Below are 115,343 nucleotides of genomic sequence, written 5' to 3'. Positions count from 1 at the left end.
GGTGAGTCCGGCGGTGACCGCGTTGAGCCGCTCGGGGCGGTTGAGGTGGATGAGGGCGGTGCCGTTGTCCAGCGTTTCGTGGTCGACCGTCACGCCGTGTCTCCTGTTCCCGGGTGGAAGGGCACGGTACCGGCGATCGACTGTTCAGTCGATTGACGGCAGGCCTGACGGCTGCGCAGAATTGGTCGTTTTCAACTGAAGACGTCCCCGGCGGGGGAAGTCCGGTGAGAGACCGGCGCTGACCCGCAAAGGTGTGCGGCCCAACGAGGTCGTGAGCCCTGATGCCCGCCGTGGACGGAGTTTTCTCCCTACCTCGTCGTGGTTCGCGGGGCCGGAGCCGAGGCCGGGTCGAGGTGTGCCCGCCTTTCCGGGCCTGTGTTCCGGAAAGGCTTCACATGAGATTTCGCATTGCCGCGGTGGTCGTCGCGTGTGTCGTGCTCGTCAGCCCAGGAACGGCTGGCGCCGCCGGGCCGGGGGCGGCACGGAAGGCCGATGCCGCGGCCGGGTGGCTCGCCCGGCAGATGGTCGACGGCGATCACTTCGAGGTCGACTTCGGTGGGGTCGGCTACCCGGACGCGGGGTTGACCATCGACGGCGTTCTCGCGTTCGCGTCGGCGAAGGCGGCGGACAGCCACGGGGCGGCGGCGATCGCCTGGCTGGCGCGGCCGGCGAACCTGACCGGGTACGTCGGCGACGGGGTCACCGAGGCCTACGCCGGTGCCACGGCCAAGGCGTCGCTGGCCGCGCAGGTGCGTGGGCTGGACCCGGCGAACGTCGGCGGTGTGGACCTGCCGGCGCGGCTGCGCGGGCTGCTCGCCCCGTCCGGCCGGTTCGCCGACCGCTCGGAGTTCGGTGACTACAGCAACGCGTTCTCCCAGTCGCTGGCGATCATCACCCTGAGCCGCACGGCCGGCGGAGCACCGGCATCGTCGGTGGCGTTCGCCGTCGACACGCAGTGCCCCGACGGTGGTTTCCCGCTCACCTTCGGTGCCTCCGTGTGCGCGAGCGACACCGACGCCACGGCGATGGTCGTCCAGGCGCTGCTCGCGACCGGCCGGCACGCCACGGCCCAACAGGGCCTGACCTGGTTGGCGGGCAGGCAACAGACCAACGGCGGACTGTCCTACGGGGACGGATCGTCGACCGTCGCGCCCAACGCGAACACCACCGGCCTGGCCGGCCAGGCCTTCCTGGCCGGTGGCCGGTCGTGGGCCGCCCACCAGGCGAGGACCTTCGTCCTGGGCCTCCAGGCCGGCTGCGACGCCGACGCGTCCCTGCGGGGCGCGATCGCCTACGACGGGACCGGCCACGACCCGGCGACGAGCGTGCGCGCGACCGCCCAGGCCGTCCTCGGACTCGGCGGCCCGGGCCTGGCGATGCTCACGTCGTCCGGTTCGGTTCCGCAGGCGCCCGAACTGGTCTGCCCGTAGCACCGTGGCGTCGCGCCCGGGGCGGTGGCGCCCCAGGCACGACGTCACGGACGTGAGCGCGCCCGGCCGAAGTCCCGAGTCGTCGGCGCGAACATCACGGCGGTCGGGACCGCGAAGCACACGGCCGCGCACACGCCGAGCACGGCGGTGACCCCGAAGGCGTTGATGGCGGGTGCGATGAGCGCGAGTCCCACCGGCGCGAGCCCGTACGACAGCAGGAAGTCCAATGAGGACACCCGGGCGAGCTTGTCCGGCGCGACCTCCCGCTGGGTGGCCGTGAACCACGGCACGTTGAACAGTTCGATGCCGAGCCCGGCGACGAGGTACGCGGCCACGACCAGTGCCCAGTGCACGGGGAACAGCAGCGCCAGCGGTGCGAACCCGTAGCAGGCCAGCGCGACGAGCGCGGCCCAGCCCGGTGCCGAGGGGCGCCAGCGGGCGACCACCAGGGCGCCGAGCAGGCCGCCGACCGTGTACGCGGTCAGCGCCGCGGCGAGTACCGCCTCGGTGCCGAAGGCGTCCCGGCTGACCAGGGGCAGCACGACGCCGGTGGCCGAGTAGCCGGTGGCGATCACCGCGGTCAGCGCGCCGAGCCCGGCGAGGAACCACGGGTGTCGCCGGGCCTCCCACACGCCCTCGGTGAACTCGTGGACGAACGAGACCCGGTGGGTGGGCGTGGCCTCGGCGACGTGCCGGCCGGCCGGGGGCGCGAGGGCGGCGAACAGCCAGACCAGGCCGGTGCCGACCAGGAGCGCGGCCGTGCTGAACACCGTCGCCAGCAGCGCGGTCAGCGCGGGGGCGCTGAGCGTGACGACCCGGACCGACAGCGCCATCGCCGCGTTGGCGGTCTGCCTGCGCTCCGGTTCGACTGTCTCGGCCACGAGCGCCTGGAACGCCGGGCGGCACGCGCCCTGCCCCGCGCCGACCACCACCGCGGCGGCCGCCATGAGCGGCACCGACCGGTCGAGCCCGAGTGCCATCACGGGTGCGCCAACGGCCGCCGCCAGCCCGGACCACAGCACGACGCCGCGGCGCGAGTGGCGGTCGGCGAGCACTCCGCTGACCGGCACCGCCAGCAGGAACCCGACCGTTCGGGCGGCGAGCACCACGCCGAGTCCCGCCGCGCCCAGTTCGCGGGTGAGGACCGCGAGTCCCAGGACGAACGGCAACGCCCAGGTCGCGAGGCCGGAGGCGGTGGTGCCCAGCCACAGCCGGACGAACGTCGGTTCGCGCAGTACCGATCGCCTGAGGTGGTCCGTGGTCGTCACGCCCACACTCTAGACGATAATGGTTTTCATTTGTAGTATTGCGGTCGTACGTCGTCCCCCGGGAAGGATCCACTGTGGACTTGTTCGACGTCGCCCGGCCGTTCCGGCGCCACCGTGACGGTGCGGTGTGACCGTCGACGAAATCGCCCTACGCGTACGTCAGGGCGAACTCGGGACCCCGCCGGCGGAACTGGTCGCCACGAGCGTGTTCTGGCTGCACCACGGCACCCGGCTGGCCGGCGGGAACACCACGTACCGCAACCAGTACCTGCTTGTCCGCTGTGGATCGTCCTTCGGTGCCTGCGCGTTCGAGGCCACCGGCATGACCCTGGGCAACGGCACCTTCGACGAGATCGTCCGCCGCTGCCGGGAACGGGACGTGCCGCTGGTCGTCTACGCGCAGAGCGGCAGCGCGGTCGCGCGGGAGTTCCTCGGCGCCGGCGTCACCGCGCTGTCGGCGGAACCCTTCCCGTTCTCCCAGTTCAGCGCCGACCCCACCGTGCTGCACCGCTACCGCGCGGCGAAGCGGGCATGATCGCGGGCACCGGGCACGCGTCCTGCCACCACGGCGAGATCCTCCAGGGCGTCTTCCTCGACGCGTCGGGACGGCCGTGCCGGGGGCTGGTCACGTTGCCGCTGACCGGCCCGGGGGTCCGCGCCGAGTTCACCCCGCGACCCGGCGGCGAGGTCGTGGTGCGCCCGGCGGACCGGGTGAAGGCCGCCCGGGCCGCGTCGCTCGCGATCGCCGAGTGCGCGCGGCTGACCGGAAGGCCGCGCCGTGGCGGGGATCTGCGGATCGACGGCGACATTCCGCTCGGGCTGGGCATGGGCTCGTCCACCGGCGACGTCATCGCCACCATCCGCGCGGTCGCGGCGAGTTTCGGTGCCGGCCTGTCCGGCGAGGTGATCGCCCGCCTCGCCGTCGCGGCCGAACAGGCGAGCGACCCGCTGATGCTCTCCGACCGGCCCGTGCTGTTCGCCCACAGGGAAGGCCGGGTCCTGGAGGAACTGGGTGACGCGCTGCCGCCCGCGGTCGTCGTCGGCTGCCTGACCGGCGGCGGTGCCCCGGTGAACACCCTGAGCCTGCCCGGCCACGACGACGTGGCCGAGTTCGAACGCCTGCGGGCCCTGCTGCGCCGCGCGATCGCCGAGACCGACCTCGCGCTGCTGGGCCAGGTCAGCACCGCGAGCGCGCGGCACAACCAGCGCGTGCTGCCCAAGGAGGAACTCGCCACGCTGGAGGCCATCGCCCGGCGGACCGGGTCGGCCGGGGTGCAGGTCGCGCACAGCGGCAACGTCGCCGGTCTGCTGTTCGACCCGGCGACCCCGGATCTGGACCGGCGCCTCCGGCGGTGCGTGGCCGCCCTCGGCGACCGCGGTATCCCCGTCACCCGGATCTTCACCACCAGCGGACCGGAAGGCAGGCATGGACGCCCACATCACCGACGCGCTCGGCAGACCGGACCTCGTCCGCCTCGACGACGGGCTCGTCTGCCTGCGGTTTGAGTCGATGAAGGTCGTCTCCGCGCTCGCCGCCGTCCGGCACCTGCTCGACACCGGCCGGGTTCGTCCCGGGGACACGCTGCTCGACTCCTCCAGCGGCATCTACGCCCACGCGCTCGCGCTCGCCTGCCACCGGTACGGCCTGCGCTGCCACATCGTCGGCTCCACCACCGTCGACGACACCCTGCGCGCCCAACTCGCGGTGCTCGGCGCGCACCTCGAACAGATGCCGTCCTCGGCGAGCCTCACGCTCGACCAGAACCGCCGGGTCGCACGCATCCACGAGATCCTGCGCGACAACCCCGGCCACCACTGGATGCGCCAGTACCACGACGACATCCACTGTCTCGGCTACCGCGCCGTCGCCGACCGGATCGCCGGCGAACTCGGCAACGGCCCGCTCACGCTCGTCGGCGGGGTGGGCTCCGGCGCCTCCACCGGAGCGCTCGCCACCTACCTGGTCGCCGACACCGGCCACCGCTACGCCGACACGGTGTTCGCCCGCCACCGGGACGCCCCGCCGATCGACACCCTCGCACCGACCCCGGTGTCCACCGTGGACGACCTGGCCCACCCGTGGTCGCGCATGGACTGGGCCCGCGCCCCGGCCCCGAACGCCTGAGGGTCCGACCGTCGCGGTCGGCTCAGCAGCCGGGCCCAGTGGTGGTGCCGGCACGGCGTTCGAGCAGGACGGTGTCGTGCCAGGTGCCGTGGAGTCGGGCGATGCGTTCGCGGATGCCGACGGTGCGGTAGCCGGCCTGGTGGTGCAGGGCGATGCTGGCGCGGTTCTCGGTGAGGACGGCGGTCTGCAGGGTCCACAGGCCGGTGTCGTCGTCGGCGGCGGTGACCTGCCGGCGGACGAGGGCCTTGCCGATGCCCGTGCCGCGGTGACCGCCGGCGACGTAGATGGCGCTCTCGGCGACGCCGGAGTAGCAGTCGCGGGGGGAGGTGGGGGACAGGGCGGTCCAGCCGACGACCTCGCCGTCGAGTTCGGCGACCCAGCGGTGACCGGGCAGCCATCTCGCGTCGAGGGACGCGCGGCTGGGCACGGTGGTGTCGAAGGTGGCGATGCCGGTGGCGATGCCCTGGCCGTAGATGTCGCGCACGGCCGGCCAGTCGGCGGGGTGCAGGGCGCGGACGGTGACGTCGTCACGTACGTCGGGCGGGCAGCAGGGGCGTGGCGCGAGCAGGCCCATGACGGCGTCGGCGGCGTGCGGGAGGCCGGCGCAGCAGGCCTCGTTGACGACCACGCGGGTGCTGGTGCCTTCCTTGTGGAGGGTGAGGAAGCCGACGTCGGCGAGTTTGCGGACGTGGTGGGAGCAGGTGGACTGGCTGATGCCGAGCAGTTCGGTGAGCCGGCCGACCGTGACGCCGCCGGGCGAGGTGGCGACGGTGTGCAGCAGGCGGACGCGGGTGGGTTCGGCGAGGACGGCGAACCATTCGGCGTAGGTCGCGGCTTCCTGCTCGGGCAGCACCGGGGCGGTCATGGCGCCGAGTATCGACGTGGATCGATGATGCGTCAAACGACACCGTCGATCATCGACATCGATCGATGGTTGATTTCATCGATCCGGATCGATACTCTCGCCGCAAGTGATCGAGCGCTGTCGATGAACGGAGTGGGACGATGTCGGAGCTGCCCGTGGTGGTGGTCGGTGCCGGCCCGGTGGGGCTGGCGGCCGCGGCCGAACTGGTGGAACGTGGCCAGCGGCCGTTGGTGCTGGACAAGGCCGGTCAGGCCGGCGCGGCGGTGGCCGGGTGGCACCACGTCCGGCTCTTCTCCCCGTGGTCGGAGCTGGTTGCCCCGGCCGCCGGACGGCTGCTCGCGGGCACGCCCTGGCAGCGCCCCGACGACGCCACCTACCCCACGGGCCGGGAGTGGGTGTCCCGCTACCTGCGCCCGCTGGCCGAGACACTGGGCGACCAGGTCGTGTTCGGGGCCGAGGTCGTCGGGGTCGCCCGTCGGGGACGGGACCGGGTGGTCGACGCCGGCCGGGACACCGAACCGCTGACCGTGCACGTTCGCCACGCCGACGGTCGCGAGGAGCGGATCACCGCCCGCGCGGTGGTCGACGCGTCCGGCACCTGGGGCGACCCCAACCCGCTGGGCGGCGACGGCCTGCCGGCCATCGGCGAGCACGCGGCAGCGGACCGGATCACCTACCGTGTCCCCGACCTCACCGACGACGCCGTACGGGCCCGCTACGCCGGACGGCACGTGCTCATCGCGGGCAGTGGGCACTCGGCGTTGACCGCGCTCGTCGCGTTCGCCGACGTCGCGGGGCGGATCACCTGGCTGCTGCGGCGCGGCGCCGTTGGCTCGACGTTCGGCGGTGGCGACGCCGACCAGCTCCCGGCGCGCGGCGCGCTCGGCCTGGGCGCGAAGGCCGCCGTCGAGGCCGGGCGCATCGCTGTCGTGACGGGCTTTCGCACCGAGACGGTCCAACGGCACGACACCGGGCTGACGGTGGTGTCCGACAGTGGCCACACGGTGCCCGACGTCGACGAGATCGTGGTCCTGACCGGCTTCCGGCCCGACCTGACGTGGCTCTCGGAGCTGCGCCTGGACCTGGACGCCACCTTGCAGGCGCCGGTCGCGCTCGCGCCCCTGATCGACCCGAACGCCCACTCCTGCGGCACGGTCTACCCCCACGGCGTGAAGGAACTGACCCATCCCGAACCGGATGTCTACCTCGCCGGGATGAAGAGCTACGGCCGCGCACCGACGTTCCTCGCGATGACCGGCTACGAACAGGTCCGCTCCATCGCCGCCGCGATCGCCGGCGACCGCGAGTCCGCCGAACGCGTCGAGCTGGTCCTGCCCGAGACCGGGGTGTGCGGCGGCTCCGGCGTCTTCGACGAGCCCACCCCACCGGGCGGCGGTTGCTGCGGCGAGCCCGCCGAACCGCGGCTGCTGACCCTGTCCGCGCCACGGGACCGGTGAGCGGCGCACCCGCGACCGCCGAGCCGAGCAGGAGTCGCACACGGGGCGGCGGATCGTCCTCGCTGCCCCGTGCGCGACCCCGATCACCAGTTGGGGGCACCTTCCCATGATCGACGCCGTTGTCATCGGCGCCGGGCAGTCCGGCCTGGCCGCCGCTCACGCACTTCGTCACGAGGGTCTCGCACCGGTCGTGCTCGAAGCAGGGCCCGAACCGGTCGGCTCCTGGCCCTCCTACTACGACAGCCTGACCCTGTTCTCCCCGGCCCGGTACAGCTCCCTGCCCGGCCTGCCCTTCCCCGGCGACCCGGACCACTACCCGCACCGCGACGAGGTGGTCGACTACCTGCGCCGTTACGCCAAGAACCTCGCCGTCGACCTCCGCACCGGCCAGCGCGTGGTCGCCGTTCGCCGAGACGACGGCCAGTTCACCGTTCGGGTCGAGGACGGTACCGAGCTGACCGCCAGGGTCGTGATCGCCGCGTCCGGCGCGTTCGGGCAGCCGCACCGCCCGGCGCTGCCAGGACTGGAGTCCTTCACCGGCGCGGTTCTGCACTCCGCCGACTACCGCGAGCCGAGCCCGTTCATCGGGCAGCGCGTGGTCGTCGTCGGGGCCGCGAACACCGCCGTGCAGGTCGCGCACGAACTCGCCAGGGTCGCCACGGTCACGCTCGCCACGCGCAAACCGGTGACGTTCGCGCCGCAGCGCCCGCTGGGCCGAGACGTGCACTTCTGGTCGGTGGCAAGCGGGTTCGACCACCTGCCGATCGGACACCTGCTGCGCACCGCACCCCACATGCCGGTCAACGACGACGGCCGCTACCGCCGCGCACTCGCGGCGGGCAGCCCCGACCAGCGTCGGGTGTTCACCACCGTCGACGGCGACACCGTCACCTGGCCCGACGGCACCCGCGAACACGTCGACACGATCCTGCTCGCCACCGGCTACCGACCCGCACTGTCCTACCTGGACCCAGCGGATCGCGGTCACCGCAAGGGAATCTCCACCACGTCTCCAGGGCTGGGGTTCGTGGGCCTGGAATGGCAACGCAGCTTCGCCTCCGCCACCCTCCGCGGCGTCGGCCGCGACGCCCGCCACGTCGTGCGCCGGCTACTTCGTCGACCGGCCCCTTGACCCGGACTGATTGCTCAATCATCATTGAGTCAATGGACGTTGAGTGGTCTTCCTCGGTGGTGGTGCGGGCACGGCTGCACGCCGTGCTGGGCGAGCCCGCGCGGCTCGCGATCGTCGACCGGCTCGTGCTGGGCGATGCCGCGCCGGTTGAGCTCGGGCGTGAGCTGGGGATGTCCAGCAACCTGCTGGCCCACCATGTCAAGCAGCTCGAACAGGCCGGGGTCGTCCAGCGGTCCCGCTCCGAGGGCGACCACCGCCGCACCTACCTGCGGCTGTGCCCCGAGGCGCTGGCCGGGCTCGTGCCGGAGGGGTCGGTGCACGCGCCACGGGTGGTGTTCGTGTGCACGCACAATTCCGCCAGGTCCCAGCTGGCCGCCGCGCTGTGGACCGAGCGCAGCACGGTCCCCGCCGCATCGGCCGGCACCCAACCGGCCCAGCGAATCCACCCCCTGGCCATCGCCGTGGCCGACAACCACGGCCTGTCCCTCGCCCACGCGCGGACCGCTCGGGTCGACGAGGTCCTTCGGCCGGACGACCTGGTCGTCGCGGTCTGCGACAACGCCCACGAGCAGCTCACCGGACCGTTGGACCGCCTGCACTGGTCGGTCCCGGACCCGGCCGTGGCCGCCACCGACGACGCGTTCGACCGCGCGTTCACCGACCTCGCCAACCGGGTCGACCGGCTGGTGCCCGCCGTCCACGCACGCGGAGCGCAACGATGACCGACCAACGCCATGACCTGAGCGTCGACCTCCAGCACGCGCTGGCCACCGCCGCCACCCAGCTGCACACCGAGTTCGACGGCACCTTCAGCGCCGAGACCATCGAGCGGTTCCTGCGCTCCAGCTACGACCAGTTCGCCGCCCGCAGCACCGTGCCCACCTTCCTGCCGCTGCTCGCGGAGCGGTTCGCCCGCCAACGTCTGCGCGCGCTGGCCACGGTGGAAGGCCGCACAGCCGGAAAGCCGACCGTGCTGTTCCTGTGCGTCCACAACGCCGGCCGCTCCCAGATGGCGCTCGGGTTCTTCCACCACCTCGTCGGCGACCGAGCGGTGGCCTGGTCCGGCGGTTCCGAACCTGGCCACACGGTCAACCCGTCCGCCGTCGACGCCATGGCCGAACGTGGCATCGACATCTCCCGCGAGTTCCCCAAGCCCTGGACCGACGAGATCGTCCAGGCCGCCGACGTGGTCGTCACCATGGGCTGCGGCGACATCTGCCCCGTGTTCCCCGGCAAGCGCTACCTCGACTGGACCCTCGACGACCCCGCCGGCAAGACCGTCGCTGACGTCCGCCCCGTCCGCGACGAGATCGAACGCCGCGTCCGCGCCCTGCTCGACGACCTCGGTGTCGCGCACCGCGACCCGACCCCAGGAGACCACCGCCCGTGAGCCAGAGCGTCACCTCACCCCCGGAACAGGACGTACTGCACCGACTGTCCTTCCTGGACCGTTACCTGCCCGTGTGGATCATCGCCGCCATGGCCGCCGGTCTCGGCCTCGGCGCGGCCGTCCCCGGTCTGCAGGGCGCCCTGGACGCGGTCACGATCGGCCAGGTGTCCCTGCCGATCGCGCTCGGCCTGCTGCTGATGATGTACCCGGTGCTGGCGAAGGTCCGCTACGACAAGCTCGACACCGTCACCCGCGACCGCCGCACCATGGCCCTGTCCCTGGTCCTCAACTGGGTCGCCGGCCCCGCGCTGATGTTCGCGCTGGCCTGGCTCATGCTGCCCGACCTGCCCGAGTACCGCACCGGCCTGATCATCGTCGGCCTCGCCCGCTGCATCGCCATGGTCATCATCTGGAACGACCTCGCCTGCGGTGACCGTGAGGCCGCCACCGTGCTCGTCGCCCTCAACTCCGTGTTCCAGGTCGTCATGTTCGGCGTCCTCGGCTGGTTCTACCTCGACCTGCTCCCCGGCTGGCTCGGCCTGGACACCGAGACCGTGACGTTCTCCCCCTGGGAGATCGCACTGTCCGTCGTGATCTTCCTCGGCCTCCCGCTCGCCGCCGGCTACCTGACCCGCCGCGTCGGGGAGCGCACCCGCGGCCGGGACTGGTACGAGGGCACGTTCCTGCCCCGCGTGGGCCCGATCGCCCTGTACGGCCTGCTGTTCACGATCGTCGTGCTGTTCGCCCTCCAAGGCGGGACCATCACCGCCCGCCCGCTCGACGTCGCCCGGATCGCCCTGCCGCTGCTGGTCTACTTCGCAGTCATGTGGGCCGGGGCGTACCTGCTCGGCAAGGCCGCCGGCCTCGGCTACGCCCGCACCACGACCCTCGCCTTCACCGCCGCCGGCAACAACTTCGAACTCGCGATCGCCGTCGCCATCGGCGTCTTCGGCGTCACCTCCGGCCAGGCCCTCGCCGGCGTCGTCGGCCCACTCATCGAGGTACCGGTCCTCGTCGCACTGGTCTACGTCAGCCTGAGACTCCGCCGGCGCTGGCCGGCCGAACAGCTCGCTGGTCGCGGCGGCGCGGGCTGAGGACGACGAGGGTGCGGGCCTCCTGACCGCCGACGTGGGCCAGTGGGTCCGGTCAGCAGGCGGCGCGGGGGCCGCCGTAGTGCAGTCCGGCGCGGCCGATGGCGGTCTCGTCGCCCAGTTCGGTGTTGGCGGCGCGGGGGAGGTAGCAGGAGTACCGGTGGTGGTTGATGACTTCCAGGTGGATGTGCGCGCCGGTGTCGCCGTTGACCTGGTAGCAGCTGGAGTAGCGGAACCGTCCGGTCTCGCCGAGCTTGGTCCACGGTCCGACGGTGGCGCCGACGGCGATGGCGGCCGGTTTGCGGTCGACGTGCATCACGTCCGCGCGGGCGATCACCGCGCCGGTGACGTTGTCGGTCGCCTCCAGGCCGATCCGGTAGCCGCCGTCGGCGAGTTGGCCGGTGGCGCAGCCGGGGCGGACGGTGACCACGCGGACCGTCACGGCGTGCCCGGCCGCGGTCCGCGACCCGAACGGTGAGACGACCGTCGCGCCCGGGTTGCGGTAGATGTCCACCGACCAGTCGTTGAGGTAGCCCCAGTTCGAGAACACCCGGTGGTGACCGGCGGGGCCGGACAGGCCGAACCGGTCCCAGGTGGACGCGCCCTGGATCGGCGGGTAGACGGTCAGGGCGTCGGGGACCTCGTGGGCCTGGGCGGTCGCCGGAGCCGCCAGCAGCAGCCCCATCCCGGCCGCGACGACAGCCACCACGGACTGAAAACGTTTCACAAGGCGCATGTACTACAGGGAAACCGATCACCGGTCGTTGGCGGACCGCCGAACGGGTCAATCTCGCGCCGGTCGTGCGTTCCGGTCACCGGGTCGGCCCGGCGGCCGGTCACCGCGAGGCGTCGTCGGTGCCCTTGTTCCCGTACAGCGCGCTGAGATCCAGCGAGGTGGTCGGTCCCGGTCGGCTTCCCGGGTCGCTGGTGTGGTCGACCAGTCGGTGCAGCGCTTCCATCTTCTCGTCGAGGTGGGTGGCCGCCTCGGCGGCGTTGGTGAGTTCGCTCAGGAGGTTCGGTGGCACCGCGCCGCGGTACTTGTAGTAGATCTTGTGCTCCAGGCTGGCCCAGAAGTCCATCGCGATGGTGCGGATCTGGATCTCCACCGGCACGTTGTCGGTGCGGTTCGAACGGAACACCGGAATCGACACGATCAGATGAAGACTCTGATACCCGTTGGGCTTGCGGTTGGTGATGTAGTCCCGCTCGGCGAGCAGAGTGATGTCCTGCTGGCCGACCAGCATGTCCCGGATCTTGGCGATGTCGGAGATGAAACTGCAGACCACCCGAACCCCGGCGATGTCGAGCACATTGTCCCGAATGCTGGCCAGATCCATCCGGTAGTTCTTGCGTCGACACTTCTCCAACACACTCTCCGGCGACTTGAGCCGAGAATTGATGTGCTCGATCGGATTGTACTCGTTCGTGTGATTGAAGTCCTCGCGCAAGATATTGATCTTGGTGATGATCTCGTCGATCGCGAACTTGTAGCCCAGCATGAAGTCAACCAGCTGCTCGCGAAGGAATCGAACGTCCTCGACGCCGACCGACGCTCCGGACTCACTCAGCGAAGCCTCCGAGGTGGGGGAATGCCAGGTTCTCATCACCCCCCATCCTGACAGATCTCCGCTCCTCGAACGACACCAGCTCGCCGTGTCGATGGCCGACGCCGGTGTGACGTCGACCCGGTCAGCCGCACCAGGCCCGGGGATCCCCAGCCGGCTCAGCTCCTCGTCGTGGTCAACCTCGGCAGGCGAAGACCGGTCGTGCCGAAACCGGTCGGGCCGGCGGGGAGCCGGGCGGTCCGCGCCGACTTCGGGGTCAGCAACTGGGTCGAGGAACGTGTTCGAGACGACCTGCTCGGGGTGTGGGGCGACGCGACGGTGACCGGCAAGCCGGTGCACTCCGACCTGGACAGTCGCAAGAAGACACTGCCGGTGGTCGCCGCGCTGAACGCCGACACCCCGGCCGGTGCGACGCTGGTCTCGCTGTACCACGGGGACGACCCGCTCGACCTCGGCCACGCGGCGGAGCTGATCGAGCGGTGCGGGGCGCGCGTCTGGGGCCAGGCCAGGCCGACGAGCTGCTCGACCAGGCCCGCCACCACCTGCGCGCGGTCGACCCGCGCGAGCGGGCGGCCCGCGAGCTCGACGCCCTGGCCTGCCTCGCCACCCGCCGCGACCACTGAGAGGTCGACCATGCCAGGTCCCGTCGTTGTGCTCGCGTCGCCACGGTCGTTCTGCGCCGGGGTGGAACGGGCGGTCGAGATCGTCGAGCGGTTGCTGGCGCAGCGTGGCGGCCCGATCCACGTGCGCAAACAGATCGTGCACAACACCCACGTGGTGGCCGACCTCGAGGCGCGCGGCGCGGTGTTCGTCGACGAACTGGCCGAGGTCGCCGACGGCGCGACGGTCGTCTTCTCCGCGCACGGGGTCTCGCCCGCCGTGCGCGCGGAGGCCGAGCGGCGCGGGATGGAGGTCGTGGACGCGACCTGCCCGCTGGTGACCAAGGTGCACACCGAGGCGCGCCGGTTCGCCGGCCGTGGCGACACGGTGGTGCTCATCGGGCACGCCGACCACGAGGAGGTCGAGGGCACGCTCGGCGAGGCGCCGGAGCGGACCGTGCTGGTGCAGACCCTCGACGACGTCGCCACGGTGGAGGTCGACGACCCGACCAGGGTCTCCTACCTCACCCAGACCACGCTGGCGGTCGACGAGACCGCCGAGATCGTGGCGGCCCTGCGTGGCCGGTTCCCCGCGCTCAAGGGCCCGGCCTCGGCCGACATCTGCTACGCCACGACCAACCGGCAGGACGCGGTGCGCGCGGTGGCCGACGAGGCCGACGTCGTGCTGGTCGTCGGCTCGGAGAACTCGTCGAACTCGGTGCGGCTGGTGGAGCTGGTCCGCCGGCGGGGAAAACCAGCCCACCTCATCGACGACGTGACCGACATCCGTCCGGAATGGTTGGTCGGCAAGGAAACGGTGGGCCTGACAGCGGGGGCGTCCGCACCGACCCATCTGCTCGACGACGTGATCGCGGCGTTGGACGCGCGCGAGGTGCGGGTCCGGGAGACGACCCGGGAGACCGTCCAGTTCACGCTGCCCCTGGACGTTCGACCGCGATGACCTCCTGGAGCCGGTGACCACGCCGCGGGCGCTCAGCCCTCGGTCGCGTCGTTGATGGGTCGGACTCATCTGGTGGCCGGTGTTCGCTCGCTCGACCGGTTGTCCTTGACGGCACCGCGCCGGGCGGCGGTAAGGTGTGAGCCGAGGGCAGCCCGCGCGTGATGGGTCGGACTCATCGTCGGATGGGTCCCGCCGCCGCGTGGCAGGGCGTCGTTCCCCGTGGCCGTTCCCGCGACACGTCGTTGGCGGAACGGCCGGTCAGGCTGCCATGGGAGCGCTCCAAATATCCGATCGAAACGTTTCATTCCGCTTTTTTCCGAACGATTGTTCGCGATCACTCACCATTGGATGATCTTGTGAAACTTTCGATGGATGTGCTTGTCGTCAACGACTTGTGTTGTTCGACGATGACCTGTTAGCGTTCACAACGTATTAGGAACCTGTTCGGACACGGCGCGGTGAGCCGTGCCTCCGCCGTCAACGATGATGGGGTTTCTCATGTCTGGTGAAACGCGTGGACGCGTTCGGTGGTCGACCAGGATTCGCGGCCACCGCTCCCTGGCGGGACGACTCCTCGTCGCGGCACTCACGGCCGTGACGGCGGTCGGACTGGTGGTGTTCTCCGCCGACGCGCGACAGCCGGCGGCGCAGGCGGCCCCGGGGAGCCCGGCCGTCACCCCGCCGCTGGGCTGGAACAGCTGGAACAGCTTCGGCTGCGGTGTCACCGAGACAGCGGTCCGCCAGGCCGCCGACGCGATGGTCAGCTCGGGCATGCGCGACGCCGGTTACCAGTACGTGGTCGTGGACGACTGCTGGTTCGACCCGCAGCGCGACGCACAGGGCACCCTGCGGGCGCACCCGACGAAGTTCCCCAGCGGCATGAAGGCCCTGGGCGACTACCTCCACGCCCGCGGGCTGAAGTTCGGCATCTACCAGGTACCCACGGAACGGACCTGTGCCCAGCGGGTCGGCACCCACCCCGGCTCGACCGGCAGCAGCGGACACGAGGTCCAGGACGCGAACACGTTCGCGTCCTGGGGCGTGGACTACCTCAAGTACGACTGGTGCTCCCCGGAGGGCACGCGTGACGAGCAGGTGGCCCGGTTCACCCTGATGCGCGACGCGCTGCGGGCCACCGGCCGGCCGATCGTCTACAGCATCAACCCGAACAGCTTCCACGCGATCACCGGCGACAAGTACGACTGGGGTGAGGTCGCCGACCTGTGGCGGACCACCGAGGACCTGCTGGACATCTGGCAGAACGGCAACACCAACAGCTACCCGATGGGTGTCGGCAACGTCGTGGACGTCAACGCGCCCCTCGCCGCGCAGGCCGGGCCAACGCACTGGAACGACCCGGACATGCTCGTGGTCGGCCGGCCGGGACTGACCCTGACCGAGTCGCGGTCGCACTTCGCGCTGTGGGCGCTGATGGCCGCGCCGCTGATGGCCGGCAACGACATCCGCACCATGTCCGCCGACGTGAGCGCGATCCTGCGCAACCCGCGTCTGCTCGCGGTGAACCAGGACCGGCTCGGTGCTGGCGGACGACGGGTGCGCGACGACGGCACCGTCGAGGTGTTCGCCAAGCCGCTCGCGGACGGGTCGGTCGCGGTCGGCCTGTTCAACCGGGGAAGCGCCACCGCCACGATCAGCACCACGGCCGCCCAGGTCGGCCTGTCCGGCGGGTCGTTCACGCTCACCGACCTGTGGACCGCGGGCACGTCGACCACCACCGGGCCGATCAGCGCGAGCGTGCCGGCCCACGGGGTGGCGGCGTACCGGGTGGCCGGCGGCTCACCGATCCCCACGACAACCTCCCGGCTGCGCGGGGTGGGCTCGAACCGCTGCCTGGACGTGGACAACGCCTCGACCGCCGCCGGTGCGACCGCGCTGGTCTGGGACTGCCACACCGCGGCCAACCAGGTGTGGACGACCTGGCCCGACGGCGAGATCCGGGTCTTCGGCGACAAGTGTCTCGACGCCTACGACCAGGGCACCGCCAACGGCACCCGGGTGATCATCTGGCCCTGCAACGGGCAGGCGAACCAGCGCTGGACCCTCGGCACGGACGGCTCCCTACGCAACGTCGCTTCCGGACTCTGTCTGGACGTCGAACAGGCGGGCACCGCCAACGGCACCGCCACCATTCTCTGGACCTGCAACGGCCAGTCCAACCAACGGTGGTCGCGCGCCTGAGCGGCGACCGCACAAACCCCTGCCTCCGACGACGAGAGGGTTCGCGATGACCATCAGAACACCCGTGCGGCACGGGCGGATCAGATCCGTGGCCGCCGCCATCACCACCGCGGGCCTCGCGGCGGCCGGACTCGTGTTGTCCGCGACGCCGGCGAGCGCCGCGGACACACTCGGCGCGGCCGCCGCGCAGACGGGCCGGTACTTCGGCGCGGCGGTCGTGCCGAACCTGCTCAACGACAGCTCGTATGCGGGCACGTTGAGCCGTGAGTTCACCAGCGTCGTGGCCGAGAACGCGATGAAGTGGGACGCCACCGAACCCAACCGCAACCAGTTCTCCTACGGCGGCGGCGACCAGATCGTCAACTACGCGCGCGCCCGCGGCATGACCGTGCGGGGTCACGCCCTGCTCTGGCACGCCCAGCAGCCCGGGTGGGCGCAGGGCCTGTCCGGCAGTGACCTGCGGTCGGCGGCGATCAACCACGTCACCCAGGTCGCCACCCACTTCCGTGGCCAGATCCACTCGTGGGACGTGGTGAACGAGGCCTTCGCCGACGGCAGCAGCGGAGGCCGGCGCGACTCGAACCTGCAGCGCACCGGCAACGACTGGATCGAGGCCGCGTTCCGCGCCGCCCGTTCCGCCGACCCGAGCGCCAAGCTCTGCTACAACGACTACAACACCGACGGCATCAACGCCAAGAGCACCGGCATTTACAACATGGTCGCCGACTTCCGCAACCGCGGTGTGCCGATCGACTGCGTCGGTATCCAGAGCCACCTCAGCTCCAACTCCAACCTCAGCAGCTACCAGGCGAACCTGCAGCGCTTCGCCGACCTCGGTGTCGACCTGCAGATCACCGAACTCGACGTCGGCGGCTCCGGTTCCGCCCAGGCCAACGTGTACCGGCAGGTCACCCAGGCGTGCATGAACGTCGCCCGCTGCACCGGCATCACCACCTGGGGCATCTCCGACCTGCACACGTGGCGCCCCAACGACACCCCGCTGCTGTTCGACAGGAACTACCAGAAGAAGGAGGCCTACCACGCGGTCCTGGACGCGCTCAACGGCGGCGGCAGCGGGAACCCGGGCACCGGCACACCGCTGCGCGGGGTCGGGTCGAACCGGTGCCTGGACGTGCCGAACCAGTCCACCGAGAACGGGACCAGGCTGCAGATCTACGACTGCTGGTCGGGTGCGAACCAGCAGTGGACCTACACCTCGGCCCAGGAGCTGACCGTCTACTCGGGCGACGCGCGGCGCTGCCTCGACGCGTCGGGCGCCGGCACCACCAACGGCACCCCGGTGATCATCTGGACCTGCCACGGCGGCGCCAACCAGAAGTGGACCCGCAACGGCGACGGCACCGTCCGCAACGTCCAGTCCGGCCTGTGCCTTGAGGTCGGCGGCAACGCCACCGCCAACGCGTCCCAGGTCCAGCTGTGGAGCTGCACAGGCGGGGCCAACCAACGCTGGGCCACCCAGTGACCTGGCACGACCGGAGTGGGGCGGCCTGATGCCGGACCTGACCCGCCGGCAGGCGATGCGGATCGGCGCGGTCGGTGTGCTGACGGGAGCCGGGTGGACGGCGACCGCCCGCGCCGGCTCCGCCGCCCCCGCCGACGTGCGGGCGGCCGGTGATCTCGCGCTGTGGTACGACGAGGCGGCCGGGTCGGACTGGCTGCGCGCGCTGCCGGTCGGCAACGGCCGCCTCGGTGCCATGGTGTTCGGCAACACCGACGTCGAACGGTTGCAGCTCAACGAGGACACGGTGTGGGCCGGCGGTCCCCACAACTACGACAACCCGCGCGGGGCCGGCGCCATCGGGCAGATCCGCCAGTTGGTGTTCGCCAACCAGTGGAGCCAGGCCCAGAGCCTGATCGACCAGGCGATGCTGGGCAGCCCGGCGGCCCAACTGCCCTACCAGCCCGTCGGCGACCTCCGGCTGACCCTGCCGAGCGGGGGCGGCGTGTCCGGGTACGAGCGCTGGCTCGACCTCGCCACGGCGACGTCGGTCGTCACCTATGTCGCGAACGGGGTGCGGCACCGGCGCGAGGTCTTCGCGAGCGCGCCGGACCAGGTGATCGTGGTGCGACTGACCGCGCAGACAGCCGGGTCGATCTCGTTCTCGGCCGCGTTCGGCACGCCGCAGCGGGCGACCGCGTCGAGCCCGGACAGCGCGACCGTGGCGTTGGACGGCGTCTCCGGCGACGCGCGCGGCATCGCGGGTTCGGTCAGGTTCCTCGCGTTGGCCAGGGTCGTCACCGAGGGTGGGAGCACCAGCAGTTCCGGCGGCACCCTGCGGGTCTCCGGCGCCACCGCGGTGACCCTGCTGGTGTCGATCGGCACCAGCTACGTCGACTACCGGACGGTGAACGGCGACTACCAGGGCCTCGCGCGGTCCCGGTTGGACGCCGCCCAGACCAGCGCGTACGACACGCTGCGCGCCCGGCACGTCGCCGACCACCAGGCGCTGTTCAACCGGGTGACGATCGACCTCGGCCGCACGCCGGCGGCCGACCAGCCCACCGACGTCCGGATCGCCCAGCACGCCTCGGTCAACGATCCGCAGTTCTCCGCGCTGCTGTTCCAGTACGGCCGCTACCTGCTGATCTCCTCGTCCCGGCCGGGCAGCCAGCCGGCGAACCTGCAGGGCATCTGGAACGACCAGATGAGCCCGCCGTGGGACTCGAAGTACACGATCAACGCCAACCTGCCGATGAACTACTGGCCGGCCGACACCACCAACCTCGGCGAGTGCCTGCAACCGGTCTTCCGGATGCTCGGCGACCTGGCCGTCACCGGGGCCCGCACCGCGCAGGCCCAGTACGGCGCGTCGGGCTGGGTCACCCACCACAACACCGACGCGTGGCGGGGGACCTCGGTGGTCGACGGCGCGGTCTGGGGCATGTGGCACACCGGCGGCGCGTGGCTGGCTACCCTCGTCTGGGACCACTACCGGTTCACCGGCGACGTCGAGTTCCTGCGCGCGAACTACGCGGCGGTGAAGGGCGCCGCACGGTTCTTCCTCGACACGCTGGTGACCGAGCCCACCCTGGGGACGCTGGTCACCAACCCGTCGAACTCGCCGGAACTGACCCATCACCCGGGGGTCAGCGTGTGTGCGGGCCCCACGATGGACACCCAGATCCTGCGCGACCTGTTCGACGGGTGTGCCGGCGCGAGCGAGGTGCTCGGGGTGGACGCCACGTTCCGCGCCGAGGTCCGGTCGGCCCGCCAGCGGCTGACGCCGATGACGATCGGGTCACGCGGCAACGTCCAGGAATGGCTCCACGACTGGGTGGAGACCGAGCCGAACCACCGGCACGTCTCCCACCTGTACGGGTTGCACCCGAGCAACCAGATCACCCGGCGCGGCACGCCGGAGCTGTTCGGGGCGGCCCGGCGCACGCTGGAGCTGCGCGGCGACGCGGGCACCGGCTGGTCACTGGCCTGGAAGATCAACTTCTGGGCGCGGCTGGAGGACGGCGGCCGGGCGCACACACTGGTCCGCGACCTGGTCACCACCGACCGGCTCGCGCCCAACATGTTCGACCTGCACCCGCCGTTCCAGATCGACGGCAACTTCGGTGCGACGTCGGGCATCGCGGAGATGCTGCTGCACAGCCACAACGGCGAACTGCACGTGCTGCCCGCGCTGCCCCCGGCGTGGCCGACCGGGAACGTCACCGGCCTGCGCGGCCGCGGCGGCCACACGGTCGGCGCGACGTGGACGGCCGGCCGGATCACCGGGCTGACCGTCACACCGGACCGGGCCGGCACCGTGCGGATCCGCAGCCGCCTGTTCACCGGCACCTACACCCTGCGCGACACGACGGCCGACACCGTGGTCACGCCGGGGACACCCGAGACCGACCTGGTCGAGTTCACCGCCCAGGCCGGGCACACCTACCAGGCGACCGGCCAACCCGGGTCGGTGGTGGAGCCCGGGGTGTACTACCGGCTGCTTGCCCAGCACAGCGGGAAGTTCGCCGACATCAGCGGGGCGTCCACCTCGGCCGGCGCGCTGCTGCACCAGTGGTCGGCCACCGGCGGGGCCAACCAGCAGTTCGACTTCCTCGACTCCGGCGGCGGCTACTACCGGATCCGGGCGCGGCACAGCGGCCTCGTGCTCCAGGTCGCCGGCGCGAACACCGGCGCCGACATCACCCAGCAGGCCGACACCGGCGCCACGAGCCAGCAGTGGCAGGTGGTGGACCAGGGCGGTGGCGTGGTCGCGCTCGTCAACCGGCACAGCGGGCTGGCGATGGACGTGTGGTCGGCGGCGACCACCGACGGCACCCGCATCTCGCAGTGGACGGTCACCGGGGCCGCCAACCAACGCTTCCAACCACAACGCGCGTAGACACCCCACCAGCGGCGGGATCGGATCAACCACCGGAGGAGTTGTGATGGTCAGGCGAGGGTACTTTCTGGGAGCGGTCACGGCACTGCTCCTGCTGACCGGAGGCGGCGCGGTCACCGCGCAGGCGGCGCCGGAGGACGACGTCGGCACCGCCGGCTGCGGATCGGCGCCCACGTTGACCAGCGGCACCCACACGATCCAGAGCGGGGGCCAGAACCGCACCTACATCCTGCGGGTCCCGGCGAACTACGACCAGAACCACCAGTACCGGCTGTTCTTCGGGTTCCACTGGCTGGGCGGCACCGCCAACGACGTCGACTCGGGCGGTACCGACGGGTACAACTGGTCCTACTACGGGCTGCGGCGGCTGGCGGACAGCACGAACAACGCGACGATCTTCGTGGCGCCCCAGGGCTTCAACAACGGCTGGGCCAACTCGGGTGGCCAGGACGTGACGTTCGTCGACGACATGCTCCGGGAACTGCGGGCGGGGCTGTGCGTCGACACCACGCAGACCTTCGCCGGCGGGTTCAGCTACGGCGGCGGGATGAGCTACGCGCTGGCCTGTTCGAGAGCGGACGTGTTCCGCGCGGTGGTCGTCTACTCGGGTGCGCAGCTGAGCGGGTGCGCCGGCGGCAGCCAGCCGATCGCCTACCTGGGCATCCACGGCCTCACCGACAACGTCCTGGGCATCTCCCTGGGCCGGGGTCTACGGGACACGTTCGTGCGCAACAACGGCTGCACCGCGCAGAACCCGCCGGAACCGGCACCGGGCAGCCGGGGGCACGTCGTCACCACCTACTCGGGCTGCCGGTCCGGCTACCCGGTCGTGTGGGCGGCGTTCGACGGCGGGCACACCCCCGGCCCGATCGACGGGTGCGGCTGCGACGGCTGGCAGACGTGGACCTCGGCCGAGGCGTGGCGGTTCATCACCCAGTTCCAGAGCACCGACCCGGATCCCGACCCGGATCCCGACCCGGATCCCGAACCGGGTGCCTGCCGGGTCAGTGACACGGTCAACTCCTGGAACGGTGGCCTCACCGCGGAGATCACGATCACCAACACCGGCACCACCCCGGTGAACGGCTGGTCGCTGGTCTTCACCCTCCCGGCTGGCCAGACGATCACCTCCGGGTGGAACGCGAACTACTCACCCACCTCCGGCCAGGTGACGGCCAGCAACGTCGCGTACAACCCGAACATCGCCCCGGGGGCGTCGGTCGGCATCGGCTTCCAGGCCAGCCACTCCGGCGACGCGAGCGGTCCGGTCTCGTTCGCGCTCAACGGCGCGTCTTGCACGGTCGGCTGACCCGTGGAGTACCGCTCGGCTCGTCCGGACGGGCCGAGCGGTGCCGGCTCACTCCTGGACGGTGGCCTTGTCCAGCACCGCCATGAACGCGCGCGACCACTCCGGCAGGTCGGGCCAGCCCCGGCAGGACACCATGGTGCCGTCCACGACGTCCGGTGCGTCGACCACGACCGCGCCGGCCTGTTCCAGGTCCGTCCTCAGCGGCGGGAAGGCCGCGGTGGTGCGTCCGTTCAGCAGCCCCAGCGCGGCGGGCACCTGGGGGCCGTGGCAGATCGTGCCGACCGGGAGCCCCCGGTCGAAGAAGTGGCGCACGATCCGGGCCACGTCCGGGTTCGTCCGCAGGTACTCCGGCGCGCGCCCACCGGGGATGACCAGTGCGTCGTAGTCCTCGGGGACCACGTCGGCCAAGGCCACGTCCACGGGCAGCAGGTGGCCGGGTTTCTCGGTGTAGGCGTCGCAGTCCGGCTCGAAGTCGTGCACCACCAGCTTCACCGGTCGGGTCGTCGGGGCGGTGACGACGGCCTCGTGACCGCCTTCCCGCAGGCGGAACACCGGGTACATCGAGTCCAGTTCCTCGGCGGCGTCGCCGGTCAGTATCAGCACGCGGGCCATGCCGTTCCCCTTCGTGGTCGACGTAGTGGGAGCGCTCCCAGGGCGCGACCGTCGCCCGGGCCGGTATTCGGGAGGGAAGGGCCGCGACAGGTGTTGCCCGGATCACACCATAGCCGGACCGCGGTGGGCGGAGTCAAGAGCCGCCCGGGATCAGTACGACTCATCGGTGATGATCATGCGTTCGGTAGCATCCGCTCGCATGGGGGAGGTCGAGTCGCACTCGTCGTACCGGCCAGGCTACGAGGTCGTCGCGGAGCGGATTCTCCAGCTCATCGCCGACCTGGAACTGGCGCCGGGGGACCGGATGCCGACCGAGAAGGACCTGGCCACACGGCTGGAAACCAGCCGTGGCATGGTCCGCGAGGCGGTGAAGATCCTCTCGGCGATCGGCCGGGTCCGGGCCCACCGGGGCCGTGGCCTGCATGTCGCCGACGACGAAGGAATGCTGGGTTCCGCGCGCTGGGGAGGGTTCTTCCTGCCGACCGACCTTGACCACGTGTACATGCTGTTCGAGTTCCGCCGCGTCCAGGAGGTCGCCGCCAGCAGGCTCGCCGCCACCAACGCGACCCCGGCCGAGCTGCGCGCGATCGAGGCGGCGGTCGAGGTCTGCAAGGAGGGCCACGAGACCGGGGAGGCGGCGATGTTCGAGCGCGGCGATGACGACTTCCACCTCGCCGTCGCCGTCGCGTCGCACAACCAGTTCCTGGTCGTGGCGGTGCGCGAGGCGCGCCGACTCCAGCGCCAGTCCAGCACCATCGGCCTGCGTGGCTCTCTCGGTGGGCACGCGGCGGAGGCGGTCGAGGAACACGCCGCCATCCACCGCGCGATCCGCGACGGGAAACCGGACGAGGCGGGGGCGGCCGCCGCCCGGCACCTGGACAACACCCTTGAGGACTACCGCCGCGAGATCCAGCGTCGACTCTTCGGCTGAGAGGCGCATCGAGTTAGCGTTAACATCCTTTTCTCCAACTGTTGACCCGGCTGTGTGCTCGGTGCTTTCATGTCAACGATGAGTTGATGTCCTGAGCCTCTGGATGTGCTCGGGCATGTACCCCTCGCTTGTGTTTGCGCTAACACCCTCTCGTCATCCGAACGTGGGAGCGCTCTACATGATCTTCACGAGACGCGGGCCCGGCCGCCCGACCGCCCTGGCGACCCTGCTGGTGGTCGCACTGCTGAGCGCCGCCGCGATGGTCGTCAACCCCACGCCGAGCGCGGCGGCCACCGTGGACACCAGCGCGTGGTACGTCCTGGTGAACCGCAACAGCGGCAAGGCACTGGACGTCTACGACCTCGCCACGAACGACGGTGCGCGGATCACCCAGTGGGCCCGCAACGACGGCGCGAACCAGCAGTGGCAGTTCGTCGACTCCGGCGGCGGCTACTACCGGCTGAGGTCCCGCCACTCCGGCAAGGTCCTCGACGTCCACAACTTCTCCACCGCCGACGGCGCCGCGATCGTGCAGTGGGCCGACGGGAACGGGACCAACCAGCAGTTCCGCCTCGCCGACTCCGACAGCGGCCACGTCCGGCTGCTCAACCGCAACAGCGGCAAGGCCGTCGAGGTCCAGAACGCCGCCACCGCCGACGGCGCCAACGTCGTCCAGTACACCGACTGGGGCGGCGCGAACCAGCAGTGGCGCCTGGTCCAGGTCGACGGTGGCGGGCAGCCCGCCGACCAGTTCACCAACCCCGTGGTGTGGCAGGACTTCGCCGACGTCGAGGTCATCCGGGTCGGCGAGGTCTACTACCTGACCGCCTCCACCATGCACTACTCGCCGGGCGCGCCGATCCTGCGGTCCTACGACCTGGTCAACTGGGAGTTCGCCGGGCACTCCGTGCCGTCGCTGGACTTCGGCACGAAGTACGACCTGACCGGCGGCCAGCGCGCGTACGTCAAGGGCATCTGGGCGTCCACCCTGGCCTACCGGCCGAGCAACCGGACCTACTACTGGGCGGGCTGCATCGAGTTCAACGACACGTTCGTCTACACCGCGTCCAGTGTGGAGGGACCGTGGAACCGCCATGCCCAGATCGACAACTGCTACTACGACGCCGGCATGTTGATCGACGACGACGACACCATGTACGTCGCCTACGGCAACACCACCATCAGCGTCGCGCAGCTGTCGGCGGACGGCCGTAGCCAGGTCCGCGCGCAACAGGTCTTCCAGACCCCGCAGAACATCGGCACGCTCGAAGGCGCCCGGTTCTACAAACGGGGCGGCAGCTACTACATCTGGCTGACCCGCCCAGCCAACGGGCAGTACGTCCTCAAGTCGGACAACGGCCCGTTCGGCCCGTACACCGTGCGCCAGGTCCTGCTCGACCTGCCCGGCCCGATCAGCGGCGGGGGAGTGCCGCACCAGGGCAGCCTCGTGCAACTGCCCAACGGTTCCTGGTACTACATGGCGTTCGTCGACGCCTACCCCGGGGGTCGGGTGCCCGCGCTGGCGCCGATCACCTGGACCTCCGACGGCTGGCCGGTGCTGCAGACCGTCAACGGCCGGTGGGGCGTGAACTACCCGTCGCCGCTGCCGACCCGGCCGGTGACACCGCTCATCGGCACGGACACCTTCACCGGCACCGCCCTGCGCCCGCAGTGGGAGTGGAACCACGACCCCGACACCAGCCGGTACACGGTGAACAACGGCCTGACCCTGCGGACGGCCACCGTCACCGGTGACCTGTACGCGGCCCGCAACACCCTCACCCACCGCATCCAGGGCCCCACCTCCACGGCGACCATCGAACTGGACCACGGCGCGATGCGCGACGGCGACCGGGCCGGGCTGGCGATGCTCCGGCAGTCCTCGGCCTGGATCGGTGTCAAGCGGGACAACGGCACCAGCCGGGTGGTGATGACCAACGGTCTGGCCATGGACGGCAGCTGGAACACCACGAGCACCGGCACCGAGGTGGCGAGCGCGGCGATCAACGGCAGCAGGATCTGGCTGCGGGTCAACGCCGACATCCGGCCCGGCTCCGGCCGGCAGGCCCACTTCTCCTACAGCACCGACGGGACCACGTTCACCCCACTGGGCAACGCGTTGACGCTGAACAACACGTGGCAGTTCTTCATGGGCTACCGCTACGGGATCTTCAACCACGCCACGCAGGCGCTCGGCGGCGCGGTGACCGTACGCCGCTTCGACCTCACCACGCCGTGACATCTCCCTCGCGTGGCCCCGACACCGTAAGGAGAACCAGCATGAACTCGATGGGCCAGGCCCCCGCGTCGCCCCGGGCGGGGCGCGTCCGGCGACGGCGTGGGGCACGCCTGCTGACCACCCTGCTCACGACCGTCCTCGCGGCCGGTTCCGCGGTCGCGCTCAACCCCGGCGCGGCGTCGGCGGCGACCGTCGACACGAGCGCCTGGTACGTGCTGGTCAACCGTAACAGCGGCAAGGCGCTGGACGTGTCCAACACGTCCAGCGCGGACGGCGCGGTGATCCACCAGTGGGCGCGCCACGACGGCGCGAACCAGCAGTGGCAGTTCGTCGACTCCGGCGGCGGCTACTACCGGTTGAAGTCCAAGAACTCCGGCAAGGTCCTCGACGTCACCAACTGGTCGACCGCCGACGGCGCGCGGCTCCAGCAGTGGCCGGACCTCAACGGGGCCAACCAGCAGTTCCGCCTCGCCGACTCCGACGGCGGTTACGTCCGGCTGGTCAACCGCAACAGCGGCAAGGTGGTGGAGGTCCAGGGCGCGTCGACCTCGGACGGGGCGGCCGTCGTCCAGTACAGCGACTGGAACGGGTCCAACCAGCAGTGGCAGCTCGTCCGCCTCGGCGGCGGCGACCCTGGCACGTGCTCGCTGCCGTCGACCTACCGGTGGTCGTCGTCGGGGGTGCTCGCGAACCCGAGGCAGGGGTGGGTGTCGCTCAAGGACTTCACCTACGTGCCCTACAACGGCCGGCATCTGGTCTACGGGACGACGCACGACACGGGCACGAGCTGGGGTTCGATGAACTTCAGCACCTTCTCGAACTGGTCGGACATGGCGTCGGCCAGCCAGAACGCGATGAACTCCGGCACGGTCGCGCCCACGTTGTTGTACTTCGCGCCGAAGAACGTCTGGGTGCTCGCCTACCAGTGGGGTGGGCCGGCGTTCAGCTACCGGACCTCGAGCGACCCGACCAACCCGAACGGCTGGTCGGCCCCGCAGACACTGTCCACCGCGAGCATCTCCGGCTCCGGCACCGGGCCGATCGACCAGACGCTCATCGGCGACGGCACGAACATGTACCTGTTCTTCGCCGGTGACAACGGCAGGATCTACCGTCAGACCATGCCGCTGGGCAACTTCCCCGCCAGCTTCGGGTCGTCCTACACCACGATCATGACCGACTCGACGAACAACCTGTTCGAGGCGGTCGAGGTCTACAAGGTCAAGGACCAGAACCAGTACCTGATGATCGTCGAGGCGATCGGCAGCAACGGCCGGTACTTCCGCTCCTTCACCTCCTCCAGCCTCAACGGAACGTGGGCCCCGCAGGCCGCCACCGAGTCCAACCCGTTCGCCGGCAAGGCCAACAGCGGCGCGACCTGGACCAACGACATCAGCCACGGCGACCTGATCCGCTCCAACGCCGACCAGACCAAGACCATCGACCCCTGCAACCTCCAGCTCCTCTACCAGGGCCGCAGCCCCAACTCCGGCGGCGACTACGGTCTGCTGCCCTACCGGCCGGGCGTGTTGACCCTGCAACGCTGACGGCCCACTCGTCCGGCGCCCCACCCGCCACCCGGGTCGGGGCGCCGGACTCAGCCGTGGGCCACCCCGCTGACCCTGGCCTGGGCGACGGCCAGTGAGGTCAGCCGATGGGCGCTGTCGCGCAGCAGCGTCACCATCTGGTCGAGTTCGGGTTTCACCCGGGCCGTCCAGTCGTTCTCGAACGCGATCCGATCGGCGCCGTGCCACACCATTGTTCCGATCGCCGTGTCGATGTGGCGAATGATGAGGGTGAGCCCGTCGCCGTAGTCGGTGAGCGTGTTCGCGTCGGAAACGACGGACTTCACCAGGTCCTCGCCGTCCCGGCTTTCGATACCCCGCCACTCGGCCATACCGGATCTCCTTTCGGTTCTCGACAGACTAGGTCACGATCTTTCGTTTCGTGCCTTGTGACCAGCGAGATCATGCCGGAACCTTCCGCTCCTGACGGCGTGGACGCTCGGCCGGCACGGCCCTAATCTCCTCGCTGGAATCACGAACGTCGCGAACCACAAGGGTGGCAGAGAAATGTCTTTTCAGGGCGCCGCGATCGAGGACCTGACGGTGTTGCGGTCCAGGTTCGTCGACGCGCGGCGGACCGCTCGCGACGCCGCCGAGTACACGACCGGACTGGTCCGCGCGTGGCAGGTGCACGGTCCGGCCGGAGACGAGCTGCGCGAGGACGTGAACGCCCTGCGCGTGCGCCTGGGCAACTCCGCCGGCGCGGTGGACGAGATCGTTCGTCGCCTGGGCCAGGACATCGACGAACAGCGCCGGGCCAGTGCCGGCGGCGTGGACGGTGTGGGTGAGCCCGTCCTGACCCGGTCCGCCCAACTCGCCACGACCGAGCCGGCGCCACCGTCGTGGCCGCACGTCACGGTCGACGTCCCCCCAGGCCTGCTGGCCCCGCTCGACCCGGCCAGGCGGGAGGCCAGGGCGCGGGAGGTGTTCGGCCTGATCTCGCGCACCGTTCCCGAACTGGCCGGCAAACGCTGGGAGGACTGGGATCCCCGCAGGGGTTTCACCCACAACGAGCCGTTCGTCCGCGCCGGTTACGAGTACTATGCCGGTCTGTTCGCCGACAGGCCCCAGTTGCACTGGGCGGGCATGGCGAAGCTGGCCGGCACCGTCGTCTACGCGGGTTTCGAGGACATGCGAATGGTGCGCGACCTGCTGCGCGACACGTCCACGGCCGTCCCGGAGAGCTGGCCGATCACCAGGCGGGTCGCCGAGGCGTTCGCCCAGCTCACCGACCAGCAGATCGCCCATTTCGAGAACAAGTTCCTGGAGATGCACCAGGCGGTCTTCCTCGATCTGGCCTTCCAGCACGAGGCGTACCGCCGGGAGGGCGTCGGCGGCATCGAGCGGCTCGCGAACAACGGTGACCTGCCTCGGGAACTGGTCGACGTGTGGCGGATGATCGACTCGTCCGAGCCGGCGACGGTCGCGGAGGGCAACAGGCTGTTGCTGCTGCGCGAACAGAAACAGGTTCTCCAGCCGTTCTACGACGAGATCGTGAAGGATTCCACGGGCCAGATCTTCACCCAGGTCATCAGTGCGACCACCCAGTCACCGATTCCCGGTGGCGCCGGCCTTCTCGACGGCTCCCGAGGGGGCAACGTCGCGGTGTTCGACGACCGGTGGTCCTGGATCCAGGGCGACATGTTGCCGAAGTACGAGCAGTTCCTGGCCAGTCGTCCCGGCGAGGCCAAGGAACTCATCGGACGGTCCATCACGGACGCGTCGGACAGGTTCAGGATCTCGGAGCGTCTCACCCTTCCCGTTCCCGCCCTGAAATAGCCGACGGTGTCGTCACCGGCGCGGGGAACGTCACCCCGGTGAGTTGCTCGGAGACGGTCCACAGGCGTCGCTGGGTGGCCTGGTCGTGGGAGTCGCGGCTGGAGGAGACGATCGTCGGGTGGCCGCGGGTCTCGCCGAGTCCGCCGGGGCCGTAGTACTGGCCGCCGGTGACGGTCGGGTCGGTGGCGGCGCGCAGGGTGGGCAGGGCGCCCATCGCGGGCTTCTGGGTGAGCAGCGGCGCGAGCCAGGTGACGGGCAGGCGGACCGGGGCGGGCGCGTTGCGGACGAGTTCGGTGTTGGACACGCCGGGGTGCGCGGCCACCGCGATCGTGGTGCCGTGCCGGGCGAGCCGGCGCTGGAGTTCGTAGGTGAACATCAGGTTGGCGAGCTTGGACTGGCCGTAGGCGCCGACGCGGCTGTAGGAGCGCTCCCACTGGAGGTCGTCGAAGTGGATGGCGGCCCGGAGGCGGTGGCCGGTGCTGCTGACCGTCACGACGCGGGAGCCGGAGACGGGCAGGAGCCGGTCGAGCAGCAGGCCGGTGAGGGCGAAGTGGCCGAGGTGGTTGGTGCCGAACTGCAGTTCGAAGCCGTCGGCGGTGGCCCGTTTCGGGGTGTACATCACGCCGGCGTTGTTGATCAGGAGGTCGAGGCGCGGGTGGGCGGCACGCAGGTCGGCCGCCGCGGACCGGATCGAGGCCAGCGAGGTCAGGTCGAGGGCCTGGACGGTGACGTCACCGGTCATGCGGGCGGCTGCCCGCCTGCCCTTCTCGACGTCGCGCACGGCCAGGACCACGGTCGCTCCGTGTGCGGCGAGCATCCGCGCGGTCTCGAAGCCCAGCCCGGTGTTGGCGCCGGTCACGATCGCCACCCGGCCGCGCTGGTCGGGGATGTGCTGTTCGGTCCAGTTCCCGCTCACGACACCCTCCTAAAGAACCATCGGTCTCTTATAGGGACGACAGTAAGAGACCGGCGGTCTTCTGTCAAGGGACCGGCGGTCTGTAAGCTAGGCTGAGGCCGTGACGTTTCAGCGGGCGCGAAGCGAGGAGCAGCGGGAGATCCGCCGCCGGGCCATCCTGGACACGGCGGCGGCGATGCTCGGCGAGATGCCCGTGGCCGAGGTGAGCCTCAACGAGCTCAGCCGGCGGGTCGGCCTGGCCAAGTCGAACGTCCTGCGCTACTTCGAGTCGCGCGAGGCGGTACTGCTCGAACTGCTGGACGTCTTCCTGGAGAGCTGGCTCGCCGAACTGGACCGCGAGCTGGCGGCCGGCATCGAGGCGACCGCGACGCCGGAGGCGCGGGCCGGCCAGCTCGCCGACATCCTCAGCCGGTCGCTGTCGGACCGGACGGTGCTGTGCGACCTGTTCGGCGCGCAGGGTGGCGTCCTCGAACACAACGTCTCCGTCGAGGTGGTCAAGCGGCACAAACGGTCCTCCCTCGCGAAACTCGCGACCATGACCGACCTCGTGCGCCGTCACGTGCCGGAACTCGGCGACGGCGCGCAGCTGTTCTGCCTGATGAGCCTGGTCTCGGCCGGCGCCCTGTCCGCCTACGTCCCACCTCCGCCCAGCCTCCTCGCCGCCTACGCACAGGAGCCCGCGCTCGGCGAGCTCCAGCTGGATCTTCACGACGCCCTGCGGATCTCCCTGCGCTCGTCGCTGCTGGGCGTCCTGCCACGCGCCTGAGCGGGCTTCTTGACACCCCTGACCTGCGTTTGTTGTAGTGGCAGGGAGTTGGGTCGTCGGCGCGTCGGGCGCGGACGCGAGGAGGCGTTCGAGTGGGCCGACGAACCGAGCCGCACCGCGACGCACCGACGCAGGCCGAGCGTCCCCCATTCGTCGACCGTCACGGGACCCTCGCGTCACTGGTCGCCGCCGTCAGCGAACCGTCGGTCGTCCTGGTGTCCGGCGAGGCGGGAGCCGGCAAGTCGCGCCTGGTGGCCGAGCTGCGGGCGGTGTGCCCCTCGCTGGTCGGCCGGTGCTACCGGCTGCGGGACCCGTTCCCGCTCGGCCCCATCGTGCACGTCCTGCGGGCCCTGCCCGAGGGCGCGCTGCGCGACCTTCCCGCGTCGGCGGGCGCGCTGCGGCTGCTCGTGCCGGAGCTCGCGGCCTGCCTGCCGCCGCTGCCCGCCGGCGCCCAGGACCCGAGAGTGCTGCCCCACCTCATGTTCCGGGGCATCGAGGCCGCCCTGCGCGCGGCGGGCCCGGTCGTGCTCGTGATCGAGGACGCGCACTGGATCGACGAGCAGACCCTGGAACTGCTCGACTTCCTCGTCAGCGACCCCGTTCCCGGGCTGTCGGTGGTGGTGACCTTCCGCGACAGCGAGGTCGATCCCGCCGTGCCGGCCCTGGCCGCCCGCGCCGGCGAGTCGGTGCCCGTCTCCCGGATCACCCTGTCCCGCTGGGACGTCGCGGACACCGGCCAGCTCGCCGCCGCGATCCTCGGCATCGAGCGGGTGAGCCCGGAGTTCGCCGAGCACCTGTGGCAGCGCGCCTCCGGCCTGCCGCTGGCGATCCGGGAACTGGTCCGCCTGCTCGTCGAGCGGGGCACCGTCGCCATGCACGACGGCGAGATGATGCGCCGCGGTCTCGACGAGCTGGAGGTCCCGGCCGGCCTGCGTGATCCGGTACTTGAGCGGGTCTCCCGGCTGGCCCAGGACGCCCGGGCGCTCGTCGAGGCGGGAGCGGTACTGCAACGGCCGGCCGACCGCGCCACCCTGGCCGCCGTCGCCCGGCTCCGGGGCGCGCGACTGACCCGGGGCCTGCTGGCCGCGGAGGAGTCCGGCCTGCTGGTCGAGCACGAGGGCGTCTACGAGGTGTCGCACGTGCTGGCCGCCGAAGCCGTCTACGGTGTGCTCTCCACCGTGCGTCGGGAGATCCTTCACCGGCGGGCCGCCGCCGCCCTGAGATCGGTGACGCCGTGCCCGCTGTCGCAGATCGCTCACCACGAGCGGGAGGCGCGGGACGCGACCTGGCCGGACACCGCGGAGGCGGCGGCGAAGCAGGCCTTCGGCGCGGGTGACGACGAGTCGACGATCGCCGCGCTCGAACCGCTGCTGCTGGAGCCGTCGGTACCGGCGGCACAACGCGCCCGCGCGTTGGTGATGGCGGCCAGGGCGTCGATCGAATCGACGCGCGGGGTCGGACTGCTGGGGGTGTTCGAGTCGGAAGTGGCGCGGGAGGACGGTTGCCTGAGCGCCGACAACCGGGTGCGGGTCGCCGTCAACCTGAGCCAGGCGGTGCACTTCCAGCTCTGCGACGCCACCCTGAGGACCGACCTGCACGCGTTGGTGACCGCCGAGGGCGTGTCGGACTGGGCGAGGCTCGCGACCGAGGCCATCGTGCTCACCCGGTGGCTGCCCGGCCGGTCGACCGCGGAGGTCGAGGACGCCACCGCCGACCTCGAGGCGCGGTGCCGGGCCGCGGACCTCGACGACGACCGGCGTCGGCAGCTGCGCATGATGGTCGACGAGGTGCGCCTGTTCACCGGTCGCACGGACCCGCACCGGTTGGACACCCGGCGCGCCTACGTGCCGCCGACGGACCGCAACATGTTCATCGGGCACATGAGCCTGATCGAGATCGCGGCGACCAGCGGCGACCTCGCCTTCGCCACTCGGCTGCTGGACCTGTGCGACGCCGTCGACGACCCGGTCATCGCACCGTCGGTGCGCAGCAGACGGACCGCCACGTTCCGGCAGCAGATCGACTTCCTCCGGGGACACTGGGCCGACCTGGTACGGGAGAACGGCGACGTGCGGCCGTCCCTGAGCACCACCGCCAGCCTCCGGCTCACCGAGGACGCGTGCTCGGCGGCACTGACCCTCGCCGTGAAGGGCCCCACCGCCGAGACCGTCGAGGAACTCGACCGGGTACTGGCGATCGCGGGCCAGGGCAGCCTGCACGACGCGCTGGTCCTGGCGCTCACCCCCCGCATCCGCGCGGCACTGGCCACCGGGGAGACCGCGGACCTGCCCGGTGTGGACCGGTTCCTCGCGGCGGTGCCCGACCACGCGATCATCCCGTGTCTGTACCAGGCGCTGCCTGAGGTGACCGCACTACTGCTCGCCCGTGGCGACGTCGACCGTGCACGACGGACGGTGGCCGCGTTCGCCGACGAGGCCGAGCGCATCCACGCACCGTTGGCGCCGGCGTCGGTCAGCCACGCCCGTGGCTTGCTCGACCTGGCCGACGACCCTCGGAGCACGCGGGCCGGTGAACTCCTCGGCGCGGCGGCCGGCCACTACGGCGAGATCCCGATGACCTACGAGGCGGCGCGGGCGTGGGAGCTGACCGCCCGGGTCCTGCCCGACACCGACCCGCGTGCCGAACAGCTGCTGGTCCGGGCCCTGCGTACCTTCCGCGAACTGGGTGCCACCTGGGACCTGGACCGGGCGCGCCAGGCGGCGCGGAGCAGGGGATGGACCGTGCCCGGCCCGGCTCGGGTCGGCCGGCCCGCCTACGGCGGAGAGCTGTCGCCACGGGAGCGCGAGGTCGCCGAACTGGCCGCCCAGGGGCTGACCAACGACGAGATCGCCCAACGGCTGTACGTGTCGGTCCACACGGTGCGCAAACAGGTGGCCGCCGCGCTGCACAAGCTCGGGCTCGACTCACGCCGTCAGCTCGCGCGGCACCTCGCCGGCACCGGCTGACGGTTTTTTGGGCCGGTGTGGCCCATGGTGGGCCAGGTGTCCGGTTCCTAGCCTCGTGAGCATGGTCCACCACCCATCCGAGGGGGACGAGGAGCCCGGCGAGCCGCTCCTGTCACCGGATGCCGTCGACAACGCCGACAGCCGTCCCGATGCGACACCGGGAACGGCCGACCCGGCGCGCGCCGACGACCGGACCGCCGAACACCGCAGGCGTGACGGCTGGTTCCCGGTGTGAGCCGGAAACCCCTTCAGTACCCACCGGTTCAGAGCGAAAGTGAGAGTTCTCCATGAGAGCGTCACCGATATCTCGGTTGTGGACGGCGGTGGTCGCGTCCGTGCTCGTGCTGGGCAGCGTCCTCGCCACGACACCGACGGCCACCGCCGCACCACCACCAGCGGATCCGGAAGTGGCCGCGTTGGCGAAGGTCGAGGACACGCTGGAGCGGAGGTTCGCCAACGCGCCGGGTAAGCCGCAGGACTTCCTGGTCTCCTTCCAGGAGAAGGCGGACCTGGCCGCCGCCGGCCGAATCGCCGACTGGGACGAACGCGGGCAGGCCGTCGTCACGGCGCTGAGACGGACGGCTGAGACCAGCCAGTCCGGGGTGACGTCCATGCTGCGCGCCCGAGGCGTCGACTTCGAGTCCTACTGGATCTCCAACGCCGTGCTGGTGCGCGAGGGCACCCGGGACGTCGCCACCGCACTGGCCGCGCGCTCGGAGGTCATGCGACTGGTGGCGCCGATGACCTACGACATCCCAGCCCCGGTCGAGCAGACACCGGCCAGCCCCGCGCCCCAGGGCGTGGAGTGGGGGATCGCCAACATCAACGCCGACGACGTCTGGGCGTCGGGCATCGACGGCAACGGCATCGTCATCGGGAGCCTCGACACCGGCGTCGACGACAGGCATCCGACGCTGAGCCACCAGTACCGCGGCCGCGGCGCCGACGGCAAGTTGTCCCACGACTACAACTGGTTCGACGCCGCCGGCCTCTGCAAGTACGGCCCGTGCGACAACCACGGCCACGGCACGCACACCACCGGCACGATGGTCGGTGACGACGGCGCCGGCAACCAGATCGGGGTCGCGCCCGGTGCCAAGTGGATCGCCGCCAACGGCTGCGACCCCTGCACGGTCCAGAACCTCCTGGCCGCCGGCCAGTGGATGCTGGCCCCCACCCGGATCGACGGCACCGAGGCAGATCCGTCGCAACGGCCGCACATCATCAACAACTCGTGGGGCTCGACGCAACCGTCGTTCGACCGTTGGTACGACGACGTCGCCGGCGCGTGGGACGCCTCGGGCATCTTCTCGGTCTGGGCCAACGGCAACAACGGCCCCGGCTGTATCACCTCCGGCGCGCCGGGCTCACTCACCGAGCGCTACTCGGTCGGCGCCTACGACGTGAACAACCAGATCGCGGGCTTCTCCTCGCGTGGTGCGGGCGAGAACGGCGCCATCAAGCCGAACATCGCGGCACCCGGGGTGAACATCCGCTCCGCCGTGCCGGGCGTCAGCGGAGAATACGCGTTCGCCAACGGCACTTCGATGGCCGCTCCGCACGTCACCGGGGCGATCGCCCTGCTGTGGTCGGCCACGCCGAGCCTGATCGGTGCCCTGCCGTTCACCCGCAACCTGCTCGACCTGTCCGCCCGGGACACCGAGGACCTGCAGTGTGGTGGCACCGCGCAGAACAACAACGTCTTCGGCGAGGGCCGGCTCGACGCCCAGGCCCTGCTGACCAACACCAAGATCGGCACCGCGGCCGGCACCGTGACCGACTCGTCCGGCGCACCGATCGCGGGGGCGCGGATCGAGCTGACGGGCGGAACCCCCGAGGCGCCCATCCAGCGCACCGCCGAGACCGGCGCGGACGGCACCTACCAGCTCGGCCTGCCGATCGGTGAGTACAACGCCACGGTCACCGCCTACGGCTTCGTCGGCGACCAGGGGAGCGTGACCATCACACAGGACACCACGACGGTGCGGGACTTCGCGCTCACCGCGGCGCCGATGGTCACCGTCTCCGGCCGGGTCAGCGACGGGTCCGGGCACGGCTGGCCGGTGCACGCGGCGCTGACGTTCCCCGGGTACCCCCACAACCCCGTGTACACCGACCCGGCGACCGGCGACTACAGCCTTCGGCTGCCCGCGACCGAGTACGAGGTCACCGTCGACCCGGTCGACGACGGCTACCCGACGAGCACGAGCCTGCTGCGCACGGACGGCTCGGACACCCGGTTCGACCAGCGGGTGATCGTCGATCCCGAGACGTGCACCGCGCCGGGCTACGGGTGGAACGGCGCGGAAACCAGGTTCACCCACTGGGACGGCGCCACCGCGCTGGACGGCTGGCAGCTGTCCGGCAAGGGCGGAACGTGGCGCTTCGACAACCCCGCGCACCGACCCCAGCCGGGGCTGGACAACCGGTTCGCGATCGCCGACCCCGCCGCCGAGGACACCCGGTCGATGTCCACGACGCTGACCTCCGAACCCGTGGACCTCAGTGGACAGACCGATCCCGTGCTGAGCTTCGACACCCGGTACCTGGGGGCCGCGCGCCAGCAGGCGGCGGTGGAGTACTCGACGGACGGCCGCCGCTGGAGTCCCCTGTGGACCGGCGGGTCCGGATCGGTCTACGGGGCGCAGTCGGTGTCCCTGGCGCAGGCCGAGCGGGTGCGGATCCGGCTGACCTTCACCGGGCGTGGCGGCGGCTACTGGGCGGTCGACAACCTGTTCGTCGGCACCCGTACCTGCGTGCCGCACGCGGGCGGGCTGCTGGTCGGTGAGGTGACCGACGAGTCCGGGAAGCCGGTGCCGGGCGCGGAGATCGGGGTCGCCGACAGGTCCGAGATCCACGTCGTCAGCCGGGAGTTCCCGGACGACGCGAGCTCGCCGGACACCGCCCGCTACCGCCTGTTCGTGCCGGCGGGGTCCACCCGGGTCACCGCCACCCGCGACGGCCACACCCCGGTGACCGACGACGTGACGGTCACCCGTGACGGGGTCACCATCCACGACTTCCAGCTCCACCCGGAGGCCTGACATGCGACACACACCACCACCCAGACCTGGCGCCGGTCGCCGGATCCTCGTGGCCGCGGCCATCCTCGGCCTCGCCGCGACCGGCACCGTCACCGCCGCCGCTGCCGAACAACCCTCGGGCGCGCTGACCCTCGACGAGCCGAACGCCGCTGTCCTGATGGGCGACCGCACGGTCACCCTGCTCACCGGGGAGCGGATGACCGTGAGCGGCGACCCGAGTGGCCGCCTGTCGGTGACCGCGCTCGGCGGCCCGACCGTGGACCCGCTCTCGGCCGACGGCCCGGCGGGCGCGTCCGATCTTCAGGTCACGGGAATCGAGGCGCCGGGCAGGCCCATGGTGCTCAGCGCGGTGCCGCCGTCGGCGACCGCGTTGGTGGACTCCGGCGTGGTCGACCGCCGGTTGTTCGACCTCAACGCCCTCGCCACCAGCGGGTTCGGCGTCACGAGCACCCCGGTCACCGTGCACTTCGCCGGCGTGGCGACCGCGGCCGACTCGCAGCGGTTGGCCGAGGCGTTGCCGGCCTCCAGCTACGTTTCCGGCACCGCCACCTCCGGCCGGGCCACCGTGTCCGTTCCGGTCGGCGAGAGCGAGTCCTTCTGGGACGCCGTCACCACGCCCCGGACGTTCGACCCGGCCACCCCGGAAGGCCAGGCGTGGGCGCACAACCGCGACGGTGCCCCTCGGGACCTGGCCGAGGGCCTGGCCGGCCTGACCCTCGACGGCTCACCGCTGGCGGTCGCGCCGACCAGCACCGTCCCCACCTACACCCTCACCGTGCGGCTGCACGCCAGCGCGGACCCGGGCCGGTGGGTGCATGGTGAACAACTCGGTGTCTTCTTCACCGGGACGGCGGCCCCGCTCATCGGGGTGACCGGCCCCAAAGCCGGCACCCTGACCAACCCCAGCATCACCTGTCTCGGGGACAGGCCCCAGTGCGCCACCGTGGTCATGACCTACGCGGTCCCGGTCGGTGTCTACTACCTGAACGGGCACTTCCTCGACTATCGCGACACGACGGCCCACACCACCTACTTCCACGAGCCCGAGCTGGCGGTGAACAGCGACCGCGTGATCGACCTCCACATGGACGACGGCATGTGGATCGACCCGCGCACTCCCCGGCCGAGCGATCCCATGGGTTACGGGATCGACTCGATGCGGACCCTTCCGAACGGCCTGCGCATCTACAACATCTCGACGGCCAACGAGGACAACAGCAGCTCCGGTCACTACCTCGCGCCCACGAAGCAGCCGGCGCGCACCGGGGCGTTCAACATGCAGCTCACGAGCGAGTGGCACGAGCCCTACGTCACGCTCACGACCGACCGCGGCCTGAACCTGCGCGCGGCCTACCCGAACCGCCGGCACGTCCTGGGGGTGGCGGACTATCGTCCCGAGCTCAGTCTCCGCAACACCGACCTCGAGGTGGTCGACGTCGGAACCGGTACCCCGGCCGACTTCGCGGACGTCGACGTCAACGGCAAGCTCGCGGTCCTCGGTTTCGACCCGGACCAGCAGATCGCGTGTGGCGTGGAGAAGCAGGTGATGGACCGGGCGAGCGCCGCCGGGGCGGTTGCCGTCCTCGTCGACCCTCGTAGCGACAGAACCTTGGTCGACGCGTGCAACATCTACTGGTCGATGCCCATCCTGGAGGACGGACAACCGGTCGACTCGGACCTGCCGCTGATCTCCGTCATGCCCGACGAGGTACGACAGCTTCGCGAGCAGCTCACCGAGCGGCAGGTCACGGTCCGCGTCGACAGCCCCGGGCGCGCGGGCATGAGCTACATGTACGAGCTCGGCCAGCACTTCAGCGGGGGCATTCCGGCGTCCATCGACCAGACGGTCTCCGAGCGTCGGTTGGCGACCCGGAACACGTCCCTGCACGGCCCGGCCGGGAAGGGGAACGTCCTGGGGCTGCACGCCTTCAGCCCGGGCTTCAACCTGTCGGTCAACTGGGCGATGGAACTGGCCCCCAGCCAGACGCCAGGACGATCCGTGACCGAGTATGTGTCGACGTCACCGGACGTGCGCTGGCACCGAATGTGGACCAGGTACGACACGGGTGTCGCCCAGTTCTGGGAGAGGTCCATGGAGATCGTCCGGACGCCCGAGACCCGAACCGAGAGGTGGTTCAACCCGTCGCAGTCCGTCGGACCGGTGGCCGTTCCGGACGACCTCGGTTCCTGGCCCGACTGGGTCTACTGCAGCTTCTGCCGCAACGGTGACGCCCTGTCGCCGGTGACCTACATCAACCATCCCGAGCCCAACCACGAGAGCTCGATGGGATACTTGCCCGACACCGTGCTCACCGACGGCAACGGCCAGCCGGTACCCCTGAACACCGACGACCCCCGCCTGCCGGTCTACCAGCTCGCCGCCGAGGAGCAGCGGTACACGCTGGAGAGCACGATGCCCGGCGGTCACTGGTTCCAGTGGCGGTTCACGTCGGGACATGTCGCAGGCAACCAGCTGCCGCCCGGCACCATGTGCCTGGAGGACTACTCCGGTCGGGACTGCGGGGCGCCGCAGCCGTTGATCTACCTGCGGTACGCCGCCCCCGTCGACGCCGGGAACACCGCCGCCGCGGGAACCCGGCACACGGTCACCGTCACCCCGTACCACCAGGCCGCCGACGGCCCGGCGATCCGTGAGGTGGCCACCCAGGTCAGCTTCGACGGCGGCACCACCTGGGCCGACGCCAGGATGCGGTCACACCGGGACGGCACCCGATCGGCGATCTTCACCGTGCCGGCCCTCGCCGACACCGACGGCCACGTCACGCTCCGCACCACCGCCACCGACGAAGCCGGCAACAGCACCACCCAACTCCGCACCCACGCCTACGCCCTGCGCTGACACCAGGAGGAGACGAACCCGTGCCGGTCTGGTCATCCAGACCGGCACGGCTCCTGTTCACAGTCGACCGCGGCGGAGTTCGATCCCGTCGAGGATCGTGTCGAGTCCATGGTCGAAGCCGTTGTCGGGTGCTTGGCCGTAACCGGTGCCGGACGCCTGCTGCGGTTCAGCAGCCCTGTCTGGTGCAGGTGGTGCCGAGCAGGAAGTTACCGTTGACGTCCCACAGGGCCACGTAGACGTAGGTGTAGCCACCCGGATAGTCGCAGTTCAGGGAGAATCCGAACGGGCGAGTCGTGTTGACCGACGCCGTTCGTGTTTCCAGTGGTGAATAGCAGTAGGCGGACTCGCCACGGAACCGAGCCTGTTTTCCCGTGGACCGCGCCTTGACCGAGCCCGAGATGTAGACGCTGCGGTTGTACCACGTGATGGAGCCGGTGAGGACGCTCTCGCCATATTTCAGGGTGTACGGTGTGACCGGATAGGCGGCCGGCGTGCTCGCACTCGCCTGACCAACCGCGGGGGCCGTGAATATCGCCATCACCGCGAGCATTGACGCGATCAGGCCGCCAACTACAGATCGTCTCAGTCCCATCAGAGAATATCACCTTTCAGTTCGAAAATCGCACGGACCTTTTCTGTCGCCTTCGCCGCGTTATCCGAACACACACCATGTTCGGGTGGAAGAAAGTTCGGTATGTTCATGTCGTTCGCCCTCCGAACGCAGGTCACGGGGTATGGGGGTCGCGCGGGCGAACGGGCGCGAACGCGGAGAGGGGCCAGCACCATGGGCGACGACCAGCCAGCCAACACAGCCGAATTCCGGCAGCGGATGCGGCGGCTGCGGTCGGACTGCGGCAACCCGACGCAGGCCCAGATGCGTCAGGTCATTGCCACCTTCGACGTGGACCGGCTCGCCCGCGCCACCCTGTCGGAGTTCTTCAGTGACGCCCGTGCGCACAGCCTGCCCAGGTGGGGGTTCGTGCGTTCCTACGTGGCCGCGTGCCTGCTGCACCATGGCACCCCGCCACGCGCCGTCCCCGAACAACTCGAGACCTGGGCCGACTGGTGGACCACCCTGGCCTCCGCCCGGAACAGGTCCGACACCGGCGCCGCCCAGGAGGAAAACCGACACGTCACACGGAATCCGCCCACGACCGCTGACACGGTGGACCTGGAGGCCGTGGTCGGTACCGACCAGGTGGACGCCACCCAGGAGGCCGATTCACCGGTCCCCGCGCAGCCCCGCCGCCGACTCCGCACGATCATGGTCATCACGGTCGGCGCCGCCGTCGGCTTCGGTGCCGGCCTCGCGGTGACCAGTGAGTGGTGGCGTGCGTCCCCGGGCCCCGACCCGTCGCTGGCCTACGGAATCTGCGCGGAGGCCATCGGGCCGTCGAACCGGGTTGGCCACATCGCCCTGCTCGCTGACACAGGTCCGCACGGCACACCGGTCCAGGACCGACTCATCGAACTCCGCGTCCAGAAACACCCGGACCGCGACTGGATCACGTGGGCCTACCTGGCGCGCGGTCCGTCACACCTCGACCGTCTCTGGCTCGACTGGAGCTATCTCGAGGACCCTGGTGACGAGCAGGCCAACTTCCGCCGGTGCGGTGCACAGCCCGTGAGCGAGGGACGCGGCACACCCGGCGTTCTCGTCACCGACGAGTCCGGTCGTCCCCGCTGGTTCCGAGCCTGTGGGCAGGTCCCGGCCGAGGACCGCGCCCCCGACCGCTCCGGAACGTTCTGCACCAACTGGACCCGGCCACGCACCTCCTGACCGGATCCGCCGCGATGCCCGGCCCCGTTCGGTGCGGCGTCCACGCTCCGGTCGGGTGTCGGTACCCCGTTAAGCTGGTAACAGACAGTCACGGCGGAGGTACGTGACCGTCGGTGTCCAACCGGCTGGAGGTCCTGGGTGCTGCACTACCGGTTGTTCGTGGAGGTGAATGATCCCCCGGGGGAGGTGGAGAAACGTGCCAGCGAGCAACTGCACTCATGGGTGCGGTCGAATCGCCTGGACGCGGACGCTCTCACCGTGGGACGCGAGGTGTCATTGGGGCCGGCCGCGACGGGGTCGCTCGCGGAGGTCGCCTACGGCAGTGGGGACCGGTTCCTGCGGGCGGTGATCCGGGAGGGCAGGAACACGGGGACCTGGACAACTCGGCTCACCGTGCACACTCCTGTCAACGGACGCACGAAGCCGTGGCTGTGGCTTGATCTCACCGGTCCTGATCGCGTTCAGGGCAAGCCGCCGCGTTTGTCCCGTGATCTGTTGGGCGTGTTCAACGCGACCACCGGCAGCGTCCGACAGGGCCAGGCACAACTCGTGCAGGATGTCGATGAGGTCCGCGACCTTGTCGAAGCTGTCTGCGACCCCGCCCGCCGCACGCTGATCTTCGTCGCGGGCTCGGACCCGCGACTGCCGATGCCCGCCTGGACCAGGCATGTGCGGACACTGCTGCGGGACACCGTGGGCCTGGCCGGCGGCTACGTGCTCACTCCTGCCGCCACCGCCGAGTTCAACAACGCGATCGGCCCTGTGCACGCGGTCAATCCGTGGACGCTCCGCACGTTCCGGTCGGGCGTTGAGCCGGATGACGACGAGGACGGACGCCGGCACAAGATTCTCAGTCACGAGCGGATAGTCGCCGACTCCACCAGCCGCCTTGCCTACTTCCTCGGCCGGCGGGCGCGAGAAGCCGCGCTGGACACGCCGTTGCCGCCGATCGCGACCCGGGTCGACCGCGCCTTCGCCGAACGGATCAACGCCGATCTCGTCGCCTCGCTCGGGACCACGGACGACGCGGTGCCCACCGACCGGCTCCAGCTGGCGGTCACTCGGCCCGAGACGGTCACCACCGTCACCCTTCCCGGTGGCATGCTCCCCGACGCGGTTGACGAGCATCAGGGGGACAGGGCCGACGAGTCCGGCCGCACCCCTGACGGTGACCCGCTTGTCGAGTCAGGGCCTCCTGACGTGACCACCGGTGCGCCAACCCACACGGACCCGGTGTTACCTGAGGGGGCCCCCACCGTGTGGCAGGCGCTCGAGCGAGTGCTCGGTGATGGACCCCTGACTGTCGAGCGTGTCATCGAGTGGGGCACGTTCGCTGAGCGCGGCCGCCGAATCGCATCCAACAGGGAAGCGATCGCCTCCCATCTGGATGCCTACGAAACGCGCGTGACGATGCTGGAGGCCGAACGGGGCGAACTGCGCCGACGGCTGCAGGACAGCCAGCTCGAGATCGCCGTCGCCGAGGATGAGCACGCCCGTGCCGCGGCCGAGGTACGACGCCTGCGGAAGCTGCTCGTCAACTCCGACCAGGCCGCCCAGGTCTGGATCCCCGACGAGGCCACCGAACTGTCGCTCAAGCAACGGCCCCAGGACTGCGAGGACCTCGCGAGCAAGCTCGACACCTGGCACCACATCACCTTCACCGGTGAGGTCGACGAACTCCTCGACCTCGACCAGCACGACCAGGCCGGCGGCTGGGCCGGAAAGATCTGGGACGCCTTCGGCGCGCTCGAGGACTATGCGCAGGCTGTCCTCAACAGGACGTTCGACGGCAACGTGCACAATTACCTGAGTGACACCCCCGCCGGTCTGCGTACCTTCTCCGCCACCCGGCACGCCAACGACGAGAGTCCGCAGGTACGGAACAGCTCCAAACTGGCCTCGTTGCGAACCCTGCCGGTGCCGACCGAGGTCGACCCGAGCGGGACGATCTTCATGGGTGCGCACTTCAAGATCGCCCAGAGCGGCATGATCAGCCCGAGGCTGCACTACCACAACGACATTCGTGGGACCGGCCGGATCTATGTCGGTTACATCGGAAAACACTTGCGCAACACCCAAACCAACTGAGCGCGCGAGGACATCCGTCGGCGGCCTGGTTTGACGTTCGGACGCGGGGATGGCCCCGCCCGTGCGGGCGGGGCCATCCCTTCGGTCAGCCGGTCACGGTCCGGGTCGGCGCCGGGGCGTACCCGGCGGGCCGGGCGGTGAACGTGCCCCGGCCGTGGGTCCGGCTGCGCAGGCGGTCCGCGTAACCGAACAGCTCGGCCAGCGGCACGATGGCGGTGATCGTCACCGTGCCGGTGCGTGTGGTCGAGGCCGTGACCCGGCCGCGGCGTCCGGCCAGGTCGCCGAGTACGCCGCCCATGGCGTCCTCGGGAACGGTGACCGCGATCTCGGACACCGGTTCGAGCAGCGCGATCACCGATGCGCGCAGCGCCTCCCGCAGCCCGAGTTTGCCCGCGGTCCGGAACGCCATTTCCGACGAGTCCTTCGGATGGGTGGCGCCGTCGGTGAGGGTGACTCGCAGTCCGGTCACGGGGTGGCCGCCGAGCGGCCCCTCGGACAGGGCGTCGCGGCACCCCGTCTCCACGGCACGGATGTACTCCCGCGGCACCCGGCCGCCGACGACGGCCGACCGGAACACGAAGTCGTCGTCGCAGGGCGCCAGGTCGAGCACGACGTGGGCGAACTGGCCCGCGCCGCCGTCCTGCTTGACGTGCCGGTACACCAGCCCGGACACCCCGGACACGACCGTCTCCCGGTAGGCCACCTCCGGCCTACCGACGTTGATCTCCAGACCACGGCTGCGCCGGATCTTCTCCACCGCGACCTCCAGGTGCAGTTCTCCCATGCCGGACAACACGGTCTGTCCGGTCTGGGTGTCGTTGCGCACGGTCAGCGAGGGATCCTCGTCGACCAGTTGGGCCAGCGCCGCCGCCAGTCGTTCGGTGTCGGCGGACCGTCGCGTCTCGACCGCGACGGACACGACCGGTTCGGTGACCGTCGGCGGTTCGAGGAGTACGGGTGCCGACTGTGCGCAGAGGCTGGCGCCGACACGGGCGGTCTTCGGACCGACGAAGGCGACGATGTCACCCGCGCTGGCCTCCGCCAGTTCCGTGTGCCGGTCCGCGTGCACCCGCAGGATGCGCGCGATCCGTTCCTTGCGTCCGGTGCCGGCGTTCACAACGGACTCTCCTTTTCGGATCGTGCCCGAATAGATTCGTGCGTACGTCAGCCGCCCGGTGTCCGTCGCGACCACCTTGAACACGAGACCGGCGAACGGCGCGCCGGGGTCCGACGGTGCGGGCAGGTAGTCGACGACCGCGGACAGCAGTGGTTCGACCCCGCGGTTGCGGTACGCCGAGCCGCACAGCACGACCACGCCCTCACCGCTGCGGGTCAGGTCCCGCAACGCTGCGGTCAACGTCGCGGCGGACACCGCCGAGTCCGCGTAGAACTCCTCCAGCGCCGCTGGATGTCGTTCCGCCACCGCCTCGTCGAGCTGGTGTCGTCGTCGCCGTGCCTCGTTGGTCAGCTCGGCGGGCACGGGACCGTCCACCATGGTGTCGTCGACCCACCGCAACGTGCGCATCCTGATCAGGTCGACCACACCGGTGAACCCGTGCTCGCTGCCGACAGGCAGCTGGACCACCAGCGGTGTGGGGTGCAGCCGTTGCCGGATCGACGCGACGGCCGCGTCGAGGTCGGCACCCGCGCGGTCCATCTTGTTGACGAACGCGATCCGCGGCACGCCGTGCCGGTCCGCCTGCCGCCACACCGACTCGCTCTGCGGCTCGACGCCAGCGACCGCGTCGAACACCACGACCGCGCCGTCGAGCACCCGCAGGGACCGTTCGACCTCGTCGGAGAAGTCGACGTGGCCGGGGGTGTCGATCAGGTTGATCCAGTGGTCGTACCACGCACAGCTCACGGCCGCGGCGAAGATGGTGATGCCGCGGTCGCGTTCCTGCGAGTCGAAGTCGGTGACGGTCGTGCCGTCGTGGACCTCGCCGCGTTTGTGGGTCGTACCCGTCGCATAGAGGATCCGTTCGGTGAGGGTGGTCTTGCCCGCGTCGACGTGGGCGAGGATGCCGAGGTTGCGGACAGCGTCAAGCGATCGCACGAGAACTGGCCTTTCGAAAGGTGATCCGGGGTCAGCGCGATTCACGTGACCACGCGCGCACCGGCCCGTACGGGCACGGCGCGCTCGCCTTCACCGGTTCCGGTACCGGCCGCGCAGCGGGCACCGAAGGGACGAAGAGATCAGGATCACCTCGTACCGCGACAGGAGAACGGCGTGACAGAACACGGCGCCTCCTCTCAACTGTCGCGGATCGACAGGACTATAGCGGATCCAGGACGGAATGGGTCGCGAATTTCCGAGTACGTCATCGGTCTCCCTCCGCCCATTCGGAATCGGGTCGGTCGGGAACCTGGACGTCTGCCGCACCGAGGTGACGTCTTTCGCGCCGAGATCGATGGCTGCGTCCACGCCTCGATGGCTCAGCCACGCCCGGCGACGAGCTGTCGCCGCACCGGCCGGCGACGCCTTCGCCGGGCGGCTTGGGCATCAATGTCGCGGAACCGGCCCGGTGCCGGTCACCGGACCCGGAAGCCTCCCGAGTCCCGGCCGAACGCGCCGGTCATCGGAAACCGGCTGGTTCCGTTCCACCAGTGGTAGACGACTCGTTTGCCGCCGTCGGCGGCGGTGAACACGTCCAGGCCGCCCGGGCCGCGGTGGTTGCCCGGCAGGCCACGGTACGGGCCGAGCCCGGCCTCGCCGGTGAAGCCGAAGTACGGCCTGGCCACGCCGTCACGCAGCGGCGTGCACCGCGTGCCGGGAATCGGCCCCGTGCCGCATTTCGCGATGCCGGTGGCGTAGCGGGCGCTGTCCCAGTTGTTGCCGGAGTAGGCGAGGAACCAGTGGTCGCCGGCCTTGAACATCGACGGGTTCTCGATCACGTGGGTGGTGCCGGCAGCCCGCCTGGTGTCCCACGTGAGGTGGGTGCTCTTCAGCGCGTCCCGGCGGGTCGACCACTCCGCCCGGCCCTCGCCGTCGGTGCGCACCACGGAGATCCCGGTCTCCGGCCCGGACGTGATCGCGTCGTCGCGGTAGGCCACGTACATCCTGCCGCCGGCGACGAAAGGGTTCGCGTCGATGGCCCACCGGCCGCCCGGCGGGCAGGCCCAGCCGCCCGCGTTCCGGAACGGGCCGTAGGCGCTGCGCGAGATCGCCCTGCCGAGGCACTTCTGCCCGCTGCCCTTCCGGGACGCGGTGTAGTACATGAAGAACCGGTCACCGAAGCGCACCACCCCCGGCGCCCAGATGTTCCCCGACGCCCACTCGCCAGGTCCGCCGGGCAACGCGTCGCCCGACGCGCAGTCGGACATGCCGACGGTGTTGCCCGAGCCGTGGGTCAGGACCGGGACCCACAGCTTTCCGACCCCGCCGCACCGCTTGCCCCTGCCGGCGCCGACCGTCGTGCCGTAGGTGACGTAGCGGCCGTCCTCCGCGCGCAGGGTGTCCGGGTCCGCCAGCGGAAACGTCGACTCGTTGGCGGTGGCCGTGACGCCGCCGGACGCACTGGCCGCCCCGACAGCCACGCCCGCCGCGACGACTCCGGCCACGAGCGCTCCCACCAGGATTCTTCTGCTCAGTGACACCGTTTCCTCCAGCAGGTCGGTTCAGGCCACCCGGAGACGGAACCGCGCCGCGCGCGCGTCGTGCCCGTCGACCCGCATGTCGATCGTCCAGGTCTCCAGCAACTCGGCTCGCACCGTGCCGTTGCCCGGCAGCCAGTTGATCCGGTCCACCCCGGCCAGGAAGGCCCGCCGTTCGGCGTCCCGGCCGGTGGCCCGGACGTAGTTCGCCTTGTTGGTGTCGGCGGTCCAGATGACCAGTCGGCCCTGGTTGTGGTGGTGGAGCACGCGGGCCCGGTGGAGGTCCTTCATCAGGTGCCAGTAGGGCTTGAGCCGGTCGAGCCGGTCACCGTTGTAGGCGTTGGCGATGTAGTGGGTGTTGAGCAGGGCGAACTCGAGGTTCGGGTGGTTGGCGTGTCGGAGAACGACCTCGTTGAGCCACCGCGGCGGGCTCTTCCGGTCGGCGACGCCGCCGTGCGCGCGGGTCGTGGTCGACGACACCACCCGCCACGGGTCCGGGACCGAGATCGGCACGCGATAGGACCGGTCGTGACGCAGGAACGTGGTGGTGTACGCCCCGGCGAAGTGCCTCGCGATCATCGCCGGCTCACCGGTGTCACCCTCGTTGATCTCCTGCCAGCCCACCAGCGGCCGGTAGTTCGGGTGCTCGGTCGAGTAGCCGCGGACCGCGCGGATCGCCGGCTCCCGCGCGGCCAGGTTGCCCCGCCCGACGTTGGCCGTGATCACCGTGAGCCCGACCCAGTTCGACGCCGCGGACGCCGTGCCGGCGGAGACCACCGCCCCGGCCGTTCCGAGAACGACGCCGCCGCCGAGCAGGAGCGCCGACCGCCTGCTGAGTGCGTTGGACACGAGGACCGCCTCTCGTCGTAACCCGGAGCACCAGCGGAGTGACAACTCATGCGATCATGCAACACAAGACGGCCCGGTGGCTACCCCTGCCCTGGTACCCGCCTCCTGATTGCCAGCCGCCATCGCCTCGCCGGGCCCGTCGTCGCAGGATTTCCGCCGCCTTCACTGCTGAGATCGGGACCAGCGAGTTCCCTGTGGTCGGCGAGAGATACCGCAACACGCAGAACGTGTTCGACCAGACGTGCATTCAGGCCCTTTTCGCAGGACGGACTCCGGTGGACGGGTATCCGGGGCACCTACGAGCTCGGGTCCTCCCGGCCGGCCACCGCCTGTTTCGGGTTGAACGTCGCGTTGGTGACGAACCGAGGAGAGATCGGCGCCCCCTCCCGGTCAGGCGTGCTTCGGCCGGCCGCTGGTTCGGCAATGGTGTGCCGAGTCAGCCAGACGGGTCGGGCCTCGTGCCCAAGGACACGAGGCCCGGCTTCAGCTGATCAGCCGACGGGCAGACCGAACTCCACACGCAGCACAGGCGGGAATTCCGGTCGCAGCAGGTTCCGGACCCGCAACTGGTAGACACCGGGGAGCATGTCGGTGTACATGTAGATCTTTGCCCGCTCGATGCCGCTACCGTCCCGGACGAGACTCCCCAGAATCTGCTGCACGAACGGGCCGGGCACACCTTCGGTTACCCGAGCGAGCTCGAAGACTATCGAGCCGGTCGGACACGGGTCACAGGCCAGGACGTCCGAGCCGGTGAGGGTGATCCGCAGGACAGCTGGCTCACCGAACACGCGTACCGGGCACACCGCTGGCTCGGCCGGAAGACGCTCGTTGCAGGACACGATCGGTGTCGTGACGCCGCCGAAGTCGTCAAGGTGGTCGCCGTCCGGCGCGTCACCGACAGTGAAGATCCCCGGGTGCGCGGGGACCGTCTCGACCTCGACGGTCATCGGGGCGCCGCCGTACGGGTGCACCTTGAACTCGCTCGTACCGGAGTCCGCGCACGTGCCGAAAGGCTCCGATCCGACCGAGTTCGGGTAGTACACGTCGATCCGGGTGCCTTCTCCCACTTGGTCGACGGCCAGTATCGGCAGCCGCAGCAAGCTGCCGTCCGCCCCGCAGGTCGCCTCGACATACGTGCCGGCTGGCGTGTTCTGTGTCCACCGGGTGAAGACCCGAGGTACCTCGAGGGTGAGCGGATCGGCGGTCACGATGCTCAGCCGCGCCCCGCGCGGTACCGGTCCAGCCTGCATGGATGCCGAGTTCATCACCACAAACGGATCGGAGGTCGGGGTGATCGCCGCTGCCGCTGGTAGTGGTGCCGCGAAGGACGCCACCGCCAGGACGGCAACGCCGAACCGCCCGGCACAGCCAACTGGTTTGATCATCAGGTTGTCTCCAGAGCCGAGGACAGGGCGTGAGCGGAACTGCCGCAGGACGCTAGTGCCGACCGCTAAGCTGAGGCTGAGTTGACGCTTGGCGCGACGGGTAGGGCGTATGCGGTTTCGGATTCTCGGGCCCCTGGGTGTCTGGGACGGGACGGTGTGGACGCAGGTCGGAGCGCCGCAACAGCGAACACTCCTCGCGATGCTTCTGCTGGAAGCGGGGCAGGTTGTCCCCATCGACCGCGTGATCGACGAGATCTGGGGTGCACACCCGCCGCAGGCTGCGAAGGGCACCGTGCACGGCTATGTGATGCGTCTTCGCCGACTGCTCGGTACCCAGGACTGTCCTCTGGTCACCCGAGGTCGCGGCTACGAGCTGGTGCTTTCCGATGACGCCCTCGACGCCGATGTTTTCCAGCGGCTCGCCGAGTCCGGACAGCGAAGCGTCGTCGACGGCAAGCCGAAGATCGCGGCCGCCCAGCTGTCCGAGGGACTTGCCCTGTGGCGTGGATCTGCCCTCGCCGACGTGCCGGCCACTCCGGCAATCACGGCCGCGGCGCAGCGACTCGATCAAGCCAGGCTCACCGGCATCGAGCTGTACCTCGAGGCTAGGGTCGCGCTCGGTGAGCACTTCGAGGTGGTCGACGAGTTGCAGGGGCTTGTCGTCGAGAACCCATTGCGCGAGCGACTGTGGACCCAGTTGATGCTCGCGCTCTATCGGTGCGGGCGGCGGGCGGAGGCGTTGAACGCCTACCAACGAGCGCGCGGCATTCTGGTCGAGGACCTCGGTCTCGAGCCGAGCCTGCCACTGCGGGAGTTGCATGCGGCGATCCTCGCCGAGGACAACGAACTCGTCGTGTCGGACAGGAGGAGCGCGGTCACGTCGAGGCGGGACGAGCGAATCAGGCCAGCTCAGCTGCCGGCGGACGTCGCCGCGTTCACCGGCCGTGACGACGCCTGCGCCCGGCTCGACAACCTGCTGCCTGTCGGCGGAGCGTCACATCTACCTGTCGTGGTGGTCTCCGGGACCGCCGGGGTCGGCAAGACCGCGCTTGCCGTGCATTGGGCACACCGGGTGCACGACCAGTTCCCAGACGGACAGCTCCATGTGGACCTTCGGGGCTACTCGGCGGGGTCACCGCTGCGACCGATGGAGGTGCTGGCCAGATTCCTTACCGCACTGAATGTTCCGCCGACCTCCTTGCCGTCCGATGTGGACGAGGCAGCGGCGACCTATCGCAGCCTGCTCGCCGACCGGCGCATGCTCGTGCTGCTGGACAACGCGAACCACCCGGACCAGGTGCGCCCGCTGCTGCCCAACAGCCCGGGATGCCTTGTGCTGGTCACCAGCCGCGACCACCTCGCCGGCCTGCTCGCCAAGGACGGCGCGGTGCGGCTGGCGCTCGACTCACTCGCTCCTGGCGCGGCACAGACCCTGCTGGCACGGCTGGTCGGCGCGGAGCGAGCGGACCGAGAGCCGTCTGCGCTGACAGACATGGCCGAGCTGTGCGGATACCTGCCTCTGGCGTTGCGGATCGCGGCGGCCAACATGGTGGTGGCGTCCGGTACGGCGGTGGCCGACCACGTGGCAAGGCTCAAGGAGGACCGGCTGAGCGCCCTGCAGGTCGACGGCGACCAGGACGTCGCGGTCCGGGTGGCGTTCGACCATTCCTACGGTGCGCTCCCGGTCGCCGCGAGAAGGCTCTTCCGGCTTCTCGGGCTGGTGCCCGGGCCGCATGTCACCGTGCGGGCGGCAGCTTCGCTCGCGAACCTGCCGGTCACCACGTCGGCGTCGCTGCTCGACCGTCTGGTCGCGGCTCACCTGCTCGACGAGCACGCGCCTGGCCGGTACAGCTTCCACGATCTGCTGCGGGCCTATGCCGAGCGGAAGGCGACTACCGGCGAGTCCGCACCCGACCGCGAGGCCGCCCTCGCTCGGCTGTATGACCACTACCTGCACGGGGTCATCGCCGCCGCCGGCAGGTTGTACCCGCACGTGTTGCGCCTGCCAGAGCCCGCGGGTGCCGAACCGCCTGTCAGCTGGCTCGGTGACCATCGGCAGGCATCGGCATGGCTCGACGACGAGCGCCCCAACCTGGTCTCCGCCGTGCCTCACGCCATCGAGCACGGGTTCACCGAGGTGGCCTGGCGGATCGCCGACGCCCTGCGCGGTTACCTGTACCTGCGCATGCATACCGAGGACTGGCGCAGGGCGGCCAACGCCGGGCTCGCCGCTGCCGAAGCGGAAGGCGACCAGCGGGCCCAGGCCGCCGCGCATGCCAGCCTGGCGACCCTGCACTGGGCGCAGGGCCGCCACCAGGACGCCATTGACCACCACGCTACGGCGCTTTCCCTTGCCCGCCAGGTAGGTTGGGTGGAGGGCGGGTCCGCGGCGCTTGGCAACCTCGGCAACCTCAATTGGGCACTCGGCCGACTGGACATGGCCGCCGAGCTGTTCACCCAAGCACGCGAACTCCACCAGGAGACGGGCCAGAAGGCTGGTGAGGCAACCGCCCTGGGCAACCTCGGCCTGGTCCGCCTCGGACAGGGCAGACTGCACGACGCCGCGAAGCACTGCTTGGAATCGCTTGCTCTGCACCGGGAATCGGGCTCACGCAGCGGCGAGGCGCGCACGCTGACCCACCTCGGCGAAATCCACCTCGCGATGAATCGGCCCGACGAGGCGCTGATCACGCTGACAGACGCCCTCACCCTGCTGCGCCAGATCGGCGACCGCAACACCGAAGGCGACACGCTGCGCGCCCTGGCCGCGCTGCACCGCGACACCCGCGAGTTCGGCAAGGCACTGGACCTCGCGAGCACAGCGGTCGACCTTGCAAGGGAGACCGGAGACAAGCGGCTCGAAGCGGGGACGCTCACCACCCGGGCAAGTATCCAGCACCAACTCGGCCGCTACCAGTCGGCGGTCGACGGGCACCGGCAGGCACTGCGCATCGCCAGAGGCATCGGCAACCACTTCCTGGAAACCGAGGCACTTGTCGGCCTCGCCGCGTCGCTCATTCGCACCGGTGAACGCGACCAGGCCATCTACCTCGCCTCCACCGCGATGGCCGCGGCGCGGCACAGCGGCTACCACCTGCTCCGAACCAAGGCCCAGACGCTCCTCGTCGACCTCAACGCCCCTCATCCCACCCGCTGACCAACGTCAGCGAGCTGGGTTGACCTACTTGCCAGTGTCGCGCCCAGGTCTGGGGCCTGACTTCCGTTGGCTGCCGGCCGAAGCATTCTGGAAGCACACAACCTGTTGCTGCTCACCAACGTCACCGGCCTCGGGGTGGCATCGGCTCACTCAACGCCAGATCTCCTTGACAGCCCGGTTGCCCGCGACACAGGAACCCCTTCCATCGTGGCGGAAGGACCCTCCGCGCTCAGCGTCCATGGTGCCGTGCCCCGACCGTGGGTCTATCCCATGATCATGGAACAGTCCCACCCTGGTGCCCTGAGTCGTTGGTTCGTTGGCGAACTCAATGGGGGCAGAGTTGCTGGTAAGGGGTGCCTGGTAGGTGGCGCTGCCATTGGTTCGAGGTGAGGTGGTTGGTGACGCGCTGACATACGGTCTGGGCCGCTTTGTCGGGGGTGATGTCGTAGGTCTGAAGTGGGGTGTGGTCGCCGGCCGCGTGGAGGGTGCGTCCGTCGGGGCTGAATGCCAGGGCACGGACAGTGTCGCCGGGTGTGGGGAGCGATGACCCGATGCGGAGGTGGGTGGTGGTGTCCCACAGTTGCAGGGTGCCTTCGTCCGCGGCAACTGCCAGAGTCTGACCGTCAGGGGAGAAGGCCAGCGCGGAGACGTACTGGTAGGTGGTGGTGTCGGGGGCGGTGAGAACACCGAGGTGTTGGGTGAGTTGGCCGTCCCACAGCGCGACCCGACCGGATGCGTCACCGGCGGCCAAGTAGTCCCCGTTCGGGCTGAACGCCAAGGCGGTGGCCTTGCCGGTGCCCCTGACGGCGGGCAGTCTGCTACCGGAAGGGAAACGGTATGCCCGGCCCTGTGTTGTGACGATCAACTGGCCGTTGGGATGCGGCACCACATCGCCTGCGGTGTCGGCGATCGTGCGGGTCGTGGTCCGACGGCGTAGATCCCACACCCGAGTGGACGTGGTGCCGTCAACGTCGAGTATGCCGGTGATCAGCAGTGAGCGGTCATCCGGGCTGAAGGCAATGTTCGTCAGGTCTGGGCCGACCTCATCCTCGTCCAGAACGGCTGTGGTCCGGCGCTGCGGGATGTCATACAGCTCGATTCGTTCGGATCGAGCTTCGGTGACCATGGATGTCACGCTGTAGGCGAACACGTTCCCGGTGGAGTTGAAGGACATCATGGCGGTGCAGTGTCGGAACAGGTCATCGTCGGGCATGGAGCACGGCATTCGGGGGGGTTCGGCCACGGGTTTTCCGGTGCGTTTGTCGAGGATGAGGAACCGGATGTACTCACCTTCGGTGTCCGGGCGTGCGATGGCCAGGGTTGTGCCGTCCGGGCTGAACCTCGCTCCCAGGCTCGGGTGTTTGCTCCAGTGCGGGGTCGCGGATCTGGTCAGGGTGAGGGTGTGCACGGTGGTGCCCCACGCGTTGTCCGGGCCGCCGAGGTAGCGGAGGGTTCCGGCCTCGGTGTCGAGCTTGATGTCTTTGACGGTTTCGCCGGAAAGCCGGTGTCGAAGTACCGGGTGGCGAGGGGTGACCAGTCGCCACACGAGGAGCTCCTCACCGTCCGATGCCGCGACGAAGGCGCCGTCCTTGCTGAGTTCCGGGATTGTCAAACCGGCGTGTGTGACTGCCGGAGCCTCCTGACCGGTCTCGGTGTGCCAGGTGCGAACGCCGGTGTCGTCGACGACGGCCAGCCGGCTTCCGTCGGCACTGAACGTGATCTGCTCCTGGACGCATTGGCGCAGGGAGACGGTCGGCAGCCACGGCGCGGACATTCTGCGTCCTGTGGTGACGTCCCACAGCCGTAACTGTTCACCGGGGACGCACACAGCCAGAAAGCGGTCGTCCGCGCTCATCGTGGCGTCGAGGAACGGGACACCGAATTCCGCGAGGCCACGGCGCTCCTGCTCGAACTGGTCCATGAGACTCAACACGCGTGCCCAGTTCAGGGAGTTGATATCGCCGACCGGCTTTCCCTTGGTGTTCTCGTTGACCTCGAGAAGTGTGCGTCGGGTACGTGGGTCCCAGAGTTGGATGCGTTGGTTCGATCCGTCGACGTCGTAGACGACGAGGATGCGGCCGCTTGGGCTCATCTCAGCGCCACGGTCGGCTTCGGTCATGGCCGGTTCGTCCCGGCGTCCGGTAGTGAGGTCGTACAGGCTGACCTTCTGATCTGTGCCGCTGAAGACTGGGAGCCACTGGGTGTCTGCCCGAGGAAAGCCGGCCTGCGTCATCGCGTCACTCAGGCCGGGCAGGACCGCAGTGGCCTGGTTGGTGGCGAGGTTCCAGCGGGTGACCTGCTCGCGGCCGATGCTGAGCAGCGTGCGGCCGTCGGCGCTGAGCTGGCGCATGGTCTGTGTGCTGCGGTCCGGATCGGTGAAGACGTTCTGTTCGGGTTGGACCGCGGCGGCCAGCAGGGCGGAGCGCGTTTCTGGGAGGTCGGCGATGCGCCAGGCGGCGAGGCTGAGTTGCATGGCGGTCTGGGGGTCGGACAGGCGGAGGCTGGCGGCCACACCGGCGATGCGGCGGGCTTCGGCTTCGACACGGCGGGTTTCGTTGGCTTCGTTCTGTTGCCAGGCGACCATGGCGGCGATGAGACCGAGAACGAGCAGGACTGACAGTGCGGCCCTACCGGTGCGCCGGGCGCGGCGGTTACGTTTCCGAGCGGAGAGGCTGGCGGTGAGGAACCGCTGTTCCAGTCTGGTGAGGTCGTCGGGATGGTCGGGGGTGGCGCAGTACTGCTCGGCGACAGTCAGTCGCACCCCTCGGTAGAGGCTGCCAGGATCGTGGTTGAGTGTTTGCCAGGTGCGGGCCGCTTCGGTGAGCTGGCGTTGGACCCGTAGCCGCTCGCGATCAGTGTCGATCCAGTTGTGGAGTCGGGGCCAGGCGCTCAGAACGGCCTCGTGGGCCAGGCTGACAATGTCTCCGTCCAAGGTGACCAGTCGGGCGTGGGCGAGCCGATTGAGGATCGGTATGGCGCTCGGGCCGAGTGCGATGACCTCGGTGCGGCTGATTGAGCGGCGGGTGTCCTGGTTTCCCTGGCCTGGATTGACCAGGCGCAGCAGGATCCGCCGAGCGGTTTCGGCTTGGTCGTCGGTAAGGTGCTGGTAGAAATTCTCGGCGGTGTGGGTGATGGCGCCGTGGAGGCCGCCGGCATCGTCGAAGGCGGCTTCGGTCAGGACTCTGCCCTTGCGGCGGCGCCAAGTTTCCTGTAATGCATGGGACATCAGTGGCAGGCCGCCGGGTTCGTCGGCGACCTCGTGGAGGATGCGAGTGGTGAGTGTGCGCTCGACGACGAGGCCGTACAAGGCGGCCGGTCTCACGATCGCCTGCCGTAGTTCTTCCTTCCGCATCGTTGCCACCAGCAGGGTGGCGTGGTGGGCTGCTTCGGTAAGTGCGCGGTGTTGGGTGAGGTGACCGTAGAAGTCGGCGCGCACGGCGACGATGACACGAACACCGCGTTCGGTGGCGGCGTGGAGCCGGTCGAGGAAGTGGGTGCGCTCCGCCCTGTCTATGCACAGGGTGAACACTTCCTCGAACTGGTCGACCACGACCACGGTTCCCGATGGGGTCTGCTGCGGATCAAGGACCTCGGCGTGTGTGTCCGCCGGGTGCTCTCCGGGCGTGAGCAGTCGAATCGCGGTCGACTGTCCGTTCCGCGACTCGGTTCGCCGCAGCCGGGGGACCAATCCGGCGTGCAGCAGCGAGGACTTGCCACTACCGGACGGACCGGTCACCACCACCAGGCGGCGGCGACTCAGCAGATCCTCGAGCTCGTCGACAAGGAGGTCCCGGCCGAAGAAACGCTCATGGTCCTCGGCGTCGAAGCGAGCCAGACCCAGATAGGGCGCCTCCGCGTCGTCGCCCGCCGCGTGCGCCTCCGCGTCCACTTCCCGCACGGTCTGCCGCCAGCGCCGCTCCCACTCCTCGCAGTCACCACCGCACACGTCGACGTACGCCAGCAGGACCTCCAGCGACGGCAGCCGGGCCCCGGACGCCGCCTGTGCCAGCGTCGCGGCTGAGTAATGCGCCTTACGCGCCATCACCCGGTACGTGATTCCGCCCGCCTCCTGGCGCAACCTTCGCAGCCCGTCGGCAAACCGTGCGACAGGCCCGACAGTCGGATCCAACGGTCGTTCACGACGCCCCACGACGCCTCCCCACAAGTGCGGAAATCCCACGTCGATGCTACGAAACCTCCTGCCGTCGCCTGCACAGCGGCGCCCGAGCCAAAGGCGGCTACGAAATTGTCTGAACTGGTCAAGAGGGTCTGCTGGACAATCGAGCGGTCCACAAGACTCACGTCCTGTCGGCCTGGGGAGGCAACCGTCGGTCGATGGATCGACACCAACGGAGACCGCTTCTCATGGGGACGCGAGCGCACATGGAATCACTGGAACTGGACCAGGAAGCCGGATCCTCGCCCGATGACGTGATCGAGGTGCCGATCGAGACGGTGCAGGCCGCGGACTCGCCCCGGCTGACCGGCGAGGATCTGGCACACGTCCGGGTCCTCGCTGAGGGCGCCGGGGTACTACCGCCCATCATCGTGCATCGTTCGACGATGCGGGTGATCGACGGCATGCACCGGTTGCGTGCTGCCAAGCTCAAGGGCAGACGAAGCATCGCGGTACGGTTCTTCGACGGCGATGAGCACGCGGCATTCATCCTCGGCGTCAAGGCGAACATCGCGCATGGGCTGCCGCTGACCCTCGCCGACCGCAAGGCGGCTGCGGCACGGATCCTCGTGTTGTATCCTCATTGGTCGGATCGGGCGATCGCCGCGATCGCCGGCCTGGCGCACAAGACCGTCGGCGCCGTGCGCCGACGGTCGAGTGGGGAAGTTCCCCAGTTGACCGGACGGGTCGGCAGGGACGGTCGGGTTCGACCGCTGAACAGTGCGGACGGCCGGCGACGCGCGATCGAGCTGTTGATGGACGACCCCGATGCGTCCGTTCACGACATCGCGCGCGCAGCCGGAGTCTCCCGCACCACCGCGAAGGACGTGCGCAGACGCCTCCATGACGGTGCCGACGAATCCGCTGACACGGCACGCGTCGTCGAGTCCGTTCCGGTCGTGGACGGCTCGTCGGTTCTCCGCGCGCTGCGCAGTGATCCGTCATTGCGTTTCACCGAAACGGGGAAAATGTTGTTGCGTGCGTTGAGCCACAGTCCGGGAACCGCAGCCGAATGCGACGAGCTGGCCGACGGTGTGCCCAGTCATTACGTGACCTCGGTTGCCGAACTGGCACGAATGTACGCGGATTACTGGCATAGGCTCGCGACGCGGTTGGAAGAACGTTCGTGCGAGTGAGACCGCTGACGTGGAGGTCTACGGTCTGGAACTGGTCCCGAATAGGCAGGAGCGGGCCGCGCTGCTGGCGGAACTCACCCATCTGGACCGGCAGTCCGATCATGTCCTGGGTGAACAACAGCTGGCTGGTGGCGTCACCCGGTCGGCGAGCCGGGCGGCGGTTGGTGTCGCACAATTCGCCCTGGCTGACGACGGCGGCGATCTGTTGGGTTTACCCGATCCGGTCCGGCGATGCCGGTGGCGAGCGTACGGCCGACCCCAATCGCCCGGGAGTGACCAGCGCGATCGGCAATCCGGACTCGACACGCGGCGCCGCAGATTCACCGAGTCTGTCAACTTTTTGGTCATGTTCAACCGACCGCTGGTTGTCAACGGCATAGTGTCGATTTTGATAGCTGCCGGTCCGTGGGAGTTGTGTTGCGGCATTTTCCTCGTCGTTTGTCGCGGGTTTTCGACTGCCTCAGGGGTCTTGTGTATGGCCCTCCTGGAATTGTTCGGGCAATGGGAATGTGAATTGATGAGCCGGCGGATCAAGGCTCATGGAGTGTATGACCATCTTATGGGTAATTTACCTGACAGGTGAATTATTGATCTTGTGTCAGCTTTGCGACTGGAGTTCGTCGGCTCGAGAGGGTTGGTTTTCGTTGACGTACAGGTTCACGGTTCTTGGGCGAGTTGGTGTCTCGCTGGACGGCGCCGAGGTTGACCTGGGTGCTCAGTCGCGTGCGTTCCTGGCCGCGCTGTTGATCAGGGCGGGACACCCGGTAACGGTGGGGGAGATCGTGGACATCCTCTGGGGGGGACGGTCGCCCGCGAGTGCGGTGAACGCGGTGCACAAGCATGCGAGCATGGTGCGTCGCATGCTCGAACCGGACATCGCGCCGCGGGAACAGGGGCGCTGGCTAGTCCGGCGGGACAGTGGCTACCTGTTCCACGTCGCACCTGACGACCTCGACCTGCTCCGGTTCCGTTGCCTGGTCGACGACGCGCGGGCTGCGCATGACCAGGGTGATTCGGCCGAGGCCGTCGAGCTCTACCTGGCGGCGCTCGGGCTGTGGCGTGGCCGGTGCGCGGAGAACCTGGACCAGCGGATCCGCCTGCTCCCGCCGTTCTACGCGGTCGACCGGGAGTTCATAACGGCCATGCAGCAGGCCGTCGACCTCGCGCTGTCTCTCGGCTGCGCCGAGCGAGTCTTGCCGCTGACCCGTGCGGCCGCTGCGGCAGAGCCGCTGGACGAACCGCTTCAGGCACGCTTGTTGCTGGTGCTCGCCGCCACGGGCCGCCAGGCGTGCGCGTTGTCAACCTATCAGCAGGTCCGTGAACGGCTGGCGGATGAGTTGGGCGTCGACCCGGGACTGGAGCTCCGGGCCGCGCACCAGCAGGTGCTCAGGCATGAATTCACCACCGCTGTAGGCCTGCCCGGCCAGCCACACCGCCCGGTTGCGCAACAGCCGGCGCAACTTCCCCGAGATGTGCCCAGGTTCGTCGGCCGTGCGGATGCCCTGGCCCGGCTGGACGCCGTCGCCCCGCACGGTGGCGGCGAAACCACCCCGCTCGTGCTGCTCACCGGCGGTCCCGGAGTCGGGAAGACGGCGTTGACCGTCCACTGGGCCCAGCGTGCCGCCCGCAACTTCCCAGACGGGCAGTTGTTCGTCAACCTGTGGCCGGTCGACCGGTTCGAACCGCTCGACCCAGCCGACGTGCTGCGGCACTTTCTCAGTTCACTCGGGCTCATACCGGAGCTGATGCCAACCACGACAGCCGAGCGCAGCGCACTGTTCCGCACAATGCTCGACGGGCGTCGGGTCCTGGTGGTGCTGGACAACGCAGCGACAGCCGAACAAGTTCGTCCGCTGCTGCCGGGCAGTGCGGGCAGCATGGTGTTGGTGACGAGTCGATTCCGCCAGATGGGGCTGGTCGCGCTGGACGGGGCCCGCTCACTCGAGGTCGGAACGCTGACCCCTGCCGAGGTGTTGGACCTGCTCACCGCGCTGCTGACCGAGGAACGGGTTTCGGCGGAGCCGGGGCCGGCGGCGGCGCTCGGGCGGCTGTGCGCCTACCACCCGGTTGCCCTGCGCCTGGCAGCCGCGCACTTGGCATGCGCGCCGGAGCGGTCGATCGAGAGCTACGTGTGCGAGCTGTTCTGTACGGACAGGTGGCATCGCTGCGGTCCGGAGAGCGACGACGCGACGGAGACCATCTCCGCGTTCATCAGTCGATCGCAGCCGCAGCGGTTGTCCGTATAGCCACGGACACGAGCTGCGCGGGCCGCTCGAGGTTGCTGCGCTTCGCCGCGCCCTGTCGACGATCGTGTCCCGACACGAGGTGTTACGCACCGGGTTCTCGCCACGGACGGGTTGCCGAGCCAGTGCCCGCGCCCGCCGGCGGAGCTGCCGGTGCCAGTCGAGGAATTGCGGCAGCCGGCGGATCCCCGCGGCGTCGAGCTGGATCGGTGCCGCGATGAGTCGACCCGGCCGTGCTGTACACCGCGTACCGCGCGGGCGAACCGGACCCGCTGCCGCCGCTTCCGTTCCAGTACGCGGACTTCGCCGTCTGGCAGCGCGGCAGGGTGGACGAGCCGGCGATGCTCGACCAACTGGCTCACTGGCTGGACCGGCTCACCGGAGCGTCGGCGCTCGAACTGCTCTCCGACCACCCTCGGACGTCGCGACGCACATCCGAGGATCGGCTCCGCGCCATCGCCGAGCGGGAGACACGACCCTGCACACGGTGCTGGTCGCCGGGTTCGCCGCGGTACTTGCCAGATGGAGCGGCCAGCCCGACGTGGTGCTCGGCTCGTTCGTCGCGAACCGGGACCGGCCTGGCGCCGATCGACTGGTGGGCTTCCTGGCGCAGGTGCTGCCGCTGCGGGTCGACACTACCCCCGCGTGCCGTCGTTCCGCGCGCTGGTCGGCCGGGCGCGGGCGAGCTGCCTTGCCACCCTGTCACACCGGCACACGCTGCTGGAGACCGTGCTCACGGCTTTGGGTCGCGGGCACGGGTCGCCCGCGTCGGGTGTGCGCGTGGCGCCCGGACTCCGTCCGGCGACACCAGGGTGGACCGTGCCCGACCTGGCGGCGGAGCCGTTCGAGGTCCCCCTGCGACCGCGCAGTTCGAGCTGTCGCTCGAGCTGATCGAGACCGTGAGCGGTGGCTAGGTGGCCACGTGTCCTTTGCCACCGACCTGTTCGACGAGTCGACCGCCGAACGCATGGCGGCAGGGTTCACCCATCTGCTGGCCGAGGCCGCCGAGGATCCGGACCCGCCGCTCGGATCGCTGCCGCTGCTCACCACCGGAGAGCAGGAGCGGATCGCGCGCTGGAGCGACCGAGTACCGGCCACCGCGCACTGCGGCCGAACGGCTTCTTTGCGGATATCTGGTCCACGGTGCTCGGCATCCCGCGGATTGGCTGCGACGACGAGTTCCGTGACTGGGCGGGCACTCACTGATGGCCACCCAGATCGCGGCGCGGATCAGGACCAGGTTCGGGATCGAGGTCTCGGTCGTCGAGCTGCTGAGGCGTCGCTGGACGCTGGCCGAGTTGGCCGGTGAGGTGCAGCGGCGCCAACTTGCCCTGGCGAGCCGGGACGACCTGCGCGCGATTGCTGAGCCGGATTGGCGGACTTCCGGATGAGGAGATCACCGGGATGCTCGCGGAGGGGCAGGTCGATGACGTGGGGAGGTGAACGGCCATCAACCCAGACCCGATCCAGATGGAATCCAGTCGCGCTGGACCAGCCTGTGGTGAGGCCGACTCGGGTGCCTGCCACCGGGCGTCGAACGCAGGAGAACCGCGACCGTCGGCCACCAGGAGATCGGGGGGCGTATGGCGTTGGACAGTGCCGCACTGGTGGATGCCACCACTTCGGAGCTCAGACGCACGCTGGTGGGCCGGGACCACGAGCTGGCGTCGCTGCGCGAGGTAGCCGCGCTGGCCGGCACGTCGCCGCACATCGTGGAGATCGCCGGGGAGCCGGGGACCGGCAAGACCAGACTGCTGGAGGAGTTCCGGTCCCGGCTGCACCGCGCGGGCTGGATGGTGGCCACGACCAGTTCGGTCGTCGGACAGTCCCTGCCCTACCAGGTGTTCGTCGACGCGCTCGACGGCCTCCTGGCGCGGGACACCGAGCTAGTACGGGAGTCGCTTGGCGCGACCTGTGCCGACATGCTCTCCGTTATGTTCCCGTCGTGGCCCGGCGCTGCGACCTCGGCGCCGGGCGCCGGGCACGATCGGGTGGACCAATACCGGGTCTTCCGCGCGGTTGGGCTCGCGCTGGAGGCACTGGCCGGGTCGCGAGGGCTGCTCGTCGTCATCGACGACGCCCACCACATGGACGAGGGTTCGGTCGCGTTGCTCGACCACGTCGTGCGGCACCCACCGGACGCCCCGTTGGTGATCGCGCTGGCCCATCGACCGCGGCAGTGCGACGTGCGGCTCGCGGCGGCGATCCGGGAGGTGCCTGGTGGGGCGTCGATCCGCCGGATGCGCACCGGCCCGATCCCTGCCGAGGACCTCGCCGGGTTGCTGCCGGCCGAGACGAACCGGGTGGCGCGGCAAGGGTTGCTGCGGCTGGCGGCCGGCAACCCTGGCGTGCTGCTGGCGTTCGCCGCGACGGCCACAACCGGGCCCGGTGGAGAACCACCGGATGTCAGGGAGCTCGTCGAAGGCGTCCCACCGGCGCTGGCCGGGGCGCCCACCGGCGACTTCGGGATGCTGTCGCCGCTGGCCCGACTGGTCGCGGGGGCCGCTGCGGTAGCGGGGGACCCGTTCTCCCTCACGGTCGTCGAGACGGTAGCCGAACTCGATCAACGGGACGCGCTCACCGGGATGGACGAGTTGCTTGGCCACGACATCGTGCGGCCGTTCGGCTCGTTGCGCCGGTTCCGGTTCCGAGACGTCGTGGTCCGCTCGGTTGCCTACCACGCGGTGCCGGACGCGTGGCGGCACGGTGCGCACACCAGAGCGGTCGCCCTGTTCCGAGCCATGAACGAGCGACCGCCGGTCATCGCAAGGCATCTCGAGCATGTCGCCAGGGGTGACGACCCGGCTGACGCCGACATGCTGGAGGAGGCGGCGCGCGGCTGCCTGTTCGAGTCGCCGGCACGGGCCGCGCGCTGGCTCGGTACCGCGAACTGCTTAAGGATCGGTCAGCCGCCCGCCGCCGCGACACTCACCTTGCTCGGCAAGGCGCTGGCGGTGGCCGGCCGCCTCGGCGAGAGCGAGACGATCCTGACCGGCTTGCTCGGTGCCGACCACCGGCTTTCCCCGGACGAGCGGGTCACGGTCGCCGAGTGGTGCGCGAAGGTCCACACGCTGCGTGGCCGGCCGGCCGAGGCTGCGGCAGTGTTGCACGCGGCGCTCGCCGAGCCGGGCCCTGCGGATCTGGACCGGTCGCCGCTGCACCTGGAGCTCGCCGCGCTCGCCGTGGCCTCGTCTGGCCCCCCGCTGACCGACGAGGTGCGCGATGGGCTGCGGAGCGCGGCCGAGCACGACGACCGGCTGTCGCGGCTGCGTGCGCACCTGCTGCTGGCGCTGTCTTGCGGCGACTCCGCCGCCGGGCACCTGCGCACAGCGCTGCGCTTGTTCGGTGAGCTCGGGGAACGGGAACGTTGGTGCGCTCAGGAGTCGTGGTATCTGATCGCCGAGACTCATCGCAGGATGGACCTGCTCGACTCGGCGGTCGCATTGTTCCGTACCGGGCTCGACGCCGCGGTGTCGAGTGGGCAGGGGTACCTGCGCACGCGCCTCGCGACGGGCCTGAGACGGACCCTGCTCGCGCTCGGTGAGCATGAGGTCGCCGCCGAGTGGGCCGATTACGCGCGCACAACCGCAGACACTGACCCGCACACCGACCCCAGCGCCACAGTCGGCATGGACGGCGCGGTCGCCGGGGTGCTGGTGACCGAGCTCGTGCTGCCCGCGGCGCGGCAACTCCGGCGTACCGTGTCCGAGTACGGTGGGCCGGAGCCGACCCGTCTCGCGGTGCTGGATGCCGTGCGGCGGCCGGACACCGCCAAGCTGGATGCCGAGACCAGCAGGCTGGACTCGCTGAGCCGGCGCGAGTGGGAGATCTCGGAGTTGGTGAGCAAGGGCCACACGAACCACCGGATCGCCGACATGCTGATGCTGAGCCGCAAGACCGTCGAGACCTACCTGGACCGGATCTTCAAGAAGCTCGAGGTCACTTCGCGGGCGCAGATCGCGTACCTGATCGGCAGCCGGGCCCGCCTGCCCGGGTGCACTCCCGCCTGCACGGCGGAGGACCCCGATGGCCCGGAGTGAGCAGGCGCGTCCCGCGGAGTCAGAGGACGAACCAGGTCAATGGTTACGAAGTGTAGTCGGGCGACTGTTCCTTTGCCGTGTGGTCGGCAGCTGTCGCTGGCCGTTCACCTGGTTGCGTCAGGGAGAGGATCACGTCTCCGGGCTCCTGACGCGGCAGTGTGCACCGTGGGTGTCGGATCGGGCCCGGTGTTGTTGTGGTGGGTTTGGTGTTTGAGGCTGTGCTGATTGTTGGTGGGCGGTGCGCAGGCTGCTTGCCGATCGTCGTGGTGTTTTGGGTGGGTGGGGGGTGGCCGGGATGGTGTGGTCGTCCATGCCTGTTGAGGTGTTCGAGCCTGATCGGCTTCGGTTGGTGCGGTCCGTGCCGCCGGTGTCGTCGGTGGTTGAGCGGGCGGCGAGGGACCGTGTGTGGGAGGCGGTTCGGGCCAATCCGGCCTTGTACGACGGTAGCCAGGATCGCCGAGTTGGAGCGGGAGAACCGTGAGTTGCGGCGGGCGAACCAGATCCTGAAGTCCGCGTCGGCTTTCTTCGCAGCGGAGCTGGACCGTCCGTCGCGATGAAGGCCGAGTTCGTCGACTCCCAGCGGGAGACCCCACGGTGTCCAGCCGATCCTGGAAGCACTCAAACACACGCCTGCTCAGATCGCACCGTCGACCTACTACGCCGCCAAGACCCGCACTGACTCCGCTCGGGCTGCCCGGGACCGGGAGCTGGTCGTGCGGATCGAGCAGGTGCACGAAGACAACGCCTTCGTCGAGCACCTCATGGGCCAGCCCGAAGGCTGGGTCACCAACCTCTCCCTGCCCCGCACCGGGCAACTCCGCGCGTTGGGCAACGGCGTCGTCCCCCACCAAGCCGCCCACGCGGTCAGCCTGCTGTTAGACGACCTCACCGACCTCCTCGCCATCACAGCGCCTGCCGGCCGCACCGCCCGGCGGCAACCCACTGGACGGGAGGCGGATGTGGCGTGAGCCGATACTGAAGAGATCGATATCAGACCATCACATAGTTATTACCTTCTATATGGATGTCCACTGAAACAACACACAATCCGCAGCGCCGCGCCGGGCCCGACAACGTTGCTGTTACATTTTGCACGCACTTGCCACAGTTGATTCCCACTGTCACGCTGCACCCCGTGCGATGGAAGCGCCCCAGGGCGGCCGGGATGACGGACGGGCCGTCCGTCCGGCTTCTTCGACAGCTCGGGAGTCGGCATGCCGCGTTGGTCCGGGCCGCGACGATCGGTCCGGTCGCGGCCATCGCGTTGCTCAGGGCGCCCGCGACCGAACGCGGCCCCCTCGTCGTCGTTGTCACCGGCACCCTCGTGTGGTGCGCGATCTACGTCCGGAACCTGCTCCGGCACGGAGGGAATTGGCCAGGGACCCGACTGGTGGCAGCGGATGTCACCATCATGGCCGGTGTCTGTGTGAGTACCTTGTGCACGGGGGCGGTCGAGAGCAACAACGCTGGTTGGGTACGACTCCTCGCGACTTTCGTCTGTGTGGTCTGTCAGTGGCATACCGGTGTACTCGTGGGGACGGCCGCGACATTGGTCGTGACGGGTTCGCTGGTCAGCGCGCTGGCCGTCGCGGGCGCGTCCGCTCCACTGCTGACCGCAGCGATCTGGATCGTCGTCGCGGGCACGCTGTCGAGGATCGTGTGGGTCCTCCTCGAGCGCGTCGCTCGGACAGCGGACCGGGTCATGGCCGAAGCGGCGGCCACCAGAAGGGCGCACCGGGTCGCCGAGACGATTCGTGCGCAGGAGCGTGAGTTCGCTGGTGCCTTGCACGATACGGCGGCGACCACTCTGCTGATGGTGGGCACCGAACGGCCGGACACCCGCTGGTTGGCCACGCAGGCCCGGCGCGACCTGGAGTTGTTGCGCGCCTACGCCCAACACCCTCGCGAGGACGCCCACCTGGCCAGGGCGCTGCGCGACCTGGTCGAAACACTGCCGTTGACCGGCGTGTTCGACGGGCCTGCGATGGTCTCGGTCCCGCCTCCGGTCACCTGCGCGGTCCTCGACGCGGCGCGCGAGGCCCTCAACAACGTGGTCCGGCACGCGCGCGCTGACCGGGTTCACGTGCGGCTGCGAGGCGGATCGGGATGGGTGCGGGTGACGGTCGCCGACGACGGGTGCGGCTTCGACGTCGACACCGTTCCGGTCACCAGGCGCGGCGTGCGCGAGAGCATCCGCCGAAGGCTCGCGAACGTCGGCGGCAGCGCGACGATCACTACACGGCCCCACCACGGCACCACCGTCGCGCTGGAGTGGCGCGGTGAGTGACACGGCACAGGCCTGGTCCACGACACAGGTGCGCATCAGGATGATGTTCCGGCTCCGGGTGTCGCTGCTGGCGGTCGCGACGACGGTGCTGTTCGCCGTGGGACTACGCCACATGCTGATCTACCGCGACGCCTACTCCTCGGTCCCGACCCAGTTCGTCGCATGGGGTGCCCTGGCCGCCGTACTCGGCGCCGAAGCGGTGCTGACCATTCGGCGACTGACCTGGCGACGGCTGCGCGGAGTCGCGATCGGTGTTGTCCTGGCCGCCTCCGCGACCTCCTACCTGACCCTCACCGAGGGCGTGGCGACCTACGCTGACTGGGCGTACGGCACGGCCAACTGGATCGGCATCGCCATCCTGTTCGACCGCCCGCTCCAGGCCCAACTGGCGTTCCTGGCCGGTCACTGTGCCCTCGCACTGACGGACCTGCTGCTGCTCGCCGGTGCCGACCAGGCCTCGATACTGCGCTTCATGACCGGTTCGGTCGGCGTGCTGGGTTACCCGCTGTGCGTCGCGGCGGTCGTCGTACCCCTACGGGCCGTCGCGTCGTCGGCGGCGAGATCGCACCGGGAGGTCGAACGAGCCAGGACCGACGAACAGGTCGCGGCCGAGTCCGCACTGCGGCGGCGACAGCGGATCACCGAACTGGCCGACAGCACCATGCCGCTGCTCGCCGGCCTCGCGGACCGGACCCTGGACCCGAGCGACCAGCGGGTGCGGCAGAGGTGTGCGATCGAGGCGGGCCGGCTCCGCCGGTTGATGGCGGAGCACGACACGGTCGCGGACCCGCTGTTGCACGAGTTGCGGCACTGCGCCGACATCGCGGAACGCAGGGGAGTGCGGGTCGAGTTGGACGCACGCGGACACTGGCCGGACCTGTCGGTTCCGGTGCGGCGCAGCCTGACCGACGCGCCGCTCGCCGCGCTGGCCACCGCCGACTCGTGGGCGAGAGTGACCGTTGTCGGCGACGGTGGACTCGTCTCGGTGAACGTCGTCGCGGACTGTGGGGGCATCGAACTGTCCCAACCGGCCGACCCCGACGCCCGGTTGGAGACGCGCTCGACGAAGGACATGACGTGGGTGGAGGTCTGGTGGCGGACAAAGTGATCAGCGCGGTACTCGTGGACGACCACGTGGCGATCGCCGCAGGTGTCGGGTCGTGGTTCTCCCTGGCCGAACCGCCCATCGTCCTGCTCAACGCGGGCGACCGGCTGCCCGACCTGTGGACGGGGCCGGGGGCGCGGGCCGATGTCGTGATCTTCGACCTCGAACTCGTTCCCCGGCAGCCGAACTTCGGCGAGTTGCGGCGCCTCGTGAAGAACCGCCGCCGCGTCGTTGTCTACTCCCAGCACGCCGACCAGGAGACCGCGCTCAGGTGCGTCGACCTCGGCGCCTTGGCCTACCTGACCAAACGAGAGGGTGAGGAGCACCTGGTCCCGGCTGTTCGCGCGGCCGCGGAGGGCCGCTCCTACACCGCGCCGACACTGAGCGGAGTGCTGGTCACCGACGAGCGGCCGGAGCGGCCATCGTTGACGCCCCGCGAGCGCGAGGTGCTGCGTGCGTGGTTCGTCTCCTCGTCGAAGGACCTCGTCGCCCGCAAGCTCGACATCAGCGCCAAGACCGTGGAGACACACATCGAGCGCGTACGGGCCAAGTATGCGCACGTGGGACGGGCGGCGCCAACCAAGAGCGATCTGGTGAGCCACGCACTGGACGACGGGCTGATCACGCTCGACGAGCTGACCGCGCAGCGGGACGTCTGACCGTCACGGACGGTCGTCCCGTACCTGGTTGCGCTGGCGTCGTTCCAGGGCGTCGGCGAAGCGGCGCAACTCCTCGGCGCAGCCTCGCGCCAGGTGGGCCACGTCCTCGACACGGTGTTCCGGCACGGCACGGACGAACTCGTGCCAGGTGTCACGGATAGTCGCGTTGCCGTGCAGCACGCGCAGCAGGGTCCGGCCAGTGGCGGAGAAGCGGAGAGCGGGATCCTGGGACATGCTTCTCACGATCGTGACCAGGTCGTCGGTGGTGAGGACCGCGGACGGGACCGGCAGGTCGGCGGCCGGCTGGGCCGCGGTGATCTGCCGTCGTTCGGGAACGGGATCCTCGCCCCGGAGCATGCGCCGGCGTACGTCGCGCACGGTTCCGGGGGAGATACCGACGATCCTGGCCACCTCGCGCAGTGACGCCCCTGGATTCGCCAAGATCACCTCGCTGGCCTGACGTCGTCGTTCCGCGCTGTTACTCGGCCTGGCCCGGCCATCGCGGCCGATCCGGGCGTCCAAATGCGGCAGTTCCGCACTTGCACGCTCACGCACCTGCTTGATCTTCTTCGCGGCCAGGCCAGTCACCTCGGCGATCGCACGATCGGACCAGTGCGGGTAGGCGCGGAGGATCCGGACCGCCGCCGCCTCCCGGTCCACGCGCGAGAGCGGAAGGCCGTGGTCGATGTTTGCCGACACGGCCAGTACGAACAGCTCGTCCTCGGTCCCCTCGACGAAGGCGACGCTGATGGACTCCTCGCCACGCAACCGCGCGACCTGGACACGATGCATTCCATCGACGACCCGCATGGTCCGTCGATCGACGAGAATGGGCGGAAACGCCGTGCCAGAAAGCGCGAGAGCCGTCACGTGCTCAACGTTCTGCCCGGTGAGGCGAGGCGAGTCCCCCGGCACCAGGCATTCGATGCGGACCGAGGTCGCCCGCGATGGCGCTGCTGGGCGACGTATTGGGCAGGGTGTGGTCCCAGTCGGGGTGCCTCCCACGGCACTGACTGTACATCCATCCAACGTGTGAGGGAATCACCACGACGATCGACACAGTTCCAGGACCGAGAGGTTGTTGATGCTGGTGTGGCTTTTCGCTGGTACCACCACCTGGCACGCCCACATGCGATCGCGGTCACCAGCAGATCTCAACCCACATCCGCACGGTTCGGGGTGACCTCAGGTGACCGGCATCAACCCTTCATGGGCACCACATTCACTAGCCCTGGTGCGCGAACGATCACCTTGCTCACTCCAGCCCCTTGTAGAGCAGCAGCGACCTTCCCCGAAGCCAACGCCAGCTCCCGCAACTCATCCTCAGGAATATCCGGCGCGACCTCGAGCCGGTCACGGACTTTCCCACTAACCTGCACCACACAGGTAGTCGTCTCCTGGACGAGCAACGCCGAGTCAACCTCAGGCCACCCCGCCTCATCAACCAGACTCGTATGCCCTAGCCGTGACCATGCCTCCTCGGCAGTGAACGGCGCGAAGCACGACAACATCCGCACCAGTGCTTCAGCACCCTCGCGGACAGCAGGGTCCGACGCACCAGGCCCGCTGTCCACGGCCTTACGCAGCACCGACGTCAGCTCCATCAACCGCGCGATCACCACGTTCAGACGCTTGTTCTCCATCAACGTGGTCGCGTCATCAATCAGCCGGTGTACCTGCTTGCGCACGGCCTGGTCTCCCGCACCGTCCCGGCTGGCCGCCACGTCACCGCTCAGGCGCCACACCCGGGTCAGCCACTTGACCGAACCGGTCGGCGAGACGTCCGCCCAATCCACGTCGTCCTCGGGCGGCCCGGCGAACAGCATGGTCACGCGTACGGCGTCCGGCCCGAACTGGGCCAGCTGGTCCTGCAGGTTGACCAGGTTGCCCAGGCTCTTGCTCATCGCCTTGCCGGCCATGATCACCTGGCCCTGGCAGGTCAGCTTGGTGAACGGCTCGGTGAAGCCCACCATGCCCAGGTCGTACAGCGCCTTGGTCAGGAACCGCGAGTACATCAGGTGCCCGGTGGCGTGTTCCTTGCCACCGATGTACTCGTCCGCTGGCAGCCAGCGCTTCACCCCGGCCGGATCAAAAGGACCGTCCTCGTAGTCCGGGTTGGGGTAGCGCAGGAAGTACCACGACGAGTCGACAAAGGTGTCCATCGTGTCGGTGTCGCGGCGGGCCGCACCACCACAGGACGGGCAGGGCACCGCGACCCAGTCCTCAGCACTCTCCAGTGGTGACTTGCCTCCGCGAGGTCGCAACTCGTACCCGGACGTGGGCAGCCGCAGTGGCAGGTCCTCCAGCGGCACCTTCACCTCGCCGCACGACGGGCAATGGATGATCGGGATGGGCGTGCCCCAGAACCGCTGACGCGACAGCAGCCAGTCGCGCAGGCGGTAGGTGACGGTGGCCTCGCCATGCCCGAGCTCCCGCAGCCGGACCGAGGTCGCGGTGATGGCGTCGTCCTTGCTCAGCCCGTCGAACTCGCCCGAGTTCACCAGCACGCCGTCGCCCGCGGCGGCCACGCCGGTCTCCGCCGGGGCCGGCTCACCGGTGTCGACCACAATCCGCACCGGCAGGCCCTGCGCGCGAGCGAAGTCGAGGTCGCGCTGGTCGTGCGCGGGGACGGCCATGATGGCGCCGGTGCCGTAGTGAGCCAGCACGTAGTCGGCCGCGTAGACCGGGATCCGCTCACCGCTCAGCGGGTTGATGGCGTAACGGCCGAGGAATACACCCGTCTTGGGCCGGTCGGTGGCCATACGCTCGATATCGGTGCTGGCGCGGACCTGCTTGCGGTAGGTTTCGAACTCCTCCCGCCGATCATCGGTGCACAGCTCGTCCGCCAGGTCGGCGTCAGCGGCCACCACGAAGAACGTCGCCCCGAACAGCGTGTCCGGCCGGGTGCTGAACACCCGCACCGGCTCGGCGCGGCCCTCGATCTCGAAGTCGATGTGCGCGCCTTCGGAGCGGCCGATCCAGTTTCGCTGCATGGTCAGGATCTCGTTCGGCCACTTTCCTTCCAGCTGGGCCATGTCGTCGAGCAGGCGCTGGGCGTAGCGGGAAGTGCGGAAGAACCACTGGGTCAGGTTGCGCTGCTCGACGTCGCTGCCGCACCGTTCACACTTGCCCTGGATGACCTGTTCGTTGGCCAGCACGGTCTGGTCGACCGGGCACCAGTTGACCGGCGCCGCCTTGCGGTAGGCCAGGTCGTTGTCGTACAGCTTCAGGAACAGCCACTGGTTCCACCGGTAGTACTCGGGGTCGGAGGTGTGGAACCGGGTGCTCCAGTCGAACGAGACGCCCAACCTGCGGAACGACTCCGCCTGCATGGCGATGTTGTCGTAGGTCCACACCGACGGGTCCAGGTTCCGTTTGAACGCCGCGTTCTCTGCTGGCAGGCCGAACGAGTCCCAGCCGATGGGGTTGAGCACGTTGTGGCCGCGCAACCGGGAGAACCGGGCGAACGCGTCGCTGATCGAGTACACCTCGGCGTGTCCCATGTGCAGATCGCCGGACGGGTACGAGAACATGCTCACGATGTAGCGCGGCGGCCGGCCGTCGGGCCGTTCGTCGGAGAGGAGCCCGTTGGCCGCGAAGGAACCGCGCTCCGCCCACGCGATCAACCACTTGTCGACGATCGCGTGCGGGTCGTATGAGTCGGGCTGGCTCGTTGGCTGGCTCATCCTGTTCCTCATCGTGAAGTCGGGCCTCAGCGGCAGCGGACGCGGGTGGGAAGGCGAACCGGAGAGCGACGACCCACGCACCGGCTCGGCCGCGCTCGGCGGAGGTTCGCCGCGCTGACCGGATCTGCTTCTCGCCGGATCAGCGCGGCCTGGTAAGCAGCAGGCCCCGTGTGGTTGTCACGCCGCCATGCTAGCCGACCGCGCGTGGCCGGGTTCTGGATGATGACGAATCCGGTCACTCGGGCTGGACGCCGAACTTGCTGCGGCTGCGGACCACGACGTCAACGAGGTGCACACTCGTCAGCCCGGCCACCAGGAAAAGTGCTGACAAGACGTACCAGCCCAGGGGCGTGGCCGTCACCAGCGGGATGAGCACGGCGGGCCCGACGATCAGGGCTATCTGAGACCCTGATGCGAACACCCCGAGGTACTCGCCCAAGCGCTCCTGGGGGCTGAGCCCGTAAGAGAGGCCCCAGCCGGAAACGGCCGTGTACATCTCCGCTTGTGTGATGATCGCGACGGCGCCCAGGATGACCATCCAGGTCCAGACTCCGGCGGTATGCGATGAGATGGGGATGAGCGCACAGGAAACCGCCAAGAGGATTCCCGCGCGTCGTTGTCGCCGGGCGGAGTCCGATATTGTTTCGACGCCCTTTCCGACTCTCGCCTGCAACACGATCACCATGGCCATGTTGAGTATGAGGATGATCGGTATCATGGTCTGCTGAATCTGCGTCGCCTGGAGGATCCAGAGTGGAATGACCGTGGTGAGCAGCAGATCCGACAGGATGAACACGCCGCTGAGTGCCGAGAGGGCGACGAACGGCCGGTCGGCCAGTGCGGAGCGCCGCCCTGGCGTCTTCTTTCCCGCCTCGGTCCGGCGCGGTGCGGGCTTGATGAAGATGGTCAGGAACAGGACGTCGAGGTAGAAGGTCAGTGCATTCATCAATACGATCACGACGAGGATCCGAGGAGAACTGACCTGGGTCAGCGCGCCCACCGAGACGGTGCCCAACGCGAGCCCGATATTGACGATGGAGCGCAGGTAGGCGTTCACCCGGACCCGGCTCTGCCTGGCGATCACTTCGCCTATGTACCTTCCTTTTCCCGCGTTGCCGACGGTCGCGGCAATTCCGGCGGCAATGATGACGATGAGGAAGGACGCGAAGCCATGGACGAACGGGTAAATGCTGAACAGCACACCCTGTAGGAGCGCGCCGAGGCGCCAGGTGGCCCGGCCACCCAATCTGTCGCACAACAAACCGACAGGTATTCGCAGGACGAAGACGGCGAACGCGGACGCGGTCACGCCAAGAGCGATCTGCCCGGCGGGCAGCCCGGCGTAGACGGTGAAGAAAATGGCGCTTCCGGCTGCGTAGAAGCCGGTGCCCACGGAATAGGTGAAGGTCTGCACGACCAGACTCGGCTGTACTCCGGGTGGGGGCGCCAGGCGGGCCAGTTTCTCTCGTGAACGCGACGTGAACGTGCGCTTGGTCGCCACCTCGCCCCCCTCCGTTCGTTCGCGACGGACACTAGGCATCGCCGAGTTGGGCGAGCAGCGCCTCGACATCCTCGTCAGATAACTGCGCCACCTGGCGATGCCGCTCCGCCACCTCGGCCAGGTGACCCGGGGCGGGTTCCAGTCGCCGCAGTTCGTCGGTCAGCTCGGCGATCGTCGGAGCGGTCAGGGCGAAGTGCAGTGGAAGACGTGTGCCGAAGAGATCACGCAGCCGGACCGCCAGCCGGTGCGCAAGCAAGGAATGGCCGCCCAGCACATAGAAGTCGTCGTGCACGTGCGCTGGACGGTCGGACAACTCCAACACCTCGTACCAGGTTTCGGCGACCATTGCCTCGACCGCGTCGCGGGGCCCGACCACGACGTCCGGCACTGCGGGCAGCGGGTCGGGAAGCGCGTTCCGATCGACCTTGCCGTGGAGCGTCACCGGAATCTCCTCAAGGAGCATGACCCGGGCGGGCACCATGTGCTGAGGGAGCAGGACCGCCGCGTGTGCCCGCACCGCTTCCGGTAGGTCACCGCTGTCATCGCGTCCGGAGCGCGGCACGACGTAGCCGATCAGCAGACCCGAGCGGACCGCGACGGCGGCGTTCACCACGTCGGGATGTTCGGACAGCGCCGCGGCGACCTCCGCCGGCTCGACCCGGAAACCGCGGAGCTGGACCTGGTCGTCGAGTCGGCCGTGGAAGTGCACGGTGCCGTCCGAGAGTTGGGTGGCGAGGTCGCCGGTGCGGTAGACACGTCCGCCGGCCGGACCGGTCGGGTCGGGCGTGAAGCGTTCGGCGGTGAGACGCGGGCTGCCCAGGTAGCCGCGAGCGAGCCCGGTGCCGCTGATGCACAGCTCGCCCTCCGCGTTGTCCGGCACCGGCCGGGCATCGTCGTCGAGCAGTCGCACCCGGACGCCTCGGATCGGCTTCCCGATGGGCGGAACACCAGGGGTGCCCGCCGGGACGGTCGCCGCCGTGGCGACGACGGTGGCCTCCGTCGGGCCGTAGTGATTGACCAATTCGTACGCAGCGCCGGGCGCGGGTGCGACGGTCAGCACGTCGCCGCCGGTGAGCAGCGTGCGCAACGACGACGGGCCGGGCAGCCGCAGGACCTCCGCGGCCAGCGGAGTCGGCAGGAACGCCACGGTGATCCCCTCGGCCGTCAGCCAGCGGAGCAGCTGTTCGGGCTGTGTCCGGCCCACTTCGGAGGGCAGGTGCAGTGTGGCCCCCGACGCGAGCGTGGGCCACACCTCCCACACCGTGGCGTCGAAGCCGAGGGCGGCGAGGTGTGAGGTGCGGTCGCCCGACCCAACGCCGTACCGGTCGACATGCCACTCGACCAGGTTGGCCAGGCCGGCGTGCGGCACCATGACGCCCTTGGGTGCCCCGGTCGAGCCGGACGTGTGGATGACGTAGGCCAGGTTGTCCGGGTGGACTGGCACCTCCGGGGCGGTCACCTCGGGATGTGCGGCGATGGCGGGCGCGTCGTGTGTCAGGTGCAGTGTGGTGCCCACCGGGCCCGGCGTGTCGCCCGGTGCGTCGGTGACGAGGACGTCCGGTGCCGCGTCGGCGAGAATGCGTGCGGTTCGGGCGCCCGGCTGGGCGGGGTCCAATGGCAGATACGCTCCACCCGCCTTGAGCACGGCGAGCATGGCGACAACGGAGTCCAAGGACCGGGGCAGGTGCACCGCGACCAGCGACTCAGGCCCGGTGCCGAGACTGACCAGGTGGTGCGCCAGGCGGTTCGCGTGCTCGTCGAGTGCGCGGTAGTTCAGTGCTCCCACAGCGCAGACGACCGCTGGTGCGTCGGGCCGCGCGGCCGCCTGCGCCGCGACTCGGTGGTGGATGAGGACGCTCACGGCGTCTTCTCGTGGTCGGGGCGATGCAGCAGCGCGCGATCGCGGTGTAGGAAGCCCAGCATGGCGGGCACCGGGCTGACGATCCGCCGCTGAGCGTCCAGGTGGTCACGGCGCCGTTCGCGCACGGCGGGCAACCGCGACCAGTGGCACCCCGGGTTGAGGTGGTGCTCCTGGTGATATCCGTCGTTGAACGCGATGAGGTTGTAGAACCTGCCGTAGTAGCTGACCGAGTCGGCGGCCCTGCTGGACGGGTCGGCACCGTAGTGCCGGTAGTAGTTCTGGACGTTGACCAGGGTGAGCGCGACGAAGAAGGCGGGCAGGTAGATCGCCAGCGTCCACTGCCAGGAAATCAGGGCGAGGCCGGTCAGCGCGAGGCTGTGCGCGGCCCGGTCGGCCTGGATCTGGCGCAGCTCGCACCGGCGCTTGGGTTCCCGACTGTGCGCGAGCGAAAGCAGGGTCCGCTCGCGCGGGCCTACCCGCCACAGCCGGTAGACCAACAGGAGTTCCCTGCCCCGGGCGGCCAGTGACTCCAGCGCGCCGAGGGTGACGTACCTGCCCAGCGGAGTGTGCTCGCCGTCATGACCGTGCCGGTAGGTCGACGATGCGTCCCGGGTGGTGCCGTCCTCGCCGATCGGGTCGTTGTTGAAGCGGTGGTGGTTGCGCACGTGGGTGAGGTGGTAGGCCTGCACCGACTGCCCGATGGCGACGGAGTTGAGCAGCGACACCGCCGCGTTCAGTCGTGCGGAGGTGAACCAGGGGACGTGCGTGAACAGGTGCGAGACGACGATGATGTTGTACGCGGTCATCAGTGCGAGGAGCAGCCCGCCCCCCAGCACCGCGACGAGTGGCCACGACTCCCAGCGCGTGGCCAGCCAGATCATCAGCGCCACCTGCACCACGCTGAACCCCAGCAGCAGTGCGTCCTTCGGCGTGTTCTTCCAGATGCGCACGTGGACTCCTCAGAAGTACGAGCGGAGACCGCCACGACGCCGCACGTCGAGCGTCGCGCAGTGGAACGAGCCGCCGAAGCTGTTGAACTCCCGGAAGTCGCAGAGGATCGGGGTGAAGCCGAAGTTCTTCAGCGCATGGATCATCGGTTCGTCCTGGCGCTCCACCATCACCCTGGTCTCGTCGATCATGAAGACGTTCATGTTGATCCATTTGCTCGTCATGTACAGCGGGTGGCTGTCAGGCAGGACCGGTCTCGGCGCCTCCAGGACGTCCCAGCCCTTGAACAGTGACGGCACCTTCGGCACCCGTTCCGGGTTGACCAGCAGCTTGCCGGGTGCCAATGGCACCAGGGTCGCGTCGATGTGCATCGGGTGCGAGTCGGCGAACTCGAACACGTGGATGCGGTACTCCTCGCCCAGGTGCCGTCGTAGCCATTCGATGCCGAACTGGTTGGTGACGTTGCTTTTCTGCGCGATGATGTCCCGCCCGCAGCGGGTGAAGTCCGCGGCGTCGAACGTGGGCTCGAACTCGGTGACCACCAGGCGTGGGCTACCTTCCGGGCCGGGTTCGTCCGTCCACTCCGGATCGAACTGCTCGTCGGTCAGTTCCGGCTTGGGCCCGGCGCTCCACTTCGCGCCACCGCGGAAGTACTCCTTGAGCAGCGGGCGGTAGGCCAGCGACTCGTAGTAGCGCGACCGCCACGCCATCGGGCACTCGATGACGTCGTCCCCGACGACGAGCAACACGTCGCGTGGCATCGCCGCGTACATGCCGCTGCTGGACCAGTTCAGTGTGCTGTAGGTCGTGTCGTGGCGGATCGGCTCCGGCCGGCGGACCGTCACCCCCTCGCCTTCGAGGATGCGCGCGAACTCGTCCAGTTCCCGGCGTGCGGCCGTGATTCGCTCTGCCGGGAAGGGGCGGCCGGCCTGCGCGCGGAACGTCGCGTGCATGTTCGACGGTAACACTGGCGGCAGCGCCCCGTGCCACGGCGGGAAGCAGGCGTCGTCGACGATGCCGACGATGACCTCCTCCAGCGGGTCCCACTCGGTGTATGAGCGCACGGGTCCGGTCACGTCGGTGTCGTTCTCTTCTGCCATGGGTCATGCCTTTCCGGAGTGCGCGAGGCCGGCCGCGAACTCGCGCCGCAGTGCCGTCGGAGCGGTCAGGAACTCGTGGTGCGTGCCAGGGAGGACGACCTCGTGGAACCGTCCCGGTGCGGCGTAGGCGGCCCAGCCGGTCATCTGCTCCGGCCGGATCTCGTGGTCGTCCCGCCAGCCGATCACCCGCAGGTCACCGGGCAGCACGACGGGCTCATCGAGCCGGTAGGCCCGATTGGCGTCGAGGTCGGTACGCATCACCCGCAGGCCCAGCGCGATGATGTCGGGCTGCGGCTCGCCGCCCATGACGCGTGTAAGGCCCTCGAGTTCGGCGGTCAGCGCGGACTCGGTCATCGACAGGTACCGGCCGTAGGGCCCGAGATGGGGTGCGACCTGGGAGGATACGAATACGCACGTCGGGTCGGGCAGCCCGGTCCCGGCGATCAGTGCCGCCGTGGCGAAGGCCGCCAGTGCGCCGCCGCAGTGGCCGAAGAGGCCGTACGGGCGGTCCAGGTGGGGTTCGAGGCTGTCCGAGACCTGCTCGGCCAGGTTCTCGTAGGTGCCGAAGTGCGGCTCGCGAAGACGGTTCTCCCGACCCGGGGGCTGAAGCAGGCAGACCTCGATGTCGGCACCGTCGTCGGCGACCCGGCGCGGCCACCGGTTGTACATCGACGCACCGAGACCGGAGTAGGGAAAGCAGAACAGCCGGGCCGCGCAGTCGTCGCGCACGGGCCGCAGGAAGGTCCTGTCGCGGGTGCTCATCAGGACGCCGGTCCGTGCTGGGTCACCGTCGCGTCGATGGCCCGGGCCGCCGCTGCGGACAGCTGTGCGGTCAGCGGCAGGCTCTTGATCCCGGCGACGAAGTCGGACGCCAGGTGTTCGATGGGACCGGCGATGGTGAACTTCTCGACCGACGTGACGATCACGTCGAACAGGATGCGGAGTGCGATCCGTGCCAGCGGTGCGCCGACGCAGTAGTGCGGACCGAGTCCGAACGCGACGTGCCGGTTGGGGGTTCGGGCGATGTCGAACCGGTACGGGTCGGCGAACACCTCCTCGTCCCGGTTGGCCGAGCCGAGCCAGGCCACCACCGCGTCACCGGCCAGGATGCGCCGGCCGTGCAGTTCGAGGTCGTGCACGGCGTGTCGCAGGAAATGGCTGGCCGGGGACGACCAGCGCAGGCCCTCCTCGATCATCGACCCGGTGAGCGAAGGCTCGGCCAGCAACCGCTTCCACTGCCCCGGGTGCTCGATCAGCGCCAGGATGGTCGAGGCGATCGCGTGCGGGGTGGTCACGTTCGCGCCGAGCAGCAGACTGTAACAGTTGTAGACGATCTCGTCGTGGCGCAGCCTTCGGTCGTCCAGTTCCAGACCGACCAGGGACCCCACCAGGTCCTCGCGCGGATGGCGGATGCGGTCGCGCACCTGCGCGGAGAAGTAGGCGAACAGGTCGTGGTGCGCGGCGGCCAGTGTGCTGTGCCTGGAGGTCTGTCGGTAGCCGGGATCAGAGGGGGCGACGGCCGATGTGGTCAGCCGGGCCAGCCGTGGCCAGTCCTCCTCCGGCAGGCCCATCAGCGTGCCGGTGAACGCCATCGGGAACGCGGCCGCGGCCTTGGCGACGTCCCAGACTCCGCCGTCGAGCAGCGGGCCGAGCATTCGCTGGACCACGGCGCGGATCCGCGGCTCGTGCGGTCGCAGCGCGCGATCCGACAGGACCCGCGACAGCGGTCTGCGCAGCGCGGTGTGCACCGGCGGGTCGCTCGCGGCCATCATCTTGCCGCCGGCCGGGTCGGTGCCCCCGAGGACCGACAGGAGCGTGCCCCTGCCGGAGGTGAACCGGGTGTGGTCGCGCAGGACGTTGTCGACATCGTGGTAGCGGGTGACCGACCAGAAGTAGCGCCCGTCCGGGAGCGTGCTGAGGTGTGCCGGACCGCGGCGGCGCATCTGCGCCCAGACCGCGTGTGGTTCGCCGGTGGCGTAGAAGTCCGGGTCATACAGTCGGACCGCGTCGAGGTCGGTGTCGCCGTCGGCGGATGGCCCGGTGATCCTCACTGGTCCCCGCTCTCCGGGCCGAGCACCCTGGCGAGTTCCGCAACGGTCGGGTTCTCGTAGAAGGTGACCGCCGGTACGGTGCGGCCGAAGTGTTCGCCGATCTTCACGGTGATCTGGGTGGCCAGCAGCGAGTGCCCGCCCAGTTCGAAGAAGTCGTCGTCCACGCCCACCGTGTCGACCTGCATGAGGTCGGCCCAGAGCCGGGCCAGCCAGATCTCTCGCGCCGAGGTCGGGACCCGGTAGTCGGAACTCAGCTCCGGGCGGCTGGGCATGGTCGTGCCGGTGAGCAGCTCACGGTCGACCTTCCCGGTTGGCCCCAGCGGAAGTTCGCCCAGGTGCAGGAACTCCGAGGGCACCATGTACCGCGGGACTAGCGCGGACAGGTGGGTGCGCAGTTCGGCGGTGGACATGGTCTGGTCCGACACGTAGAAGGCGGCGAGGACCTGCTCACCGTTCGGTCGTCGGGCGACGACAGCGGCGTCGTGGATCTCCGGGTGGGTGCGCAACGCCGTCTCCACCTCGCCCGGCTCGACCCGGAAGCCACGCACTTTGAGCTGCGCGTCCGTGCGGCCGAGGAAGTCCAGCGCGCCGTCGTGCCCTCGTCGGGCCAGGTCGCCCGTCCGGTAGAGCCGCGCTCCCGGGGTGGCGGAGAACGGATCGGGCACGAAGCGCGCGGCCGTCAGTGCCGGGTCGTTCTGGTAGCCGTTGGCCAGTCCGAGCCCGCCCGTGCACAGCTCGCCGGCTTCGCCGTCGGGCACCGGGCGCAACTCGTCGTCGAGCAGGTGCACGGTGGTGCCGGTGATGGGCCGCCCGATCGGCACCGGGCCGCGCCCGGACCGCTCGGTGATCAGGTGGCAGGTGGTGAACGTGGTGTTCTCGGTGGGCCCGTACCCGTTGACCAGTTGGGTGTCCGGCAGTTCCCGCAGCGCCCGGTCGACGTGGGCGGTGGACAGGACGTCCCCGCCCGCGATGAAGCGCCGCAGCACGTGTAGGTGCCGCATCGCGTCCATGCTCGCGACCATCGCGTGGAACATCCCGGCGGTCAGCCACAACGTCGTGACCCCCTCGCTCCGCACCAGTTGCCCGATCTCGGCGGGGGACAGGTCGTGTGGTGGGGCGACGACCAGCCGTCCGCCGTTGAGCAGCGGCCCCCACAGCTCCAGAGTGGACGCGTCGAAGGCTGTGGGCGCCAGCAACACGAACACGTCGTCAGACTGGATCGGGAGCAGTTCCTGGCCGACCACGAGTCGCATCACCGCGCGGTGTGGCACCCGGACGCCCTTGGGAACTCCGGTGGAACCGGAGGTGTAGGCGAGGTAGGCCGTGCTCTGCGCGACGGCATCGGGCAACGGGGCGGAGTCGTCGCACCCGATGGCGTTCGACAACAGCTCGGTCGTGATCACGACCGATGCCCCGCTGTCGCCAAGCACCAGCGTGCGGCGCCGCTCGGGTTGCTGCGGGTCAAGCGACAGGTAGAACCCACCGGCTTTGAGCACGGCCAGCAGGGCCACGACGAGACCGGCGCAGCGCGGCAGGTCGACCCCGACGGGGGTCTCGGCGCCCACACCGAGGGTGCGCAGGTACCGCGCCAGCCGCTCCGCCCGCGTGTCGAGCTCGCGGTACGTGAGCTTCTCATCAGGTGCGCTCACCGCCACCGCGTCGGGTCGGGCGGCCACCTGACGCGCGAACTCCGCGGTGATCGTGGTCGCGGGCTGCATGTCCTGTACTCCTCCTAGCCTCGTGCTGCCGGGCCAGCGGCGTCAGCCGCCGCGCCGCAGCCCGTCGGGGATCTCCGTCCACACCGCGGCCCCCGCGGCGACCAGTTGGCGGGACGCGGTGTAGACGGAACTGCCGACGCGCACCGTCCGGCCGCGTCCGCCGAGCCGTTCGGCCACCACGACGTGTGGTTCACCTGGCTCGACCTGCCGCAACATGACGACCGAGAGCCTGTTGAGCACCAACGAGTTCCGCCGCTGTCCGTGCTGTTCGACCCAGCCGCCCGGGCAGTCCAGCACGCTCCACACGAGGTCCGGGTCGTCGCTGGCCGGTGTCCAGGGACAGGCGACGGTGTGCCGGCGTCCGGCGACCGGACCCGGCGCCAGCCGGAGGCCGTCCGTGCGATCGGGGCCGCACACGAAGCAGGTCGGAAACGGATGTTCGGTGCGGCCGCGGAAGCCCCGGGCGCCCATGCGTGCCGTCGCCAGGTCGACGAACGGTACCGCTGTCGGGGCCCGGCCGACCCGCACGACGCTGGCGATCAGGGTGTCGTCCGCGCGGACGAACGCCCGCCTCCCGGAGACGGTGACCGTCAGCGGGCTTTCCAGGGGTGGTGCGGCCAGCAACGTCACCGCGACCGGGGGCGTGAACTCCGAGGCGCGGGCGAAGACAGCGCATGCGTACCCACCGTGAGCCGAGCGCGCGGGTCCGTTGTACGCGCGACCGATTCTCGTGACTGTCGTTGCACACCGCACGAGATCCGATGGTGGCCTGGAGCGCGCACACCGAGATGGCAGCCGCCGGCCGTCTGGCGCGGACGAGTTGCCAGTTCAGCACGCATGAGGCCGAGAGGAGCACGGGAGTTCAACGGCGGACGATCCGGTGGCGGTCGCGGGCCGCGCGGGCCGGCTGATTCCCGTACCCAATCCACCGGCGCGCCCCGGGAACGCGCCCGGTCTCAACGTCCGCCGCGCGAACGAGGCAACCGGGGCACACAGACGCGTCAGGTGGCACGGCGACCATCGCATTGGTGGCATTGACCCGGTACGGACCAAGAGTTGAGGGGCGTCGCGTGGCTGTTCCGTCCTCGGCAGAGGTTGTGATCGTCGGCGGTGGCGTGATCGGCACCAGCATCGCGTTCCACCTCGCCGAGGCGGGGGTGCGGGACGTCATTCTGGTCGAGCGCGGGCAACTGGGCTCCGGCTCGACGTGCAAGGCCGCGGGCGGGGTGCGTGCGCAGTTCTCCGACGCGCTCAACATCCAGCTCGGTGTGCGCAGCCTGGCCGCGTATCACCGCTTCGACACCTACCCGGGGCAGTCCATCGACCTCAGGACGCCGGGCTACCTGTTCCTGTTGTCGCGGCCGGAGGACGTCGCCGCGTTCGAGACGAGCGTGGCCCTGCAGAACGATCTCGGAGTGCCGAGCCGGATGCTGGAGCCGGCCGAGGCAAAGCGGCTGTCGCCGCTGATCGACACCGACGGGTTGCTGGCGGCCGCATACTCGCCGGAGGACGGTTACTGCACGCCGGAGTCGGTCGTTCTCGGGTACGCCACCGGCGCCCGGCGCTCTGGCGCGACGCTGCTCACCGGATGCCAGGTACTCGGGATCGATGTCGACGGCGGGCGGATCCAGGCGGTGCGCACCACCGGGAGCACCATCAGGACCTCGACGGTCGTGTGCGCGGCGGGTGCCTGGTCGTCCTCGGTCGGAGAGATGGTCGGCACCCCGCTACCGGTCACCCCGTACCGCAGGCAACTGGCGTTCACCGAACCGGTCGCCTCGGACGTTCCGGTGCCGATGACCATCGACCTCGCGTCGGCATTCTACTTCCGCCGCGAAGGCCGGGGCCTGATGCTCGGCATGTCCGACCCCGACGAGCCACCGGGCTTCCGGCTGGAGCGCTCCGACGAATGGCTGGGCAAGCTCGCGGAGGCGACAACCAGACGGGTACCAGCCCTGCTCGGTACCGGCATCACCGGTGGATGGGCGGGCCTGTACGAGGTGACGCCCGATCACAACGCGCTCATCGGGGAGTCGCCGGACGTCGGCCGGTTCCTGTACGCCACCGGGTTCTCCGGGCACGGCTTCATGCAGGGACCCGCGGTCGGGGAGATCGTCCGGGACCTCGTGCTGGGCACCAGGCCGTTCGTGGATGTCCGGCCGCTGGACGCGCGCCGGTTCGACCGAGCCGAGCTACGGATGGAGAAGAACTATGTCTGACCACAACGATTCCGGTGACCCGGATCCGGCACAGGTGATCACCGACTCCTGGCGGACCGTGCTCGGCGTGCCCACCGTCGTCGCCGACGACGACTTCTTCGAACTCGGCGGCGACTCGATCATGGTGACGCGGATCGTGTCCTACCTGAGGCGCGCACTTGACGTGGAGGTGGACATGTTACAGGTCTGGGACACCCCGGTTTTCGCCGATTTCCGGGACGCGGTGACGGCACTGGTGAACAAGGGAACGGAATGAGACGCCCTGCGTCAAGCCGCCTCCGGTTGATCCTGGTTGAGGAGGCGTTGGAGGGCGTGGTGGCGGGCGGGGTTGTAGGCGACGCTGTCTTGCCAGCAGTGCCAGATCACGAACAGCCAGGCGCGGGCGGGGATGCGAACGGCGTGGGGGTGGCCGCGGTCGCGGGCTCGGGCTCGGTTGTAGAGGTCGGCGGCCCAGGGGTTGGCTCCGCGGGTGTCGCCTGCGATGTCGGTGACGGCGTCACGGAGCTGTTTGTCGCAGGCCCAGCGGAAGCCGACGGAGCTGATCTTTCCCGACTGTCTGGTCGAGGGGGCTGCGCCGGCGAGACAGGCCAGCGATTCGGGGGTTGGGAAGCGGGCGCGGCAGGCGCGGCGCGACACGACCGTGGCCGGGGAGCCCGGAGTCAGCGGGCGCAATCGGGCCCGGTCGGTGCGCAGCGTGTCAGCGAGTACGAACGCGTCGAACGGGCCGTCGGGTCGTTCGATCACGACCTCGCTGACACCGTTGCGGCCCAACATGGCCAGCAGCGCACGCCAACCGGCAGCGGCGTGTTCCACAGTGCACCGGTCGACCTCCCGGCCGCGCGTGTCGACGACCGCCACAGCGTGATCGTCGCGGGCCTCATATGGTGCCGAGACACGCGGCTGCCGGTTCGATCACTGAACGGCCCTCGGAGGCGCTCATACCTGTCGACGGTAGGCACGTCCCGGGTAACCGCCGGGCCCCGCAGATCTCATTCCGGACGTCCGACGCGTCAAGCGAGCAGGGCGATGACCCAACGGCACCTCAGGTGCGTCAGCAACCTCCCGGCTACCGACACGAAGATGGTGCACCAGTGAGCGACGACAGCGAGAAGAACATCCGCTACACCGTTGTGATCAACGACGAGGAGCAGTACTCGATCTGGCCCGCGCACCGCTCGGCGCCCGCCGGTTGGCGGGAGGTCGGCGTGGCCGGCACCAAGGAAGAGTGCCTGGACCACATCGAGTCCGTGTGGACCGACATGCGCCCCAGGAGCCTACGGGAGCGTATGGACGCGGCCGCTCGATAGTGCCCGGTCGTTCACTCAGGTCCACCAGACGAACTCGCTGCCCGCCATGCCGGTGAAGCAGGTCAGCAGGAGCCGGCTCCGCCCGCTGGACGAGCCGTCGCCGAGCACCGCGTGGACCAGGTTGCCGTTGATCACGCACAGATCGCCCGTCGCCACCGGAACCGTCAGCGCGGGGTGACCGTCGAGCAGGTCTGGTGGGTACGGGTATCCGCTGTGGGTCAGGCCGAGCGCCGCGCGGGTCCGCTCGTCCGGCGCGATGTTCCACAGCTTCAGCTGGCCGCTGTCGCCGGGCACGTCGGGGTAGGCGTTGACGGCCATCACCCGCCGCACGCGCTGGACCTCGAAGTCCTTCTGCAGCGGGTCGCTCAACTGCGCCAGGTCGTCGTGCGGGAGGAGCAGGAACTCCCCGGAGTTGTTGTTCCAGCACACCGCCTTGGAATCTCCGGCCTGCCGACCAGCGTGCGCGGCGGGGCGGGCCACGCTCATCCGTTGTGCAAGGGACGTGTGCAGTCGCGTGATCGGGTTGCCCGTGTTCGCGTACAGCGCCCGCACTCCGTCCCGGGACGCGTCCACCGCGTCGAGGTAGTCCGATGTCGACGTCTCGATGTGCGAGGCGCCGAGGACATAGGCCTCCACGCCCTCTGCGCCCTCGCCGTAGCGCGGGACGCGGTGTGCGGAAGCCCAGAAGTTCCTGGTGATCGTGGCGCACTCGGCGGTGGGGATGAACCCACGCACCAGACAGGCGGCCAGCCGCCCGTGCAGGACGTCCAGAACCCGCTCGACATCGACAGTGTGCTCGCTACGGTGCACCCGGAACTGGTCCGCGGGAAGCGTCTCGCCGGTAATCCGTGGTGTGGCGGCGTCAATCGTCATGGTTTTCCTCCGGTTGGGCCTGAACTCCATGCTGGCCGGCGAAACCGCCAGGCACGCGAATCCGGGTACGAAGCGGGGCACAGCTCGTCCTCGCAGGTGAGACCGCCTGACGCGGCCTCGGCCACGAATCGACTACGGGACACCCCGTTCACCGGCGTTCCGGTGGCCCCGCTCCCGTAGCGCCCCCATAGGTTCGCCCGGCGAGCCCGAACGACCAGGGGCTTCGCGCGCGGGCGCCTGCCAGCGGAGTGGCTCATGGGCGTCGGGCGGCCTGGCGATGATGCAAACCATGTCTGGTGAACGACAGGTGACGGCGCGCCGCCGCGAGCTTCTCGGCCTGCTGTTGCGCCGTGACGGTCTCGCGGCGGACGCGATCCGGCCCGCGGACCGCGACCAGCCGCTCTCCCTGTCGTTCGCCCAGCAACGGCTGTGGGTGCTCGACAGGCTCCTGGCCAACGGTTCTGTCTACACCGCGCCTCTGGCCTACCGGGTTCGTGGCCCGCTCGACGTGGCCGCGCTGCGCGCCGCGTTCACTCAGGTGGTGTCGCGGCACGAGGTGCTGCGGACCACCTTCGCCGTACACGAAGGCGCGCCGGTGCAGGTCATCGGCGACCCGGCGCCGGTCCCGTTCGACCTGACCGACCTGACCGGCCGGCCCGCCGCCGAGGACGAGGCGCACGAGCTAGCGGCGGAGGAGGCACAGCGGCCCCTCGACCTCGAACGCGGGCCCCTGCTGCGGGTGCGGCTGCTCGAACTTGGCCCCCACGACCGTGTTCTGTTGCTGACGATGCACCACATAGTCGTCGACAGCTGGTCGCTCGGCGTGCTGTTCCGCGAACTTCGCGCCTGCTACGTGGCCCACCGCGACGGCCGCGACGGCCAGTTGCCCGACCTGCCCATCCAGTACGCGGACTACGCCGCGTGGCAACGTTCCGCGGCCGACCGCGATCTGCTGGACCTGGCGCACTGGGTGTCGACGATGCGGGACGCTCCGCAGATCGTCACCCTCCCCCCGGACCGTCCCCGCCCCGCAGTGCCCACGTACCAGGGGGCGGAGCACCTGTTCGCCCTGCCCGCCGTGACGTCGGGGGCGTTACGGGAGCTGGCGGTGCGCGAGCGGGCCACGCTGTTCATGGTGCTGCTCGCCGTGCTGGACGCGGTCCTCGCCCGGCACGCCGGAACGGACGACGTGGTGGTCGGTGCGCCCGTCGCCGGGCGGGGTCGTGCCGAGGTGGAACCCCTCATCGGGTTCTTCATCAACAGCGTCAACCTTCGCACCGACCTGTCCGGCGACCCCAGCTTCCGCGAACTGCTCGGCCGGGTGCGCGCCACGGCGCTCGACGCCTTCGGCCACCAGGAGCTCCCGTTCGACATGCTGGTCGACCGCCTCCAGCCGGTCCGTCACCTCGGCGTCCACCCGTTGCACCAGATCAGCTTCCAGGTCACCGAACACGGTGGCCGGCCGACCGATCTGCTTCTCTCCCAGGTCGCGGGCGGGGTGGGCGAGTTCGCGCCGACCCTGCCCGACGTGACCATCGAGGCGTTTCCCACCGGCACCGGCGCCAGTCACTTCGACCTCGCCATGGGATTGGTCGAAACCCAGGACGGGCTGCTGGCACGGGTGGAGTACGCGACGGACCTCTACGACGCGGCGACCGTCGAGCGGTTCGGGGAGAGCTTCCGCACCTTCGCGCAGGCTGCCGTCGCCGCTCCCGACACCCCGATCTCCGAGCTGCCCCTGCTCAGCGACCGCGAGCGGAGCCGGGTGCTCGAGGAGTGGAACGACACCACGCGAGAGGGCACCGCCGAGTCCTGTCTGCACGAGCTCATCGCCGCCCAGGCCCAGCGGGTACCCGACCGGACAGCCGTGCGCGATGGAGAACGGGAGCTGACCTACCGCCAGCTCGACGCGCACGCCAACGCCTTGGCACACCGGCTGCGTGCGCTGGGCGCCGGACCAGAACGCGTCGTCGCGGTCTGCGCCGAGCGGTCGGCGGAGACCGTCGTCGCCCTCGCGGCCGTGCTGAAGGCGGGTGCCGTCCTGATCGTCCTGGACCCGGAGCAACCGGAGTCGCGGCTGCGGCACCTGCTGGCCGACTCGGGAGCGATCGCGGTGATCACCCAGCGCGACGGTCGGTCCCGGCTGCCGATGGACGAGGTCCCGGTGGTGGCGCTTGACCCCCGCCTCACGGTGCTCGCCGGCCTCCCGGTCACCGCGCCGGCGACCGGGGTGACCCCCGACAACGCCGCGACCGCCGTCTACACGTCCGGCTCGACCGGCGCGCCCAAGTGCGTCATCACCCCGCACCGGGGCGCGGCGAACGTCATCGCCTGTGACACCGCCGAGTACGAGCTGGGGCCCGGCGACCGGCTGTTGCAGAAGGCGCCGTTCACCTTCGACGCGTCCATGTGGGAGGTGATCTGGCCATTGACCGCGGGTGCCACGGTCGTCGTCGCCCGCCCAGGGGGCCAGCGCGATCCGATGTACCTCGCGCGGTCCATCCAGGACGAGCGGGTCACACTGGTGCACTTCGTACCCGTGATGCTGCGTGCGTTCCTCGCCACGGCGGAAGCCGCGCGGTGCACGTCGCTGCGGCAGGTGCACTGCGGCGGGGAGGCGATCACCCCGGACCTGGTGGAGCGGTTCCACGAGGTGTTGCCGTGGGCGGAGCTCCACAACCAGTACGGGCCGGCCGAGGTGTCCGGGCAGACGAACTTCTGGCGGCTGGAGCCGGGAGTGACGCGTATCCCGCTGGGACCCGCGCTGTGGAACACCCGGCTCTATGTCCTGGACACGCACGGTGCCCCGGTTCCCCAGGGCACGGTCGGTGAGCTGTACGTCGCGGGCATGGGTGTGGTGCGTGGCTACCATCGAAGGCCCGGGCCCACCGCCGAGCGGTTCCTGCCCGACCCGTTCGGCCCCTCCGGCAGCAGGATGTACCGCACCGGCGACCTGGTGCGCTGGATCGGCGACGGCAACGTGGAGTTCGTCGGTCGTGCCGATCGTCAGGTGAAGATCCGCGGCTTCCGGATCGAGCCCGGGGAGGTGGAGACCCATCTCAGAGCGCACCCGGAGGTCGGCGACGCGGTCGTCGTCGCCCGCACGGACGCCGCCGGCGGAAAGCAACTCGTCGGCTACGTCGTCGCGGACGACGAGTCCGTGGTGCCCGGGCTGCGCGCGCACCTGGCCGAGCGCGTGCCGGAGTACATGGTGCCCAGCGCGATCGTGGTGCTCGGCGAACTCCCGCTCAACGCCAACGGCAAGGTCGACCCGCGAGCGCTTCCCGAACCGACGGTCTCCGCGCAGCGGACGCGCGTGCGTCCACGCACGCGCGAGGAGGTCCTGTTCGCGGACATCTGGTGCGCCGTGCTCGGGCTCGACGAGATCGGTGTCGACGAGAACTTCTTCGCCCTCGGCGGCGATTCCCTGCGGGCCATCGAGGTGGCCATGCGATCCGCCGCCGCGGGCTACGTGGTTGCGCCCAACCAGCTCTTCCAGTACCAGACCCTGGCCGAGCTGGCCGCCAACGCGAGCCCAGCGGAGCACGGCACGGCGCCCGCAGCGCCGGACGAGCCCGTCGGTCCGTGCCCGCTGACCCCGATCCAGCACGAGTTCTTCGCGGCCGGCGATCCGCTGCGAGACCAGCTGACCCAGTACACAGTGCTCGAACTCGCGCTGGACGGTGAACCATCCGCGGTGGACTCCGCGCTGGACCGGCTGGTGGCGCACCATGACCAGCTGCGCGCCGCCTTCACCGAAACCCCGCACGGCTGGGTGCAGGAGATCCGCCGGCACGAGCCGTGCTCCCGACTCGAGCGCCTGGACCCGGCCACCGATGTGGCTGCCGCGGTACGGCGAGCGATCGACGGGTTCGATCTCACGGAGGGGATCGTCCTGCGGGCCGCCCTGACCGGCCGGCGGGTCGTGGTCGCCATCCACCACCTCTGTGTGGACGTGGTCTCCTGGCGGGTGCTGCTGGCCGATCTTGCCACCCTGCTCCGGGGCGGTGACCTGCCGCCGAAGACGACCTCCTTCCGGATGTGGGCGAGGCGGCTGTCCGAGTGGGCCGGGGATCCGACGCTGCGGCCGGAGGCGGAAACTTGGCGGCGACTCGTGCCGGCGGACCTGCCGCGGCTGCCACGCGAGAAGGGTGAGCCCGGCGAGATCGGCACCAGGGCCTCGGCGCGGGTCGTCGAGGCCCAACTGTCCATACCGGACACCCAGGCTCTGCTCGCCGAGGGGCGGGGTGCGTTCCGGGCGGAGACCAAGGACGTGGTGCTGGCGGCGCTCGCGCTGGCGCTGCGGCGCTGGACCGGATCCCCGGACGTGCTCGTGGACGTGGAGGGACACGGCCGGGAGCCGTTGTTCCCCGACGTCGATCCTACGCGCACGGTCGGCTGGTTCACCGCCGTTCATCCGGTCGCGGTGCGCCTCGGTGACCCTCGGGACGTCGTCGGTGCGGTCGCCGGGGTGCGGGAGGCGATCGCCGCCGTGCCCGCCCGCGGCATCGGTTACGGCCTGCTGGCGCACCTGACCGACGGTGCACCTCTGGCCGGCGCGGCGCGCGCCGAGGTGCAGCTGAACTTTCTGGGCCGCACGGACGACACGGTGCAGGCGGACGGACCGTTCCGCCCGGTCGGTGACCCGGTACGCGCGCTCGGCGAGGGCACCCGCCCCCTGCCGTATCTCATCGAGGTCGTCGCGTGGATCGACCGGGATCGGCTGCGGGTCGCGGTGTCCTACGACACCGGGGCTTTCGACGCATCGACGATGGCGACCTTCACCGCGTCGATCACCGGCGCCCTGTCGGACATCGCGGCGGTCGCCACCCATCCGGACACGAGCGTGCGCATCGGTGCGGACTTCCCGCTCACAGGGCTGTCCACGGCGGACCTCGAGCGCCAGTTCGGCTCCTTCCGGGGCATCGAGGACGTGTACCCGTTGTCCCCGGTGCAGGAGGGCATCCTCTTCCACACCGTGCAGTCCGCCGACGCGCGGCTCTACACGCCCCGGCTGTCCTGGCTGGCGGGCGAGCTGGACCCGGATGCCTACACCCAGGCGTGGCAGGAGGCGGCGAGCAGGACGCCGGTGCTGCGCACGCGGATCGCCTGGCGGCTGACCGACCGGCCGTTCCAGGTGGTCTCCGAACCGGCGGAGCTGCCCGTCGCGCGCCTGGATTGGTCGGCGCGATCCCCAACGGAGCGGGACCTGGCGCTCAACGAGCTGCTGGCCTCGGCCCCGGGGTTCGACCTGGAGGACGGTCCGCTGGTGCGGGTCACCCTCATCAGAGAGGGTGCGGCGTCCTGGCGTGTGGTGCTGGAGACCCACCACCTGGTGATCGACGGATGGAGCAGCGCCATCCTCCTCGGCGATGTGCTGGCGTTCTACCGCGCCATCCGCGACGACGCGCCGCTCCGGCTCCCGTCGCGCCGCAAGTTCCGCGACTACATCGCCTGGATCGCCGACGTGGACCATGCGGCGGACTGGGAGTTCTGGACGCGTTATCTGGCCGGCTTCCGTCGCCCCACGCCGGTGCCGCTGGCCCGCACGGACAGCGGAACCGGCGACCACCTACTGCGTGACGTACGGCTCCCCGACGGGTTCGGCGAGCGGCTGACCGGATTCGTCCGAGCTGCCCGGCTCACCCGCAACACGGTCTTCCAGGCCGCCTGGGGTCTGGTCCTCGGCTGCTTCGCGGGAACTGACGACGTGGTCTTCGGCGCCACCACCTCCGGACGTTCCGGGCTGACGGGAATCGAGCAGATGGTCGGCATGTTCATCAACACGCTGCCCCTGCGCGTGCGGGTGCGGCCAGAGCGCACGCTGAGCGGATGGCTCCGCGGGCTCCAGGACGCCCGCGGCCGGATGCCCTCGGAGCACACCGCACTCACCGAGATCGCGCGGTGGAGCGAGGTCAGCAGACGCGAGCCCCTGTTCAGCTCGGTCCTCGTGTTCGAGAACTACCCGATCGCCGACGAGGTGCACGACGCTCTGCACACCGTGGCCAGGGAGCTCAGGGTCGTCGACTCCAACAGCTACCCGCTGACCGCAGTCGTCAAGGACGGCACCGAGGTCGTGGTGCGGCTCATGTATGACAGCGCCCGTCTTACCGAGAGCGCGGTGGACCAGATCGGCCGTTGCCTGGCGGCGGCGCTGGGAGCGATCACCGACCCGGAGACCACCTCGCCCGCCGACGTCATGGCCCACATCGACGCGGTTCGCGCGTCCTGACCCCCGAGGTGCGCATGTTCGACGACCTTGCCGACGCCGTGCGGGAGATGCTGCCGCGAGTGCTGGCGGCCACGGCGACTCCCGGGGTTTCGGTCGCCCTGGCCACCAGCACCGACCTTCGCGGCATGGGTGCCGGGTACGCCGACCTGGCCGGGCGGGTGCCGATGACCGGTGCCTCGTCGGCGACGGCGGGCTCGCTGAGCAAGCCGCTGGTCGGGCTGTCCCTAGCCCGGCTCGCGGAAGAGGGGCAGATCGAGGTGGACGGCCCGGTCGACCCGTTCCTCCCACCCGCCGCCCGGCCAGCCAACCCGCACGCGCGGCAGCCGATCACCGCGGGCATGCTCACCGCGCACATCGGCGGTTATCGCACGGACATCATTGATGCCCAGCTGACCCGACCAGGTCCCATCGAAGAGTATCTGGCCCGGCGGCACCAGATCGGCACCACTCCGGAGTACGGTGGCGTGTGCCCGCTCTACGGCCCGCCCGGCGAGTACGCCTACTCCAGCTTCGGCATGTCCGTCGTGGGCTGCGCCGTGGAGTGGACCACAGGGGAGAACTACGCGTCCTATGTGGACCGTACGATGCTCAAGCCACTCGGCATGGCCTCCTCTGCTCTGCCCACCGGTTCGACGGAGCGGTCCCAGTGGGACGAACTGGTCGACTGCGCCGACCACGCCACCGGGTACATGGGGTTCGGTGCGTGGTGTGTGCCATCCCCGGTCTACCACGCCGCGACCTATCCGGGCGCGGGTCTGATCACCTCCCCGCTCGACTACGCGCAGCTGCTCCAGTCCCTGCTGCGCACCGCCAAGGGAGAGGATGGCGTGGTCACCGCCGCGAGCTTCGAGGCGATGCTGCGGCCGAGGGTCACCCGGTCCAGCCCGGTCACACCGGACACCTTCGCCGGGATGGGGCTGGAGATCAGTAATCCCGAGCGCGACGGCGACCTGTGGTGGTGGGGACACTCCGCGGCCTACCCGTGGGGTTACTGGTGGGACGCGCGGGTCTATCCGCATCTCGACCTCGTCGTGGTGGCGATGGCCAACAAGTGGGACATGATGCGCCTGCACAACCCGGCCGACCGCAACGCGGCCGGCATCGTCGCCCAGTGGGCGGCCCGCTGGGCCGCCGAAGGTGTACCGCCGGTGCGCGGTGGCGCACCCGTCCACCGGCGTGCGGCGACCACGCCAGGCCCGGAGGAGTCCTCACTGATGGGTGCGGTCGCGGGCGAGCGGGCCTATGCCGCGCTGGGACTGACCGGGCGGTTCGACGATGCCACCGTGCGTGCCATGGCGCAGCGGGCCCGGCTGCACGACAACGCCTCGGTTCCTGGCCCGGACGTCGATGAGTTCGCCCAGGGTGTCGCCGAGGTGGGCGCGCTGTCGCCCGATCCGGAAGGCCTCCGCCGCTACGCCAACAGCCGAGGACCGTACGCCGCGCTCTGGGCGCTCGAATGCGGTGCGACGGCGGCGCGGTTGCCGATCCCGGCGCCCGTCTTCAGCGCACCGCACCAGTGAAGGGACGCCATGTACCTGACGCAGTCACTGCACCGGGCCAGGCAACAGCATCCGGACCGGATCGCGACAGTCTACGGTGGACGCGAGCGCGACTTCGCCACCCACGCTGACCGTGTCGCCCGGCTGGCCGGGGGACTGCGATCGCTCGGCGTCGCGCCGGGTGACCGGATCGCCATGTACGCGTTGAACTCCGACCGCTACCTCGAATACCTCATGGCCGTGCCGTGGGCGGACGCCGTGCTCGTGCCGGTGAACACCCGCTGGACGACGGCGGAGGTGGCAGGTGGTCTGAACGACTGCGCCGCGCGGGTGCTCATCGTGGACGACGCGTTCGCCGATGCTGTCCCCGCGCTGCGCAACCGGTGCCCGGGAGTCGACCATGTGGTGTACGCAGGCGACGGCCCGGTTCCCGATGGCTGCGCGGACTACGAGGCGCTGCTCGCCGGCAGTGACCCGACCCCGGATGCCCGCCGGGGCGGGGACGCTCTGGCCGCGGTGTTCTACACCGGCGGCACCACCGGCGAGGCCAAGGGCGTGATGCTCAGCCACGCCAACCTGCTCACCTCCGCGTTGGGTTGTCTGGCCGCCGGGTTCATGGCCACCCCGGGCGGGCGCTTCCTGCACGTCGCGCCGATGTTCCACCTCGGCGACCTCGCACACTGGGTCATGCAGTCCCTGGCGGACAGCACCCAGGTGACGGTTCCGGGGTTCGATCCGGTCGCGTTGCTGGCCGCGCTAACCGAGCACGGAATCACGGATCTGTTCCTGGTGCCGACCATGCTGCGCCTGGTGTTCGACCATCCGGACTTCGACCCCGCGGCGTTCGCCGCCGTGCGCCGGCTGGTGTACGCGGCCTCGCCGATGCCGCCGCGGCTGCTGGACCGGGCCTCGCGTGTGCTTCCGCATGTCGAGCTGGTTCAGGCCTACGGCATGACGGAGCTATCACCCGCGGTCACCCTGCTCGGCCCGGCCGAGCACGACGGACCGCACCGGTACTCGGCCGGCCGTGCCGCGGCGCACGCCGAGGTGCGGGTGGTCGCCGAGGACGGCACGCCGCTCCCGGTCGGCGCGGCGGGAGAGATCGTCTGCCGTGGAGGGCACGTCATGCTCGGCTACTGGGGGCGGCCCGAGCTGACCGCGGCCGCGGTGCGGGACGGCTGGATGCACACGGGCGACGCGGGCTATCTCGACGACGACGGCTACCTGTTCGTCGTCGACCGGATCAAGGACGTGATCATCAACGGCGGGGAGAACGTCTGGTCCGGTGAGGTGGAGGACGTCCTGCACGAGCACCCGCTGGTCGCCGCCTGCGCTGTGATCGGCGTGCCGGACGACACCTACGGCGAGCGGGTCCACGCCGTCGTGGTCCCGGGTGCCGCGGAGCGTCCATCGGTGACCGACCTGGACGCCCATGTGCGCGCCCACCTTGCCGGGTACAAGGCGCCCCGCGGCTACGACTTCGTCGACGAACTGCCGTTGTCCGGTGCGGGCAAGGTGCTCAAACACGAACTGCGTGCCGCCTACCGCTGACTCGGCTGCGAAACGATGCTCACTCCGCAAGCTCCGTTCGGGAAGGAGTCTCAACCATGGCGGACCGGACGGTGTTCATGTTCGCCGGCCAGGGCTCGCAGTTCTACGGCATGGGCAGGCAGATGCGGGCGGCGCACCCGGTGTTCGACCGCACGCTGCGGGAGCTGGACACGATGTTCGCCGACCTCGGCCTGCCCGGACTGCTGGACGAGCTGTACCGCACCGACCGGGAGCCGCGCACTCCGTTCGACCGCTTCCTGCACAGCCATCCGACGATCCTCATGGTCGAGCTGGGGCTGATGGACGTGCTGCTGGCCGAGGACGTCAAGCCGGACCACGTGCTCGGCACCAGCCTGGGCGAGTACGCCGCCGCGGCCGCCGCCGGGGTGCTGAACCGCGAGAACCTGGCTCGTGCGATCGCCGCCCAGGTGCGGCTGACCGAACAGTTGTGCCCGCCGGGCGGGATGCTGGCCGTTCTCGACGACGTGACCCGGTTCGATCCAGAACACCCGCGATGGCGGGGCCTGGAACTGGCGGCGGTGAACTACCCCCGGCACTTCGTGGTCTCGGGGGCACGGGAGGTGGTGGACGCCGCCGAACGCGACCTCCGCGCGGCGGCCATCGCCTGCCACCGCCTGCCGGTGCGCTTCGCGTTCCACTCCTCCGAGGTCGACGTGGTGGGCGAGCCATACCAGCGGATGATGGCCACCATCCCCCTGGAGCCACCCGACGTTCCGCTTGTCTCGTGCGCGACCGGAACGGTGATCGACAAGGTGACCCCGGAGCACATGTGGCACACGGTGCGCGGCCCGATCCGCTTCGCTGACGCGATCCGGACGTTGGAGGCTGAGCACGAAGGACTGTGCTACCTCGACCTCGGCCCGTCGCCGACACTCGCGGGGTTCGCGGCGCACTCGTTCGCTCCCGGATCCGGGGCGCGGGCACTGGCGTTGCTCGACCCCTTCGTCGCGCCAGACGTCGCACTGGCGCGGATCACGCAGCGAAACCGCCCGGCGCCCGCCGCTCGCCCACGTTCCGAGCCGGTGGCCGTGCTCTTCCCTGGGCAGGGCGCCCAGCGGAAGGGAATGGCCGGCGACCTGTTCGACGCGTTCCCCGGCCTGGTCGCGGAGGCGGACGAGGTTCTCGGCTACTCGATCGCGGAACTGTGTCGGCACGACCCGAGGGGCGAACTGAACCAGACGCGGTTCACCCAGCCCGCTCTCTTCGTCGCCAACGCACTGCACTTCCTGGTCTGGCAACGCGAGCACGGCGACGTGACGCCGTCGTACGCCGTCGGTCACAGCCTTGGTGAGTACAACGCGTTGTGGGCGGCGGGCGCCTTCGACTTCGCCACCGGTCTGCGCATGGTCCGGAAACGCGGCGAACTGATGGCCGCCGCGCCGGACGGGGCCATGGCCGCGGTCCTCGGCCTGGACGAGGACCGGGTCCGTGCCGTGCTCGCCGACCACGTGCTCTCCGGGATCGACGTGGCCAACCTCAACGGTCCCGGCCAGGTGGTGGTGTCCGGCCCCCGCCAGGCGGTGCTCGACGCCAAGGAGACATTTGGCGCCGAGGGCGCCACCGGCTACCAGGTCCTGCGGGTGAGTGGCGCCTTCCACTCCCGCCAGATGGCGGCCGCCGCCCGGGAGTTCGGCGAGTTCCTCCGGGATCTGGACCTCCAGGCTCCTCGTCTGCCGGTGATCGCCAACACCACCGGTCTGCCCTATCCCGACGGCGACATCCGCCCGATGCTCACCGGGCAGTTGGTCGGTCCGGTCCGCTGGGAACAGAGCGTGCGGTACCTGCTTGCACGCGGGGTGGCCGAACTGACAGAGATAGGGCCGGGCACGGTGCTCACCAAGCTGGTTGACCGGATTCGGACCACTGAGTCCGGTTCGGACACGGTGGTCGCCGGGTCGTCCGATCGCGCACGGGCGTTGGGCAGTCCCGGATTCCGTGCCGCGTATGGCGTCCGTTACGCCTACGCCTGCGGGTCCATGTACCGCGGCATCGCGTCGGAGGAGATGGTCGTCCGCGCCGCCAGAGCCGGACTGCTCGCCTTCTTCGGCTCCGGTGGGCTCGCCCATGACCGGGTGGACGCGGCCCTGGCCAGGATGCGCGCGGAGCTGGGCGAGCTCTGCTTCGGGGTGAACCTGCCGAGCGGCCCCGGCGCCGAGCGACTGGTCGACCTGCTCCTGGCACACGAAGTGAGCGTGGTCGAGGCGTCCGGGTACACCGACGTCGGCCCGGCACTCGCGCGCTACCGGCTGCGCGGACTGGCCAGGGGACACGGTGGAAAGGTGGTTGCACGGCACCGGATTCTGGCCAAGGTCACCCGCCCCGAGGCGATCGCCGCGTTCCTGGCGCCCGTGCCCGAGAAGCTGGTACGCGCGCTGCGCGCCGCCGGGGCGATCAGCGCGGAGCAGGCCGAACTCGCCGCCCACCTCCCCGCCGCCGACGACATCTGCGTCGAGGCGGACTCTGGCGGGCACACCGACCGCGGCTCGCTCACGGTGCTGCTGCCCACGGCGCTGCGCCTGCGGGCGCGCTCCCCGGCCCACGGGGTGCGGATCGGTGCCGCCGGCGGACTCGGCACCCCCGAAGCGGTCGCCGCCGCGTTCCTGCTCGGCGCGGATTTCGTGCTCACCGGCTCGGTGAACCTCTGCACCGAGGAATCGGGCCTCAGTGCCACGGCAAAGGGGATGCTGGAGCGAATCACCATCGACGACACCGAGCATGTCCCGAGCGCTGGCGGGTTCGAGAGCGGCGGCCAGGCGCAGGTGTTGCGGCATGGTGTCTTCTTCCCGGCCAGGGCGCGCAAACTGCTCGAGCTGTACCACACACACCGATCGTTGGACGAACTCGACGAGCGCACCCGCACCGTGCTCGAGCAGCGTTGGTTTCGCCGCACGCTCGAGCAGATCTGGCAGGATACCCGCGCGTACCTTGCCGAGCGTGAGCCGGAGCGGGCCCGGCGCGCCGAAACCGACGAGCACCACCGGATGGCGCTGGTGTTCCGCTGGTACCTCGCGCACAGCCAGCGTCTCGCGATCGAGGGTGACGAGGAACGCCGCGTCGACTTCCAGATCCACTGTGGACCGGCGCTCGGCGCGTTCAACCACTGGGCCGCCGGCCTCGACCTGGTGCGGTGGTCCGACAGGCACGTCGACGATATCGCGCGGCGGCTGATGACCGGCGCCGCCGACCACCTCTCCCGCCACGCAGGAGTGATCCCATGAGCGAGAAGGCCGCACACCCGAGGATCGCGGTCGTCGGGATCGGCTGCCGGCTGCCCGGGGCACGCGACCACCACGAGTTCCTCGCCAACCTCGTCGACGGAGTCGACTCGGTCCGCGAGGTCCCCGCCGACCGGTGGGACACGTCCGCGCTCTACGACCCGGACCGCGGCGCGGCGAACCGCTCGATCAGCAAGTGGTGCGGCGTGGTCGACCGCCCCTACGATTTCGACCACGAGTTCTTCGGGATCTCCCCGCGCGAGGCCCGGTTGCTGGATCCCATGCAGCGCCTGCTGATGGAGGTCACCCAGCAGTGCGTGGAGGACGCGGGTATCACGGCCGCCACCCTCGGCGCCGGTCGCACCTGCGTCTACGTCGGCAACATGGAGCGCGACCACATGGCCGAGCTGACCGGCCCAGAGCACGACGTGGAGAGCCACTCGGTGCTCGGCGTCTACGACTGCCTGCTGGCCAACCGGCTCTCCCAGACCTTCGGGCTGAGCGGCGCCAGCGTCGCCGTGGACGCTGCCTGCGCCTCCTCGCTGGTCGCCGTGCACCTCGGCGTGCAGGCCCTGACCACCGGTGAGGCCGACTACGTGCTCGCGGGCGGGGTGAACCTGAACCTGCACTGGTGGAAGTACGTCGGGTTCTCCAAAGCCCGGATGCTCAGCCCCACCGGACGCTGCCGCACGTTCGACCGGGACGCCGACGGGTTCGTGCCCGGCGACGGGGTGGGCATGGTGCTGTTGCGCCGGCTGGATGACGCCGTCCGCGACGCCGACCACGTCTACGGCGTGATCCGGGGTAGCGCGGTGAATCACGGGCGCAAGCGCACCACAATCACCGCACCGACAGTGGCCTCGCAGCGGGCGGTGGTCGCCGAGGCGATCGCCAGGGCGGGGGTGAGCCCGGCGGACATCACGTTCGTCGAGACCCACGGCACCGGTACCTCGCTGGGCGACCCGATCGAGGTTGAGGCGCTGCGGCAGGTGTTCGGGCCCGCTTCGCCCGACACCGGGTGGTGCACGCTCGGCGCGGTCAAGTCCAACATCGGACACCTGGAGGGCGCGGCAGGCATCGCGGGCCTCATCAAGGTGCTGATGATGATGTCCGAGCGGCGGATCGTCCCGAACCTCCACCTGCGCGACCTCAACCCCCTGATCGAGCTGGCCGACTCCCCGTTCCGCCTCGCCCTGTCCAATATGGACTGGGAGTCGCGCTCCCCGGGTGCGCCGAGGCTCGCCGGGGTCAGCTCGTTCGGCTTCGGCGGGGTGAACGCGCACCTCGTCGTCGAGGAGCATGTCGCACCGGAGCGCCGTCCCCCGGACGCCCGGCCATGGCCGTTCCTGCTTTCCGCGGCGTCGGAGCAGTCCCTGCGGAAGCTCGTCGCGCGCTGGCGGCACACCCTGCCGGACGCCACCGCGGGCGACGTGTGCGCCACCCTGGCGGTGGGGCGTGACCACCTGCCACACCGACTCGGCGGGGTGGTCACCGATCTGGCGGACATTCCCGCGCTACTGGCGTTCGCGACACCCACGGCCGCCCAGGACCGTCCGTGGGCGTTGCGGGTCGGGCTGATGGAGCCGCCAGAGAACGTCGACGGGTTTCTTGACGAGTTCGTTTCGGTGCTCGACCCCGATACGGCCGAGGTACTGCGGTCCGCGGTCGGCGAGCCACGGCGGCGATGCGCCTACACGACCGCCGTCGTCTCGGCCCTGCTGCGGTTCGGCCTGAATCCAGCCGTTGTCGTGCCCGACGGGGCGGGGGTGTGGCCAGCGCTCGCCGCACTGGGGATGCTGGACCCCGGGACCGCGGCAGGCCTTTCCTCGGGCGAACCAGGGCGGCATCAGGAGTTGGGTGCGCCCTCCGCGCCACTGGCCGTGCCCGGCACCGACCGCGTGGTGACCCCGTATCGGGTGGATGCGGCCTACCTGGACCGCCTTCGCGGCGCTACGGCCGACCGGGCCGGACTGACCGGCCTGGTCGAGCTGGCGCGCAAACTGGACACGCAACGAACGTTCCAGAGCAACCTGGCTGACTGGCGCCGGGCGTTGCGGGAACGCGGCCGTGCCGACGACCTGTCCTCGGACCCCGACTTCATGGCCGACCCGCTCGCGGTGGCCCTGGCCCTGCAGAACGCGCTGGACCGGCTCAACCGCAAGTGGGACCTGCCGCTAGCCAGGCACCTGTTGGACGAACGTGCGGTCGAACTGTCGGATCTGTTGCTGGACGGCGTGGTCGATCCGGGCGACCTGCTCGACCTGACCGCCGGTGCCCCGGTCGCTCCCCGCCATCCCGGCCGAGTCGAACTCGCCGACCGGGGTCGGTACCCGATTCTGCGCCGCGTCGGTCGTCTGCCCGACGACCTCGCGGACGTCGGCGCGTGGGCCCGGCTCGCGCGGTCCACCGAGGAGACCACGGTCATGCCGGAGGGGCACACCGTCGTGGTGGTGGGTGACGTCCCTGTCGATCCCGACGTCGATCTCGTCGTCGCCCCCTCGCTCACCGAAACACTGGTGCGGCTGTGGCGTCATGGGGTGGACGTGCGCTGGCAGGCACACCCGGTCGCCGGTGCCGGGGCCAGGACCCCACTTCCCACGACGGAGTTCAACGGCGTGGAGCACCGAATCCGGCCCGCCGATCCGACGACGCTTCTCCCCGAGAGAGGTGGCGCGGCGTCGACGAACTCCGCCCCCGACGCCGCCCCCGACTCCGCCCGCGACTCCGCCCGCGACGCCGCCCGCGACTCGGCTCACGACTCCGCCCTGGCGGAGCATGTCGTCGAGCTGCGTGCGCGGTGGGAAGCCACCGCACGAGTGCCTGTGCCCGCCACCGGCCCGGTAGTGGTGCTCTTCCCACCGGGCGCCGTCGAGGTGCGGCAGGCGGCCGAACGGCTTCCCGGACGGGTCAGGGCCGTTGACCTGGGGACGCTGCCCGCGGACGACACCGAGGCGTGGCAGAGGGCCCTCGACGAGTACGGGACACCCACCGCGGTCGTGCTCACGTGCACCGGATCCCCCGCGGACACGGTGGTCGCGGCGCTGCACGTGGCGAAGGCGTCCTACGGGCGCGGCACCCGGGTGTTCGTGGTCGGCCGGGTGGTGGACGGCCGGCCATCTCCCGAACTGGCCGCCATCGCCGGGTTCGCCAGGAGCCTGGCGCGGGAAACCGCCACCGTCCCCTTCCGTGCGATCGCGGTTCCCGACGACCTCGGCGAACAGTCCACCTGGGACGTGGTCGCGGACGAACTCGGGCGCCGGGACGGTACGGAACTCGTCCGGCACGGGCCAGGTGGCCGGCTGTCCCGCCGGTACACGCCGGCCGCGTTGGTCGCGCCGACGTCGCCGCCGCAGGGAGTCCGTCCTGGCGGCACGTACTTGCTCACCGGCGGCACCGGCGGTCTCGGCAGGATGGTGACCGCACATCTGCTCGCCGTGCCCGGGGTGCGGGTCGCCGTCGTCGGGCGGTCGGCGGATTCGGACCTGGACCAGTCAGACCGGCTCACCTACTTCCAGGCCGACGTGTCCGACCCAGCGGCGGCGCGGGACGTGATCCGCCGGGTGCGGGCACGGTTCGGCGCACTGACCGGAGTCCTGCACGCGGCCGGCGTCCTGCGGGACGGATATCTGGCGCACAAACAATCGCGGGATCTGCGGGCGGTCCTCGCGCCGAAGGTGCTCGGCGCGGTCAACCTGGACGACGCGACCCAGGACGAACCGCTGGAACTGTTCGTGCTGTTCTCGTCCATGGTCGCGGTGCTCGGCAACCCGGGACAGGCCGACTACGCGGCGGCCAACGCCTTCCTGGACCAGTTCGCCGAGGCGCGGGAGGCGCGGCGGGCCGAGGGGGAGAGGTCCGGGCGTACCCTGTCGATCGGCTGGCCGGTGTGGCGCGACGGCGGCATGGCCGTCACCGAACGAGGTGTGCTCAGCCCCGGATCAGGGGTGCTACCCATGCCCACCGCCACCGCGCTGGCTGTCCTGAACCGCCTGCTCTCGGGTGCTGCGGGCGCCCGGCCGTTGTTCCACGGCGAGCCGGACCGGGTGCCGGAACTGCTCGACCCGCAACCCGCCGGTCCCGAGGAGGAGCCGCCCGCGAGCGACCAGACCGTGGCGCCCTCGGCGGATCCGGTGCGGGTGGTCGCGTGGGCGAAGGACTACGTGGCCGGTGTCATCGGGGAACTGCGGGGGATACCCCCGGCGGACGTGGATCTTGAGATGGGCCTGGACCGGCTCGGCCTGGACTCCATCGTGATTGCCGAGTTCAACACCCGGATCGAGGCGAAGCTCGGCTCCGTCGGCGAGACGTTGCTGTTCGAAAGCCGCACGCTCGCCGCCGCCGCCGAGCGGATCGCGCGACTGCGTGCCGCGGAGCTCACCGCCCACTACGGCGAACCCGCCACATCCGCCGCGCCCTCGGCCGTCGTCGCGACGCACCCGGTTCCGGCGACGGTGGAACCCAGTGCGGTGGCCGATGACGTGGCGGACGGCGACGTGGCGATCATCGGCCTGGCCGGTCGTTATCCCGAGGCGCCCGACCTGGCTGTCTTCTGGCGCAACCTGTTGCACGGCCGGGACAGCGTGACCGAGGTCCCGTCGATCCGCTGGACCCCTGGCGCCGAGACCTACTGCCGGCGGGGCGCGTTCCTCGACGACGTCGATGCGTTCGACCCGCTGTTCTTCGGCATCTCGCCACGCGATGCGGTGTCGATGGATCCGCAGGAGCGCCTGTTCCTGCAGACCGCGTGGCATGCGTTCGAGGACGCGGGATACCCACCGCACCGCCTTGGCGACCCGGACGATCCCGGCGCCCGCGCGGTGGGCGTGTTCGTCGGCGTCACCACGCAGACCCACCTGCTGTGGGGGCCGGACCAGCAGCGGGCGGGCCACCCGGTGGTGCCGCCGTCGCCGCAGTGGTCGGTGGCCAACCGGGTGTCGTACTGGCTCGATCTTCGCGGGCCCAGCATGCCGGTGGACACGGCGTGTGCGTCCTCGCTGACAGCCGTGCATCTCGCGGTGCGCAGCATCGCTCGCGGGGAGTGCGACATGGCGCTCGTCGGTGGCGTCAACCTCTACCTTCACCCGGCGAAGTTCGACTGGTTGTGCAGCCTCCAGATGTTGTCCCGCACTGGCCGGTGCAGAACCTTCGGCGCGGACGCTGACGGGTTCGTGCCAGGCGAAGGGGTCGGCGCGGCCGTGCTGAAGCCGCTGCGCGCCGCGCTCGCGGACGGCGACGAGGTCCTCGGGGTGGTCAAGGGCACCGCGATCAACCACGGTGGCCGCACCAACGGGTACACCGTGCCCAACCCGGCCGCGCAGGCGAAGGCCGTCTCCGCCGCGCTCGCTGACGGCGGCGTGGACCCGGCGACCGTCGGCTACGTCGAGGCACACGGCACCGGCACCGCCCTCGGCGATCCGGTCGAGATCGCCGGTCTCACCCGCGCGTTCACCGGCGCGCCGTCGGGAGGGTGCGCGATCGGCTCGGTGAAGACCAACATCGGGCACCTCGAGTCGGCGGCGGGCATCGCTGGGCTGACCAAGGTGCTCCTGCAGTTTGAGCACGGCACGTTGGTGCCCACCATGCACGCCCGGAAACCCAACCCGCGCATCGACTTCGCCGCCACCCCGTTCGCCGTCCAACACGACGCGGCCGACTGGCTCGCGCCCACCGGAGGCCCCCGGCGGGCGGGAGTCAGCGCTTTCGGCGCGGGCGGCGCCAACGCGCACGTGGTCCTGCAGGAGGCCCCGCCGCTGAACACCGCCCGTGGCCCGGCGGACGGCGCGCACCTCGTCGTCGTCTCCGCACGCGATCGTGAGCGTCTGGTGGAGCACTGCGCCAACCTGTCCGCATCGATCCGGGACCGGGCGGAGGTCCTGCGGGTATCGGAGATCGCCTACCAGCTCCAGGTGCGCCGCGAACCGCAGTCCGAGCGGCTGGCGCTGCTGGCCGGTGACCCGGTGGAGCTCGCGGACCGGCTTGCCGCCTTCGCCGCGGGAGGACGGCCGGAGGGCGAGCACTGGGTCACGGTGCGGGACCGCGCCGCACGCACGGACGTGCGCGAACAGCTGCCACGGGCACTGGCCTCGCGTGACTGGGCCGCGCTGGCACGGGCGTGGGTGGCGGGCGCGGACGTGCCATGGGAGTCGTTGCACGACGTTCCGCTGCGTCACGTGCGGCTGCCCGGCTACCCGTTCGCGCGGGAGCGATACCCGTTGCCCGAGATCCCCGCCGGGGAAACCGGCGAGCACCCGTGGGTGCGTGAGCGGTCCGGAGACGGCGTCGTCGTCGAGTTCACCGGCGAGGAGCCGGAGTTGGCGCAGCACCGGGTGGCCGGGATCCCGGTCTTTCCCGCGGCGGGCTGCGTGGAGTTGATCCGGGCCGCGGCACGGCTCGACGTGGCTGCCGGGCGGGTCATCCGGCTGCGCGACAACGTGTGGTCCGCACCGGTCGCGGTGGATCGGCCCCGGACGCTGCGGGTGTCGCTGCTGGCCGGCGGCTACGAGGTGACCAGCGAAGAAGGGACGGTCCACGTCACCGGCAAGGTCGACACGGTGACCGAGGTCGACGTGCCGCCCTTGGACGTGGCGTCGGTCCGGGCCAGGTGCACCACGACCGTGACCGGGCAACGTCTCTACGAGCGCACCCGGGACCGCAGTCTCGACCTCGGGCCGTTCTACCAGGGCGTCGAACGCCTGCACTGCAACGATGACGAGGCCCTTGCCGAGTTGCGTGTGCCGGGTGGCGACCCTCGTTGTGCTCTGCACCCCGGCCTGCTCGACTCCGCCTTCCAGGCCGTGCTGTGGCTGGTCGGGCAGCGGTTCGACCGGCTGTTCCTGCCCTTCAGCATCGGCTCCGTCGAGGTGCTCGGGCCGCTGCCCGACCGCGCGGTGGCGCACGTCGAACTGCGCACGGCGGCACCCGACGGGTGCAAGGTGCGGGTGCGGCTCGCCGATGAGTCCGGTGCCGTCGTGGTACGCGTGCTCGACTTCTGGGTCCGCCCGTGGTCCGGCGACGCGACCCGGACCGGTCCGATGTGGACCGGCTTCCGTCCCGAGTGGATCGAGGAGGAACCGGGCGCGGCCGGCGGTGCCCGGTCAGTGCTGGTGCTCGCCCCCACACCCGAGGCGGGAACGCGACTGACCGGCGAACTGGCCGCGCGTGCCGGAACACCGCCGCGCTCGGCCGTCGCGGTGCCCGACCACGAAACGGACTTCGGCGCCCTGCTCCGCGATGAGGGACCGGTGGACACGGTGGTGTTCGCGTGGCCGAGATCCGAGCGGGGCGATGTGGCCGCACAGTTGGCCGACGGATTGCGGCCGCTGTTCCGCCTCGTCAGAGCGCTCCTGCGGGCCGAGGACAAGGGCCCGGTCCGCCTGGTCTGCGCCATCCCGGACCGCACGCCCGCGTACCAGGCGCTGGGGGGCCTGCTGCGCACAGTCACCCGGGAGAGTCCCCGAATCTCCCATGTCCTGGTGGCGGGTGCCGCTCCGGAGCAGATCGCGGCTGAGGCGCTCGGACCCGTCGAGGGCGCCGAGGTGCGTTACCGCGACGGCCTCCGGACCGTGCGGCGCTGGCGACGCGCGGATCCCACCCCCGCACCGCGCCAGGTGGTGCGCCGCGACGGTGTCTACCTGGTCACCGGTGGCGCCGGCGGCCTGGGCGGCCACGTCGCGCGGTGGCTTGCCGAGACCGTGGGGGCCCGAGTGATGCTCGCCGGTCGCTCGCCAGAGGACGAGCGGGTCGCCGCCGTGCGCGACCTGGTGCTGGCAGCGGGCGGGCGCGCACACTATGTCCGTGCCGACGTGTCGACCGCTGACGGCGCGCGCGAGGCGGTACGCGCGGCGCGGGCCGAGTTCGGTGCGCTGCACGGCGTTTTCCACTGCGCGGGAGTGTTGCGCGACGGGTTCCTGGCGCAACAGGATCTCCAGCGGGTGCACGAGGTCATCGCCGCGAAGGTGTTCGGCGCCGTGCACCTCGACGTGGCGGTTCGTGAACACCCGCTGGACTTCCTGTGCCTGTTCTCGTCGGTCGCCTCGGCGGTGGGCAGCGCGGGCCAGGTTGGCTACGCCTACGCGAACGCCTTTCTCGACGCCTTCGCCGAATTCCGCACCGAGCGGACCATCGCGGTCGCCTGGCCGTTGTGGGCGGACGGTGGGATGAGCGTGGACCCCGAGGTCGCCGAGTCGTTGCGGGTCACCTTCGGCCTGCGCCCGCTCGCCACCGAGACGGGCCTGGACGCCCTGTCGGTGGCACTCGGAGGCGAGGAGCGGGCGCTGTTGGTCGCTCCCGGCGATGGCGCCACGCTCGCGCGCGTACTGGCCGGACCGTCCACTGTGGCGCCTGCCGTCGCGGTACCTGGCGACTTCGGGTCTGCCGTCCGCCAGGTCCTGCGCGCCGAGATCGCGCGGATCACCGAACTCGACCCGGCACGCATCCAGAACGACCAGCCGATCGGGGACTACGGGTTCGACTCGCTGTCGTTCACCCAGCTCGCCAACCAGCTCGTGAAGCGGCTCGGCGTGGACCTCACGCCCGCGCTGTTCTTCGAACACACCACGGTGGACGAGATCACCGACCATCTCGCGGAGGCGCACGGCACGCACCTCGCGGTCCGGCTCGCGCCAGAGCACCCGGCGCCGTCCAGACCGGCCTGTGCCGCCGAACGACCCCGCCCCGCGCCGGTGGACGAGCCGATCGCGATCGTGGGGATGCACGGCATGCTGCCGGGCAGTGCCGACCTGTCCGAGTTCTGGCGCAACCTCGACGCCGGACGCGATCTGGTCACCGAGATCCCCTCGGACCGGTGGGACTGGCGTGAGTACTACGGGCCGGTGGCCGGGCCGGGCCGGACGAACAGCCGCTGGGGTGGTTTCCTACCCGAGGTCGACGTGTTCGACGCCGCGTTCTTCGGCATCTCGCCGCGCGAGGCGCAACTGATGGACCCACAACAGCGACTGTTCCTGGAAACCGCGTACAAGGCGGTGGAGGAGGCCGGTTACCGCCCGTCCGACCTGGCGAAGGGACGGACCGGGTTGTTCGTCGGCGCGGCGAGCCACGACTACTACGACCTGCTGCGCGAGGCGGGTGTGCCGGTCGAGGCGTTCACCAGCACCGGCATGTTCCACGCCATCCTCGCCAACCGGGTGTCCTACCTGCTCGACCTGACCGGACCGAGCTTCCCGATCGACACCGCCTGCTCCAGTTCGCTGGTCGCGTTGCGTGCCGCGGTCGAATCGATCCGTGCGGGCGGGTGCGACACCGCCATCGTCGGGGCGGTCAACCTGTTGCTGTCGCCGACAATCTACATCTCGTTCGCACGAGCGGGCATGCTCAGCCCGACCGGGCGGTGCCGGACCTTCGACGCGGGTGCCGACGGGTACGTGCGTGCCGAGGGCGTCGGCGCGCTGGTGCTCAAGCCGCTCGCCGCGGCGGAGCGGGACGGCGACCACGTGCACGCGGTCATCCTCGGCAGCGTGGTCAACCACGGCGGCAAGGTCAACACACTCACCACCCCCAACCCCAAGGCGCAGACGGAACTCATCGTGCGTGCCTTCGACGAGGCTGGTGTCGACCCGGCCACCGTCGGCTACTTCGAACTGCACGGGACCGGCACCGCCCTCGGTGACCCCGTCGAGGTCAACGCGGTGAAGCGGGCCATCGGTCAGATGCGTGACCGGGCCGGGGTGCCGGTGACCGAGCCCACCGTGCTGATCGGCTCGGTCAAATCGAACATCGGCCACCCCGAGGCGGTCGCGGGGCTGGCGGGGATCTTCAAGGTGGTGTTGTCCATGAAACATGGCCGCATCCCGGGAAACCTGCACCTGGGCGAACTGAACCCGCAGATCCGGCTGGCCGGCTCCCCGTTGCGCATCGTCGACCGGACCATGCCGTGGCCCCGGCCAACGGCCGCCGACGGCACCGAACAACCGCGCCGGGCCGGGGTCAGTTCGTTCGGCTTCGGCGGTGTCAACGGGCACGTGCTGTTGGAGGAACACGTCGCTGCTCCGGCGGACCCCACCCCGTCGCGGGAACAGGTCTTCGTGCTCTCCGCGCGGGACGAGGACCGGCTGCGGGACTACGCCGCCGCGCTCGCCGACGCGGTGGCGCCGACCGACCCGGTCGCATCGTCGCCCGAGCAGCCGGGTGCCGACCTGATCGCGGAGGTCGCCACCCTCCTCGGGGTGGAGCCAAGCGACGTGCCGTGGGACGAGCCGTTGGCCGACCTGGGCCTGTCCCACCGGCATGCGGTCCGGCTGGCGGATCGCATGGCCGCAGCCGGCTTGTCCGATGTGGACACGGCACTGCTGCCCACCCTGACCGTGGCACAGCTCTCGGTCAGCGGCACGGCGGCCAGGACCCAGGCACAGACCGGGCCCTGCCCGGCGGGAGACCTCGCGGATGTCGCCTACACGTTACAAGTGGGCCGGGAACCGATGCCGCACCGGCTCGCCGTGGTGACCGACTCCGCCGCAGAACTCGCTCGGGAGCTCTCGACCTTCGCCGCGACCGGTGTGCCCGGCGCGCGGACGCGCATCGGCGTCGCCGACGAACGCCGCGACCCGGTCACCACGGACGACCTGTGGGAGTCGGCCCGGCAGTGGGTCACCGGCGCCGTGCCCGACTGGACGGTGGTGGACGGCGCGCGGCGCCCACGTCGGCTGAGCCTGCCCACCTACCCGTTCGCCCGCGACCGGCACTGGATTCCGGGGTCGTCCGCCGCCGAGCCCGACCCGCTGGTGCTCGGCCCTGGCACCGAGGACGGCGACGCGACGGTCTACCGGGCAACCCTGTCCACTTCGGATCGGGTCGTCGACGAGCACCGGGTGCACGGCGTTCCGGTGCTCGCGGGCGTGGTGCAGGTCGAGCTTGCCGCCGCCGCGATGGCCGCGCACAGGCGGGCCGCGCACCGGGTGACCCGCGTGTCCTGGTTGCGCCCACTCGTCGTGCGCGGTGCGACCTGCGAAGTGCTGATCCGGCTCACCGAGCACGCGGACGGGATCGCGTACGAGATTCACGCGGCCGACGGCACCGTCTGCTCCACCGGTTTGTGGGTGCACGGTGACGGCCCGGCAGCCACGCCCGCACCGCACGACCTGGACGCCATCCGGCGCCGATGCCGGCGGGAGTACGGCCAAGCGGAGATCTATCGCCTCTTCGACGACGCCGACATCGCCTACGGCCCGGTGTTCCGCGGGCTGACGGACGCGGTCACCGGGAACGGCGAACTGCTGGCCCGGTTCACCACCGAGGTGGCCCTGCCGCAGCGGATGACCTTCCATCCGACCGCGCTGGACGCGGCGTTGCAGGCCATCACCGTGTTGACCGGGACGCGGCGGGGCACCACCCGGCTGCCGTTCGCCGTCGAGGAGATCGAACTGCTGGCACCGGTGCCCACCACGGGATTCGTCCACCTGGTCGCCGGCGGCGGGGACGGGCACGACATCACGGTGCTCGACGAGACCGGTCGTCCCTGCGTGGTGCTGCACCAGGTCACCGTGCGGCCGGAGCAGCACGGATTCTTCTACCGTCCGCACTGGCGGTTGGCCGACGCGTCCGACGCCGAACCGGTGCGCGGCCCGGTGCTGATCGCGCATTCGGCATGCTCAGCCGAACTGGCCGACGCGCTGGCCGCCCGGCACGACGGCCAGGTGCATCGGATCAGCGCGGCGGAGATCGCCGGTCCCGGTCTGCCCGCCCGCCTGCGCGGGCTCGGTGACGTGCGCCACGTGTGGTTCCTCGCGCTGGCGGGCGAAGGAGCACGGCTGCTGTTCCGGCTGATCCGCGGTCTGGTCGACGCCGACCTGGTCCAGCAGGTGCGGTCCGTGCGCTCGGTCACCTCGGGCGCGCAGGACGCACTGGGGCGACGGGTCACCGAGCCCGTGGCCGCGGGCCTGATCGGACTGACCAAGTCGCTGGCCAAGGAGTACCCACGGATCGCGGTGAGCTGCGTCGACATCGCACCCGCGGCGGCGGGTTGGGACCGCACCGCGGCTGCGCTGCTCGCCGAACCCGCGCATCAGGGCAATCGCGAGGTCGCGCTGGTGGGCGAACGCCGGCTGGTTCGCCTGTTGCGCCCGGTCCGCCTGCCGGCGCCTGCCCGGCCGGTGTTCCGGCACGGTGGCAGCTACGTGATCGTGGGTGGTGCGAGCGGCATCGGCCTCGCCCTTGCCGAACACCTCGCGGCGAACTTCTCCGCCCGGACCTTCCTCGTCGGCCGCGGCAGGCCGGGCGAACGGATCGAACAGGCGTTGCGGCGGCTGGCGGGACTGGGCGGCGCGGCCACCTACCACCAGGCGGATGTGACCGATCCCGAGGCGATGCGCGCGGTGGCGGCCAAGGCCCGCACCCATGGCCCGTTGCACGGGGTGGTGCACGCGGCGATGGTGCTGTGCGACGGGATCGTGGAACGGCTGAGCCACGAGGACTTCGAGGCGGTGCTGGCCCCGAAGGGCGAAGGCACGCGGGTGCTCGGCGAGGTCTTCGCCACCGAACCGCTGGACTTCCTGCTGGTTCTTTCTTCCGTGCAGTCGTATACCGGTGCCGCCGGACAGTCCAACTACGCCGCCGCCTCCACCGAGCAGGACGCACATGTTCGTCGCCTCGCCACGTCCCTCCCGTTCCCGGTGCAATCGGTCAACTTCGGCCCTTGGGCCAAGGTCGGTCGGGTCGCCGACCGATACGAAAGCCTCGCCGCACGCGGATACCGGCCGATCGAACCGGCGGAGGGCATCGCGGCGATCGAACAGGTGCTGGCCAGCGGCGAACGCGGGCTGGTGGCACTGCGTGCCGACCAGCCGGTGCTCGACGCGATCGGCGTCGAGGCGGTCCCGGTGACGACCGTGACCGGCTCCGTCCCGGCCCACCAGGACGACCGTGCCGAGCGGGAGGCACTGGATGACTTCATCGGCGACGCCCTCTGGCACCTCGTGGGTGAGCTGGGCCTGGTCACCCGGCCACACGAGCGGTACCGGACCGCTGATCTGATGGACCGGCTCGGTGCGCTTCCCCGGTCCCGCGGCCTTGTCGAGGAGTTGGTGCGGATCCTGGTCCGTCGCGGCCTGCTCGTACGAGACGGGCAGGAGATTCTCACCTCGGCGTCCCCCCGACCCACACGGCCCGATCCGGCGGCGCTGCGCACCCGGTTCCCGAACCTGAACGCGCGGCTGGACCTTGTGCTGCGCTGCCTCGACGCACTGCCCTCGGTGCTCACCGGTGCCCGGTCCGCTGTCGAGGTGTTGTTCCCGGGAGGCTCCTCGGCCCCGGTCGCGGCGATCTACCGGGGCGAGTCTCTGGTCGACTACTGCAATTCGCTTGTCGCGCGACAGGTTGCCCGCGCCGGACAGCACCCGAGGGTGCTGGAGATCGGCGCGGGGACGGGCAGCACCACCGAGGCCGTGCTCGCCGCCCTGGCGACGTCGGTGCGGTACGACGTCACCGACGTGTCCAGGGGCCTGCTCCAGCAGGCGCAGGCGCGGCTGGCGCGGCCGGGGGTGCGGTTCCGGGTGCTGGACATCGAACGGCCAGCGGCCGAGCAGGGGTTCGCGGGCGAGCGGTACGACGTCGTGGTGGCCGGAAACGTGCTCCACGCCACCCGCGACCTGGATGCCGCACTCGGTGAGGTGCGGGGCCTGCTCGCTCCCGGTGGGTGCGTGGTGCTGACCGAGGTGACCGTCGTCCAGCCCTTCCATACGGTCACGTTCGGCCTACTGGACGGCTGGTGGAACTTCGACGACGAGACCCGCAGACTCCCCGGCTCCCCGCTGCTGGACCCCCACATGTGGCGAGACCGCCTCGAGGCAGCCGGGTTCCGAGACGTTGCCATCCTCGGCGAACCGGCCGTCCCGGGTGTGCTGCCGCAGCGGGTGATGGTCGCGACCGTCGACCCGGACCAGGCCGCGGTTGTCCCCCATCCGTCCCAGCAGCCCCGCGAGGGCCAGATCCGTGCCATCGTGACCGAGCGGGTCGCCGGTTGCCTGGGAGTGCCGGTCGTCGACCTCCGCCCGGACACCGACCTGTCCGACGTGGGTGTGGACTCCATCGTCGCCGTGGAGCTGACCAACCAGCTCAACCAGGCGCTGGGAATCGTCATGAGGACGATCATGATCTTCGAGCGCCCCACGGTGGAAGCGCTTACCGCGTACATCGTCGAGGAGTTCGGTGACCGCCTCGCGCTTGGGCCCGCGCGGCGAGCCGGGGAGGTGCCCGCGTCGGGCGCCGGGGCGGTGGTCGCGGGGGAGGTTGAGCAGCGACCGTCACTGGGTGTCGGAGAGGCTGGGTTCCGTTCGTCGGGTTCGGCAGGTGTGGGGCAGGGTGAGCAGCGCCCGTTGTCGGGCGGGGCGCGGGATGAGTCCCCGTCGTCCAGCCTGGTGGGGGCGCGAGCGGTGCTGTTCGAGCGCCCAGGCGCCGCGCGGGACTTGAGGATCGTGCCCATTGAGCCGGTCGCGCCCGGACCGGGCGAGATCGAGATCCAGGTTCGGGCCTTCCCGATCAACTTCTCGGATTCTCTGGTGGCCAAGGGGCTCTACCCGATGATGCCGGACTTCCCCGTCACCCCCGGCGTGGAACTTTCGGGGACCGTCCGCCGCGTGGGGGAGGGGGTGCGCCGGTTCGCTCCGGGGGACGAGGTGATGGCGCTGACCCGGCCGACGATGGGCGGTCAGGCATCCGTGGTGGTCACCGGTGAGGATTTCGCCGTGGCGAAGCCGACCAACGTCAGCCATGAGGCGGCGTGCGGTTTCCTGGTCCCGTTCCTGGCCGTGTACCTGGCTTTCGAGCGGGCGGGGGTACGCCCCGGCGAGCGGGTGTTCGTCCCGGCCGCCGCCGGCACCCTCGGGCTGGTCGCGGTGCGGCTGGCCCAGCAGGCGGGCGCCAAGGTGATCGCCACCGCCGGGGGCGCGGACAAGGTCGCGCACCTGGCAGGCCTCGGCGTCCAGGACGCCATCGACCACCGTGGCCGCGACGTGGTGGGCGAGGTCCTGCGCCGCACCGGCGGCGCCGACGTCGTGATCAACTTCGTCGCGGGTGAGACCGCGGGGCAGGGCATCGACGTGCTCGCACCGGACGGCCGGTACGTCGAGCTGGCGGTTCTCGGTCTCCAGTCGTCGTCCGGCCCGGATCTGTCGCGGCTGGTGAACAACCAGAGCTTCCACAGCCTCAACACCAAGAAGTTCTTCCTGCGGCACCCGGAGCGCCGCGAGGAGTTGTTGCGTACCGCCGCCGAGCACCTGGCGGCCGGCGGGTTCGCGTCGGCGCCCGCGCACGTCCTGCCGTTCGCCCGCGTCACCGAGGCGTATGCGATCAAGGAGGACCGTGGTCTCGTCGGGCGCGTGGTGGTCACGATGGCGGGGCACGACGAGTCCGTCGGCCGGCGGCTGCGAGAACTGCTCGTTCGCGAGTTCGGCGAGCACGCGGCGCTCGCCGACGCCGAGATCGAGCGGTTGACCGACCGACTCGATGGGAAGTGACCAGGCCATGACCACACCGGCCAGCCCAGTCCGGCTCGACGCCGGCTTCCTCGACAACCCGTACCAGGTCTACGCGGTGCTGCGCAGCCAATCACCGGTTTGTGTCGCCGAGATTCCCGGTGGCGAGCGGTTGTGGCTGGTGACCCGCTATGAGGATGTCCGTGCCGCGCTCACCCATCCGGCCATCAGCAAGGACTCCGACGAGATCATCCGCGTCGCGCGGTCGAAGGGGATGGGCGACCCGCTGGGCAAGAGCCTGCGAAACCACATGCTCAACGCGGACCCACCGGACCACACGCGCCTGCGCAAGCTGGTTTCGCAGGCGTTCACCAGCCGAGTGGTCGAGCGGCTGCGGCCTCGGATCACCGAGATCGCCGACGACCTGATCGGGGCGATGTCCATTCGGGACGAGGTCGATCTGCTCGCCGACTTCGCCTATCCGCTCCCGTTGACGGTGATCTGTGAACTGCTCGGCGTAGCGCCGGACGATCGGGACGACTTCCGTGCGTGGAGCCATGCCATCACCGGCGGTGCTGGCGGCTACCGCGCGTTGCGGACCGCCGCGGCGGCGATGGAGAAGTACCTTATCGCCTCGGTGGCGGAGAAACGGGGCCGGCCACGCGAGGATCTGCTGAGTCTGCTCGTGCACGCTCGTGACGGCGCCGACGTCCTGAGCGAGAACGAACTCGTCTCGACCGCGTTCCTTCTGTTGTTCGCCGGGCACGAGACGACCGTGAACCTGATCGGCAGCGGCATGCTGGCCCTGCTGAGAAACCCCGGGACGTTCGACGCGGTGCGCGCCGATCGGGCGCTGTTGCCGGGAGCGATCGAGGAGTTCCTGCGGTTCGAGAGCCCGGTGAACATCACCTCGTCACGCGTCACGACGCGGACCGCCCGGATCGGCGGGGTGGAGATCCCGGCCGGCGAAACCGTGGTGGTCGCGCTGGGGTCGGCGAATCGTGACGACTCACGTTTCGCCGGCCCGGACACCCTGGAGGTCACCCGGCGGGCGAACGGTCATCTCGCGTTCGGCCACGGCGTGCACTACTGCCTGGGTGCGCCGTTGGCACGCCTTGAGGCGAGGATCGCGTTCGAGGGACTGTTCGACGCCTTCCCCGCCATGACCCTCGCCGTCGACGCCGATCAGCTCGCGTGGCGCCAGAGCGCGCACATTCGCGGGCTCCGCGGTCTGCCGGTCCGGCTGCGGCCATGACGCTCAGTCCGAGGTGAGCACCTTGTTCAGCGCCGCGCCCACCTGCTCGATGGCCGCACCGCTCGCTGGTTGATCAGGGCGTGCCAGCGCCGCCATGTCGAGCAGTTCGTAGTGCGTGCAGTCCACGTGGAGCTCGGTGATGTTCCCGGTGACGAAGGGCCGCCAGATCTGTTCCGCGGGAACGATCGGGCTCTTGTCGGCCGTGGCCAGGACAAACAGAAGATCGCCGTCGAAGACCCCGCCCGCGTGCCGCGACCGGATCTCGCGATGGTAGCGCCGTGCATTCGCGACAATGGACTGCTCTTCGGTGGTCAGTACGCCGAGCGCCGCGCTCTCGCCCGGGTCACCGACCGTCAGACCCCCGATTCCCGCATCGTCGGCGTCATCCCGGTAGCGAAGGAACTCCTCGGGCACCGGCTTGCCCATCAGGTCGGGGTTCGGCACCAGGTCGACGTCCAGCACCGCGAGCAGTTCGACTCGCTCGCCCGATGCCTGCAGCCGCACCGCCACCGCGTGTGCCAGCACGCCACCGAACGACCAGCCGAGCAGCCGGTAGGGGCCGTGCGGACGCACTTCGCGGATTCGGCTGACGTACTCGGCGGCCACTGCCTCGAGCGAAGCCGGTCGACGCCGGTGCTTGGCCAGCGCGGGCGACTGGAGGCCGTAGATCGGGATCTCCGGGTCAAGCACCCGCATCAACCCGCTGTAGGTCCAGGCCAGGCCGCTTCCCGCGGGCAGGCAGAAAAGCGGCTCGCTGCTGCCCGACTCCCGGATCGGATACACGGGGTCGAACGCGTTCCGGACGTCCCCGATCACCAGCGAACGCGCCAACCGCGCCGGAGTCGGGGCTTCGAACACCATGCGCACCGACACGTCCATTCCTGTTGTTTCTTGGAGGCGTGTGGTGGTGCGGATGGCGAGTAGTGAGTGTCCGCCGAGGGCGAAGAAGTT

Annotated in this window: 73 protein-coding genes, 3 pseudogenes and 1 riboswitch (1 of these 77 running past the window's edge); of the genes and pseudogenes, 49 read left to right on the top strand and 27 right to left on the bottom strand. The window is 70.2% G+C overall.

Translation table 11 applies throughout. The features are described 5' to 3' along the window. A protein-coding gene (locus BLA60_RS18120) for an enoyl-CoA hydratase/isomerase family protein (RefSeq protein WP_075134097.1) crosses the window boundary here: on the bottom strand, window positions 1-93 show its 5' end (the start). It extends 657 nt beyond the left edge of the window; 93 of the gene's 750 nt are visible here — the first part of the coding sequence; the start codon lies at window positions 91-93; the stop codon falls past the left edge of the window. A gap of 98 nt (window positions 94-191) precedes the next feature. Continuing rightward, window positions 192-307, top strand: a riboswitch (cobalamin riboswitch). 88 nt (window positions 308-395) lie between these two features. Here BLA60_RS18120 and BLA60_RS18115 point away from each other — a divergent pair. Further along, window positions 396-1,430, top strand: coding sequence for a prenyltransferase/squalene oxidase repeat-containing protein (locus BLA60_RS18115; RefSeq protein ID WP_075134096.1), 1,035 nt, complete (start codon window positions 396-398; stop codon window positions 1,428-1,430). 44 nt (window positions 1,431-1,474) lie between these two features. Here BLA60_RS18115 and BLA60_RS18110 read toward each other — a convergent pair whose 3' ends face one another. Next, the gene (locus BLA60_RS18110; RefSeq protein ID WP_245812040.1) at window positions 1,475-2,698 is read right to left on the bottom strand and encodes an MFS transporter; all 1,224 of its coding nucleotides are present in this window, start codon (window positions 2,696-2,698) and stop codon (window positions 1,475-1,477) included. A 127-nt stretch (window positions 2,699-2,825) separates the two neighbouring features. On the opposite strand from BLA60_RS18110, the gene BLA60_RS18105 reads away from it, so the two are divergent. The 3 genes from BLA60_RS18105 to BLA60_RS18095 are packed head-to-tail and all read left to right on the top strand — an operon-like array spanning window position 2,826 to window position 4,823. Next, window positions 2,826-3,233 carry a hypothetical protein gene (locus BLA60_RS18105; RefSeq protein WP_075134094.1) on the top strand — a complete coding sequence of 136 codons (408 nt, stop codon included), beginning with the start codon at window positions 2,826-2,828 and terminating at the stop codon, window positions 3,231-3,233. Then, window positions 3,230-4,204: a GHMP family kinase ATP-binding protein gene (locus BLA60_RS18100; protein ID WP_084735053.1), complete on the top strand. Its 975-nt coding sequence runs from the start codon at window positions 3,230-3,232 to the stop codon at window positions 4,202-4,204. Before BLA60_RS18105 ends, BLA60_RS18100 begins: the two co-directional genes overlap by 4 nt. Then, on the top strand, window positions 4,125-4,823 hold the full coding sequence (locus BLA60_RS18095; protein ID WP_075134093.1) for a pyridoxal-phosphate dependent enzyme: 699 nt from the start codon (window positions 4,125-4,127) through the stop codon (window positions 4,821-4,823). Before BLA60_RS18100 ends, BLA60_RS18095 begins: the two co-directional genes overlap by 80 nt. 22 nt (window positions 4,824-4,845) lie before the next feature. Here the strand turns inward: BLA60_RS18095 and BLA60_RS18090 are convergent, their stop codons facing one another. Continuing rightward, on the bottom strand, window positions 4,846-5,688 hold the full coding sequence (locus tag BLA60_RS18090) for a helix-turn-helix domain-containing GNAT family N-acetyltransferase (RefSeq protein ID WP_075134092.1): 843 nt from the start codon (window positions 5,686-5,688) through the stop codon (window positions 4,846-4,848). Between the two features lie 140 nt (window positions 5,689-5,828). Here BLA60_RS18090 and BLA60_RS18085 point away from each other — a divergent pair, with 140 nt between their 5' ends. From BLA60_RS18085 to arsB, 5 genes are all read left to right on the top strand, one after another. Then, entirely contained in the window at window positions 5,829-7,145 is a 1,317-nt protein-coding gene (locus tag BLA60_RS18085; RefSeq protein ID WP_075134091.1) for an NAD(P)-binding domain-containing protein, read from the top strand. Window positions 7,146-7,251: 106 nt separating this feature from the next. Further along, window positions 7,252-8,277, top strand: coding sequence for a flavin-containing monooxygenase (locus BLA60_RS18080; RefSeq protein ID WP_075134090.1), 1,026 nt, complete (start codon window positions 7,252-7,254; stop codon window positions 8,275-8,277). 32 nt (window positions 8,278-8,309) lie between these two features. After that, the gene (locus BLA60_RS18075) at window positions 8,310-8,999 is read left to right on the top strand and encodes an arsenate reductase/protein-tyrosine-phosphatase family protein (RefSeq protein ID WP_075134089.1); all 690 of its coding nucleotides are present in this window, start codon (window positions 8,310-8,312) and stop codon (window positions 8,997-8,999) included. After that, window positions 8,996-9,667, top strand: a complete 672-nt coding sequence (locus BLA60_RS18070; RefSeq protein ID WP_075134088.1) for an arsenate reductase ArsC — start codon at window positions 8,996-8,998, stop codon at window positions 9,665-9,667. Before BLA60_RS18075 ends, BLA60_RS18070 begins: the two co-directional genes overlap by 4 nt. Further along, on the top strand, window positions 9,664-10,761 hold the full coding sequence (gene arsB / locus BLA60_RS18065) for an ACR3 family arsenite efflux transporter (protein ID WP_075134087.1): 1,098 nt from the start codon (window positions 9,664-9,666) through the stop codon (window positions 10,759-10,761). Before BLA60_RS18070 ends, arsB begins: the two co-directional genes overlap by 4 nt. A 52-nt stretch (window positions 10,762-10,813) precedes the next feature. Here the strand turns inward: arsB and BLA60_RS18060 are convergent, their stop codons facing one another. Continuing rightward, window positions 10,814-11,467, bottom strand: a complete 654-nt coding sequence (locus BLA60_RS18060; protein ID WP_211288769.1) for a hypothetical protein — start codon at window positions 11,465-11,467, stop codon at window positions 10,814-10,816. A gap of 127 nt (window positions 11,468-11,594) precedes the next feature. Next, window positions 11,595-12,257, bottom strand: coding sequence for a GTP pyrophosphokinase (locus tag BLA60_RS18055; protein ID WP_281257461.1), 663 nt, complete (start codon window positions 12,255-12,257; stop codon window positions 11,595-11,597). A 237-nt stretch (window positions 12,258-12,494) separates the two neighbouring features. On the opposite strand from BLA60_RS18055, the pseudogene BLA60_RS46430 reads away from it, so the two are divergent. The 7 genes and pseudogenes from BLA60_RS46430 to BLA60_RS18025 all read left to right on the top strand — a co-directional run. Further along, window positions 12,495-12,725 (top strand): annotated as a pseudogene (locus BLA60_RS46430) (polyprenyl synthetase family protein); the annotation flags it as partial. Between the two features lie 77 nt (window positions 12,726-12,802). Beyond that, window positions 12,803-12,946, top strand: a complete 144-nt coding sequence (locus tag BLA60_RS45565; protein ID WP_245812050.1) for a hypothetical protein — start codon at window positions 12,803-12,805, stop codon at window positions 12,944-12,946. 10 nt (window positions 12,947-12,956) lie between these two features. Continuing rightward, window positions 12,957-13,883, top strand: coding sequence for a 4-hydroxy-3-methylbut-2-enyl diphosphate reductase (gene ispH, locus BLA60_RS44860; protein WP_075134237.1), 927 nt, complete (start codon window positions 12,957-12,959; stop codon window positions 13,881-13,883). Between the two features lie 594 nt (window positions 13,884-14,477). Then, on the top strand, window positions 14,478-16,082 hold the full coding sequence (locus BLA60_RS18040; RefSeq protein WP_075134084.1) for a glycoside hydrolase family 27 protein: 1,605 nt from the start codon (window positions 14,478-14,480) through the stop codon (window positions 16,080-16,082). A gap of 46 nt (window positions 16,083-16,128) precedes the next feature. Then, the gene (locus BLA60_RS18035; RefSeq protein ID WP_075134083.1) at window positions 16,129-17,565 is read left to right on the top strand and encodes an endo-1,4-beta-xylanase; all 1,437 of its coding nucleotides are present in this window, start codon (window positions 16,129-16,131) and stop codon (window positions 17,563-17,565) included. A 28-nt stretch (window positions 17,566-17,593) separates the two neighbouring features. Then, window positions 17,594-20,443 carry a glycosyl hydrolase family 95 catalytic domain-containing protein gene (locus tag BLA60_RS18030; protein WP_075134082.1) on the top strand — a complete coding sequence of 950 codons (2,850 nt, stop codon included), beginning with the start codon at window positions 17,594-17,596 and terminating at the stop codon, window positions 20,441-20,443. 46 nt (window positions 20,444-20,489) lie between these two features. Beyond that, window positions 20,490-21,752 carry a CE1 family esterase gene (locus BLA60_RS18025; protein ID WP_075134081.1) on the top strand — a complete coding sequence of 421 codons (1,263 nt, stop codon included), beginning with the start codon at window positions 20,490-20,492 and terminating at the stop codon, window positions 21,750-21,752. 48 nt (window positions 21,753-21,800) lie between these two features. Here BLA60_RS18025 and BLA60_RS18020 read toward each other — a convergent pair whose 3' ends face one another. Beyond that, window positions 21,801-22,364: a DJ-1/PfpI family protein gene (locus tag BLA60_RS18020; RefSeq protein ID WP_075134080.1), complete on the bottom strand. Its 564-nt coding sequence runs from the start codon at window positions 22,362-22,364 to the stop codon at window positions 21,801-21,803. A gap of 199 nt (window positions 22,365-22,563) precedes the next feature. Between BLA60_RS18020 and BLA60_RS18015 the strand changes: the two genes are divergently transcribed. The 3 genes from BLA60_RS18015 (at window position 22,564) to BLA60_RS18005 (ending at window position 27,081) form a co-directional block, all read left to right on the top strand. Further along, the gene (locus BLA60_RS18015; protein WP_075134079.1) at window positions 22,564-23,295 is read left to right on the top strand and encodes a FadR/GntR family transcriptional regulator; all 732 of its coding nucleotides are present in this window, start codon (window positions 22,564-22,566) and stop codon (window positions 23,293-23,295) included. Window positions 23,296-23,473: 178 nt separating this feature from the next. Then, complete coding sequence (locus BLA60_RS18010) at window positions 23,474-25,534, top strand: family 43 glycosylhydrolase (protein WP_075134078.1); 2,061 nt, start codon at window positions 23,474-23,476, stop codon at window positions 25,532-25,534. A 41-nt stretch (window positions 25,535-25,575) separates the two neighbouring features. Further along, window positions 25,576-27,081 (top strand): non-reducing end alpha-L-arabinofuranosidase family hydrolase, encoded by a 1,506-nt coding sequence (locus BLA60_RS18005; RefSeq protein ID WP_154814431.1) that lies wholly within the window; start codon window positions 25,576-25,578, stop codon window positions 27,079-27,081. A gap of 50 nt (window positions 27,082-27,131) precedes the next feature. Here the strand turns inward: BLA60_RS18005 and BLA60_RS18000 are convergent, their stop codons facing one another. After that, a complete protein-coding gene (locus BLA60_RS18000; RefSeq protein WP_075134077.1) occupies window positions 27,132-27,431 on the bottom strand; it encodes a hypothetical protein in 300 nt (99 codons plus the stop codon). 175 nt (window positions 27,432-27,606) lie between these two features. On the opposite strand from BLA60_RS18000, the gene BLA60_RS17995 reads away from it, so the two are divergent. Further along, window positions 27,607-28,878, top strand: a complete 1,272-nt coding sequence (locus tag BLA60_RS17995) for a hypothetical protein (protein ID WP_075134076.1) — start codon at window positions 27,607-27,609, stop codon at window positions 28,876-28,878. On the opposite strand, the gene BLA60_RS17990 is transcribed toward BLA60_RS17995, so the two are convergent. Then, window positions 28,850-29,794: an SDR family NAD(P)-dependent oxidoreductase gene (locus tag BLA60_RS17990; protein WP_075134075.1), complete on the bottom strand. Its 945-nt coding sequence runs from the start codon at window positions 29,792-29,794 to the stop codon at window positions 28,850-28,852. The two genes, BLA60_RS17995 and BLA60_RS17990, sit on opposite strands and share 29 nt — an antisense overlap. 100 nt (window positions 29,795-29,894) lie before the next feature. On the opposite strand from BLA60_RS17990, the gene BLA60_RS17985 reads away from it, so the two are divergent. The 5 genes from BLA60_RS17985 (at window position 29,895) to BLA60_RS17970 (ending at window position 39,430) form a co-directional block, all read left to right on the top strand. Then, complete coding sequence (locus BLA60_RS17985; protein ID WP_075134074.1) at window positions 29,895-30,560, top strand: TetR/AcrR family transcriptional regulator; 666 nt, start codon at window positions 29,895-29,897, stop codon at window positions 30,558-30,560. A 92-nt stretch (window positions 30,561-30,652) separates the two neighbouring features. Further along, the gene (locus tag BLA60_RS17980; RefSeq protein WP_075134073.1) at window positions 30,653-33,526 is read left to right on the top strand and encodes a helix-turn-helix transcriptional regulator; all 2,874 of its coding nucleotides are present in this window, start codon (window positions 30,653-30,655) and stop codon (window positions 33,524-33,526) included. Window positions 33,527-33,587: 61 nt separating this feature from the next. Next, window positions 33,588-33,761: a hypothetical protein gene (locus BLA60_RS43360; RefSeq protein WP_154814430.1), complete on the top strand. Its 174-nt coding sequence runs from the start codon at window positions 33,588-33,590 to the stop codon at window positions 33,759-33,761. A gap of 52 nt (window positions 33,762-33,813) precedes the next feature. After that, window positions 33,814-36,570: a S8 family serine peptidase gene (locus BLA60_RS17975; RefSeq protein ID WP_084735051.1), complete on the top strand. Its 2,757-nt coding sequence runs from the start codon at window positions 33,814-33,816 to the stop codon at window positions 36,568-36,570. A gap of 1 nt (window position 36,571) precedes the next feature. Further along, window positions 36,572-39,430 carry a hypothetical protein gene (locus BLA60_RS17970; RefSeq protein ID WP_154814429.1) on the top strand — a complete coding sequence of 953 codons (2,859 nt, stop codon included), beginning with the start codon at window positions 36,572-36,574 and terminating at the stop codon, window positions 39,428-39,430. 166 nt (window positions 39,431-39,596) lie between these two features. Here the strand turns inward: BLA60_RS17970 and BLA60_RS17965 are convergent, their stop codons facing one another. After that, complete coding sequence (locus tag BLA60_RS17965) at window positions 39,597-39,980, bottom strand: hypothetical protein (protein ID WP_245812039.1); 384 nt, start codon at window positions 39,978-39,980, stop codon at window positions 39,597-39,599. A gap of 324 nt (window positions 39,981-40,304) precedes the next feature. Between BLA60_RS17965 and BLA60_RS17960 the strand changes: the two genes are divergently transcribed. Further along, a complete protein-coding gene (locus BLA60_RS17960) occupies window positions 40,305-41,210 on the top strand; it encodes a hypothetical protein (RefSeq protein ID WP_154814428.1) in 906 nt (301 codons plus the stop codon). 138 nt (window positions 41,211-41,348) lie between these two features. Continuing rightward, a complete protein-coding gene (locus tag BLA60_RS17955) occupies window positions 41,349-43,298 on the top strand; it encodes a hypothetical protein (RefSeq protein ID WP_075134068.1) in 1,950 nt (649 codons plus the stop codon). 85 nt (window positions 43,299-43,383) lie between these two features. Here the strand turns inward: BLA60_RS17955 and fusA are convergent, their stop codons facing one another. The 4 genes from fusA to BLA60_RS17935 all read right to left on the bottom strand — a co-directional run bounded on the left by fusA (window position 43,384) and on the right by BLA60_RS17935 (window position 49,129). Then, on the bottom strand, window positions 43,384-45,354 hold the full coding sequence (fusA, locus tag BLA60_RS17950; protein WP_084735050.1) for an elongation factor G: 1,971 nt from the start codon (window positions 45,352-45,354) through the stop codon (window positions 43,384-43,386). Window positions 45,355-45,830: 476 nt separating this feature from the next. After that, window positions 45,831-46,859, bottom strand: coding sequence for a family 43 glycosylhydrolase (locus tag BLA60_RS17945; protein ID WP_245812038.1), 1,029 nt, complete (start codon window positions 46,857-46,859; stop codon window positions 45,831-45,833). A gap of 57 nt (window positions 46,860-46,916) precedes the next feature. Beyond that, a complete protein-coding gene (locus BLA60_RS17940; RefSeq protein WP_075134066.1) occupies window positions 46,917-47,741 on the bottom strand; it encodes a hypothetical protein in 825 nt (274 codons plus the stop codon). 491 nt (window positions 47,742-48,232) lie between these two features. Next, complete coding sequence (locus tag BLA60_RS17935) at window positions 48,233-49,129, bottom strand: hypothetical protein (RefSeq protein WP_154814426.1); 897 nt, start codon at window positions 49,127-49,129, stop codon at window positions 48,233-48,235. Window positions 49,130-49,238: 109 nt separating this feature from the next. Here BLA60_RS17935 and BLA60_RS17930 point away from each other — a divergent pair, with 109 nt between their 5' ends. Then, complete coding sequence (locus BLA60_RS17930; RefSeq protein ID WP_084735048.1) at window positions 49,239-52,286, top strand: AfsR/SARP family transcriptional regulator; 3,048 nt, start codon at window positions 49,239-49,241, stop codon at window positions 52,284-52,286. Window positions 52,287-52,611: 325 nt separating this feature from the next. On the opposite strand, the gene BLA60_RS17925 is transcribed toward BLA60_RS17930, so the two are convergent. Next, entirely contained in the window at window positions 52,612-56,436 is a 3,825-nt protein-coding gene (locus BLA60_RS17925; protein WP_075134064.1) for an nSTAND1 domain-containing NTPase, read from the bottom strand. A 233-nt stretch (window positions 56,437-56,669) separates the two neighbouring features. Between BLA60_RS17925 and BLA60_RS17920 the strand changes: the two genes are divergently transcribed. The 11 genes and pseudogenes from BLA60_RS17920 to BLA60_RS17875 all read left to right on the top strand — a co-directional run bounded on the left by BLA60_RS17920 (window position 56,670) and on the right by BLA60_RS17875 (window position 67,933). Next, complete coding sequence (locus BLA60_RS17920) at window positions 56,670-57,599, top strand: ParB/RepB/Spo0J family partition protein (RefSeq protein WP_075134233.1); 930 nt, start codon at window positions 56,670-56,672, stop codon at window positions 57,597-57,599. 10 nt (window positions 57,600-57,609) lie between these two features. Further along, window positions 57,610-58,182: a hypothetical protein gene (locus tag BLA60_RS43350; protein WP_154814425.1), complete on the top strand. Its 573-nt coding sequence runs from the start codon at window positions 57,610-57,612 to the stop codon at window positions 58,180-58,182. A 61-nt stretch (window positions 58,183-58,243) separates the two neighbouring features. Continuing rightward, a complete protein-coding gene (locus BLA60_RS17915; RefSeq protein WP_162292981.1) occupies window positions 58,244-59,845 on the top strand; it encodes an AfsR/SARP family transcriptional regulator in 1,602 nt (533 codons plus the stop codon). 214 nt (window positions 59,846-60,059) lie between these two features. Continuing rightward, a pseudogene (locus tag BLA60_RS46550) lies at window positions 60,060-60,470 on the top strand (condensation domain-containing protein); the annotation flags it as partial. Window positions 60,471-61,029: 559 nt separating this feature from the next. Next, on the top strand, window positions 61,030-61,233 hold the full coding sequence (locus BLA60_RS45560) for an acyl carrier protein (RefSeq protein WP_281257459.1): 204 nt from the start codon (window positions 61,030-61,032) through the stop codon (window positions 61,231-61,233). A 192-nt stretch (window positions 61,234-61,425) separates the two neighbouring features. Further along, window positions 61,426-63,882 carry a helix-turn-helix transcriptional regulator gene (locus tag BLA60_RS17895; protein WP_075134060.1) on the top strand — a complete coding sequence of 819 codons (2,457 nt, stop codon included), beginning with the start codon at window positions 61,426-61,428 and terminating at the stop codon, window positions 63,880-63,882. A 407-nt stretch (window positions 63,883-64,289) separates the two neighbouring features. Next, window positions 64,290-64,430 (top strand): annotated as a pseudogene (locus BLA60_RS46545) (IS3 family transposase); the annotation flags it as partial. A 165-nt stretch (window positions 64,431-64,595) separates the two neighbouring features. Continuing rightward, window positions 64,596-64,850 (top strand): hypothetical protein, encoded by a 255-nt coding sequence (locus BLA60_RS45555; protein ID WP_075134059.1) that lies wholly within the window; start codon window positions 64,596-64,598, stop codon window positions 64,848-64,850. 422 nt (window positions 64,851-65,272) lie between these two features. Next, window positions 65,273-66,169, top strand: coding sequence for a sensor histidine kinase (locus tag BLA60_RS17885; protein ID WP_162292979.1), 897 nt, complete (start codon window positions 65,273-65,275; stop codon window positions 66,167-66,169). Beyond that, window positions 66,162-67,277 carry a hypothetical protein gene (locus BLA60_RS17880; RefSeq protein ID WP_075134057.1) on the top strand — a complete coding sequence of 372 codons (1,116 nt, stop codon included), beginning with the start codon at window positions 66,162-66,164 and terminating at the stop codon, window positions 67,275-67,277. The genes BLA60_RS17885 and BLA60_RS17880 overlap by 8 nt, the downstream gene beginning before the upstream one ends. Then, the gene (locus BLA60_RS17875; protein ID WP_075134056.1) at window positions 67,262-67,933 is read left to right on the top strand and encodes a LuxR C-terminal-related transcriptional regulator; all 672 of its coding nucleotides are present in this window, start codon (window positions 67,262-67,264) and stop codon (window positions 67,931-67,933) included. The genes BLA60_RS17880 and BLA60_RS17875 overlap by 16 nt, the downstream gene beginning before the upstream one ends. A gap of 3 nt (window positions 67,934-67,936) precedes the next feature. Here the strand turns inward: BLA60_RS17875 and BLA60_RS17870 are convergent, their stop codons facing one another. Then, entirely contained in the window at window positions 67,937-68,725 is a 789-nt protein-coding gene (locus tag BLA60_RS17870; RefSeq protein WP_245812037.1) for a winged helix-turn-helix domain-containing protein, read from the bottom strand. A gap of 407 nt (window positions 68,726-69,132) precedes the next feature. Continuing rightward, a complete protein-coding gene (gene leuS, locus BLA60_RS17865) occupies window positions 69,133-71,619 on the bottom strand; it encodes a leucine--tRNA ligase (RefSeq protein WP_075134055.1) in 2,487 nt (828 codons plus the stop codon). On the opposite strand from leuS, the gene BLA60_RS44245 reads away from it, so the two are divergent. Beyond that, on the top strand, window positions 71,522-71,737 hold the full coding sequence (locus BLA60_RS44245; RefSeq protein WP_162292976.1) for a hypothetical protein: 216 nt from the start codon (window positions 71,522-71,524) through the stop codon (window positions 71,735-71,737). The genes leuS and BLA60_RS44245 overlap by 98 nt on opposite strands. Window positions 71,738-71,854: 117 nt before the next feature. On the opposite strand, the gene BLA60_RS17860 is transcribed toward BLA60_RS44245, so the two are convergent. From BLA60_RS17860 to BLA60_RS17825, 8 genes are read right to left on the bottom strand one after another with little or no spacing between them, the layout of a single operon-like run. Next, complete coding sequence (locus BLA60_RS17860) at window positions 71,855-73,120, bottom strand: MFS transporter (RefSeq protein WP_162292977.1); 1,266 nt, start codon at window positions 73,118-73,120, stop codon at window positions 71,855-71,857. Between the two features lie 31 nt (window positions 73,121-73,151). Further along, complete coding sequence (locus tag BLA60_RS17855) at window positions 73,152-74,981, bottom strand: non-ribosomal peptide synthetase (RefSeq protein ID WP_075134053.1); 1,830 nt, start codon at window positions 74,979-74,981, stop codon at window positions 73,152-73,154. Continuing rightward, window positions 74,978-75,931, bottom strand: coding sequence for a fatty acid desaturase family protein (locus BLA60_RS17850; protein WP_075134052.1), 954 nt, complete (start codon window positions 75,929-75,931; stop codon window positions 74,978-74,980). Before BLA60_RS17850 ends, BLA60_RS17855 begins: the two co-directional genes overlap by 4 nt. Before the next feature lie 9 nt (window positions 75,932-75,940). Further along, the gene (locus tag BLA60_RS17845) at window positions 75,941-77,029 is read right to left on the bottom strand and encodes an amidinotransferase (protein WP_075134051.1); all 1,089 of its coding nucleotides are present in this window, start codon (window positions 77,027-77,029) and stop codon (window positions 75,941-75,943) included. A 3-nt stretch (window positions 77,030-77,032) separates the two neighbouring features. Further along, entirely contained in the window at window positions 77,033-77,791 is a 759-nt protein-coding gene (locus BLA60_RS17840) for a thioesterase II family protein (RefSeq protein ID WP_075134050.1), read from the bottom strand. Next, window positions 77,791-79,080 carry a cytochrome P450 gene (locus tag BLA60_RS17835; RefSeq protein WP_075134049.1) on the bottom strand — a complete coding sequence of 430 codons (1,290 nt, stop codon included), beginning with the start codon at window positions 79,078-79,080 and terminating at the stop codon, window positions 77,791-77,793. The genes BLA60_RS17840 and BLA60_RS17835 overlap by 1 nt, the downstream gene beginning before the upstream one ends. Continuing rightward, window positions 79,077-80,798 (bottom strand): non-ribosomal peptide synthetase, encoded by a 1,722-nt coding sequence (locus tag BLA60_RS17830; protein WP_075134048.1) that lies wholly within the window; start codon window positions 80,796-80,798, stop codon window positions 79,077-79,079. Before BLA60_RS17830 ends, BLA60_RS17835 begins: the two co-directional genes overlap by 4 nt. 42 nt (window positions 80,799-80,840) lie before the next feature. Continuing rightward, window positions 80,841-81,428 (bottom strand): hypothetical protein, encoded by a 588-nt coding sequence (locus BLA60_RS17825; RefSeq protein WP_084735043.1) that lies wholly within the window; start codon window positions 81,426-81,428, stop codon window positions 80,841-80,843. A 440-nt stretch (window positions 81,429-81,868) separates the two neighbouring features. Between BLA60_RS17825 and BLA60_RS17820 the strand changes: the two genes are divergently transcribed. Then, entirely contained in the window at window positions 81,869-83,017 is a 1,149-nt protein-coding gene (locus BLA60_RS17820) for an NAD(P)/FAD-dependent oxidoreductase (RefSeq protein ID WP_075134046.1), read from the top strand. Continuing rightward, window positions 83,010-83,273, top strand: a complete 264-nt coding sequence (locus tag BLA60_RS17815) for a phosphopantetheine-binding protein (RefSeq protein WP_075134045.1) — start codon at window positions 83,010-83,012, stop codon at window positions 83,271-83,273. The genes BLA60_RS17820 and BLA60_RS17815 overlap by 8 nt, the downstream gene beginning before the upstream one ends. Before the next feature lie 11 nt (window positions 83,274-83,284). Here BLA60_RS17815 and BLA60_RS42215 read toward each other — a convergent pair whose 3' ends face one another. Then, complete coding sequence (locus BLA60_RS42215) at window positions 83,285-83,875, bottom strand: transposase (protein ID WP_084735041.1); 591 nt, start codon at window positions 83,873-83,875, stop codon at window positions 83,285-83,287. Between the two features lie 233 nt (window positions 83,876-84,108). On the opposite strand from BLA60_RS42215, the gene BLA60_RS45550 reads away from it, so the two are divergent. Then, complete coding sequence (locus tag BLA60_RS45550) at window positions 84,109-84,324, top strand: MbtH family protein (RefSeq protein WP_075134044.1); 216 nt, start codon at window positions 84,109-84,111, stop codon at window positions 84,322-84,324. A gap of 15 nt (window positions 84,325-84,339) precedes the next feature. Here BLA60_RS45550 and BLA60_RS17800 read toward each other — a convergent pair whose 3' ends face one another. Further along, the gene (locus BLA60_RS17800) at window positions 84,340-85,197 is read right to left on the bottom strand and encodes a hypothetical protein (RefSeq protein ID WP_075134043.1); all 858 of its coding nucleotides are present in this window, start codon (window positions 85,195-85,197) and stop codon (window positions 84,340-84,342) included. A gap of 289 nt (window positions 85,198-85,486) precedes the next feature. Here BLA60_RS17800 and BLA60_RS17795 point away from each other — a divergent pair, with 289 nt between their 5' ends. From BLA60_RS17795 to BLA60_RS17770, 6 genes are read left to right on the top strand one after another with little or no spacing between them, the layout of a single operon-like run. Continuing rightward, the gene (locus BLA60_RS17795; protein ID WP_075134042.1) at window positions 85,487-91,429 is read left to right on the top strand and encodes a non-ribosomal peptide synthetase; all 5,943 of its coding nucleotides are present in this window, start codon (window positions 85,487-85,489) and stop codon (window positions 91,427-91,429) included. Window positions 91,430-91,443: 14 nt separating this feature from the next. Beyond that, complete coding sequence (locus BLA60_RS17790; RefSeq protein ID WP_084735039.1) at window positions 91,444-92,949, top strand: serine hydrolase domain-containing protein; 1,506 nt, start codon at window positions 91,444-91,446, stop codon at window positions 92,947-92,949. 9 nt (window positions 92,950-92,958) lie between these two features. After that, window positions 92,959-94,479: a long-chain-fatty-acid--CoA ligase gene (locus BLA60_RS17785; protein ID WP_075134040.1), complete on the top strand. Its 1,521-nt coding sequence runs from the start codon at window positions 92,959-92,961 to the stop codon at window positions 94,477-94,479. A gap of 56 nt (window positions 94,480-94,535) precedes the next feature. Then, entirely contained in the window at window positions 94,536-97,718 is a 3,183-nt protein-coding gene (gene fabD, locus BLA60_RS17780) for an ACP S-malonyltransferase (RefSeq protein WP_075134039.1), read from the top strand. Continuing rightward, window positions 97,715-113,179 (top strand): SDR family NAD(P)-dependent oxidoreductase, encoded by a 15,465-nt coding sequence (locus BLA60_RS43330; RefSeq protein WP_075134038.1) that lies wholly within the window; start codon window positions 97,715-97,717, stop codon window positions 113,177-113,179. The genes fabD and BLA60_RS43330 overlap by 4 nt, the downstream gene beginning before the upstream one ends. Before the next feature lie 7 nt (window positions 113,180-113,186). Beyond that, complete coding sequence (locus tag BLA60_RS17770) at window positions 113,187-114,392, top strand: cytochrome P450 family protein (protein WP_075134231.1); 1,206 nt, start codon at window positions 113,187-113,189, stop codon at window positions 114,390-114,392. 3 nt (window positions 114,393-114,395) lie between these two features. Here BLA60_RS17770 and BLA60_RS17765 read toward each other — a convergent pair. Next, on the bottom strand, window positions 114,396-115,343 hold a 948-nt coding region (locus BLA60_RS17765), incomplete at its 5' end, for a thioesterase domain-containing protein (RefSeq protein WP_245812036.1).

Origin of the sequence: Actinophytocola xinjiangensis (genome assembly GCF_001921215.1) — a bacterium.
Lineage (GTDB): Bacteria > Actinomycetota > Actinomycetes > Mycobacteriales > Pseudonocardiaceae > Actinophytocola > Actinophytocola xinjiangensis.
This window is presented reverse-complemented; position numbering and strand designations above follow the sequence as displayed.

Bases quoted from the DNA above. Each gene is read 5' to 3' on its own strand.
- BLA60_RS18070 (WP_075134088.1), top strand. From the start codon at position 8,996: ATGACCGACCAACGCCATGACCTGAGCGTCGACCTCCAGCACGCGCTG.
- BLA60_RS18095 (WP_075134093.1), top strand. From the start codon at position 4,125: ATGGACGCCCACATCACCGACGCGCTCGGCAGACCGGACCTCGTCCGC.
- BLA60_RS18005 (WP_154814431.1), top strand. From the start codon at position 25,576: ATGAACTCGATGGGCCAGGCCCCCGCGTCGCCCCGGGCGGGGCGCGTC.
- BLA60_RS18115 (WP_075134096.1), top strand. From the start codon at position 396: ATGAGATTTCGCATTGCCGCGGTGGTCGTCGCGTGTGTCGTGCTCGTC.
- BLA60_RS18080 (WP_075134090.1), top strand. From the start codon at position 7,252: ATGATCGACGCCGTTGTCATCGGCGCCGGGCAGTCCGGCCTGGCCGCC.
- BLA60_RS17800 (WP_075134043.1), bottom strand. From the start codon at position 85,197: ATGACGATTGACGCCGCCACACCACGGATTACCGGCGAGACGCTTCCC.
- BLA60_RS17790 (WP_084735039.1), top strand. From the start codon at position 91,444: ATGTTCGACGACCTTGCCGACGCCGTGCGGGAGATGCTGCCGCGAGTG.
- BLA60_RS17935 (WP_154814426.1), bottom strand. From the start codon at position 49,129: ATGATCAAACCAGTTGGCTGTGCCGGGCGGTTCGGCGTTGCCGTCCTG.
- BLA60_RS17965 (WP_245812039.1), bottom strand. From the start codon at position 39,980: ATGCTCGCGGTGATGGCGATATTCACGGCCCCCGCGGTTGGTCAGGCG.
- BLA60_RS43330 (WP_075134038.1), top strand. From the start codon at position 97,715: ATGAGCGAGAAGGCCGCACACCCGAGGATCGCGGTCGTCGGGATCGGC.
- BLA60_RS18075 (WP_075134089.1), top strand. From the start codon at position 8,310: ATGGACGTTGAGTGGTCTTCCTCGGTGGTGGTGCGGGCACGGCTGCAC.
- BLA60_RS17845 (WP_075134051.1), bottom strand. From the start codon at position 77,029: ATGGCAGAAGAGAACGACACCGACGTGACCGGACCCGTGCGCTCATAC.
- BLA60_RS17770 (WP_075134231.1), top strand. From the start codon at position 113,187: ATGACCACACCGGCCAGCCCAGTCCGGCTCGACGCCGGCTTCCTCGAC.
- BLA60_RS18085 (WP_075134091.1), top strand. From the start codon at position 5,829: ATGTCGGAGCTGCCCGTGGTGGTGGTCGGTGCCGGCCCGGTGGGGCTG.
- BLA60_RS17785 (WP_075134040.1), top strand. From the start codon at position 92,959: ATGTACCTGACGCAGTCACTGCACCGGGCCAGGCAACAGCATCCGGAC.
- BLA60_RS18090 (WP_075134092.1), bottom strand. From the start codon at position 5,688: ATGACCGCCCCGGTGCTGCCCGAGCAGGAAGCCGCGACCTACGCCGAA.
- fabD (WP_075134039.1), top strand. From the start codon at position 94,536: ATGGCGGACCGGACGGTGTTCATGTTCGCCGGCCAGGGCTCGCAGTTC.
- BLA60_RS17895 (WP_075134060.1), top strand. From the start codon at position 61,426: ATGGCGTTGGACAGTGCCGCACTGGTGGATGCCACCACTTCGGAGCTC.
- ispH (WP_075134237.1), top strand. From the start codon at position 12,957: ATGCCAGGTCCCGTCGTTGTGCTCGCGTCGCCACGGTCGTTCTGCGCC.
- BLA60_RS18030 (WP_075134082.1), top strand. From the start codon at position 17,594: ATGCCGGACCTGACCCGCCGGCAGGCGATGCGGATCGGCGCGGTCGGT.
- BLA60_RS18025 (WP_075134081.1), top strand. From the start codon at position 20,490: ATGGTCAGGCGAGGGTACTTTCTGGGAGCGGTCACGGCACTGCTCCTG.
- BLA60_RS18015 (WP_075134079.1), top strand. From the start codon at position 22,564: ATGGGGGAGGTCGAGTCGCACTCGTCGTACCGGCCAGGCTACGAGGTC.
- BLA60_RS18010 (WP_075134078.1), top strand. From the start codon at position 23,474: ATGATCTTCACGAGACGCGGGCCCGGCCGCCCGACCGCCCTGGCGACC.
- BLA60_RS17870 (WP_245812037.1), bottom strand. From the start codon at position 68,725: ATGCATCGTGTCCAGGTCGCGCGGTTGCGTGGCGAGGAGTCCATCAGC.
- BLA60_RS18035 (WP_075134083.1), top strand. From the start codon at position 16,129: ATGACCATCAGAACACCCGTGCGGCACGGGCGGATCAGATCCGTGGCC.
- BLA60_RS17970 (WP_154814429.1), top strand. From the start codon at position 36,572: ATGCGACACACACCACCACCCAGACCTGGCGCCGGTCGCCGGATCCTC.
- BLA60_RS17830 (WP_075134048.1), bottom strand. From the start codon at position 80,798: ATGCAGCCCGCGACCACGATCACCGCGGAGTTCGCGCGTCAGGTGGCC.
- BLA60_RS18000 (WP_075134077.1), bottom strand. From the start codon at position 27,431: ATGGCCGAGTGGCGGGGTATCGAAAGCCGGGACGGCGAGGACCTGGTG.
- BLA60_RS18020 (WP_075134080.1), bottom strand. From the start codon at position 22,364: ATGGCCCGCGTGCTGATACTGACCGGCGACGCCGCCGAGGAACTGGAC.
- BLA60_RS17995 (WP_075134076.1), top strand. From the start codon at position 27,607: ATGTCTTTTCAGGGCGCCGCGATCGAGGACCTGACGGTGTTGCGGTCC.
- leuS (WP_075134055.1), bottom strand. From the start codon at position 71,619: ATGAGCCAGCCAACGAGCCAGCCCGACTCATACGACCCGCACGCGATC.
- BLA60_RS17815 (WP_075134045.1), top strand. From the start codon at position 83,010: ATGTCTGACCACAACGATTCCGGTGACCCGGATCCGGCACAGGTGATC.
- BLA60_RS43360 (WP_154814430.1), top strand. From the start codon at position 33,588: ATGGTCCACCACCCATCCGAGGGGGACGAGGAGCCCGGCGAGCCGCTC.
- BLA60_RS18100 (WP_084735053.1), top strand. From the start codon at position 3,230: ATGATCGCGGGCACCGGGCACGCGTCCTGCCACCACGGCGAGATCCTC.
- BLA60_RS17920 (WP_075134233.1), top strand. From the start codon at position 56,670: ATGGAATCACTGGAACTGGACCAGGAAGCCGGATCCTCGCCCGATGAC.
- BLA60_RS17975 (WP_084735051.1), top strand. From the start codon at position 33,814: ATGAGAGCGTCACCGATATCTCGGTTGTGGACGGCGGTGGTCGCGTCC.
- BLA60_RS18055 (WP_281257461.1), bottom strand. From the start codon at position 12,257: ATGCTGGGCTACAAGTTCGCGATCGACGAGATCATCACCAAGATCAAT.
- BLA60_RS17840 (WP_075134050.1), bottom strand. From the start codon at position 77,791: ATGAGCACCCGCGACAGGACCTTCCTGCGGCCCGTGCGCGACGACTGC.
- BLA60_RS17795 (WP_075134042.1), top strand. From the start codon at position 85,487: ATGTCTGGTGAACGACAGGTGACGGCGCGCCGCCGCGAGCTTCTCGGC.
- BLA60_RS17960 (WP_154814428.1), top strand. From the start codon at position 40,305: ATGCGTCAGGTCATTGCCACCTTCGACGTGGACCGGCTCGCCCGCGCC.
- BLA60_RS17930 (WP_084735048.1), top strand. From the start codon at position 49,239: ATGCGGTTTCGGATTCTCGGGCCCCTGGGTGTCTGGGACGGGACGGTG.